The 84,542-nt window shown below is 58.9% G+C and carries 74 protein-coding genes and 4 tRNA genes (1 of these 78 only partly in view); 20 read left to right on the top strand and 58 right to left on the bottom strand.

The window, feature by feature from the left end; genetic code table 11:
• The coding region (locus tag CBW22_RS26500) for a hypothetical protein (protein ID WP_217899517.1) at positions 1–217 on the top strand (217 nt) is incomplete at its 5' end.
• Between the two features lie 9 nt (positions 218–226).
• Here CBW22_RS26500 and hemG read toward each other — a convergent pair.
• From hemG to pepQ, 4 genes are read right to left on the bottom strand one after another with little or no spacing between them, the layout of a single operon-like run.
• The gene (hemG, locus tag CBW22_RS10215) at positions 227–775 is read right to left on the bottom strand and encodes a menaquinone-dependent protoporphyrinogen IX dehydrogenase (protein WP_088516583.1); all 549 of its coding nucleotides are present in this window, start codon (positions 773–775) and stop codon (positions 227–229) included.
• Between the two features lie 17 nt (positions 776–792).
• Entirely contained in the window at positions 793–2,244 is a 1,452-nt protein-coding gene (gene trkH, locus CBW22_RS10210; protein WP_021506935.1) for a Trk system potassium transporter TrkH, read from the bottom strand.
• 27 nt (positions 2,245–2,271) lie between these two features.
• Complete coding sequence (locus tag CBW22_RS10205) at positions 2,272–2,889, bottom strand: IMPACT family protein (RefSeq protein WP_058758129.1); 618 nt, start codon at positions 2,887–2,889, stop codon at positions 2,272–2,274.
• The gene (gene pepQ, locus CBW22_RS10200; RefSeq protein ID WP_058758128.1) at positions 2,889–4,220 is read right to left on the bottom strand and encodes a Xaa-Pro dipeptidase; all 1,332 of its coding nucleotides are present in this window, start codon (positions 4,218–4,220) and stop codon (positions 2,889–2,891) included. The genes CBW22_RS10205 and pepQ overlap by 1 nt, the downstream gene beginning before the upstream one ends.
• 185 nt (positions 4,221–4,405) lie before the next feature.
• Between pepQ and fadB the strand changes: the two genes are divergently transcribed.
• Together fadB and fadA are read left to right on the top strand one after the other, a co-directional pair.
• Positions 4,406–6,589 (top strand): fatty acid oxidation complex subunit alpha FadB, encoded by a 2,184-nt coding sequence (fadB, locus tag CBW22_RS10195; protein WP_088516582.1) that lies wholly within the window; start codon positions 4,406–4,408, stop codon positions 6,587–6,589.
• Positions 6,590–6,599: 10 nt separating this feature from the next.
• Positions 6,600–7,763: an acetyl-CoA C-acyltransferase FadA gene (gene fadA, locus CBW22_RS10190; protein WP_088516581.1), complete on the top strand. Its 1,164-nt coding sequence runs from the start codon at positions 6,600–6,602 to the stop codon at positions 7,761–7,763.
• 88 nt (positions 7,764–7,851) lie between these two features.
• Here the strand turns inward: fadA and fre are convergent, their stop codons facing one another.
• From fre to pepE, 3 genes are all read right to left on the bottom strand, one after another.
• A complete protein-coding gene (gene fre / locus CBW22_RS10185) occupies positions 7,852–8,553 on the bottom strand; it encodes an NAD(P)H-flavin reductase (RefSeq protein ID WP_021506940.1) in 702 nt (233 codons plus the stop codon).
• Positions 8,554–8,584: 31 nt separating this feature from the next.
• The gene (ubiD, locus tag CBW22_RS10180; RefSeq protein WP_021506941.1) at positions 8,585–10,069 is read right to left on the bottom strand and encodes a 4-hydroxy-3-polyprenylbenzoate decarboxylase; all 1,485 of its coding nucleotides are present in this window, start codon (positions 10,067–10,069) and stop codon (positions 8,585–8,587) included.
• A gap of 73 nt (positions 10,070–10,142) precedes the next feature.
• On the bottom strand, positions 10,143–10,874 hold the full coding sequence (gene pepE / locus CBW22_RS10175; RefSeq protein WP_058758126.1) for a dipeptidase PepE: 732 nt from the start codon (positions 10,872–10,874) through the stop codon (positions 10,143–10,145).
• A 209-nt stretch (positions 10,875–11,083) separates the two neighbouring features.
• Here pepE and rfaH point away from each other — a divergent pair, with 209 nt between their 5' ends.
• Entirely contained in the window at positions 11,084–11,572 is a 489-nt protein-coding gene (gene rfaH, locus CBW22_RS10170) for a transcription/translation regulatory transformer protein RfaH (RefSeq protein ID WP_031279607.1), read from the top strand.
• Here rfaH and tatD read toward each other — a convergent pair.
• The 10 genes from tatD to udp all read right to left on the bottom strand — a co-directional run bounded on the left by tatD (position 11,569) and on the right by udp (position 20,955).
• Positions 11,569–12,351, bottom strand: coding sequence for a 3'-5' ssDNA/RNA exonuclease TatD (tatD, locus tag CBW22_RS10165; RefSeq protein ID WP_058758125.1), 783 nt, complete (start codon positions 12,349–12,351; stop codon positions 11,569–11,571). The genes rfaH and tatD overlap by 4 nt on opposite strands.
• 107 nt (positions 12,352–12,458) lie before the next feature.
• Positions 12,459–13,220, bottom strand: coding sequence for a Sec-independent protein translocase subunit TatC (tatC, locus tag CBW22_RS10160; protein WP_021506945.1), 762 nt, complete (start codon positions 13,218–13,220; stop codon positions 12,459–12,461).
• A gap of 2 nt (positions 13,221–13,222) precedes the next feature.
• A complete protein-coding gene (gene tatB / locus CBW22_RS10155; protein ID WP_088516580.1) occupies positions 13,223–13,750 on the bottom strand; it encodes a Sec-independent protein translocase protein TatB in 528 nt (175 codons plus the stop codon).
• 9 nt (positions 13,751–13,759) lie between these two features.
• Positions 13,760–14,002: a Sec-independent protein translocase subunit TatA gene (gene tatA / locus CBW22_RS10150; protein ID WP_010618194.1), complete on the bottom strand. Its 243-nt coding sequence runs from the start codon at positions 14,000–14,002 to the stop codon at positions 13,760–13,762.
• Between the two features lie 110 nt (positions 14,003–14,112).
• On the bottom strand, positions 14,113–15,750 hold the full coding sequence (gene ubiB / locus CBW22_RS10145; RefSeq protein ID WP_021506947.1) for a ubiquinone biosynthesis regulatory protein kinase UbiB: 1,638 nt from the start codon (positions 15,748–15,750) through the stop codon (positions 14,113–14,115).
• Complete coding sequence (gene ubiJ / locus CBW22_RS10140) at positions 15,747–16,352, bottom strand: ubiquinone biosynthesis protein UbiJ (protein ID WP_059012365.1); 606 nt, start codon at positions 16,350–16,352, stop codon at positions 15,747–15,749. The genes ubiB and ubiJ overlap by 4 nt, the downstream gene beginning before the upstream one ends.
• Before the next feature lie 6 nt (positions 16,353–16,358).
• Complete coding sequence (ubiE, locus tag CBW22_RS10135; RefSeq protein ID WP_021506949.1) at positions 16,359–17,117, bottom strand: bifunctional demethylmenaquinone methyltransferase/2-methoxy-6-polyprenyl-1,4-benzoquinol methylase UbiE; 759 nt, start codon at positions 17,115–17,117, stop codon at positions 16,359–16,361.
• Positions 17,118–17,192: 75 nt separating this feature from the next.
• On the bottom strand, positions 17,193–18,704 hold the full coding sequence (gene rmuC / locus CBW22_RS10130) for a DNA recombination protein RmuC (RefSeq protein WP_021506950.1): 1,512 nt from the start codon (positions 18,702–18,704) through the stop codon (positions 17,193–17,195).
• 117 nt (positions 18,705–18,821) lie between these two features.
• Positions 18,822–20,093, bottom strand: coding sequence for a hypothetical protein (locus CBW22_RS10125; RefSeq protein ID WP_088516579.1), 1,272 nt, complete (start codon positions 20,091–20,093; stop codon positions 18,822–18,824).
• A gap of 100 nt (positions 20,094–20,193) precedes the next feature.
• Positions 20,194–20,955, bottom strand: a complete 762-nt coding sequence (udp, locus tag CBW22_RS10120; RefSeq protein WP_021506952.1) for a uridine phosphorylase — start codon at positions 20,953–20,955, stop codon at positions 20,194–20,196.
• A gap of 301 nt (positions 20,956–21,256) precedes the next feature.
• Here udp and CBW22_RS10115 point away from each other — a divergent pair, with 301 nt between their 5' ends.
• Positions 21,257–22,096: a dienelactone hydrolase family protein gene (locus CBW22_RS10115; RefSeq protein WP_021506953.1), complete on the top strand. Its 840-nt coding sequence runs from the start codon at positions 21,257–21,259 to the stop codon at positions 22,094–22,096.
• Between the two features lie 53 nt (positions 22,097–22,149).
• Here CBW22_RS10115 and metE read toward each other — a convergent pair whose 3' ends face one another.
• Positions 22,150–24,420, bottom strand: coding sequence for a 5-methyltetrahydropteroyltriglutamate--homocysteine S-methyltransferase (gene metE, locus CBW22_RS10110; RefSeq protein ID WP_088516578.1), 2,271 nt, complete (start codon positions 24,418–24,420; stop codon positions 22,150–22,152).
• Between the two features lie 226 nt (positions 24,421–24,646).
• Between metE and metR the strand changes: the two genes are divergently transcribed.
• Entirely contained in the window at positions 24,647–25,579 is a 933-nt protein-coding gene (metR, locus tag CBW22_RS10105; RefSeq protein WP_021506955.1) for an HTH-type transcriptional regulator MetR, read from the top strand.
• 90 nt (positions 25,580–25,669) lie between these two features.
• On the top strand, positions 25,670–26,152 hold the full coding sequence (locus CBW22_RS10100) for a DUF1456 family protein (RefSeq protein ID WP_021506956.1): 483 nt from the start codon (positions 25,670–25,672) through the stop codon (positions 26,150–26,152).
• On the opposite strand, the gene CBW22_RS10095 is transcribed toward CBW22_RS10100, so the two are convergent.
• A complete protein-coding gene (locus tag CBW22_RS10095; protein ID WP_088516577.1) occupies positions 26,149–27,027 on the bottom strand; it encodes a carboxylate/amino acid/amine transporter in 879 nt (292 codons plus the stop codon). The genes CBW22_RS10100 and CBW22_RS10095 overlap by 4 nt on opposite strands.
• Before the next feature lie 403 nt (positions 27,028–27,430).
• On the opposite strand from CBW22_RS10095, the gene glpT reads away from it, so the two are divergent.
• Positions 27,431–28,771 carry a glycerol-3-phosphate transporter gene (gene glpT, locus CBW22_RS10090; protein ID WP_021506959.1) on the top strand — a complete coding sequence of 447 codons (1,341 nt, stop codon included), beginning with the start codon at positions 27,431–27,433 and terminating at the stop codon, positions 28,769–28,771.
• Between the two features lie 34 nt (positions 28,772–28,805).
• Here glpT and yigL read toward each other — a convergent pair whose 3' ends face one another.
• Both yigL and pldB read right to left on the bottom strand, forming a co-directional pair.
• Positions 28,806–29,606 (bottom strand): sugar/pyridoxal phosphate phosphatase YigL, encoded by an 801-nt coding sequence (gene yigL, locus CBW22_RS10085; RefSeq protein WP_058758117.1) that lies wholly within the window; start codon positions 29,604–29,606, stop codon positions 28,806–28,808.
• 32 nt (positions 29,607–29,638) lie between these two features.
• A complete protein-coding gene (gene pldB, locus CBW22_RS10080) occupies positions 29,639–30,634 on the bottom strand; it encodes a lysophospholipase L2 (protein ID WP_058775518.1) in 996 nt (331 codons plus the stop codon).
• A 103-nt stretch (positions 30,635–30,737) separates the two neighbouring features.
• On the opposite strand from pldB, the gene rhtB reads away from it, so the two are divergent.
• Positions 30,738–31,361, top strand: coding sequence for a homoserine/homoserine lactone efflux protein (gene rhtB, locus CBW22_RS10075; protein WP_021506962.1), 624 nt, complete (start codon positions 30,738–30,740; stop codon positions 31,359–31,361).
• Positions 31,362–31,442: 81 nt separating this feature from the next.
• On the opposite strand, the gene rhtC is transcribed toward rhtB, so the two are convergent.
• From rhtC to pldA, 3 genes are read right to left on the bottom strand one after another with little or no spacing between them, the layout of a single operon-like run.
• Complete coding sequence (rhtC, locus tag CBW22_RS10070; protein ID WP_021506963.1) at positions 31,443–32,066, bottom strand: threonine export protein RhtC; 624 nt, start codon at positions 32,064–32,066, stop codon at positions 31,443–31,445.
• Positions 32,067–32,078: 12 nt separating this feature from the next.
• Positions 32,079–33,902: an ATP-dependent DNA helicase RecQ gene (recQ, locus tag CBW22_RS10065; protein WP_058758115.1), complete on the bottom strand. Its 1,824-nt coding sequence runs from the start codon at positions 33,900–33,902 to the stop codon at positions 32,079–32,081.
• Positions 33,903–33,922: 20 nt separating this feature from the next.
• A complete protein-coding gene (pldA, locus tag CBW22_RS10060) occupies positions 33,923–34,801 on the bottom strand; it encodes a phospholipase A (RefSeq protein WP_021506965.1) in 879 nt (292 codons plus the stop codon).
• A gap of 164 nt (positions 34,802–34,965) precedes the next feature.
• Between pldA and CBW22_RS10055 the strand changes: the two genes are divergently transcribed.
• Positions 34,966–35,436 (top strand): thioesterase family protein, encoded by a 471-nt coding sequence (locus tag CBW22_RS10055; protein ID WP_088516576.1) that lies wholly within the window; start codon positions 34,966–34,968, stop codon positions 35,434–35,436.
• Positions 35,437–35,478: 42 nt separating this feature from the next.
• Positions 35,479–36,378 carry an EamA family transporter RarD gene (rarD, locus tag CBW22_RS10050; RefSeq protein WP_058771068.1) on the top strand — a complete coding sequence of 300 codons (900 nt, stop codon included), beginning with the start codon at positions 35,479–35,481 and terminating at the stop codon, positions 36,376–36,378.
• On the opposite strand, the gene CBW22_RS10045 is transcribed toward rarD, so the two are convergent.
• The 9 genes from CBW22_RS10045 to CBW22_RS10005 all read right to left on the bottom strand — a co-directional run bounded on the left by CBW22_RS10045 (position 36,349) and on the right by CBW22_RS10005 (position 47,310).
• On the bottom strand, positions 36,349–37,401 hold the full coding sequence (locus CBW22_RS10045) for an AbrB family transcriptional regulator (RefSeq protein ID WP_058775517.1): 1,053 nt from the start codon (positions 37,399–37,401) through the stop codon (positions 36,349–36,351). The two genes, rarD and CBW22_RS10045, sit on opposite strands and share 30 nt — an antisense overlap.
• 231 nt (positions 37,402–37,632) lie before the next feature.
• Positions 37,633–38,586, bottom strand: coding sequence for a magnesium/cobalt transporter CorA (gene corA / locus CBW22_RS10040; RefSeq protein WP_010617090.1), 954 nt, complete (start codon positions 38,584–38,586; stop codon positions 37,633–37,635).
• A 321-nt stretch (positions 38,587–38,907) separates the two neighbouring features.
• On the bottom strand, positions 38,908–41,070 hold the full coding sequence (uvrD, locus tag CBW22_RS10035; protein WP_021506969.1) for a DNA helicase II: 2,163 nt from the start codon (positions 41,068–41,070) through the stop codon (positions 38,908–38,910).
• 173 nt (positions 41,071–41,243) lie between these two features.
• On the bottom strand, positions 41,244–41,960 hold the full coding sequence (gene yigB, locus CBW22_RS10030; RefSeq protein ID WP_088516575.1) for a 5-amino-6-(5-phospho-D-ribitylamino)uracil phosphatase YigB: 717 nt from the start codon (positions 41,958–41,960) through the stop codon (positions 41,244–41,246).
• Complete coding sequence (xerC, locus tag CBW22_RS10025; protein ID WP_058781630.1) at positions 41,957–42,868, bottom strand: tyrosine recombinase XerC; 912 nt, start codon at positions 42,866–42,868, stop codon at positions 41,957–41,959. The genes yigB and xerC overlap by 4 nt, the downstream gene beginning before the upstream one ends.
• On the bottom strand, positions 42,865–43,569 hold the full coding sequence (locus CBW22_RS10020) for a DUF484 domain-containing protein (protein ID WP_021506972.1): 705 nt from the start codon (positions 43,567–43,569) through the stop codon (positions 42,865–42,867). Before CBW22_RS10020 ends, xerC begins: the two co-directional genes overlap by 4 nt.
• Entirely contained in the window at positions 43,566–44,390 is an 825-nt protein-coding gene (gene dapF, locus CBW22_RS10015) for a diaminopimelate epimerase (protein ID WP_088516584.1), read from the bottom strand. The genes CBW22_RS10020 and dapF overlap by 4 nt, the downstream gene beginning before the upstream one ends.
• A 29-nt stretch (positions 44,391–44,419) precedes the next feature.
• Positions 44,420–44,626 carry an LPS translocon maturation chaperone LptM gene (gene lptM / locus CBW22_RS10010; protein ID WP_022548017.1) on the bottom strand — a complete coding sequence of 69 codons (207 nt, stop codon included), beginning with the start codon at positions 44,624–44,626 and terminating at the stop codon, positions 44,420–44,422.
• Between the two features lie 125 nt (positions 44,627–44,751).
• The gene (locus CBW22_RS10005; RefSeq protein WP_021506974.1) at positions 44,752–47,310 is read right to left on the bottom strand and encodes a class I adenylate cyclase; all 2,559 of its coding nucleotides are present in this window, start codon (positions 47,308–47,310) and stop codon (positions 44,752–44,754) included.
• A 317-nt stretch (positions 47,311–47,627) separates the two neighbouring features.
• On the opposite strand from CBW22_RS10005, the gene hemC reads away from it, so the two are divergent.
• The 4 genes from hemC to hemY are packed head-to-tail and all read left to right on the top strand — an operon-like array spanning position 47,628 to position 51,659.
• Positions 47,628–48,569 (top strand): hydroxymethylbilane synthase, encoded by a 942-nt coding sequence (gene hemC, locus CBW22_RS10000; RefSeq protein WP_031279613.1) that lies wholly within the window; start codon positions 47,628–47,630, stop codon positions 48,567–48,569.
• Positions 48,566–49,306: a uroporphyrinogen-III synthase gene (hemD, locus tag CBW22_RS09995; RefSeq protein ID WP_088516574.1), complete on the top strand. Its 741-nt coding sequence runs from the start codon at positions 48,566–48,568 to the stop codon at positions 49,304–49,306. Before hemC ends, hemD begins: the two co-directional genes overlap by 4 nt.
• Positions 49,307–49,329: 23 nt before the next feature.
• Positions 49,330–50,460 (top strand): uroporphyrinogen-III C-methyltransferase, encoded by a 1,131-nt coding sequence (gene hemX, locus CBW22_RS09990; protein WP_058758109.1) that lies wholly within the window; start codon positions 49,330–49,332, stop codon positions 50,458–50,460.
• A gap of 2 nt (positions 50,461–50,462) precedes the next feature.
• A complete protein-coding gene (gene hemY, locus CBW22_RS09985; protein WP_058775512.1) occupies positions 50,463–51,659 on the top strand; it encodes a protoheme IX biogenesis protein HemY in 1,197 nt (398 codons plus the stop codon).
• 627 nt (positions 51,660–52,286) lie between these two features.
• On the opposite strand, the gene CBW22_RS09980 is transcribed toward hemY, so the two are convergent.
• From CBW22_RS09980 to trxA, 18 genes are all read right to left on the bottom strand, one after another.
• Positions 52,287–52,363 (bottom strand) — tRNA-Pro (locus CBW22_RS09980).
• Between the two features lie 36 nt (positions 52,364–52,399).
• Positions 52,400–52,486 (bottom strand) — tRNA-Leu (locus CBW22_RS09975).
• 16 nt (positions 52,487–52,502) lie between these two features.
• A tRNA-His gene (locus CBW22_RS09970) sits at positions 52,503–52,578 on the bottom strand.
• 90 nt (positions 52,579–52,668) lie between these two features.
• Positions 52,669–52,745: transfer RNA gene (locus tag CBW22_RS09965), tRNA-Arg, on the bottom strand.
• A 159-nt stretch (positions 52,746–52,904) separates the two neighbouring features.
• A complete protein-coding gene (gene wecG, locus CBW22_RS09960; protein WP_021506979.1) occupies positions 52,905–53,639 on the bottom strand; it encodes a lipopolysaccharide N-acetylmannosaminouronosyltransferase in 735 nt (244 codons plus the stop codon).
• Positions 53,640–53,667: 28 nt separating this feature from the next.
• Positions 53,668–55,011 carry an ECA oligosaccharide polymerase gene (gene wzyE / locus CBW22_RS09955; RefSeq protein ID WP_088516573.1) on the bottom strand — a complete coding sequence of 448 codons (1,344 nt, stop codon included), beginning with the start codon at positions 55,009–55,011 and terminating at the stop codon, positions 53,668–53,670.
• Entirely contained in the window at positions 55,008–56,078 is a 1,071-nt protein-coding gene (locus tag CBW22_RS09950; RefSeq protein WP_058758105.1) for a TDP-N-acetylfucosamine:lipid II N-acetylfucosaminyltransferase, read from the bottom strand. The genes wzyE and CBW22_RS09950 overlap by 4 nt, the downstream gene beginning before the upstream one ends.
• The gene (gene wzxE, locus CBW22_RS09945) at positions 56,075–57,328 is read right to left on the bottom strand and encodes a lipid III flippase WzxE (protein WP_088516572.1); all 1,254 of its coding nucleotides are present in this window, start codon (positions 57,326–57,328) and stop codon (positions 56,075–56,077) included. Before wzxE ends, CBW22_RS09950 begins: the two co-directional genes overlap by 4 nt.
• The gene (rffA, locus tag CBW22_RS09940) at positions 57,328–58,458 is read right to left on the bottom strand and encodes a dTDP-4-amino-4,6-dideoxygalactose transaminase (RefSeq protein WP_088516571.1); all 1,131 of its coding nucleotides are present in this window, start codon (positions 58,456–58,458) and stop codon (positions 57,328–57,330) included. Before rffA ends, wzxE begins: the two co-directional genes overlap by 1 nt.
• Positions 58,458–59,153: a dTDP-4-amino-4,6-dideoxy-D-galactose acyltransferase gene (gene rffC, locus CBW22_RS09935; RefSeq protein ID WP_058758102.1), complete on the bottom strand. Its 696-nt coding sequence runs from the start codon at positions 59,151–59,153 to the stop codon at positions 58,458–58,460. The genes rffA and rffC overlap by 1 nt, the downstream gene beginning before the upstream one ends.
• A complete protein-coding gene (gene rfbA / locus CBW22_RS09930; RefSeq protein ID WP_088516570.1) occupies positions 59,131–60,012 on the bottom strand; it encodes a glucose-1-phosphate thymidylyltransferase RfbA in 882 nt (293 codons plus the stop codon). Before rfbA ends, rffC begins: the two co-directional genes overlap by 23 nt.
• Positions 60,013–60,035: 23 nt before the next feature.
• On the bottom strand, positions 60,036–61,112 hold the full coding sequence (gene rffG, locus CBW22_RS09925; protein ID WP_021506986.1) for a dTDP-glucose 4,6-dehydratase: 1,077 nt from the start codon (positions 61,110–61,112) through the stop codon (positions 60,036–60,038).
• On the bottom strand, positions 61,109–62,368 hold the full coding sequence (gene wecC / locus CBW22_RS09920) for a UDP-N-acetyl-D-mannosamine dehydrogenase (RefSeq protein ID WP_088516569.1): 1,260 nt from the start codon (positions 62,366–62,368) through the stop codon (positions 61,109–61,111). The genes rffG and wecC overlap by 4 nt, the downstream gene beginning before the upstream one ends.
• 2 nt (positions 62,369–62,370) lie before the next feature.
• Positions 62,371–63,495, bottom strand: a complete 1,125-nt coding sequence (gene wecB / locus CBW22_RS09915) for a non-hydrolyzing UDP-N-acetylglucosamine 2-epimerase (RefSeq protein WP_088516568.1) — start codon at positions 63,493–63,495, stop codon at positions 62,371–62,373.
• 10 nt (positions 63,496–63,505) lie between these two features.
• Entirely contained in the window at positions 63,506–64,555 is a 1,050-nt protein-coding gene (gene wzzE, locus CBW22_RS09910) for an ECA polysaccharide chain length modulation protein (RefSeq protein ID WP_021506989.1), read from the bottom strand.
• A 37-nt stretch (positions 64,556–64,592) separates the two neighbouring features.
• Complete coding sequence (wecA, locus tag CBW22_RS09905; protein WP_021506990.1) at positions 64,593–65,669, bottom strand: UDP-N-acetylglucosamine--undecaprenyl-phosphate N-acetylglucosaminephosphotransferase; 1,077 nt, start codon at positions 65,667–65,669, stop codon at positions 64,593–64,595.
• A 280-nt stretch (positions 65,670–65,949) separates the two neighbouring features.
• Complete coding sequence (rho, locus tag CBW22_RS09900; protein ID WP_021506991.1) at positions 65,950–67,209, bottom strand: transcription termination factor Rho; 1,260 nt, start codon at positions 67,207–67,209, stop codon at positions 65,950–65,952.
• Between the two features lie 346 nt (positions 67,210–67,555).
• On the bottom strand, positions 67,556–67,888 hold the full coding sequence (trxA, locus tag CBW22_RS09895; protein WP_021313352.1) for a thioredoxin TrxA: 333 nt from the start codon (positions 67,886–67,888) through the stop codon (positions 67,556–67,558).
• Between the two features lie 116 nt (positions 67,889–68,004).
• On the opposite strand from trxA, the gene rhlB reads away from it, so the two are divergent.
• Together rhlB and ppx are read left to right on the top strand one after the other, a co-directional pair.
• Positions 68,005–69,300, top strand: a complete 1,296-nt coding sequence (gene rhlB, locus CBW22_RS09890; protein WP_031279615.1) for an ATP-dependent RNA helicase RhlB — start codon at positions 68,005–68,007, stop codon at positions 69,298–69,300.
• Between the two features lie 6 nt (positions 69,301–69,306).
• Positions 69,307–70,791, top strand: coding sequence for an exopolyphosphatase (gene ppx, locus CBW22_RS09885; RefSeq protein WP_088516567.1), 1,485 nt, complete (start codon positions 69,307–69,309; stop codon positions 70,789–70,791).
• Between the two features lie 140 nt (positions 70,792–70,931).
• Here ppx and rep read toward each other — a convergent pair whose 3' ends face one another.
• Complete coding sequence (gene rep, locus CBW22_RS09880) at positions 70,932–72,953, bottom strand: DNA helicase Rep (protein ID WP_021506994.1); 2,022 nt, start codon at positions 72,951–72,953, stop codon at positions 70,932–70,934.
• A 166-nt stretch (positions 72,954–73,119) separates the two neighbouring features.
• Between rep and ppiC the strand changes: the two genes are divergently transcribed.
• Positions 73,120–73,401, top strand: a complete 282-nt coding sequence (gene ppiC, locus CBW22_RS09875) for a peptidylprolyl isomerase PpiC (protein ID WP_058758095.1) — start codon at positions 73,120–73,122, stop codon at positions 73,399–73,401.
• Here the strand turns inward: ppiC and CBW22_RS09870 are convergent, their stop codons facing one another.
• Entirely contained in the window at positions 73,402–75,462 is a 2,061-nt protein-coding gene (locus tag CBW22_RS09870) for an AsmA family protein (protein WP_058775505.1), read from the bottom strand.
• Positions 75,463–75,523: 61 nt separating this feature from the next.
• A complete protein-coding gene (gene pdeH, locus CBW22_RS09865) occupies positions 75,524–76,297 on the bottom strand; it encodes a cyclic-guanylate-specific phosphodiesterase (protein WP_088516566.1) in 774 nt (257 codons plus the stop codon).
• 283 nt (positions 76,298–76,580) lie between these two features.
• Between pdeH and CBW22_RS09860 the strand changes: the two genes are divergently transcribed.
• Together CBW22_RS09860 and CBW22_RS09855 are read left to right on the top strand one after the other, a co-directional pair.
• Complete coding sequence (locus CBW22_RS09860; protein WP_088516565.1) at positions 76,581–77,519, top strand: sugar kinase; 939 nt, start codon at positions 76,581–76,583, stop codon at positions 77,517–77,519.
• A gap of 396 nt (positions 77,520–77,915) precedes the next feature.
• On the top strand, positions 77,916–78,788 hold the full coding sequence (locus CBW22_RS09855; RefSeq protein ID WP_058771051.1) for an alpha/beta hydrolase: 873 nt from the start codon (positions 77,916–77,918) through the stop codon (positions 78,786–78,788).
• A gap of 134 nt (positions 78,789–78,922) precedes the next feature.
• Here CBW22_RS09855 and CBW22_RS09850 read toward each other — a convergent pair whose 3' ends face one another.
• The 4 genes from CBW22_RS09850 to bcsG form a co-directional block, all read right to left on the bottom strand.
• Positions 78,923–80,437: a M16 family metallopeptidase gene (locus CBW22_RS09850; RefSeq protein ID WP_058758091.1), complete on the bottom strand. Its 1,515-nt coding sequence runs from the start codon at positions 80,435–80,437 to the stop codon at positions 78,923–78,925.
• Positions 80,438–80,679: 242 nt separating this feature from the next.
• Complete coding sequence (locus CBW22_RS09845; protein WP_031279619.1) at positions 80,680–81,960, bottom strand: dicarboxylate/amino acid:cation symporter; 1,281 nt, start codon at positions 81,958–81,960, stop codon at positions 80,680–80,682.
• A 232-nt stretch (positions 81,961–82,192) separates the two neighbouring features.
• Positions 82,193–84,205, bottom strand: coding sequence for a biofilm formation regulator HmsP (gene hmsP / locus CBW22_RS09840; protein WP_021507002.1), 2,013 nt, complete (start codon positions 84,203–84,205; stop codon positions 82,193–82,195).
• Between the two features lie 204 nt (positions 84,206–84,409).
• Positions 84,410–84,542, bottom strand: partial view of a cellulose biosynthesis protein BcsG gene (gene bcsG / locus CBW22_RS09835; protein WP_088516564.1) — the final stretch only. 1,505 nt of this gene lie beyond the right edge of the window; 133 of the gene's 1,638 nt are visible here — the last part of the coding sequence; its start codon lies off the right edge, out of view; its stop codon occupies positions 84,410–84,412.

Below are 84,542 nucleotides of genomic sequence, written 5' to 3'. Positions count from 1 at the left end.
ACGCGGCGTTCGGCCTGCTGTCGCGAGGTGGCGTATATTACGCTTTCCTCCTTCAGAGTCAAACACTTTTTTCAGCGTTTTTCTCCGGCGGGGTGAATCACTTCACGCCCTGCTGAGCCGCCTGCGTTGCCGCTTTGCCGTCTCAGTGGTGGCGCATTATAGAGAGTTAATTCTGGCTGACAAGGGTTTATTGCAAAAAAATGATCGTTCGGCCTAAATTTCACCACTACGCGTTATTTTGCGGCAATTTGCCTGGTAACTGTGCGAAATCCTGGGCAAAACGCGTGACTTTCTCCCAGTCAGTGTATTCAACTTCTTTGGTGGTATCCGTTTCGCCGCCGGTCATACGCATAATGAACTGAATCATGATGCGATCGAACCAGCGATAGCGTGGATAGCGCAGCGCACCGGCAAACACCGCACAGCGATCCGGTTGCCACGGTGACTGCGCCAGGAACTTACGCGTATAGGCATTGGTTTCCGGCGTGCACTTATCGGCTTTGCGCGCAGTAAGGTTGACGCTGAAAAAGCCGCTGACGCGCTGCTGCAGTTCCGCCTTATGTTGCGTGACGAATTTCATCAGCTCAGGCTGGAAATGGCCATAGCGGATCGAAGCGCCAATCAGCACGCGATCATACTGTGCCCACTCCACCTGCGGTGCCTGCGCCAGATCCAGCACATCGCACAGCTGCTGCGGTGTCAGCGTGCGGGCAATACGCGCCGCGATTTCACGGGTTTGCCCGTCACGGCTGGAATAAAGAATTAACGCTTTCATCACTCATTCCTGTTTTATTATTCGCGCCAAAAGGTGGGCGTGAACAGCACCAGCAGCGTGAACACTTCAAGGCGTCCAAACAGCATGGTGGAGATTAAAATCCACTTGGCGACATCATTCATCGACGTGAAGTTATCTGCCACCACACCCAGACCCGGGCCAAGGTTATTCAGCGTCGCCGCCACTGCGGCGAAGGCCGAGAAGTCATCCACGCCGGTGGCGATAATCGCCAGCATGCTGACCAGAAACACCAGCGCGTAAGCCGAGAAAAAGCCCCACACCGCTTCGAGAATACGTTCCGGCAGCGCACGGTTCCCCAGTTTAATGGTATAGACCGCATTGGGATGCACCAGGCGTTTCAGTTCGCGCGACCCCTGCTTGCACAGCAGCAGAATACGAATCACCTTCAGGCCACCGCCGGTCGAACCCGCCATACCGCCGATAAAGGCTGAACACAGCAGTAGTACCGGCAGGAACAGCGGCCAGCGCGCAATACTGTCGGTGGTAAAGCCCGCCGTCGTCGCCATTGATACCACCTGGAAGAACGCCTGATTGAGGGTTTGCCAGCCGCTGGAATAGACATTATGGAACCACAGCACCAGGGTACAAATCAGCACCAGCGTCAGCTGCACGCCAATGAACATGCGGAATTCCGGATCGCGCCAGTAGACTTTCAGGTTTCGCCCGCTGAGCAACGAGAAGTGCAGGCCGTAGTTACAGCCGGAGATCAGCAGGAAAATCGCCACGATGGTATTAATGGTCGGGCTATTGAAGTAGCCGATGCTGGCATCATGGGTAGAAAAACCGCCGATGGCGATGGTCGAGAAGCTGTGGCCGATAGCATCAAACATCGGCATGCCCGCCAGCCACAGCGCCAGCGCACAGGCCACCGTTAGCAGTACATAAATCAGCCACAGGGTTTTAGCCGTTTCGGCAATGCGCGGGCGCATTTTGTTATCTTTCAGCGGCCCCGGCATTTCGGCGCGATACAGCTGCATACCGCCGACGCCAAGAATCGGCAGAATGGCCACCGCCAGCACGATGATCCCCATACCGCCGAGCCACTGCAGCATCTGACGATAGAACAGAATCGCTTTCGGCAGCGAGTCGAGCCCCACCAACGTGGTGGCACCGGTGGTGGTTAAGCCAGAAAACGATTCAAAAAAGGCGTCGGTCACCGACAGGTGTGGCTGCTCGGCGAAGATAAACGGCATTGCCCCCACGCTGCCCAGTACGGTCCAGAACAGCACCACAATCAGAAAGCCTTCACGCGGTTTCAGCTCACTTTTTTGTTTGCGGTTGGGCCACCACAGCAGCGAACCGATGACAATCGCCATCATAAACGTCTGACTGAACGCGCGCCCGGCACCGTCGCGATAAATCAGGGCCACTAAGCCAGGCAGGATCATGGTTACCGAGAACAGAATCACCAGCAGGCCCACGATGCGGGTAATGGCGCGAAAATGCATTCAGCCGTTTCCTTTAAACAGATGCGGTTAGTTGTCCAGCGGGATCAGCGCCAAAGCGCCCCGGCTGTAATCAGAAAGGTTTTGCCTGAAGCCATCAATCTGCGGATGGGGCAACGCCAGACGTAGCGTAATGCGATCCTGATAATGGCTCTGTTCAATGCTGCCGTCAAAACGCTGCAGCAGGCGCTCTATATCGCTCAGTTGCGCATAGTCACACTGCAGGGTGAAACATTGCATCGGCACTTTGCGCTGGCGCGCCAGCAGCTTCAGCCCCTGCTGCACGCCGCCACCGTAGGCTTTCACCAGCCCGCCGGTGCCCAGCATGATACCGCCATAATAGCGCACCACCACAGCGGTGATCTCGCCCACGCCGCTGCCCATCAGCTGCGCCAGCATCGGCTTACCGGCCGTGCCGGAGGGTTCGCCATCGTCAGAAAACCCCAGCTGTTGTGAATCATCGGGCGCGCCCGCCACCCAGGCCCAGCAGTGATGCCGCGCGGTCGGGTGTTCGTGCTTTACCTGCTGCACAAAGGCGCGCGCAGCGGCCACCCCATCGGTATGCGCCAGCAGGGTAATAAAGCGGCTCTTTTTGATGGTCTCCTCGCTGAGACTGACGGCCTCAGCGGGAATGTCGTAAGCGTCCATCAGGCCAGATGCAAGTCACGCGTCATGTTTTCGATGCGGCTGGCGTGAATCACCACATTATCCTCAATACGAATGCCCCCGTACGGCTTCAGGGCATCAATCGCCTGCCAGTCAAAGTGCTGACTGAACTTACCGCTGCGCAGCGGCGCCAGCAGTGAATCGATAATATAGAAGCCCGGTTCAATGGTCAGCACCATGCCCGGCTGCAGCACCCGTGTACAGCGCAGATAAGGATACTGCGATGGCGCCGCCAGATGCGTGCCGCTGTCGTCCTGCATAAACCCGGCAACGTCGTGCACCTGCAGGCCCAGCGGATGGCCGAGGCCGTGCGGCATAAAGGGACCGGTGAGGTTTTCCGCCACCAGCGTTTCTTCGCTCAGCCCCTGCACCAGCTCAAACTTCAGCAGCAGACGCGCGATACGCTGATGCATTTGCAGATGGTAATCGGTATAGCGCACGCCGGCTTTCAGCGTGGCGATCAGCGCCAGCTCTTCTTTATTCATCGCGGCAACCATTTCCGCGTAGCGCGTTTTGCTCTGCGCCGCGTAGCTGCGCGTCAGGTCTGCCGCATAGCCAAGATACTCTGCGCCGGCATCAATCAGGAAGCTGTGACGTTTCGCCGGCGGCTGATGGTCAAGCCGGGTGTAGTGCAACACCGCAGCATGTTCATTCAGCGCGATGATATTGCCATACGGTACATCAATGTCACGGTGGCCGGTGGCGGTCAGATAGGCAAGATTGATATCAAACTCGCTCATGCCGGAGAAGAACGCCTCTTTCGCTGCGCGATGGCCTGCCACCGCCAGCTTCTGCGCTTCGCGCATACAGGCCAGCTCGTAATCGGTTTTGATGCTGCGATGATAATGCAGGAAGTCGATGACGCCCTGAGGATTGATCCCCTCGCTGCGGATGCCCAGCTGGGTGGCGCGGGACGGTACCGGCCCGATATAGGCCACATTGTCGCGCTGTGCCGGCAACAGCTGAGCGATATCGTCAGCGTTTTTCAGGCCGATGACCTCAACATCCTGGGTCCAGAAGCTGTCCGGCAGTGGCTCGACGTTGTGCCAGTAATCGACCGGCGAGTAGAACCACAGTTTGGGTTTATTCACGCCATCGATCCACAGCCAGCAGTTGGGCACCTGCGTCACTGGCACCCAGGCTTTAAACTGGGGATTCACCTTAAACGGATAGTCATGATCGTCAAGAAATACGGTCAGCAACTCGCCTGAATGAATCAGCATGGCGTCCAGCTTAAAGCGCGCCAGCACCTGTTGCGCACGCTGCTGCAGCGTTGAGATATGCGCGTGATACAGGGTTTTCAGTGAATCCATGGACTTGTCTCCGATGTCGCGAAAGTGGCGGCAGTGTAGCACAGCCGCGCGGGGGATGCCGTGCTGCGCGCGCTGTGATCGCCGTATCAAATAAGCAAACTCTCGTTTGCAAAAAATTAACATGACACCCACACTCCTGATCATCTGGTATGACCAGATCACCTTTCGCGTTTCAGGAGACGGACATGCTCTACCAAGGCGATACCCTTTCAGTGCACTGGCTTGACGATGGCATCGCCGAGCTGGTTTTTGATGCGCCCGGTTCGGTGAACAAACTTGATACCAAAACCGTCGCCGCCTTAGGCGAGGCGCTGAGCGTACTGGAGCAGCAAAGCACACTGCGCGGCCTGCTGCTCTCTTCCGCCAAACCGGCGTTTATTGTCGGGGCGGATATCACAGAATTCCTGTCGCTGTTTGATGCGCCCGCTGAGCAGCTTAGCCAGTGGCTGACATTCGCCAACAGCATCTTTAATCGTCTGGAAGATTTGCCGGTGCCGACCATCGCCGCCATCGACGGCTACGCGCTGGGCGGGGGCTGCGAGTGTGTGCTGGCGACCGACTTCCGCGTGACCACGCCCACCGCGCGCATTGGCCTGCCGGAAACCAAACTCGGCATTATGCCGGGCTTCGGCGGCAGCGTGCGTCTGCCGCGCCTGCTCGGTGCCGACAGCGCGCTGGAGATCATCGCCGCCGGTAAAGATATTGATGGCCCGGGCGCGCTGAAGCTCGGTCTGGTGGATGCGGTGGTCAGCAGCGAGAAGCTGCGCAGCGCGGCGCTGACCATGCTGCAGGATGCCATAGCCCAGGGCAGCTGGCAGGCGCGTCGTGCGCCGAAGCTGGCACCGCTTAAGCTCAGTCCGATTGAAGCCGCGATGAGTTTTACCCTCGCCAAAAGCATGGTGCAGCAAACCGCCGGTAAACACTATCCGGCTCCGATCGCCGCGGTGCGAACCATCGAAGCGGCAGCGGGCTTAGGTCGTGATGATGCGCTGAAGCTGGAAACCGCTGCTTTTGTGCCGCTGGCGCAGAGCGATGTGGCACGCGCGCTGGTCGGCATCTTCCTCAATGACCAGTACGTAAAAGGCCTGGCGAAGAAACACAGCAGCGCGGCCGGCACGCCAGAGCAGGCGGCGGTACTGGGCGCAGGCATCATGGGCGGCGGGATCGCCTGGCAGTCGGCCTGGAAAGGCGTGCCGGTGAAGATGAAAGATATTAATCCGCAGGCGCTGACGCTGGGCATGAATGAAGCCAGCAAGCTGCTTAACAAGCAGCTGGAGCGCGGCAAAATCGACGGCACGAAACTGGCGAGCGTGCTGGCGAGCATTCAGCCGACGCTGGATTACAGCGGCTTTGATCGCGCCGATGTGGTGGTCGAAGCGGTGGTCGAGAACCCGCAAATCAAAGCCAAAGTGCTGGCTGAAACCGAGCAGCAGCTGCGGGATGATGCCGTGCTGGCCTCGAATACCTCCACCATTCCAATCAGCCAGCTGGCGCAGGCGCTGCAGCGTCCGCAAAATTTCTGCGGCATGCACTTCTTTAATCCGGTGCCGCGTATGCCGCTGGTCGAAGTGATTCGCGGTGCGCAAACCTCTGAAGCCACCATCAGCAAAGTGGTAGCGTGGGCCAGCAAGATGGGCAAAACGCCGATTGTGGTGAATGACTGCCCCGGCTTCTTTGTGAACCGCGTGCTGTTCCCCTACTTTGCCGCCTTCAGCCTGCTACTGCGCGACGGCGCGGACTTCCGCCAGATCGATAAAGTGATGGAGAAGCAGTTTGGCTGGCCGATGGGGCCGGCGTGGCTGCTGGACGTGGTGGGCATTGATACCGCGCATCATGCACAACAGGTGATGGCGCAGGGCTTCCCATCGCGGATGCAGAAAGATTACCGCGATGCCATTGATGTGCTGTTTGAAGCCAAACGCTACGGCCAGAAAAATGGCCAGGGCTTTTACCGCTGGGAACAGGACAAAAAAGGCAAAGCGCAGAAGCGCGCCGATGTGGAGGTCGATGCGCTGCTGGAGCCGGTATGTGAACCGAAGCGGGTATTCAGCGATGAAGAGATCGCCAACCGCATGATGCTGCCGATGCTCAACGAAGTGGTGCGCTGCCTCGAAGAAAACATCATTGCTTCGCCCGCCGAGGCGGATATGGCGCTGGTGTATGGCTTAGGCTTCCCGCCGTTCCGCGGTGGCGCGTTCCGCTATATGGACACGCTGGGCATCAGCAATGTCGTCGATCAGGCTAAACGCTACCTCGCGCTCGGCCCGCTGTACGCGCTGCCTGAGCTGCTGGTTCAGAAAGCCCACCAGCATCAGAGCTGGTATCCCGTCGCTCAACCGATTGACGCAGCGGCGCTGCAAACTGCCTGAGGTAATGAACATGGAAAACGTAGTGATTGTTGATGCCGTGCGCACGCCGATGGGCCGTTCCAAAGGCGGCGCCTTTCGCCAGGTGCGCGCCGAGGATCTCTCCGCCCATCTGATGCGCGAACTCCTCAGCCGCAATCCGGCCGTCGATGCCGCCGCGCTGGATGACATTATCTGGGGCTGCGTGCAGCAGACGCTGGAACAGGGCTTTAATATCGCCCGCAACGCCGCGCTGCTGGCGGAGATCCCGCATCGCGTGCCGGCCAGCACCGTCAATCGCCTGTGCGGCTCGTCCATGCAGGCGCTGCACGATGCGGCGCGCGCGATTATGGTCGGCGATGCCCACAGCTGTCTGATTGGCGGCGTGGAACATATGGGCCACGTACCGATGAACCACGGCGTGGATTTTCATCCCGGCCTGGGGCGTACCGTGGCGAAAGCGGCGGGCATGATGGGGCTGACCGCCGAGATGCTGGCGCGCATGCACCACATCAGCCGTGAACAGCAGGACGCTTTTGCGCTGCGTTCACACCAGCGCGCTGCGTCCGCCACTCAGCGCGGTGATTTCAAACGCGAAATCGTGCCGACCTACGGCCACGATGCCGATGGCGTGCTGAAACGCTATGACAGCGATGAAGTGATTCGCGAAGACACCAGCCTTGAAGGCTTAGCCGCGCTGCGTCCGGCGTTCGATCCGGTCAACGGCACGGTTACCGCCGGCAGTTCGTCGGCGCTGTCCGACGGCGCGGCCGCCATGCTAATCATGAGCGAAAGCCGGGCGCGCGAACTGGGGCTGTCGCCGCGCGCACGCATCCGCAGCATGGCGGTGGTCGGCTGCGATCCGTCGATCATGGGTTACGGTCCGGTACCGGCCAGTAAGCTGGCGCTGAAGCGCGCCGGGCTGAGCGTGCAGGATATCGATCTGTTCGAGCTCAATGAAGCCTTCGCCGCGCAGACGCTGCCGTGCCTGAAAGATTTAGGGCTGCTGGAGCAGCTGGATGAGAAAGTGAACCTTAACGGCGGCGCAATCGCACTCGGGCATCCGCTGGGATGTTCCGGTGCGCGTATCAGCACCACGTTGCTGAATCTGATGGAGCGTCGCGATGCACAGTTTGGTCTGGCAACCATGTGCATTGGCTTAGGCCAGGGCATCGCGACGGTATTCGAACGGGTTTAATACGTTGACCACTACACTTGCACGTGTTCCCGCCCAACCGGGCGGGCTTTTTTTTGCAGCAGCTCGTGCATGCGCACCGCGTCACACATCAGATAAAGGCAAATGCATCGCCATACATCTGCGCTTCTAACGCACCACGCTCGGCACAGAAACGCTCGCGGGCAATTTTTGCCATCTCAAACCGGCCAGCAATATAGATATCGTGTCCGCTCAGGCTGGCATAATCCTGCATTACTGCGGTCAGCACCGTGCCGCTGCGCCCCTGCCAGTCCTCCGCCGGCTGCTCCACCACCGGAATCACTTTCAGGTTCGGATGCTTCACCGCCAGCGCATTGAGCTCATCCAGATCGTACAGATGTCTCAGCTCGCGGCCGCCCCAGTAGATAGCGATATCGCGATCCGGCTGCTGCGCCAGCGCGGTCAGCAGAATCGAACGCGCATAGGAGAAGCCGGTGCCGCCGGCAATCAGCACAATCGGCCGCGCGCTGTCTTCACGCAGCCAGGCGTCGCCGTGCGGCATATCCACGGTGATCTGCCGATCATTTTTGATGCGATCCATCACCGCCATGGCGTACAGGTTCAGCTCTGAGGCACCAATGTGCAGCTCAATGATGTCCTTTTCCATTGGCGTCGATGCCAGCGAAAACGGGCGCTTGTCGCGCTCATCCATCACCACCATCAGATACTGGCCGGCGCGGAAGCTAAAATCCGCCGCCGGAATTAACCGCACGCGGTAAACCGTGTCCGTAATTGCTTCAACCGAAGTCACTTTGCAGCTTAACGTCGTCATAGGTGCCCTTTTTTATGGTTCTCAGCCGCCGTCAGCGCTGCGGCGGCTCGGCAAAGATCGCTAACTCATCCCAGATTGCATCAATTCGTGCCGTAACCGCAGGATCTTTCACAATCGGCGTCCCCCATTCACGCTGGGTTTCACCCGGCCACTTGTTGGTGGCATCCAGTCCCATCTTCGAGCCAAGCCCGGAAACCGGCGAAGCGAAGTCGAGATAGTCAATTGGCGTGTTTTCTACCAGTACCGTATCGCGCGCCGGATCCATCCGCGTGGTGATGGCCCAAATCACGTCGTTCCAGTCACGCGCGTTGACGTCATCGTCACACACAATCACAAACTTGGTGTACATAAACTGGCGCAGGAACGACCACACGCCGAACATCACGCGCTTGGCGTGACCGGCATACTGTTTTTTAATCGTCACTACCGCGAGGCGATAAGAGCAACCTTCCGGCGGCAGATAGAAATCCACAATCTCCGGGAACTGTTTGATCAGAATCGGCACCAGCACTTCGTTCAGCGCCACGCCCAGTACCGCGGGCTCATCCGGCGGACGGCCGGTGTAGGTGGAGTGGTAAATCGGGTTGCGTCGCTGGGTCACGTGCGTCACGGTAAACACCGGGAAGCTGTCTACTTCATTGTAGTAGCCGGTGTGATCGCCGTACGGCCCTTCCGGCGCCATGTCACCCGGTTCGATGTAGCCTTCCAGCACGATTTCGGCGCTGGCCGGCACTTCCAGATCGTTCGAGACGCACTTTACCACCTCGGTTTTGTTGCCGCGCAGCAGACCGGCAAACGCATATTCCGATAGCGTATCCGGCACCGGCGTCACCGCACCAAGAATGGTGGCCGGATCGGCGCCCAGCGCCACCGCCACCGGGAAGCGTTCACCGGGATGCGCTTTGCACCACTCCTGAAAATCCAGCGCGCCACCGCGATGCGACAGCCAGCGCATGATCACCCGGTTTTTACCAATCACCTGCTGACGATAAATGCCGAGATTCTGCCGCTCTTTATGCGGTCCACGCGAGACGGTTAAACCCCAGGTAATCAGCGGCGCCGCATCGCCCGGCCAGCATTTCATGACCGGGATGCGCGCCAGATCGACCTCGTCACCGCTGAAAATCTCTTCCTGACACGGCGCATTACGCAGCCGTTTGGTCGGCATGTTCAGCACCTGTTTGAACTGCGGCATCTTATCGAACAGATCGCGAAACCCTTTCGGCGGCTCCGGCTCTTTCAGAAACGCCAGCAGCTTACCCACCTCGCGCAGCGCGCTGACCTCTTCCTGGCCCATACCCATTGCCACGCGCTTCGGCGTGCCAAACAGGTTGCACAGCACCGGCATGCTGTAGCCCTTCGGGTTTTCGAACAGCAGCGCCGGGCCACCGGCCCGCAGCGTGCGGTCGGCGATTTCGGTCATCTCGAGGACAGGATCGATCTCCTGAGTGATGCGCTTTAACTCGCCGCGCTGTTCCAGCAGCGCGAGAAAGTCTCGTAAATCCTGATATTTCATGCGGCGTTAGTCTTCCGGCCAGAGTGAAGCGTCATTATAAGTTTGTTCACGCCAGCGTGTTTGAGTTTCTGCGTCAGGCGGGCTGACAGGAAAACGGCACCAGCGACTGCAGGGCCAGCACATCGTGATAAGCGGCAATCGCTTCACCGTGACGGAACACTTTGAAATCTTCACCGCGCGCGCTGTAGTAGCGCAGACGGTTCTCACTGACGTGCAGGAAGCTGGCTTCACGCAGCGCAATCACCGACTCCTGCGGATTCACCGCGCAGAACTCGGCCAGACGCTCATCACGGGTTTCGCCCATATGGCCGCTGACGTGCGCATCAAGATAGTGAGGATTGATTTGCACCGGGAACAGCCCCAGCGCAGGCAGCACCACGCTGCTGCGTACCGGCATATCATTGGTGGTGCGAATCGACGGCGTCGCCACGTTGCAGCCCGCGCTCCAGCCAACGTAAGGGACGTCGCGCTCGCGCACTGCGCGCTGAATCGCCACGATCAGCCCCTGCTCGTGCAGCATCTGGTTCAGCAGCCAGGTATTGCCGCCGCTCACCAGAATCAGCTCCGCCTGCTCAATGGCCGCAACCGGTGTCTCGAACTCGTGTACCGTGCGCACCGGAATGCCCAGTGACTGAGACAACGCCTGCGCACGCTGGGCGTGATCGTCACGAATAATGGCGTAGGGCACCAGCACCGCCGAGGTGATGCCGCGCTGGGCAATCATCGCGTGCAACTGCGGATGCGCATAGCTCAGCAGCGGCGCATCGTCGGCCACTTTGCCATTGCTCAGTAAAAACAGTTCCATCAGCCCGTCCTTTTTCTTCGTCTAATGGGTTGGCAGTCTGATACAGATGATCGCCAGACGTCAATTTTCTTGCTGAAAAGCGTTAGTTCGCCGCACCAATCGGAAAATTCGTAGAGATTTTTCTTGTGTGACCGGGTTTCCGGCCGCCGATGCGCTATAACTCTGACAACAGGTTTGTTATTCTTAGCGTCCATTATTTGGGAGCAGTTATGGAATCCTGGTACTTACTCTATTGCAAACGTGGTCAGCTGTTGCGCGCGAAGGAGCATCTTGAGCGGCAGGAGGTGAATTGCCTCAGCCCGATGATCGCTCTGGAGAAGATTGTGCGCGGCAAACGCACCACCGTGAGTGAGCCGCTGTTTCCCAACTATCTGTTTATCGAATTCGATCCGGAAGCGATTCACACCACCACCATCAGCAGCACGCGTGGCGTCAGCCACTTTGTGCGCTTTGGCGCCATGCCCGCGACGGTGCCGTATGAAGTGATCGAAGCGCTGCAAACCGATGCGCCGCAGATCCTGCTGGATCCGGAAACGCCGCAGGTCGGTGATGAAGTGCTGATCACCGACGGCACCTTTGAAGGGCTGCGCGCTATCTTTGCCGAGCCCGATGGTGAAACCCGCTCAATCCTGCTGCTTAACCTGCTGAATAAACAGGTGATGCGCAGCGTGGACAACAAGCAGTTCCGTAAGGTTTAAGCCAGCCTGAATAGCTGACGTGCGTTGTGGTCGACGCGTGCCGCCAGTGCGTCTGGCTGTTCACCACGCCAGTGCGCCACCTGCTGAACGATATGCGGCAGAAAGCAGGGTTCGTTACGGCGCGAGGTCGGACGCGGACGCATATCGCGCGGCAGCAGATAGGGCGCGTCCGTCTCCAGCAGCAGACGATCTGCCGGAATCAGCGGCAGCATGTCACGCAGCGCCATTCCGCGCCGTTCATCGCACACCCAGCCGGTAATGCCCACCGATAAACCCAGCGCCAGGCAGGCTTCCAGCTCGTCACGCGTGCCGGTAAAACAGTGCACCACCGCGCCCACCAGTTTCGGCAGCCACGGCTGCAGCACCGCCAGAAAACGTTCATGCGCCTCACGACAGTGTAAAAACACCGGCAGCTGCAGTTCTGCCGCCAGCTGGAGCTGCGCATCAAACGCGTACTCCTGCTGCTCGTGCGCGGAAAGATTCCGGTTGAAGTCGAGTCCGCATTCACCAATCGCGACCACCTGCTCGCTGTCAGCCAGGCGGCGCAGCGTACTGGCGGTTTCCGCCGACCACTCGCTGGCATGATGCGGGTGCACGCCGGCGGTCGACCAGCAGTAGCCCGCGTGCCGGGTCGCCAGCTGACGCGCCTGCTGGCTCTCCAGGGCATTGGTGCCGGTGATTAACAGGCCGGTGACGCCTGCTTCGCGCGCGCGTTTTACCACCTGATCGCGATCTTTTGCGAATTGCGTGCTGGTCAGGTTTACACCGATATCAAACATGTTTGCTCCCCATTCCGTCTTAAAGCGACGGATAGAAAAACCGCCCGGCAGGCGGGCGGTTAAGATTCATCATCACCCCATCAGCGGGATGCCCTGCATAAAAGACATCAGGCGTCGGGGTTCTGTTCCTCGTCGTCTGCCGCCTGACGTCCTTTACCCACATAGTAGCGGGAGAAGAATACGCCGACTTCAAACAGGCAGTACATCGGAATAGCGAGCAAAGTTTGCGAGAAAACGTCCGGCGGTGTGAGCAACATCCCAACCACGAACGCGCCGACCAGAATATACGGCCGTTTCTTTTTCAGATCGTCCGGGCTGGTAATGCCGGTCCAGCACAGCAGCACGATGGCAATCGGCACCTCAAACGCCACGCCAAACGCCATGAACAGCGTCATGACAAAGTCGAGGTAGTTAGTGATGTCCGTGGCGATGGTGACGCCCTGCGGCGCGGTTTTGGCGAAGAAGCCAAACGCCAGCGGGAACACGATGAAGTAGGCAAAGGCCACGCCGACATAAAACAGCAGCGTACTGGAGAACAGCAGCGGCATCACCAGGCGGCGCTCATGGCGATACAGCGCGGGGGCGACAAACGCCCAGACCTGATAAAGAATCACCGGCACCGCAAGAAACACCGACACAATGATGGTCAGTTTGATCGGCGTAAAGAACGGTGAGGCCACGTCGGTGGCGATCATGCTGGCACCGGCGGGCATCTGGCTGATCAGCGGCGCTGCCACCGCGTGATAGATGTCGTTGGCGAAGTAAACCAGACACAGGAAGATAACAAACACCGCGATGATGCAGTTCAGCAGACGTTTGCGCAGCTCAATCAGGTGGCTGATGAGCGGTTGGGTATCTTCAACGGCCATGTTTATCGTTCATCTTTTACGGGAGGAGTGGTCGCAGGCGCGACGGAATCGCTGTGGCTGGTGGCTGGTGCAGGCTGCGGCGCCTGCGCCGGGGCGCTGGCCTGATGCGCCGCGCTGGCCGGCGTCACGACGCTGTGCGGCTCAGCGGGCTGCGGTGCGGCAGCGGGCTGTGGCGCAGCAGCGGGCGGCTGATGAATGGTGTTGGCTTCATCTTCCGCTTTTTCGATATCGATGCTCTGCTGCACCGAGCGCTTCATGGAGTCCGCGGTTTTACGCAGCTCTTCCATGGATTGCTTCAGCTCCGGCGACAGCGTGCCGCGTCCTGCCTCTTCGACCTTTTTCAGGCTGTCCTGCAGCTCCTGCAGTTTCAGCTCCTGCGCCAGTTCGTTCTGCACATTAGCAGCCAGCGAGCGAATGGCTCGGATCCAGCCAACGACGGTTTTCACCGCAACCGGTAAGCGCTGCGGGCCCAGAACAATCAGCCCGATCACGAACACCAATACCAGTTCACTAAAACCAATATCGAACACAGTTTTACCTTACTTGTCCCGGGCGTCGTCTTTGCTCGCCGGGGTGTGCTGTTTGTCTGCCAGTTTGGCGTTGAAGTCAGCGTCCTGCTCTTTCGGTTGATCCTTTTTCTCGTCTTCATCGCTCATGGCTTTTTTGAAGCCGCGAATGGAAGAGCCTAAATCCGAACCCAGGTTACGAAGCTTATTGGTACCGAACAGAAGTACAACAATGACGGCAATGATTAACAATTGCCAAATACTGATACCGCCCATGAGATATGCCTCTAATATTCTGTGAAAAACGGTTAACTGTAACGCACAGAAAGTCCGTTTTTACCCGGACTTAAGCCTGCGACATTACGCGATTTGCACCAGGCAGACAATCAGTTTGTCTTGCGCCAGCCGATGAGCCAGGTGACGATGCCGGCGGCCATTAACAGCGCCGGGAAGAAGTCCCAGTCAGGCCGGCTCAACAGCACGGCGGTGCCACTTAATAACAGTGTAGCCCCGACGCCAAACAGATAACGTGCCTGATGATGACGGGTGCGCTGCGCGTTCAAATCGGTGACGAGTTTATCGACACTGTGCTGCAATAACTTGTGCTGGCGCATACTGTCGTAAAAAAGCTCCGGCAGCTCCGGCAGTTTCTCCGCCCAGAACGGCGCCTTCTCTTTCACCGCCCGCAGGATGGCCGGAATGCCGATCTGATCCTTAATCCAGTCCTCCAGGAACGGCTTGGCGGTTTTCCACAGATCGAGCTGCGGATAGAGCTGACGACCAATGCCCTCGATGTACAGCAGGGTTTTCTGCAGCAGCACCAGCTGCGGCTGCACTTCCATATTGAAACGGCGCGCTGTGTTGAACAGATTGAGCAGCACGTGACCAAAGGAGATTTCCGCCAGCGGCTTTTCGAAAATCGGCTCGCACACGGTGCGAATCGCGAACTCAAAATCTTCCACGTTGGTATCCGGCGGTACCCAGCCCGAGTCGACGTGCAGCTCGGCCACTTTGCGGTAGTCGCGGTTGAAGAAGGCGATGAAGTTTTCCGCCAGGTAGCGCTTATCTTCTTTGTTCAGCGAGCCAACGATGCCGCAGTCAATGCCGATATACTGCGGATCTTCCGGATGCTCGTAGCTGACGAAGATGTTGCCGGGATGCATATCGGCGTGGAAGAAGCTGTCGCGGAACACTTGGGTGAAGAACACCTGCACGCCGCGTTCGGCCAGCAGCTTCATGTTGACGCCGTGCTGCTCCAGCGTGGCGACGTCGGAGATAGGAATGCCGTAAATGCGCTCCATCACCAGCATGGTTTCGCTGCAGTAGTCGGAAAACACTTCCGGCACGTACAGCATGCGGCTCTGGTCAAAGTTGCGGCGCAGCTGAATCGCATTGGCAGCTTCACGCAGCAGATTGAGTTCATCAATCAGCGTTTTTTCGTAGTCGCGCACCACTTCCATCGGACGCAGACGGCGACCGTCCGGCAGCAGACGTGGCACCCAGCGCGCCAGGCGGTAAATCAGCTTCATGTCAGCTTTGATCACCGGCAGGATATCCGGGCGAATCACTTTGATCACCACTTCGCGGCCGTTGGATTTCAGCGTCGCGGTATGCACCTGGGCGATCGAAGCCGATGCCAGCGGTTTGATATCAAAGTCGTCGAACCAGGTTTCCACCGGGCCGCCAATCGAACGCTCAATCTGCGCTTTGGCTTTCACGCCGTCGAACGGCGCCACGCGGTCCTGCAGAATCGCCAGCTCATCGGCAATTTTCGGCGGGAACAGGTCGCGCCGCGTCGAGAGCATCTGACCGAACTTGATCCAAACCGGACCGAGCTGCTCCATGGCCAGACGCAGACGGATGCCCATCTCGGCTTCTTTGTGCCGGTTGGGGATCCAGAAAACACAGCGCCGCCACAGCCGCAGCGGCAGCGTAATGCGCATATGCGGAATCAGTTCATCCAGCCCGTAGGTCAGAAAAACTTTGATAATGAAGTATAAGCGCCGAATTTCTCCCAGCGTCATTTCGCCTCCAGCTGTGCCAAACGCGCCTCAAACGCATTAAGCGCACGTTCCATCGCTTCTACCTCCTCACAAAACCACGCCTGCTCCAGCGCCCCCGGTGCCACGCGCCACTCTTCGGTCAGCACCTGCCCCAGATAATCCTGACGGCGGGTGACCTGCTGTTTGAGCTGGGCCAGCGCACGCTGAGCGGCCTGGCTGATGCCCTGTGCCGCAATGTCGCCCACCCACGGCGCGAGATATTCGGCCGGGTCGAGTTCAGCCAGATCCATCAGCGCGGAGAATTGCTGTACCACCTGCAGATCGCCTTCCACGTCCAGCTCACCGCTGCGAATCAGGCTGGTCAGCTGCTGACGATCGCGCAGCTTAGGCAGCGTGCTGAAACGCAGGCTGACGTTACAGTCGCTGCGGTCCTGCCAGTCACTCAGCACATCCAGCTGGTTTTCACTGAACACCAGCACCAGCGGAAAATCCAGCTCCTGCAGGCGCAGTAGCAGGACTTTGCCGGCCAGACGCTGGCGTGCGGTTTTCAGACTGCGATCGCGGTACAACACACGGTTCAGGGCGGTCTCAAGACCGCCGGTGATGAGAGGGGTAAAAGTCATGATTAATCAGAACTTAAAGCCACGATGCAGCGCCACAATGCCGCCGGTCATGTTGTAGTAGCTGGTATTTTCAAAGCCCGCGTCGTTCATCATCGCCTTCAGGGTTTCCTGATCCGGATGCATACGAATCGACTCCGCCAGATAGCGATAGCTCTCCGCGTCTTTTGCCACCAGCTGGCCGATGCGCGGCAGAATGTGGAAAGAGTAAGTGTCGTAGGCTTTGCTCAGCGGATCGAAAACCGGTTTAGAGAACTCCAGCACCAGCAGACGGCCGCCCGGCTTGAGCACGCGGAACATCGACGCCAGCGCCTTCTCTTTTTCGGTCACGTTACGCAGGCCGAAGGAGATGGTGATGCAGTCGAAATAGTTATCCGGGAACGGCAGCGCTTCTGCGTTAGCCTGCACGTAGCTGACGTTGCCGGTTACGCCGAGATTGCGCAGCTTTTCGCGTCCCATCTTCAGCATCGAGCTGTTGATGTCCGCCAGCACCACCTGACCGGTTTCACCGACCAGGCGCGAGAATTTTGCCGTCAGATCGCCGGTACCGCCGGCCAGATCCAGGACGCGCTGACCGCGGCGCACGCCGCTGCTGTCGATGGTAAAACGCTTCCAGACGCGATGGATGCCGAACGACATCAGATCGTTCATCAGATCATATTTCGCCGCGACGGAGTGAAACACGTCCGCGACTTTATCGGCCTTTTCACTTTTGGCGACGGTCTGAAAGCCAAAATGGGTAGTTTCCTGCTGTGATTCATCTGCCATCGGTTTTACCTGTTCCACAAACAATACTTCCCGAAGTGTATCAGAGTCGGGCGATCCGAGCACGCCACCGGCGTGTTATTCGTTGATGCGGCGCAGGGATGCGGCGGAAGAATCTGCCGCATTTTCAGCGGGCTCGCTGTCATCGGCCCATGTATCATCCGCCGCGTCGGGCTGCGCCTGCTCTGCCAGCTGGGGGTTGATGGGCCGTTTGATCTCCACGCCAAGCGCACGAAACGACTCGCTTTGAGCGATCAGGTTGCCGCGCCCCTGCGCCAGCTTTTTCATCGCCAGCTGATAACTCTGCTGCGCTTTGTCGAGGCTATGCCCGATGCCGCTCATGTCATCGACAAACAGCCGCATCTTGTCGTACAAGCGCGCAGCGCGGTCGGCGATGCGCTGGGCATTACGGCTCTGATGCTCATAGCGCCACAGATTATTGATAGTGCGCAGCGCCACCAGCAGCGTGGTCGGGCTGACCAGCATAATGTTTTGCTGCAGCGCTTCGCTGATCAGCTCCGGCTGGCGGTCGATCGCCAGCAGAAACGCCGGTTCGACCGGAATAAACATCAGCACATAATCCAGCGAGCGTAAACCGGGCAATTGTTGATAATCTTTACGCCCCAGCAGCCGGATATGGCCGCGCACTGCGTTGATATGCTCCTGAATCGCCTGTTCGCGCGTCAGCTCATCGTCGGCGTTGAAGTAGCGCTCATAGGCAATCAGCGTCATTTTGGCGTCAATTACCACATCTTTACCCTGCGGCAGACGCACAATCACATCCGGTTGCATACGGCCCTGCTGCTCCAGCTGCACGCTGACCTGAGTCTGGTACTCGTAGCCTTCGCGCAGGCCTGAGGCCTCCAGCACCCGGCTGAGCACCACTTCGCCCCAGTTGCCCTGAATTTTATTGTCGCCCTTCAGCGCTTTGGTGAGGTTGATCGCTTCCTGCGCCATCTGCGCGTTGAGCTGCTGCAGCTGACGAATTTCGTGCGCCAGCGTGTGGCGTTCACGCGCTTCCTGGCCGAAGCTATCGTTGACCTGGCGGCGGAAGCCATCCAGCTGTTCGCGCAGCGGGCCGATCAGGCTGTTGAGGCTCTGCCGGTTCTGCTCGTCGACGCGTTTTCCGCTGTTTTCGAAGATTCGGTTGGCGAGGTTTTCAAACTGCGCACTCAGGCGCTGTTCGCTGTTGGTCAGCAGACGCTGCTTCTCCTCAGCGGCGAAACGCGTCTCTTCTAATCGAATGGTGACTTCCCGCAGTTCGGCTTCCTGCGCGCTGTTAACTTCCAGCTGATTACGCAGCTCGCGGCTGAGCTGCTCACTCTCGGCCCGCCAGTAATCCAGCTGCTGCAGGCGCTCCTGCGCGCCGCTTAGCGTGCCGTGAAGCTGGCGCAGCTCCTGTTCGCGCTGCTGCAGTTGCTGTTGCAGCTGTTCCAGCTGCTGCTGCTGACGCTGCTGCGCCTGTTCCAGCAGGCGGCGTTCGGTGGTGAAGCTGGCGTGCTGATGGCCGGCGCGCAGCTGGGCAATAATCCAGCCAATGCCCAAACCGGCCAGCGCCAGCGCGCCGCTGATGATAAGTTGCTGATCCATAATCCCCCCGCGGATCGTCTCGCTGAGGAGAAGGTAGAGCGCCACTGTATGAATGTCCAGAACATTCATGGCAACCCGCGGATTTTATCGCGGGCGCGATAGGCACCGTCCGGGTAACTACAGGGCGCGTACGGTCAGGTCGCCCGCTTTCCAGGCGTCAATCAGGAAAAACGGCATCGGCAGCACCCATTCGCTGTCGCTTTTCACCTTCGCCGGATAGCACCAGCTGTTGCCGCCGTAGGTCAGCTCCACCTGCTGCTGGCCATTTTCGGCGTTGGCCACTTTGCCGGCCATGCTGGCGAAACCGGCGTTGCTGCCGACGTGGAAGCTGTCGGTCTGCCAGCGAATCGGCGCATGCGCCGGCCACGGCTGCGCGTGGTGGAAGTGAAAGATATCGTCGTGATTGAGGATGCTGTCGCGCACCGTCGGCCACAGCGCTACCTTGAGGAAGTACTGGTCGGTAAAGCGCTCGCTGCCGTCATACTGCGCGATAAAGTCGCGCATCTGCTGCTCCACGTTGTGAAACACGCCGTGACAGCCGCCCCACATGCCGGCCAGCAACAGCTCGGTGTGCGAGTAGTAATCGCGCATGTGGTGGAACCAGAATGGCGAAGCCAGCCAGGCTTCGACGGCCGCCACTTCGCGCTCTGACAGCAGCGAATCCGCATCGCGCACGATGTAGCGTTTTACGCTGGCATCGTCCATCACCAGAAAGCGCCACAGCGTAGGGAAAATGGTTTTCTCCTGCGACATATCCACCAGTTGGGTGTTTGGCTGGGTCAGGCGCTGCCACACGTGCTGCGGCACGCTATCGTCGAGATAGATGCGGCACATCCAGTCCGGATAGAGCTCGCGCGCCACCTCAACGTTTTTAATCAGGGTTTCGCAATAGCGCGGCTGACCGCCATACAGGCTGAAGGAGATGATATTTTCTGCCGGATTGCTGCGGTTAATCGGCGCAGGTGCCGGTGCGGGAAAAGTCGCTTTCGCGCCCTGACTGAAACGCACGTCGGATTGGGTGAGCGATTCGAGGCCATAACGCGCCACTTCATCTGTCTTATCCAGCCAGCCACACACTTCCGTCAGGCCATCCAGCCAGGTTTCCGACGCCTGCGCGCGCTGCGCCGCCGGTGCCTGATAGATTTTCTGGTAAATCTTGTAGGATTTTTTATGTTCGCCGACGCGCATCAGCGTCAGCGCGTAGTCGCTGAGCACCTGCATCTGGTTAGGCATGACGCGCAGCACTTCTTCGCAGCATTGGCGCGCCAGAGGATAATCTGACGCGGCCATTGCCTGACGAAAGCGCGCGGCGGCACTCTCAACGCGGGCCTGCATTGCAGCAGGGCGGCTGGTAAAACCCGGACGTGGGACAGAGATCGTTTTGCGCATAGGAAATTTCTCAGAATCGGCTGAAATTGCGCGCATTCTAATCAGGCAATTGCTGAGCTCCCTATAAGCCTGGTCTCGAAATCATTCCCTGACTGGCGCGCTAAAGTAAACGACGCGCGGCATCCACCACAATTTTCACCGCATCGCTTTCTGTCTGCTTCATGGTGGCCGCATCCGGGATCTCTTTTTGCGTGCGATTCACGATGACGCCAGCCACCATGCCGGCACGCAGTCCCTGACTGGCGCACATGGTTAACAGTGTAGCGGATTCCATCTCATAGTTAAGCACGCCCATTTGCTGCCACTCTTTCATCGAGCCCTGGAAGCGGCTCACCACGCGTCCGGAGAAGGTGTCGTAGCGCTCCTGGCCAGGATAGAAGGTGTCTGACGAGGCGGTGACACCAATATGCGTGGTCGCACCGCAGGCTTCTGCCGCGGCCACCAGCGCGGTGGTGCAGGCGAAGTCAGCCACCGCCGGGAATTCCATCGGCGCAAAGTGCAGGCTGGCACCGTCCAGACGGACCGAGGCGGTGGTCACCAGCACATCGCCCACGTTGATGTGTGGCTGAATCGCGCCGGTGGTACCCACACGCAGGAAGGTACGCACGCCCAGCTGCGCCAGCTCTTCAACGGCGATAGAGGTGGACGGACCGCCGATGCCGGTGGAACAGACAACCACCGGTTTGCCGTCGATCTCCGCCAGCCAGGTGGTGAATTCACGATGCGACGCGAGGTGCTGTGGATTCTCCATCAGCGCCGCGATTTTCTTCACGCGCTCCGGATCGCCAGGAACAATCGCCAGCGTGGCTCCTTTCAAATCGGCTTTGGTGATGCCAAGGTGGAAAACGTCAGACTGGGCCATATCAGACTCCTGGAAGATAAGGGGGAATAAGCGCGCCACTTTACGTCAGCGGCCCGGATAAATATGTGACTGAATTCACTATCAATAATGAAAGTTACATTGAACTAAAAATATTGTGTGACTCTAATCACATATTAGCGGTCTGCTGCGCTGAATTGCTACAAGCGGTGCTGTGTAACCGTAAAAGGCAGTGTTAATAGAGAAGCAGATCAGGTTAACCATCCCCCGTACCCTACGCCAGCCTTGCCGTAAGGCCAGGCTATAGTTACGTGATTGCGCACTTGCTAGCACGGAGAGAACCATGAAAACCGAAGACAATATGGCACAAAAATCCGCCACCGACGGCTTTGCGCCAGCGGTGCAGCCCACCGCAGCCAGCACCATCATTACCGCCAGCGATGCCATTCACGCGGGCGAGACGTCCGTGCCGAGCCAGGGTGAGAACCTGCCGGCTTATTATGCTCGTCCGCAACAGTTTAGCGGCACGCTGCCGGTCGTGCTGGTGGTGCAGGAAATTTTCGGCGTGCACGAGCACATCCGCGATCTGTGCCGCCGTCTGGCACTGGAAGGCTATCTCGCCGTGGCGCCGGAGCTCTATTTCCGCGAAGGCGATCCCAACGATTACAACGATATCCCCACCCTGTTCAAAGAGCTGGTGAGCAAAGTGCCGGATTCGCAGGTACTGTCGGATCTCGACCACGTGGCCAACTGGGCGGCGCGCCACGGCGGCGATATCCGTCGTCTGGCGATCACTGGTTTCTGCTGGGGCGGTCGCATCAGCTGGCTGTTTGCCGCCCATAATCCGCAGGTGCGCGCCGCCGCCGCCTGGTACGGTCGTCTGGAGGGCGAGAAAACGCTGAAGCAGCAGAAACATCCTATTGATATTGCAGTGGATTTGAATGCACCGGTGCTGGGCCTGTACGGTGGCCAGGATGAAAGCATTCCACTGGAAAGTATCGATAAGATGCGCCAGGCCCTGCACGCGGCCAATGCCAAAGCCGAGATTGTGGTGTATCCGGAAGCTGGCCACGCCTTCAACGCCGACTATCGTCCGAGCTACCACGCCGATTCCGCACAGGATGGCTGGCAGCGCATGCTGGCGTGGTTTAAGCAGTATGGCGTCGCGCCAAACGCGGAATAAAAAAAGGGGCGCCAGCGCGCCCCAACTCAACAACACAACGTATTATCCTGCCATCAAACGGTTTCGGCGCGCAGCTTCTGCGCCGCTTTCACCATGTTGGCCAGCGCCTGACGCGTTTCACTCCAGCCGCGCGTTTTCAGGCCACAGTCCGGGTTCACCCACAGGCGCTGCTGCGGAATACTCTGCGCCGCTTTGCGCAGCAGATCTTCCATCCACTCCACGCTCGGTACGTTGGGTGAGTGGATGTCATACACGCCCGGCCCGATTTCATTGGGATACTCAAACGCTTTAAACGCATCCAGCAGATCCATATCAGAACGTGAGGTTTCGATAGTGATGACGTCGGCGTCCAGCGCGGCAATCGAATCCATGATGTCGTTAAACTCGCAATAACACATGTGGGTGTGAATCTGCGTCTCGTCCTGCGCCACCGCAGCGTTGAGGCGGAACGCGTCCACCGCCCAGCGCAGGTAGGCTGCCCAGTCAGACTGATGCAGCGGCAAGCCTTCACGCAGCGCCGGTTCGTCAATCTGAATGATGCCGATACCGGCTTTTTCCAGGTCCTGCACTTCGTCGCGCAGCGCCAGCGCAATCTGTTTTGCGATGGTTTCGCGCGTCACGTCCTCCCGCGGGAACGACCAGCACAGGATGGTGACCGGTCCGGTCAGCATGCCCTTCACCGGTTTGTCGGTCAGCGACTGCGCATACTTTGCCCACTCGACGGTGATCGGCTGCGGGCGGCTGACGTCACCAATGATCACCGGCGGCTTAACACAGCGCGAGCCGTAGCTCTGTACCCAGCCGTTCTGCGTGAAAACAAAGCCGTCGAGGTTTTCGCCGAAGTACTCCACCATGTCGTTACGCTCGGCTTCACCATGCACCAGCACGTCGAGCCCCAGACGCTCCTGCTCCGCGATCGCCTGCCGGATGTGTTCCGCGATACCGGTGCGGTAGTGGCCGCCGTCAATGTTGCCTTTTTTGAAGTCGAGGCGCAGGCCGCGGATCTCGGTCGTCTGCGGGAAAGAACCGATGGTGGTGGTAGGCCACGCCGGCAGGTTAAAGCGCTGACGCTGCACCTGAGCACGCACGGTGTAGCTGCTGTTGCGCTCAGTGTCTCTGGCCTGGATTTGCGCCAGACGCTGCGCCACGGCGGGGTTGTGCACGCGAGCAGAGTTTGCCCGGGCGCGAATCGGCGCGCTCCAGGCGTGCAGCGCAGCGGCATCGTGCTGGTTTAGCGCCTTGCTCAGCAGCGACAGCTCCGTACACTTCTGTAACGCAAAGGCGAACCAGCTTTTTACCTCGTCGTCGAGGCGGGTTTCCACGCTCAGATCAATGGGGCTGTGCAGCAGCGAACAGGAGGAACCGATCCACAGCTGCTGACGCTGGCCGATCAGCGGCTGCAGGCGCTCAAACCAGCGGATGAGATCGGCGCGCCAGACGTTACGGCCATTAATTACCCCCAGCGACAGCAGCCAGTCCGCCGGGATCTGTTGGTTGAGCTGCTCAAGGTCGTCTTTGCCGTGCACCAGGTCCACGTGCAGGCCCTGCACCGGCAGCGTTTTGATGACATCAAGATTCTGACCAATGCTGTCAAAGTAGGTGGTCAGCAGCAGTTTCACTTCGCCCTGTAGCGCGTCGTACGCCGGTTTAAACGCCTCGCGCCACGCCTGCGGCAGTTCCAGCGCCAGCGCCGGCTCATCAATCTGCACCCATTCGATGCCGCGCTGACGCAGTTCTGCCAGCACCTGACGGTACACCGGCAGAATGGCCTGCAGCAGCGACAGGCGGTCAAAGGCGTCACCTTTCACCTTACCCAGCCACAAATAGGTCACCGGCCCCAGCAGCACCGGTTTGATGGTGTGGCCGAGCGCCAGCGCTTCATCCACCTCGTCCAGCAGTTGCGTCCAGCTGAGACGGAACTGCTGACCCTGGGTAAATTCCGGCACGATATAGTGATAGTTGGTGTTAAACCATTTGGTCATCTCCGCCGCCGCCGCGGGCTCGCCGCTGGGCGCACGACCGCGGCCGATGCGGAACAGGGTGTCGAGGTCAATCGAGCCGTCTTTATTCTGGTGCCGTGCCGGTACGTTACCGAGCAGCAGACTGGTGGTCAGCACGTGATCGTACCAGGCAAAATCGCCGACCGGCAGCAGATCAACACCGGCGTCTTTCTGCTGCTGCCAGTGACGGGCGCGCAGTTCACGACCCACCGCCAGCAGTTCGTCCTGTGAGCTGTTCCCGGCCCAGTAGCTTTCCTGCGCTTTTTTCAGTTCGCGGCGCAGTCCGACGCGAGGGAAACCGAGAGTATGGTTCAGAATGGTCATGTGAGATTCTCCAGAAGTTGTTCGCTGTGCGACAGTCGCAGCAACCGATTTACGTTCATCCAGCGGGCAATCCTGCCGTGCGCTGAGCGTGTTAGCTGGACAAAGGTAAAGTGGCCGTCGCGTCTGACTGAGATGTTTAGCCGTCCAGATGTTTACACCGCTATAATCTGCGGGTACTGTATGTGTCTCAAGCGCAATTTGTTCAATCTCGATGTGAAGGACTCTCATGATCGAACTCAAACACCTGCGGACGCTGCAGGCGTTACGGCACACCGGCTCGCTGGCTGCCGCCGCCGCCCAGCTTCATCAGACGCAATCGGCGTTGTCTCACCAGTTCAGCGACCTGGAACAGCGGCTGGGCTTCCGGCTGTTCGTGCGTAAGAGCCAGCCGCTCCGTTTTACGCCGCAGGGAGAGATTCTGTTGCAGCTGGCGGAGCAGATTCTGCCGCAGATCCAGCAGGCGCTGCAGGCCTGTCATGAGCCGCATCAGACCACGTTGCGCATCGCTATCGAATGCCACAGCTGCATCCAGTGGCTGACGCCGGCCCTGAACAATTTCCGTCAGAGCTGGCCGCAGGTGGTGATGGACTTCAAATCCGGCGTGACCTTTGATCCGCAGCCGGCGCTGCAGCAGGGCGAACTGGACGTGGTGCTGACGTCCGATATTCTGCCGCGCAGCGGTTTGTTCTATGCGCCGATGTTTGATTTTGAGGTGCGGCTGGTGCTGGCGCCGGATCACCGTCTGGCGCAGCTGGCCCACATCACGCCGGAAGATTTGGCCGATGAGGTGCTGATGATCTATCCGGTACAGCGTCAGCGGCTGGACGTGTGGCGTAACTTCTTACAGCCAGCCGGCGTCAGCCCGGCGCTGAAGAGCGTGGATAATACGCTGCTGCTGATCCAGATGGTGTCGGCCGGCATGGGGATTGCCGCGCTGCCGCACTGGGTGGTAGAGAGCTTTGAGCACCAGGGGCTGGTGGTGACGCGCACGCTGGGCGACGGGTTGTGGAGCCGTTTATACGCGGCGATGCGCGACGGCGAGCAGCGGCAGCCGGTGCTGGAGGCCTTTGTGCGCTTTGCCCGTCAGCACGCCTGCGAGCACCTGCCTTACGTGCGCGATGCCTCGCGCCCCGGTTCCCTGCAGCCGGTCTCGTCCTGATGCCGCGGGCGGCCAATGTCGCCCGTGCTGTTATCCCCGCCCTGCCTGCTCTATAATGCGCCGCCTTAACCGCTACCGGAGAGTTTCACCATGACCAATAACGATGTGCTGCGCAGCGTGCGCTATATGCTGGATTTGAGCGACAGCAAAGTGGTGGAGATTTTTGCGCTGGCGGGCAGTGAAGTACCGCGTGAAGATGTGCAGGCGTGGCTGAAGAAAGATGACGATGAGGCGTTTCGTAAACTGCCGGATGTGCTGATGGGTTACTTCCTCAACGGTCTGATTTTCTACCGTCGTGGCAAAAGCGAAGACGCGCCGGCCCCGTCGGTTGAGCGCCGCATGAACAATAATATCTTTCTCAAGAAGTTACGCATCGCCTTCGCGCTGAAAACCACCGATATCCCGGATATCTTACTGAAGGCTAACTTCAAGGTGTCACAGGCCGAGATCGGCGCGATTTTCCGCAACCCGGATCATAAAAATTATCGCGAGTGCGGTGACCAGATTCTGCGTAACTTCCTGAAAGGCTTAACGCTGATTCAGCGGCCATCGACACCCGCGAAAAAAAGCTAAGCGCCTGAACTGCCGCTTTTGGCCGTGTGTCCCAGTACCCAGCGTTTATGCACGTACAGGGACGCAAAAATCACTATCGCCCCGGCGATAAAGCTCGGCCAGTGCGGCTTCTCCTGCCAGATCGCCAGGTTCACCAGTAATCCTGCCGGCACGTGCATGTTGTTCATAATGCCCAGCGTCCCGGCATCGACCTGGGTCGCGCCGTAGTTCCACATGAAGTAACCCAGTCCGGATGCGGCCACGCCCAGCCACACCAGCACGCCCCACTGCAGCGTGGTGGTCGGCAGCTTGTGCGGATTGCCCCAGATGCACCAGGCGATTACCGCGATCAGCACCGCGCCGAGATAGAACCACGAGAACGCGGTGTGCTGCGGCATTGGACGGACTTCCTGCAGGCGCTTATAGCCCACCATGCCAATCGCAAAGCAGATGTTAGCCGCCTGCACCAGCAGCAGTCCGAACCAGAAATCATCGCTGACTTTGTCGTAGCGGATAATGGCCGCACCGAGCACCGCCAGCAGCGCGCTAAAGGCATAGCCAATGCGCAGCGGGCGCTTGCTGAGCAGGTCATAAATCAGCGTGACATACAGCGGCGTCATCACCGTAAACAGCAGAAATTCCGGCACGCTGAGATAGAGATAAGCCTCGAAGCTGATCAGATACATGATGCCTAATTGCAGCATGCCCACCAGCATATAGAGCAGCAACGTTGAGGCGCGGTAACCGCGCCAGCGCAGAAACGGCAGAAAGACCAGCGCCGCCAGGCCTAAACGCATTAGCACCGAGAACCAGGTATCCACCTGCCCCGCCAGATACTCCCCGATTAAACTAAAAGAAAAAGCCCACAGAATGGTGGTAACGATCAGCAACAGCACGGTTATGCATCCTAAAGTTCAACACTGGCGCTAGTGTAAACAAACTACAGCGCGCTGGCGGGATAATCTGGTTGACATGTGATGAAAATAAACACGATCGCATCTTCGCTGCCCGGTCAGCAGGCACGCGTCCGCATGGCCGGTTGACCGGCGGGCGGCGATTTTTATGAGGCAGCGCGCCGTTTTCTCTGGCACAAATGCGCGAAATCCAACATTTACTGGTTTATATCGCTCTTTATTGTCATAAAACTGTAACATATGCGTCACACGTCACAGTAACTGCGCGTAACCATCACTATTCTGTGCGCGAAATGGAAAGGTTGCTTTCTGTTCGCTGTCGTACTTTTTTTGCCCCAACCTGCTGGGAATCGATAACTATATTGCGCCCTGGAGGGCCATCCTGATGTTGAGTATTTTTAAACCTGCACCACACCAGCCCCAGGTGGCGGACGATCGCGTCGATCCGCTCTATCGTCGTCTGCGCTGGCAGATCTTCTTCGGCATTTTCTTTGGCTACGCCGCCTATTATCTGGTGCGCAAAAACTTTGCGCTGGCGATGCCTTACCTGGTCGAACAAGGCTTTTCCCGCGGCGACCTTGGCTTTGCCCTCTCCGGCATCTCCATCGCCTACGGTTTTTCCAAATTCATCATGGGATCGGTCTCGGATCGCTCCAACCCGCGGGTCTTTTTGCCCGCCGGCCTGATTCTCGCCGCCGCCGTGATGCTGGTGATGGGCTTCGTGCCGTGGGCAACCTCGAGCATCATGGTGATGTTCGTGCTGCTGTTTCTGTGTGGCTGGTTCCAGGGCATGGGCTGGCCACCGTGCGGACGCACCATGGTGCACTGGTGGTCGCAGAAAGAGCGCGGCGGCATTGTGTCGGTATGGAACTGCGCGCACAACGTGGGTGGCGGCATTCCTCCGCTGCTGTTCCTGCTCGGCATGGCGTGGTTTAACGACTGGAAAGCCGCGCTCTATATGCCGGCGTTTGGTGCCATCCTCGTCGCCATCATCGCTTTTGCGCTGATGCGCGATACGCCGCAGTCGTGCGGGCTGCCGCCGATTGAGGCATGGAAGAATGACTATCCGCCGGATTATAGCGAGAACCACGAACAGGAGCTGACGGCGAAGCAGATTTTCATGCAGTACGTGCTGCCGAATAAGCTGCTGTGGTACATCGCGCTGGCCAACGTGTTCGTTTATCTGCTGCGCTACGGCATCCTCGACTGGTCACCAACCTATCTGAAAGAGGTGAAGCACTTCACGCTGGATAAATCCTCGTGGGCCTATTTCCTGTACGAATACGCCGGGATTCCGGGCACGCTGCTGTGCGGCTGGATGTCGGACAAGGTATTCCGCGGCAATCGCGGTGCCACCGGGGTGTTTTTCATGACGCTGGTGACCATCGCCACCATCATTTACTGGCTGAACCCGCCGGGCAATCCGGGCATAGATATGATCTGCATGATCGTCATTGGCTTCCTGATCTACGGTCCGGTGATGCTGATTGGTCTGCACGCGCTGGAGCTGGCACCGAAAAAAGCGGCCGGCACTGCGGCAGGCTTTACCGGTCTGTTCGGCTATCTCGGCGGATCGGTGGCAGCCAGTGCGATTGTCGGTTACACCGTGGATTTCTTCGGCTGGGACGGCGGTTTCTTAGTAATGATTGTCGGATCGGTGCTGGCGGTGGTGTTACTGCTGCTGACCATGGTCAGCGAGCATCGCCACAAGCAGCAGCAGGCATAATCTGAGCGGGCCGGTGAATACCGGCCCGTTTTATTCAGGCGAGGAATAATTTACGCAGCGTCTGCGGCACCGCATCGTCGGCGTTGCTGCCAATCACTTCCAGCGTCGGCAGGGTATCTTTCAGTCGCTGATGGGCGTTACGCATGATGCAGCCTTTGCCCGCCATACTCAGCATCTCGACATCATTCATGCCGTCGCCAAACGCGATGCACTCTTTCAGCGAATAGCCAAGCTGTTTCGCCACCGCTTCCAGCGCGTGCCCTTTCGAGACGCCGCCAGCCATCACCTCCAGACAGGTGGGCAGCGAGAAACTGACGTTAACCCGGTCACCCCAGCGCGCTTCAATCGCCTGTTCCAGCGGAACCAGATGCTCCGGATCGTCGCAGGTGAAGAACACTTTGCTGATGCCGTCGGTGGCCAGCATGCCGGGCTGATACACCTGATAGGTGAACACCGATTCCTGGAAAAACTCCGCTTCCTGCGGATTATGGCGGCTGATGTGCCACTCATCGTCGCGGTAAACGTGCGTCAGGATTTTCTCATCGTGATACTTCAGGCCATACAGCTCGCTGGCGATATCGCTGTCCAGATTGTGGCTGAACACCAGTTCGCCGTCGGCGTTGTGCACGCGCGCGCCGTTTGAGGTGATCATATACGCCGGAATGCCGAGCTTATCGCGCATCTGACCGACGTCGATGTAGTGGCGTCCGGTGGCAAAGATAAAATGCACATCGCGCGCCACCAGTTCCTGCAGCGTGGTGCGGGCAAACGGCGTCAGACGATGTTGCGGAGAAAGCAGCGTGCCATCCAGGTCGGATGCAACGATGTGGTACATGTAGGCCTCTGGTATTGATGTCTAAGAATACATTAGTCACGGTGGCGCTGATAAAAGTCGACCACCGCATTGAGCGCTTCGGCGCGCATGGCGTCTGTTTCAAACAGGATCTCGTGACGCGCGCCCTGAATGATGTAAGGCGTGGTGCCTTCCACCGCATGTCCCGCTGCCGCCATGGCTTCACAGAACAGATCCTGCGCGCGGTTATCCACCACGTCGTCTTCACTGGCCTGCAGCAGCAGAATCGGTGTCGTAATCTGCGCCACCTGATTAAGGATATGGCGTCCGGCCTGAATCCCTTCCCGCACCCAGTGATAGGTGGGGCCGCCGACGCGAATCGCCGGATCGTCGGCATAAAAGCGCAGATTGCGACGATAACGTTCGCGACTGTGCGTCAGCCGGTTAATGCCAAACGGGCTGGCGCGCCAGCGTCCGGTGCCCAGCGCGTAGCCGTCGCGCAGCGCGGGCAGCTTTTCCGCCCAGTCGAGAATGCGGTGCGCCAGAAACGGCGGCAGCGGCAGCACGATACCAAACATCGGCGCGCAAAACACCGCCGCGTGGAAGGCCTGCGGCTGACGCGCCAGAAACAGCGCCACAATTGCGCCGCCCATCGAGTGCGCCAGCACGTAGCGCTGCTGATAGTGATGGCTGACGATCTCTTTCAGATACAGCGTTTCCAGATCGTCGACATAATCGCTGAACTCCACCACGTGTCCGCGATGCGAATCGGCCAGCAGCCGGTCTGAACGCCCCTGACCGCGATGGTCGATAATCACCACATCGTAGCCGCAGTGGAACAGGTCATAGGCCAGCTCGGGGTATTTGATGTAGCTTTCAATGCGTCCAGGCACAATCAGGATGACACGGCGGTGTTGCGGTGAGGTGAAGCGCACATAGCGAATGGTCAGATTGCCCACGCCGCTGAATTCACACTCTTCACGCTGACGCCAGAAGTCGAGCAGCGGACCGGTAGCAAAGGCTGAAAAAGCGTGCTCACGTCCGAGCCAACTCTGTTTATGCTGCTGCATCCGTCCCCCTGAAAAAACGTCAAACGCGGCTCTGCACTTAATAGCGCAGCGCGATTTTCTGGCGTATTGTGTCACACTTCACTCTCTTCAGGGAATGTCACCCATGACCATTGAATGGTGGTTAACCTACCTGTTAACCACGACCATCCTCAGCCTCTCGCCTGGTTCCGGCGCGATCAACACCATGAGCACCGGCATCAGCCACGGCTATCGCGGTGCGGCAGCCTCAATTACCGGATTACAGCTGGGTCTCGCCGTGCACATTGTGCTGGTGGGCGCCGGTCTGGGCGCGCTGTTTTCGCAGTCGGTGCTGGCGTTTGAGGTACTGAAATGGGCGGGCGCGGCCTATCTGGTGTGGCTTGGCATTCAGCAGTGGCGCTCAGCGGGCGGAATCGATCTCAATGCGGTAGCCAAAGCGATGCCGCGTCGTCGTCTGTTTCAGCGCGCGCTGCTGGTGAATCTCACCAATCCGAAGAGCATTGTGTTTCTCGCCGCGCTGTTTCCGCAGTTTATCGTGCCGCACCAGCCGCAGCTGATGCAGTATCTGGTGCTCGGCGTGACCACCATCGTGGTCGACATCATTGTGATGATTGGTTACGCCACGCTGGCGACGCGCATTGCCGGCTGGATCAAAGGTCCGAAGCAGATGAAGCTGCTGAACCGGGTGTTTGGTGGCTTGTTTATGGCGGTCGGCGCACTGCTGGCCAGCGCACGTAAAATGGCGTAACGATTGGCACTGATCGTAGCGGCACGCTTTATCGCGCCCAGTTGAAACGCGCAAAAAATTGCGCCGCTACGGTTCGGGATCTTATCGGGAGATGATGAGGTGAATACCAAACCCGGCAAACAGCACGCCCGCCATACCGTCCACCCACTTCGCCATCCGCTGATACTTATCGCGCATCCACGGCAGGGCAAAAATCGCCGCCACCAGGGTAAACCAGGCAAAGGTTTCACCGACGATCAGCAGGAACAGGCCCCAGCGCTCAATCGCGCCCACATCGTTGCCCACGAACAGTGAAAACACACTGCCGAAGTAGATGATGGCTTTCGGGTTAGACAGGTTGGTGAGAAACCCTTTGAGGAAGCTCATGCCACGCTTTGGCAGCTCAACCACCGGCGCTTCCGTATGAGGTTGCTTGTGACGCTGACGCGCCGAGCGCAGCAGCTGCCAGCCCATCCACAGCAGATACAGCCCGCCACCGACCATAATGATTTCATGCAGCCACGCCATTTTCTCCAGAATCAGATGCAGGCCCATCAGCGCGACACCGGCCCAAATCACAATCCCCAGCGTAATGCCGAGCACGCCCATCATCGCCTCTTTGCGCGAGCGGCTGGCGGCGGTCTGTGAGACAAAAAAGAAGTCCGGTCCCGGACTCATCAGCGCAACCAGATGCACCAGCGCGACGGTGGCAAATAACATCAGCATGGTTTATTTCCCTTATTCTTCATCAAGATGTTCTTTGATCATCAGCAGGAACGGCTTACCGAAGCGCTCCAGTTTGCGATGACCGACCCCGTTCACGCTCAGCATCTCTGAAGCGCTGACCGGCATTTGTTCTGCCATTTCAATCAGCGTGGCGTCGTTAAACACCACGTAAGGCGGAATATTCTCTTCGTCGGCGATGGCTTTACGCAGCTTACGCAGCTTGGCAAACAGCTTGCGATCGTAATTGCCGCCGTAGACTTTTGGCGCGCTGCTGCGGCTTTTCACCGTCACGGTGCGCGGTACCGCCAGCATCAGCGGCACTTCAGCGCGCAGCACCGGGCGCGCGGCCTCGGTGAGCTGCAGCGCCGAGTGCATGGCGATGTTTTGCGTCACCATGCCCAGATGGATCAGCTGGCGCAGCACGCTGACCCAGTGCTCCTGACTCTGCTCGCGCCCGAGGCCGTACACCGGCAGTTTGTCATGGCCGTTATCGCGGATGCGCTGGTTGGTTGAGCCGCGCAAAACTTCAACAATATAGCTCATCCCAAAACGCTGCCCGGTACGATAAATGCCCGACAGCGCTTTTTGCGCTTCGACCAGACCGTCATAGCGACGCGGCGGATCGAGGCAGATATCGCAGTTGCCGCACGGCTGCTGGCGACCTTCACCAAAGTAGTTAAGCAGCACCAGACGACGGCAGGTTTGCGCCTCGGCAAACGCGCCCATGGCGTTGAGTTTGTGGCGTTCAATATCCTGCAGCGGCCCGGGCGCTTTCTCTTCCAGACACTTACGCAGCCACGCCATATCGGCCGGGTCGTACAGCATCATCGCTTCCGCCGGCAGGCCATCACGCCCGGCGCGGCCGGTCTCCTGATAGTAGGATTCGATATTGCGCGGAATGTCGAAGTGCACCACAAAACGCACGTTGGGTTTGTTGATGCCCATGCCGAACGCCACGGTCGCGACCACGATTTGCAAATCGTCACGCTGAAACGCTTCCTGCACGCGTGCGCGCTGCTCGCTGTCGATGCCGGCATGATAAGCGCCAACGCTGATGCCGCGACTCTGCAGACGCGCAGCGGTGTCTTCCACTTTGGCGCGGCTGTTACAGTAGATGATGCCGCTTTTGCCGCGCTGATCCTGCACATAGCGCAGCAGCTGCTCGGTAGGCTTAAACTTCTCCACCAGCGTGTAGCGAATGTTGGGACGGTCAAAACTGCTGATCTGAATCAGCGGATCGTGCATCTGCAGCAAATGCACGATGTCGTTACGCGTGGCTTCATCGGCGGTGGCGGTCAGCGCCATCACCGGCAGCTGCGGAATGCGCTGGCGCAGCTGACCGAGCGCGCCATATTCCGGACGGAAATCGTGGCCCCACTGCGAAATACAGTGTGCTTCATCAACGGCCAGCATCACCGGATTCCAGTGCTGCAGGGTGTCGAGGAAGTTATCCATCATCAGACGTTCCGGCGCGATGTACAGCAGCCGCAGTTTGCCGCTGCGGCAGTCCGCAAACACCTGCTGCTGCTGCTCACGCGTCTGCGTCGAGTTAAGGCACGCCGCCGCCACGCCGTTCGCCAGCAGCTGATCAACCTGATCTTTCATCAGTGAAATCAGCGGCGAAACCACCAGCGTCAACCCTTCGCGCACCAGCGCCGGGATTTGATAGCACAGCGATTTACCGCCGCCGGTCGGCATCACCACCAGACAGTCGCGCCCTGACAGCGCGGTTTCGATGATGGTTTGCTGACCCGGACGGAACTGCTGATAGCCGAAGGTATCCTGTAATACCTGCTGCGCCAGCATTTCCTGATTAAGCACTGCCGATGTTGCCACGGTAATCCTGTTTTGACTGGTTAGAACAGATCGTTAAGCGTTACGCCGACGCCAAGACGCGTCTGGCGATGGTTATAGTCAATAAGGGATTCACCATAACCGCTGAACAGCTGCGTGTAAAAGCGCACGTGTTCAGAAATCGGATAGCTCCACGCGAAGGTTGCACCGCCGTAGCCGCTATTCCAGTTGTAATTGCCTTCCACGCTGAAAATACTGTCGCCGAGCATATAGCCCAGCTTCGCGCGGTAGTAGCCCATGTATTTGGTGATGTCCGGGTTATCGTCGTTGCTGGCACTTTCCGGCAGACGATACCAGGGTTTGATTTCCGCCAGGAAGTTGCCATTCTCCGCCATCAGACGGGCGTAAGCGCGGTTCCAGCTGCGTGACGTGGGATCGCTGCGGCCATTTGACTGATGATTCAGACCCAGCTCGACGTCGCGTAATGTCCAGCCGCCCAGCGAATAGTCGGTGGCCCAGCCGAGAAAAATCTGCGGCTCATAGTTGGTTTCACGAAACGGTGATGAAGCCCCCCGGTTCGACAACTGCCACCAGGAGCGCTGAGTATACGACGCGGCCAGCACCGAGTTGTCACCCAAAATGCCGCGCCACAGCGGAAACGCCAGGCTGAGCTGGAATTTTACTTCATCCTTTTTCGCTTTGTCTGCCCAGTTGTAAGAGGAAATCGCCTCTTTATTCATGTCACTGGTGTAGGTGTAAAGCAGATAGTTATTTTCATAGGGATAAAGCACGAATGGGTTATCGTGTTTTTCCAGCAGGTTAGCGATAATACTGCCCTTCACCGCTGGTGCGTCATGAACCTCTTTCACGGTGGCTTCATCGGCCTGCGCCAGCGCAGGAACCATAAATGCCGCGGCCAGCAAGGCGTACTGCTTACGCATAGAATTCTCCAGAGCGCTGCAAAAGTTATCGTCGGGCGACGGTTCAAAAAGCACCCCATTCTACACGCAAACCCGGTGGTTGATTAGCGCGGATTTCTGAAACTGGAAAGCGGCGCGAACGCGGCATAATATACACAATTCTTTAACATCTTAAGGCAGGAAAAATGTCATCCCCGATGCTGACACAGCAGGAAGCGCGCCGGCTGATTGGCGAAATTTTTGTCTATCACATGCCGTTTAATCAGGCACTGGGCCTTGAGCTGGATCGCCTTGAAGCCGATTACGCCGAACTCGGCTTTACCAATAAAACCATGCTGGTGGGTAACGCCGCGCAGCAGATTCTGCACGGTGGCGTGATAGCCTCAGTGCTGGATGTTGCCGCCGGGCTGGTGTGCGTCAGCCATGCGCTGTCGCGCCAGCAGAGCATCAGCGAAGAGGAGCTGCGTCAGCGTCTGTCGCGCATGGGCACCATTGATATGCGCGTCGATTACCTGCGCCCGGGCCGCGGCGAGCGCTTTGTCGCCACCAGCAGCCTGCTGCGCGCCGGGAATAAAGTCGCGGTAGCGCGCGTCGAATTGCACAATCAGCAGGGCGATTACATCGCCACCGCGACTGCGACCTATCTTATTGGTTAATCTCACGCGGCCTGCCACACTCGCCGCTTTCTGGAATAGATGATGGATACGCAACAAACGCGTCAGGGCATTTTTTATGCGCTGGGCGCTTACTTTATCTGGGGCATCGCACCGGCCTACTTCAAGCTGGTCAAAGAAGTGCCTCCGACAGAAATTATGACCCACCGTGTGATTTGGTCGGCCCTGTTTATGCTGGGACTGATTACCCTGAGCCGCAGCTGGCGTCAGGTGCGCAGCGTGCTGGCCCAGCCGAAAAAAGTGCTGCTGCTGGCGCTGACCGCACTGACCATCGGCGGCAACTGGCTGCTGTTTATCTGGGCGGTGAATAATCAGCATATGCTGGAGGCCAGCCTCGGCTACTTTATCAACCCACTGATTAACGTGGTGTTTGGCATGCTGTTTCTGCGTGAGCGCTTCCGCCGTCTGCAGTGGCTAGCGGTGCTGCTGGCGGCCACCGGCGTGCTGGTACAGCTGTGGCAGTTCGGTTCGCTGCCGATCATCGGTCTCGGTCTGGCGCTGAGCTTTGCGCTGTACGGGCTGGTGCGCAAGAAGATTCAGGTTGATGCACAGAGCGGTATGCTGATTGAAACCGCGTGGCTGTTCCCGCTGGCGGCCATCTATCTGTTTGGCTTTGCTGACAGCGCCACCAGCCACCTCAGCGCTAATCCACTCAGCCTGAACCTCAAGCTGATCGCCGCCGGCATCATTACCACCATTCCGCTGATGCTGTTCGCCGCCGCCTGCGCGCGCCTGCGCCTGTCGACGGTCGGTTTCTTTCAATATCTGGGGCCGACGCTGATGTTCCTGCTGGCGGTGCTGTTTTACGGTGAGAGCCTGACGCCGGATAAAATGGTGACCTTCGGCTTCATCTGGCTGGCGCTGGCGATCTTCATTCTGGACGCGCTGCTGTTTTCAGCCCGCACGCGCGTGCGCATAGCGTGAGATAAAACGGGCCATCGCCGGGCCGGTGAGCAGAATGGTAAACAGACGCAGCGTCTGCAGCGCCATGACAAACGCGATATCGACCCGGCTGCCAGCAGCAATAATCGCCACCGTATCCAGCCCGCCCGGGCTGGTTGCCAGATAAGCGGTCATCAGATCGACGTGCAGCACGCGCGTCAGCATCCACGCCAGCCCCCCGCACAGCAGCATCAGGCCGATAATCGAGGCGATCATTTGCGGCAGCGTGCGCAGCGCCAGCAAAAAAATCGGCCGGGTAAAGCGCAGGCCAACGCTCCAGCCGATCAGCGCATAGGCCAGTGCCAGCAGCCACTCCGGCACCTGCAGCGTCGCGACCCCCGTTCCGTGCAGCGTGGCACCCATCAGCGCCGGCAGCAGCAGCGCGCCGGACGGAATACGCAGTTTCTGCCCCAGCCACGCACCCGCCACCATCACCAGCAGCGTCAGCACGAAGCCACTGTGCAGCGGCGGCAGCCAGACAATGTGGGCGGCGGCACCGCTGCTGCCGAGGCCGATGCGAGCCACCACGGCCGCGGCGGTAGCAACAAACAGTACGCGCAGATATTGCATAAACGCCACCAGCCGCACGTCGGCGCCGAAATCGCCCGCCATCGCCACCATTGCGGACGCGCCGCCCGGCGACGATCCCCACGCGCCGGTCGGTCCCGGCAGCGAGCTAAAGCGCACCAGCAGAAAACCGGACAGCCCGCTGGCCGCCAGCGTCAGCAGCAGCACCGCCAGCACCACCGGCCAGTCATCAAGCAGCGGCGAGAGGATCGCAGGCGACAGGCTCTGGCCGATCATGCAGCCCAGCACCGCCTGTGCCAGCACGAACAGCCGTTTGTCGATGCGCACGGTTGCGCCGCTCAGACCCATAATGGTACCGACAATCATCGGACCGAGCAGCAGTGCAGCCGGCAGGTGCAATAGCTGCAGCAGGCAGCCCAGCACCAGCGAAGCCGTCAGCAGCAGCGCCCACTGCTGCCGCAAAGAGAAACGCGCCATAAGGTGGAAATCAGAAAGTGAGTTAAGGCAACAGGTTAGCAGATTAGCGCTGGCGCGTCAGGGGTAAGGCGCCAGCAAAAGACCGCACGCTGTTGTAGCGGCGCAATTTATTGCGCTCAGGTTTGCGTATTAATAACGCGAATGCCACGACGCAATATGCTGAGCATCCGTTAGACAAAGCGCGATGAATCGCGCCGCTACGGTTCTGTGCGATGATGCAATGCTGTGCGATTACAGCCAGTTCTTCCGTTTGAAATAGAGATACGGCGCCAGCCCGGCGAGAATCATCAGGCCAATCGCGCCGGGATAACCAAAGCTCCACTTCAGCTCCGGCATAAACTCAAAGTTCATACCGTAGCTGGAGGCCACCAGCGTTGGCGGCAGGAACACCACGGATACCACCGAGAAGATTTTGATGATGCGGTTCTGCTCGATGTTAATAAAGCCCATCGCCGCCTGCATCAGGAAGTTAACCTTCTGGAACAGCGATTCGTTGTGCGGCAGCAGCGATTCAATGTCGCGCAGGATCTCGCGCGCCTGCTCCAGCTGATTGCCCGGCAGCCGCGCTTTTCGCACCAGGAAGTTCAGCGCACGCTGGGTATCCATCAGACACAGGCGTACTTTCCAGCCGATATCCTCCAGCTCCGCCAGGCGCGATAGCGCGTCGTCGTACTCTTCGCCCTGCTGCCCTTCCATGATCACGCGGCTGAGTTTTTCCAGCGCGCTATAGATGTTCTCAATCTCATCCGCCAGCTGCTCGATTTTGGTTTCGAACAGATCGAGCAGCAGTTCATAGGCGTTGCCGTCGGTCAGCTGCTGATTGCGCGCGCGCATGCGGTACAGGCGGAACGCCGGCAGCTCACGCTCGCGCAGTGTGTACAGGCGATCTTCGCGGATGGTAAACGCCACGGTGGAGTTGCCGGCGTGATCTTCAGCATCTTCAAAAAAGAAAAAGGAGTGGATGTGCAGGCCGTCTTCGTCTTCGAAGAAACGCGCCGAGGCCTCAATGTCCTCCAGCTCGGGACGCGTTGCCAGGCTCTGCCCCAGTTCTGACTGCACGCGCTCACGCTCGCTGTCGTCCGGCTCGATCAGATCGACCCACACCGAGGTGTTGAGTTTGTCGTTGTTGTCTTCCAGCTCGATGCGCGTCAGGCGATCGCGCTCCAGTTTAAATGCGCTCAGCATAGCAATACTCCCCATTGCAGACGACATGGGACAAGGCGGTGAACCGCAGTGCTGCTGGCACCACGGGCACGGCAAAGCCTGAACGCGGAAACTTTCGCTTCAAGGGTAAATCAGTGCTGACTCGTGCGACGGGATCAAAAAGGGAGGTCGCTGATAACCGCTAAGGCTACCCGCGTTAAAGAGGTAGCCTTAGAAATTGTCCCTGTTAACCAGGGTATAGAGCCAGCATCGACTGGGCGCGTCCAAGGCATTGTCCTCTCATGATAATAGTGCGCGCATGTTACGCTGAGACGAAAAAGTCGTCAAGGTAGCGCAACCGCGCTACACGGTTTCCAGCCGGGCGTAAGCCGCCACCAGCCACTTAATGCCCTGACCCTGGAAGGCCACCTGCAGACGGCTGTGCTCGCCGCTGCCTTCCAGATTGATAATGGTGCCTTCGCCGAACTTAGCGTGGCGCACGCGCTGCCCGAGCGCGAAGCCGCTGTCGCTCTTCGCCACTGGTGTGCCCATGCGCTGATGACTCACCGGCCGGCTCACGCTGGCGCGCAGCCGCACCTCTTCCACGCACTCTTCCGGCAGTTCACCAATGAAACGCGATGGCCGGTGATACACTTCCTTACCATAAAGGCGGCGGGTTTCGGCGTAGGTGAGCGTCAGCTTCTCCATCGCACGCGTCACGCCGACATACGCCAGGCGACGCTCCTCCTCCAGCCGGCCGCCTTCGTCCAGCGACATCTGGCTCGGGAACATGCCCTCTTCCATGCCGACGATAAACACCTGGCTGAACTCCAGCCCTTTCGCCGAGTGCAGCGTCATCAGCTGCACCGCATCCTGCCATTTGTCCGCCTGGCCTTCGCCAGCTTCCAGCGCCGCGTGCGACAGAAACGCCTGCAGCGGCATCAGATCTTCGTCTTCATCCTGATAGCTGAACTGGCGCGTGGCAGTGACCAGTTCCTCTAAGTTTTCGATACGCGCCTGGCCTTTTTCGCCCTTTTCCTGCTCGTACATCAGCCACAGGCCGGAGTCTTTAATCACCCGATCGGTCTGAACGTGCAGCGGCAGCTCAGCGGTTTCCGTCGCCAGCGCATCCACCAGCTCGCAGAAGCGCTGTAGCGCCGAGGCGGCACGGCCGGCCAGCGCTTTAGATTGCAGCAGTGCGCGCGTGGCCTGCCACAGCGTCAGCTGCTGCTCACGCGCGGTCTGTCGCACCACGTCAAGCGTGCGATCGCCAACGCCGCGCACCGGCGTGTTGACCACGCGCTCGAATGCCGCATCGTCGTTGCGGTTGGCCAGCAGCCGCAGATAGGCCAGCGCATCTTTGATCTCCTGGCGCTCGAAGAAGCGCATGCCGCCGTAAATGCGGTACGGCATGCTGCCCTGCAGCAGCGCCTCTTCCAGCACGCGCGACTGGGCGTTGCTACGGTAGAGAATGGCGCAATCCTGCAGCGCGTTGCCGTTTTCATGCCAGGTTTTGATGCGATTGACGACAAAGCGCGCTTCATCCAGCTCGTTGAACGCGCAATACAGCGAAATCTTTTCGCCGTCGCTGCCGTCGGTCCACAGCTCTTTCCCCAGGCGGCCATTGTTGTTGGCAATCAGGGCGTTGGCTGCTTTCAGAATATTATTGGTGGAGCGATAGTTCTGCTCGAGACGAATGGTCTCCGCGCCTGGGAAATCCTGCAGGAAACGCTGGATGTTCTCCACCTGCGCGCCGCGCCAGCCGTAAATGGACTGATCGTCATCGCCAACGATGATGACCCGGCCGCTGTCGCCAGCCAGCATGCGAATCCACGCGTACTGAATGTTGTTGGTGTCCTGGAATTCGTCCACCAGAATATTGCTGAAGCGCTCGCGGTAGTGATTGAGAATCTGCGGCTTGTTGAGCCACAGCTCATGCGCCCGCAGCAGCAGTTCGGCGAAGTCGACCAGCCCGGCGCGATCGCAGGCTTCCTGGTACGCCTGATAGATACGCAGCCACGTCTGCTCCACCGGATTGCCGTAGCTTTCGATGTGCTTAGGCCGCAGCCCTTCGTCCTTTTTGCCGTTGATGTACCACATGCCCTGACGCGCCGGCCACTGTTTCTCGTCGAGGTTCATGGCTTTGATCAGGCGCTTGAGCAGACGCAGCTGATCTTCGCTGTCGAGGATCTGAAAATCCTGCGGCAGCCCGGCATCCAGGTGGTGCGCGCGCAGTAAACGGTGCGCCAGGCCGTGGAAAGTACCAATCCACATGCCGCCCTGGCTGGTACCGATCAGCTGGTCGATACGGTGGCGCATCTCCGCCGCCGCCTTGTTGGTGAAGGTCACCGCCATGATTGAGTAAGGCGAGCAGTTCTCTACCGACAACAGCCAGGCGATGCGATGCACCAGCACGCGGGTTTTACCGCTGCCTGCTCCGGCCAGCACCAGCAGATTGCTGCGCGGCGCGGCGACCGCTTCGCGCTGTTTGTCATTCAAGCCGTTAAGCAGATCGGAAACGTCCATAAGCACCGTTTTAAGCAAGTAGGATGCGTATCCTGCACCGTTCGCGTTGCCGCCAGGCGGCAAGGGCAGATATCTGCGAGGGCGTAATCAGCTAAGCGATCAGGCTGGTGACACACAGCCTGCACGGCCGCGCGTTGCAGAATACAGAATACGACTGGATAAATTTACAGCCATTATAGCAGCGAGGTCAGCGATGCCAACTGATGAATTTCCACGTGTGGCAGCAGGCGCGCGTCATCAATCTGCATCAGATTGCCGTCACGCAGGTTGATCCAGCACGCCTGCAGACCGGCGCGCAGCGCACCGGCGACGTCGGTGGTCAGGTCATCGCCGACGTGCAGAATATGCTGCGGCGCAATGCCCAACCGTTCGGCGGCCAGATGGTACATATCCTGCCACGGCTTGGCGCGGCCGTGCGGACCGGCGCGCAGCGCGAACTGGAAGTAGTGATCGATGCCGAGCTTTTGCGGGTCGGCGTTGCCATTGGTGATCGCCACCAGCGGCACGCGCTCGCCGAGCCAGGCCAGCGTCTGATGCGTCTCTTCTGGCATCTCCACCGCACTGCGCCACTGATGAAACACGCTCATCACGTCGCGGGCACCTGCGCTGGCTTGCGCGGCCGGCAGTCCGGCGTTGAGCAGCGCCAGCTCTACCGAGCGGCGACGCCACTCAGAGACATCGTGATAAATTTCCGGTTCACGCAGCAGCAGTTCATCGCGCAGCGCCTGATAATCTTCCGGCGTAAACTCGCGCAGCGCCGGGTGATACGCCTGCAGTGCAGCGTGCGATTCCGCCGTGGTTTTACGGATCACCGGATAGTTGTCATATAGCGTATCGTCGAGATCGAAGGTGATGGCTTTGATCGGGCCCAGCGGGCGATAAAACTTCATTCAGACTTTCCTCGTTTGGCACGCGGGTGTGCCGCATCGTATACCGACGCCAGATGCTGGAAATCCAGGTGGGTATAGATTTGCGTGGTCGAGAGGTTGGCGTGGCCGAGCAGCTCCTGCACTGCGCGCAGATCGCCGCTCGATTCCAGCAGATGGGTAGCAAACGAGTGGCGCAGCTTATGCGGGTGGATATGGCTGGCGACGCCCTGCTTAATGCCCCATTCGGCGAAGCGTTTCTGCACATTGCGCGCCGAAATACGGCTGCCGCGCGTCGACACAAAAACCGCATCATCCTGCGGCCCGAAGCTGTTGCGTAACGGCAGCCAGTGCTGCAGCCAGGTGACGGCGGTGCCGCCAATCGGCACGCGGCGCTCTTTGCTGCCTTTACCGCGCACCCAGACTTCACCGCTCTCCAGGTCCAGATGACGGCAGTCGATGCCCACCAGTTCAGCGAGACGTAAACCGCCGCCGTACATGGTTTCCAGCATGGCGCGGTCGCGCACCGCCAGCGGATCGTCGAGGTCGATCTCCAGCAGCTGGCTGACTTCGTCGACATCCATATTTTTTGGCAGATGCCGTGCGTTGCGCGGCGTGGCGATACCTTTCGCCGGATTGGCGCTCAGCATGCCCTGACTGACCTGCCAGTCGAGAAAGCTGCGCAGCGCCGACATGCGCAGGGCCAGGCTGCTGGCACCGAGACCGCCGCGCCGGCTGCGCGCCGCCAGACTGCGCACCTGTGCCGGTTCCAGCTGCGACCACGCGGTAATGTGCATGTCATCCGCCATGGCGATAAGCGCCTGCAGCTGGCGCTGGTAATTCTTTTGCGTCAGCGGGCTGAGCTGGCGTTCGACTTTCAGATAGCGCAGAAAGCCCTCAACGGCCGGCAACAGCGGGCTGGCGCTGCTCATGCGCGCTCCACCCAGCGAGACAGCAGGTCGGGCAGCATTTGTGCCAGGTGCTGCAGCAGCAGCGTGCCCATGCCCGCCTGATAGTGCTGGTTGTCGCGGCTGCTGAAGATCAGTACGCCGAGATCGCCCTGCTCGCCCATCAGCGACATCGCCACCGATCCGACGGCTTTTGCCTGCGGCAGCAGCAGCAGCAGCTCCGGTCCGTTCAGGCTGCCAAGGTAGTGATGCTGCTGACCAAAGCGCTGGATGCGCAGCGGCTCAAACGCCTGGCGTGACAGACCAAGCTGGGTAAAATCGGAGGGTGCGCCGATGCGCCAGCGGTCGCTGAACAGCCGCACATTAGCGCCCGCCAGGCCAAGCTCGCGCGCCCAGCGATGCAGGCGCGTCAGCATCTCCTGCAGGCTATCGGCCGCCGCGAGATGGCTCTGCAACGCCAGCAGGCGATCGAACAGCTGATGATTGGCGGTTGCCTGCTCCATCAGCAGCGTAATCTCCTCTTCCAGCTGCTGGATGTGGTTGCGCTGACGCGCCATATGCCACTCCACCAGCGATACGCTGCCGCGCACCGGATGCGGCACCATCATTTGCTCAACCTGGCGCGCATTGCGAATAAAGAAATCGGGGTTGTGACGCAGCCAGGCGCTCACGGCCTGATCGTCCAGCAAAACCGCGCTGTCGGTCTGCTCTTCGATATTTTTCATAGATGAATAAACCCATCATAGACGTGTGTGGCTGGCCCGGTCATAAACAGCGGCTGACCGGCCCCTTTCCAGGCGATATGCAGCGTGCCGCCGGGCAGATCGACGCGCACTTTCTCCGCCAGAATGCCCTGCTGAATGCCGCAGGCCACTGCGGCGCAGGCGCCGCTGCCGCACGCCTGAGTTTCGCCCGCGCCGCGTTCATACACGCGCAGACGGATGTGTTCCGGATTGACCACTTCCATAAAGCCGACGTTCACGCGCTCGGGAAAGCGCTCATGGCTCTCCAGTGCCGGACCGAGCGTCACCACCGCGGCGGTTTTCACGCTTTCAACCTGAATCACGCAGTGTGGATTGCCCATTGATACCGCGCCAAACATCACGGTCTGCTCGGCCACGCGCTGCAGATAGAGGTTTTCCGCCTTGTTAGCGCGCAGCGGCACCTGCTGCGGGTCAAAGTTGGGCTCGCCCATGTTAACGCGTACCAGCTCATCGCTGGTGACGCTCAGTACCATGCGGCCGGTCTGAGTGCTGACGCGAATGTCGCTTTTATTGGTCAGCCCTTTGAGGCGAACAAAGCGGGCAAAACAGCGCGCGCCGTTGCCGCACTGTGCCACTTCGCTGCCGTCAGCGTTGAAGATGCGGTAGTGGAAATCGAGATCCGGATCGTAAGGTGGCTCGACGATCAGCAACTGATCGAAGCCGATCCCCAGATGCCGATCCGCCAGGCGGCGAATCAGTTCCGGCGAAAAAAAGACGTTTTGCGTCACGGCATCGACGACCATAAAGTCGTTACCGAGACCGTGCATTTTCGAGAACTGCATTTTCTGCTCCGCCGGATGACTCATCGGGTTTAATTCGCCTGCACGCCAGCCGGTTTGCTGGTGACCAGGCCGCTGGTATCCGCATCCTGTGCCGCTTTCTGCTGCTGCTCAGTCACCGGCTGATTTTTCTGTTGCGGCCGATCGTTGGGCGGGAAATACAGCGGTCCTTTCAGGCCACAGCCTACCAGGCTGACCAGTGCCAGCGCCATACCCAGCTGGCTCATCACTCGTATCATTCTGTCTGCTCTTTTTATCCAAATCCCAGCTGCTTATCATCGCAGTTGACGTTGTAAAAGCAACAGGAAATATCCGGCAGAAGGTTCAGAAACGGGGGCAGGCCACTGCGTGCAGCGCAGCGGCTTTAGTGCATCTGGTAGCGCGGCTGGAAGTCGCCGTTGTCGTTGTCCGGCTGGGTGGCGCACAGCTGCGTCAGCGTCTGGCTGCGGAACGGAATCACCTGGAAGCGATCGCCGGCGTGCACAATCTGATAGAACTGCGGCAGGTTGAAATTGATAAAACTCGAGCCGTAGGTAAAGCGATCGTGCGACGACGAATAGAAGCGGCTGACGTCACGCACCAGCTCCTCTTTGCTGCCTTCGCAATGGTGATACACCTCAACCCGGTTGCTTTCATCGAGGATATAGATGTTGAAGCCGCGATCGTCACTGGTGTCTTCAAAGAAGAACTGAATGATGCCTTCGCTGGCGTAGCCGTTGACCACCGGCGGCAGCGGCGTCTGGTTCGATTCAACTTTGATCGACAAACCGTGCAGCTTGTTGTTGGAAATCGCGCCGTAAAACTCGACCGCGTTTTCCAGCTTCTGCACCGAGACGCTCATGCGCTCGAAAAACAGCCCCCAGGTCTGACCGGCCATGCGCAGCGCTTTAAAGCGGCCCGGCTCCTGACGCGTGCTCGACAGGCGCAGCTCAATGCATTCCGACACCAGCTGCTGCACGCGGGTACGAATCAGACCGCGCAGATGCTGGCTGTAGCAGAATACTTCTACCGTGTCCGGCGGTGCGGCGTCCTGATGCATTTTGCCCAGAATGGTTTTCAGCGCTTCAATCATCGCCTGCTCGCCGCTGAAGTGCAGCGTACGCACTTCGTTCCACGAGTTGCGGTACAGCAGATCGATGCTGCCGATCAGGCACTGCTGCTGCTGGCCAAAGCTAAATACATCCAGCTTACGGAAGTCGAAGTGCACTACCTGATTGCGGAACGCCGAGGTCGGATCGTGTTCGAGGTTAACGATGATCGCCAGATGCCGGATTTCGCACGGGCTGTAGAGCGCTTTCGGCGTCGGTGCCGGCAGGCGCAGCGGGAAGTGGCTGGAGACATCGTTGACCAGCTCCTGCAGGCGCGGCAGATCGCAGAATTCGTTGCCCTTAATGTGCAGACGGGTTTTGCGCGTCAGCAGTCCGTTAAACCACGCCCATGCCACTAACTTGTTGAGATAGCGGTTATATTCCAGCGGCTGATGGCTGATGATTGAACTCATGTCCGGCGACTGGTTATACAGATACCATCCGGCACGATTGGCGCGCCCGGCCGGCACATGAATAAAGGTCAGGTTCTCTTCCGACAGATCGGGCGAGATTTGCGGGTTCACCAGCGTGACTTTGCCCGGCAGCGCTTCAAACGCGGCGTACAATTTACGCGTCAGCACGCCGATGTCCTGCGGGCTGGCGCTGACGCTTAAATTGTTGCGACGGGCAAAACGGATCAGGTTGCGATAGCTCTGCATCATCGCATCCAGCAGCTCGTTGTGCGCCTCGCGCACCCGTTCGATTTTCCACTGCGCGCGATTATCCAGCACCGCCAGCTTCTCATCGTCCCAGCCCCACTCTTTCACCAGCTGCGACAGAATTTCACGCCGCCAGCCCGCGCGCGGATGCTGCTCCTCGCTGGAGAGTTTTTCGCACACTTTGAGGTAAAAACAGCGGCGCACCAGGTCGAGGCGCGCGGTGTCATCGACGCTGGTCAGATAGCGCGTCACGCGCTCCAGCATCATGCAGTAGGGATCGAGACCGAAGCAGACAATTTCGCCGTCGTGCAGCCGCTGTTTGATATCCATTGCCAGCAGCTGCGTGTTCGGGTATTCCCAGCTGTAAGCTTCCAGCAGCAGGGTTTTCAGCACCGCTTTGTACGGCGAATCGATACTTTTATACAGCTGCCACAGGCTGGCACCGAAATACTCTTCCGCCGACAGCGTGCCGAGACCGCCGAGATCCAGCCACTCATTCGGCGTCAGCACGCCTTGTGAATAGAGCGACATCACGTAATCGTCGTAGTGATGTTCTTCTTCGCCAGGCACCATGTTCCACAGAATGCGTTTCCCCGCCATGCGCACGGCGGTACGGTAGAACTCATCCAGCAGTAAAATATGTTGGGTAGAACCGCAGTCCTCACCGCCGAGGCTGCCGCTCTCATTATGGCGGAAGCGGTTTTCGTCGATCAGGAAGAAGCTGACTTCCACACCCAGCGACACACACCATTTTTGCAGGAGCGTACACTTGCGCTGCAGATTGAGACGCTCTTCGTTATCCAGCCATGACTGATGGCATACCCAGATGTCGAGATCGGAGACGCTGTTCTGGCCGACGGACGAGGTGCTGCCCATCGAGTAGATGCCGGTGATAGGCAGTTCGCCCTTCACCGCGCTGCTGAGGTCGAGCGGATGGTCGCCCGCTAACTGTTGCAGCAGCTGCTGCTGGTTTTCATCAGGCGCAAAGAAGCTGACGCCATGGGGAACGCTACCTTCAAGGTAACCCGGCATCAGCGGATGATGATAATGCAGTAATGTTGGCAGCAGACTGTAGACGTGCTGGAAAGCAGGTCCCATGGCAGCCAGTGCGCGATCTACACGCAGCTGGTTAATCGCATCCAGTCTCTGTTTCAGTGTCTCAATGTAGAGGTACAAGACGTTTCGCCTGATTGTCCCAGTGTTAAGCACCCTGTTTCCAAAATCTGCCGCTTAATAATAAAGATGTCGGGCAAATTATTGCTGGAAACGTGATCAATCTAACACCTGGAAGATTGACCGTAAAGAAAGTTGCGCTACCTGACAGTTTAGCACGTTCCAAACGTAGCCCTGCATTTTCGGACTCCAGCCTCAGAATCTGACGCCGTAAAAAGCGGGCTCGGGTCTGAGATTGCAGCCTGGTCAATCCGTTGAAACTGACAGCATTCCCCTATCAATGATAGGATAATCGATGAACGATCAAAATGGTTAACAGCATGTTAAACAAAATTTTCAGAATTGCTACCAGGCAAAGCCCGCTTGCCTTGTGGCAGGCACAATATGTCCAACAGCGCCTGATGGCTGCGCATCCCGGCTTGCAGGTTGAGCTGGTGCCGATGGTCACCAAAGGTGATGTCATCCTTGATACGCCGCTGGCGAAAGTGGGTGGCAAAGGACTGTTTGTCAAAGAGCTTGAGCTGGCGATGCTGGAAAACCGTGCCGATATGGCGGTGCATTCCATGAAAGATGTGCCGGTCGATTTTCCCGACGGTCTGGGACTGGTGACCATCTGCGAGCGCGAAGATCCGCGCGACGCGTTCGTCTCGAATCATTATTCCTCGATTGACGCGCTGCCACAGGGCGCGGTGGTCGGCACGTCCAGCCTGCGTCGCCAGTGCCAGATCAGCGCACGGCGCCCGGATCTGGTGATCCGCTCGCTGCGCGGTAACGTCGGTACGCGTCTCAGCAAACTGGACGCCGGCGAGTATGACGCCATCATTCTTGCTGCCGCCGGGCTGAAACGCCTTGGACTGGAAGATCGCATTCGCCAGGCGCTGCCGGCGGAGTTTTCCCTGCCGGCGGTGGGCCAGGGCGCGGTCGGCATTGAGTGCCGCCTCGACGATCAGCCGTTAATTACGCTGCTGCAGGCGCTGAACCACAGCGACACCGCCGTCTGCGTGCGCGCCGAGCGCGCCATGAATACCCGTCTCGAAGGCGGCTGTCAGGTGCCGATCGGCAGTTTTGCCGTGCTGGAAGATGATCAGCTGTGGCTGCGCGGCCTGGTCGGTGCGCCGGATGGCAGCCAGATGGTGGTGGGCGAACGTCGCGGCCCGCGTGAACAGGCCGAACAGATGGGGATCTCGCTGGCCGAAGAGCTGCTGGACGGCGGCGCGCGTGACATTCTGCGTGAAGTTTATCAGGGACAGCCGCCCGCATGACTATCCTCGTGACCCGTCCGGAACCCGCCGCCAGCGAACTGGTCGCGCGCCTGCGCAGCCAGGGCAAACTGGCGTGGTCGTTTCCGCTGATTGAATTCACGCCGGGTCGCGATCTCTCTCAACTGCCGCTAAAGCTGGCTGCCCTGCAGCCCGGTGACCTGGTATTTCTGCTGTCGCAGCAGGTGGTGCACTTTGCCCAGCCCGCTTTACAGCAGCAGCGCAGCGCGTGGCCGGCATTTCTCGACTATTATGCCATTGGTCGCAGCACCGCGCTGGCGCTGCACACCGTCAGTAATCTGAAAGTTGACTATCCGCATGCGCGGGAAACCAGCGAAGAGCTGGTGCGGCTGAATCGCCTGCAGCAGGTCAGGGGCAAGCGTGCGCTGATTCTGCGCGGCAGTCCGGGCCGTGAACTGCTGGCGGAGACGCTGATCGCCCGCGGCGCGGACGTGCAATACTGTGAGTGCTATCAGCGCTGTGAAAAGCAGTACGACGGCGCGATTGAAGGCCGTCGCTGGCGCGATCGCGGTATTACCACGCTGGTGGTGACCAGCGGTGAAATGTTACAACAACTGTTTGCGCTGTTTCCGCCAATCGATCGGCGGGAATGGCTGCTGCACTGTCGACTACTGGTCGTCAGTGAACGTTTGGCTACCCAGGCCGCCGAATTAGGCTGGCAGGAGATTGAGGTAGCCGATGGTGCGGATAACGACGCGCTGCTGCGTGCGTTACGCTGAACTTAACATTGGGATGAGCCACAATGACGGAACAAAAAGACTCCTCCGCCATGGTTGAAGAAACCACCCCTGCGGACACTTCCCCGACGCCAGCCAGCCAGCCGCCTCGCGCGAAAAAGAGCGACGGCAAGGTGCTGAGCGCGGTGGCAATTGTCATTGCACTGGCGATTGGCGCGGGACTTTACCTGAATGGGAAACACCAGGCCGACTTACAGGCTCAGACTAACCAGAACCTGAGCGAGCAGCTGAGCGCCCTGCAGCAGCAACTGGGCAGCGATAAACAACAGCTCTCGCAGCAGCTGGCGGACGCCAATACCGCGCTGCAGGAAGCGCGCAGCCAGCAGGATAACAGCGCCAAAGAGCTGGAGACGCTGCGTGAAAAAGTGGCCACTATTTCCGGCAACGATACCCGCACCTGGCTGCTGGCGCAGGCCGACTACCTCGTCAAACTGGCGGGTCGCAAACTGTGGAGCGATCAGGACGTCACCACCGCGGCAGCGCTGCTGAAAAGCGCGGACACCAGCCTGGCGGAGATGAACGATCCCAGCATCATGAACGTGCGCCGCGCGCTGACCCAGGACATCAGTTCACTGGCGGCGGTCAGCCAGGTAGACTACGACGGCATCATCCTCAAGCTGAACCAGTTGTCGAACGGCGTGGATAATCTGCGTCTGGCCGATAACGACAGCGATGAGTCGCCGATGGATGCCGACAGCGGTGAGCTCTCCAGCTCGCTGCACGAGTGGCGTCAGAATCTGGTGAAGAGCTGGCACAACTTCATGGATGATTTCATCACCATCCGCCGCCGCGATAATACCGCGCAGCCGCTGCTGGCACCGAATCAGGATGTTTATCTGCGCGAAAACATCCGTTCACGTCTGCTGATTGCCGCGCAGGCGGTGCCGCGCCATCAGGATGAAATCTACAAACAGTCCATCGATGCGGTATCCACCTGGGTGCGTGCCTGGTACGACACTAACGATGCGGCAACCAAAGCCTTCCTCGCCCAGCTCGACGAGCTGAGTCAGCAAAGTATTTCGATGGACGTGCCGGACACGCTGGAGAGCCAGGCGCTGCTGGAAAAACTGATGCAAACGCGCGTGCGCAATCTGCTGGCGCAGCCATCGGCTGCGGCTGATCAACAGGGAGGCTAACCATGCTGAAAGTATTGGTGCTTTTCCTGCTGCTGATTGCCGGCATTGTGCTGGGACCGATGGTTGCCGGCCATCAGGGCTACGTGCTGATCCAGACCGATAACTGGAACATTGAGACCAGCGTCACCGGTCTGGCCATCATCCTGATTCTCAGCCTGCTGGTGATTCTGCTGGTCGAATGGATTCTGCGTCGCCTGTTCCGCACCGGCGCCCGCACCCGCGGCTGGTTCACCGGGCGGAAACGTCGCAGCGCCCAGCGTCACACGCAAAGCGCGCTGATGAAGCTGGCGGAAGGTGATTACCGTCAGGTAGAAAAGCTGCTGTCAAAGAATGCCGATCACGCCGATCAGCCGGTGGCGAACTATCTGCTGGCGGCGGAAGCAGCGCAGCAGCGCGGCGATGAAATCCGCGCTAACCAGCATCTGGAGCGCGCCTCTGAGCTCTCCGAGAACGATACCATTCCGGTTGAGATCACCCGCGTGCGCCTGCAGCTGGCGCGTAACGAAGATCACGCCGCACGTCACGGTATTGATCGCCTGCTGGAAGTGGCGCCGCGCCATCCGGAAGTGCTGCGTCTGGCCGAGCAGGCTTATATCCGCACCGGCGCCTGGGGCGCACTGCTGGATATCCTGCCCTCTATGCAGAAGGCGCAGATTAACGATGAGAACCAGCGTAACGCGCTGCAGCAGCAGGCATGGCTGGGTCTGATGAATCAGGCCATGGCCGATCAGGGCAGCGAAGGCCTGAAAAAATGGTGGCAGAACCAGAGTCGCAAAACCCGCCAGGAGACCGCGCTGCAGGTGGCGATGGCTGAGCATTTGATCGAATGCGACGATCCGGACACCGCGCAAAGCATCGTGCTGGAAGGGCTGAAGCGTCAGTATGACGATCGGCTGGTGCTGCTGATGCCGCGCATCAAAAGCGGTGACCCGCAGGCGCTGGAGAAAGCGCTGCGTCAGCAGATTAAGCAGCACGGCGCCACGCCGCTGTTGCACAGCACGCTCGGCCAGCTGCTGATGCGCCACGGTGAATGGCAGCAGGCCGCAGAAGCCTTCCAGCAGGCGCTGGCACAGCGTCCCGATGGCTTTGACTACGCCTGGCTGGCGGACGTTTACGATCGCCTGCATCGCCCGGAAGACGCGGCTAAAATGCGTCGCGAAGGTCTGTTACTGACGCTGAAGAACAATCCTGGCGCCTGATTTTACTGTTGTTATTTTTGTGCACGCCGGGCCAGTCCCGGCTTTTTTTTGCCTGAAAGAAAGTGCAGTGAATACGGCATCAATCCGTGAACGGCAGATAAAAAAACACCTGCCAGAAGCAGGTGTAAGATCAGGTCGGTAAGACAACTGATGGTATCCGACTCAACGTAATGTCCTTCTTACTGCAGTAGCGCGTGTACGTTACTGCCAGCTGGACAACGGATACCGTAAGGGGCTCTGCATCATTCCCAGGTTTATGTTGCATCCGCAAACATAAGAGGTGGAATGAGCATCTACGCAGAGATTATTGCACAAAGCGTGCCAGAATGGCATGAGTCACGGGAAGTTATTTTATATCAGTCAGTTAGATAATCTCTGCCAGCTAACAGCGGTTACGATGTCGCGAAAACGCGACAGACCGGTTTAAAGCTGTCTCCGCTGAGCGACATGCTGTGCAAGGAAAGGTAAGGCTGTTGAAAATCAGCAGGTTATATGTCGCGGAATAGCGACAACTCCCCCGACTGCTTTTCCTTCGCAGCGCTCGGCTCAAACCTCCTTCGGAGGTTCTCATCCTCTTTTGCTGCGAACGAAAAAAGCCCGCTTTTTGCAAAGCGGGCTTTTCGAATATGGTCGGCGAGAGAGGATTCGAACCTCCGACCCACTGGTCCCAAACCAGTTGCGCTACCAAGCTGCGCTACTCGCCGATTTTGTACTGCCTGTTACTGCTTACTTGTTTTGCCTGGTGCGAAGAGAGGGACTTGAACCCTCACGTCCGTAAGAACACTAACACCTGAAGCTAGCGCGTCTACCAATTCCGCCACCTTCGCATGTCCCAGCAAAATCTGGGGTGGCTAATGGGACTCGAACCCACGACAACTGGAATCACAATCCAGGGCTCTACCAACTGAGCTATAGCCACCATAATTCTGGTGCGTAAGCGTAACCGCTTACTTAATGCACTGCATAACGCGGTTAAACCAACCACCGAAGCTCTTGCGCACAAACTAAATGGCGCGCCCGACAGGATTCGAACCTGAGACCTCTGCCTCCGGAGGGCAGCGCTCTATCCAGCTGAGCTACGGGCGCGTAGCGCCGTTGCGGATGGGCATACTACGTATTTGACTCCAGGCTGTCCAGTGCTTTTTCATAAAAAAATCGCGTTTGCTTACGCTTTGTGCATTCCGTCGATAAATAACGCAATTTGCCTGCTTAACCTGCCGGAATTACAGCACTATTCCTGCCGCGTTACAGATCGCCGCGCCAGTGATAGCGTAAATATTTCAGCAGTTTTAACTGACGACGCCAGCGTGATGGCTGACGTATCAGGCGATACAGCCACTCCAGCCCTAATTGCTGCCAGATGCGTGGCGCACGCGTGACGTGGCCGGTAAAGACGTCATAGGTGCCGCCGACGCCCATATACAGCGCGTGCGGCCAGTGTTCGCGGCAGTCGCGCATCAGCAGCTCCTGGCGCGGCGATCCCTGCGCCACGGTCACAATCTGTGCCCCGCTGGCGGCGATGCGCGCAAATAGCGCCTCGCGTTCGGCAGGGGCGAAGTAGCCATTCTGGCTGCCCACAATGTTGACGTTCCACTGACGGCGTAATTTATCGCAGGTTTCCTGCAGCACCTGCTCACGCCCGCCGATTAAAAACACCGGAATACCGCTGCGGCCCGCCTGTTCCATCAGCGCTTCCCACAGATCGGCGCCGGCGATGCGGTTCACCGTTAGCTGCGGGTATTTTTTACGCAGCGAACGCACAATGCTGATGCCGTCCGGGTATTTGATCTCCGCGGCGGCGATCAGCGCGCGCAGCTGGGCATCCTCTTCCAGCGTCAGCATCTTTTCAGCGTTGATCGCCACCAGTGTGCCGCTGCGCGGCTTGCCGTCCGGCAGCAGAAAGTGAAGAAAGCTCGCCATATCGGCGAAAGCGTGTAAATCGATGCCGCGCAGGGTATAACGCGGATGATCGGTTTCCATGGTCGGTATTTCCCGTCAGGCCCGGAGGTTAAGCAGAGCGCGATAAAACTGGCTCCGCGCGCGGACGAATCAGCCCGGCACGCGCTAACAGCCAGAAAAGTAACTTCGCCAGCCCAACGCAGGCGGCGAAAATCAGGCAAAAGAACACCACGCGCGAGCCGAATGCATCCAGCCCTTCGCGCGCCAGCACGATCATATTGAACACCGCGCCAAAGCAGAAGCTTTGCAAAATGGCACCGCTGTAGCGGTTGCCGGCTTCGCGCCCCTGCTGGTAGAGAGAATCAAACCCTTTCATCAACAGCCCGACCGCTATCGCCCCAAGGGGAATAAAACCTGCGCCGCCCATGATCAGCAGCGAACCGAGCAACGTGGGCGAAATCGCCAGCCCGGAGTGGTTATTCAGCACTTCCCAGGTGAAATAGTTGGCGCTGTTGAGCACCATCGATGGCCGATCCGGCCACAGCCAGCCCGGGATAAACACGTAGAAATCACGCCAGATCGGGGCCAGCCCCTGAAAATCGATTTTGTCGTAATTCTGCAGCAGCAGCGCAAGGTTTTCCCACGGCGAAAAGGTGTCGCGCGTCAGATAGAGAAACGTGTAAAACGCTTCATCACCCACCACGTCGAGATTGTAACGACGCAGCGCCAGCCAGAACATGCCGCCAATCGCCATCACGCCGGCCCCCACCAGCATCCACAGCGTAATCCAGCCGCGCGTAATGCCGATGAACAGGAACAGCGCAAAGGCGATGATGATATTGGCGCGCGTCCCGCCCACCAGCGCATAGGTCAGCAGACCAAACGCCACCGTGATCAGCAAAAACAGCAGCCACTGGCGCTGGGTAGGATTAAGAAAATAGCGGATCAGCATCGCCGGAATGAAGAAGTAGAAGAAACGCTTGAGCGCCACGCCGGACACTTCGCTGGAGAAGATCTGGTTATAGGCCGACAGCCGGAACAGCAGCAGGCCGTTATGCATAAAGAACACCGTGACGGTTCCCACCGCCACCAGCGCCAGCAGCAGGCAGGTCAGATGGGTTTCCACCCGGTTCATCGTCAGCCAGGGTTTGCGCGGCGCCGCCTGCGCAGGCCGCAGCCGCACTTTGTAGCTGACGTAATAGATGGCGTAGAAACTGGTGGCGGCCAGCAGCGCCTGCAGCAGATAGTCTGCCGGCACCACGCTGATGTTAAAGCGGAACACCAGCACGCTGGTCAGCGGAAAGCCAAAGTAAAAGGTCAGTAAAAACAGCAGGGTAAAGAATAGGTGGAAATTAAAACGCACCCGTTTAAATTCGCGCCAGGTCAGCGTCAGAATAAAGCCCAGCGAAAACAGATACACCACCAGCAGACCACTAAACTGCAGCAGGCTCATGTTGACTCCCTTTCACTCTCCGCCAGCGCGTGGCGCCATCCCGCCAGATAGCCCGGGGCAAAAAAGGCGATAGCGGAACGATCGCACTGCGCCAGCTGACGCTGCGCCTCCGCCACGCGCGTGCGATCCAGCGCATCAGCGCTAAATAACACCGGCAGCCCCTGCTCGCTCAGGTCACGCCAGAACGGATTCTTACGGTTGACCACAAACGGAATGCCGGCCTGAATCAGCAGGCACAGCGTACCGATGCCCTGCTGACGCTCGAACATAAAATAACCGAGCTGACAGCGACTCAGCAATTGCAGATAGGCAGTGAAGTCGATTTTGTCGCGCAGCAGCGTCACCTGGCCGCGCGGAAACAGGCGCTGCGCGGCAGCATCAATCTCATCAATGTACTCATAGTTGCTGGCCGGATAACCGAGCGGGATCACCACGTTAACCTGCTCACCAAACTGGCGGCGAATCGCCTGCAATCCTTCAATGTGCCGGTTGCTGCGATCGCCCGAGTTGCCGAGCAGAATGGTAAAGCTGTCGCTGGCGGCAGGTGCGGGTATCGCGGCCTCCGGCATACGCGTTGGAAAATAGAGCAGCGAAGTGGGTACGCGCGGATGGCGCTGCTGGAAAAAGTGCAGATCGCCGCGCGTGGCAAACACCTGCGCCATGCGCCCCTGGGCGATACGCCGCAGCAGATAAAACAGGCGGTACTTCAGCCCGGCGCCCTCTTCGTAGAGATCGGCGCCCCAGACGTGCCAGAACGCCTGCTGTCGCCGCAGCTTGCCGCTGAGTAGCGCCAGCCACAGGCGCGGATTGAACTGGCCGTGAAAGAAGAAGCGCTGACGGCGATCGGCGGCGCGTGCGATCACCGCCTGCGCCAGCGCGCGCTTGCTGGGATACACGTCGATCTGCAGCTGAGGATAGGCCAGCAGGGTATCCGGCGCGGCCGATACCACCATAAACTGACGCGGCGCGTCGGCTGGCGCTTCGACGCTCATGACGTCGTTAAAGAAGCGCAGCAGCGTGTGATTGTGATGCGGGATATCGGAGCCCAGCACGTGAAATAGCGTCATTTTTTCCGGCAATAAATCAAGAAAGCGCCACAGCAAAGGGCAAAGTAGAGCACGTAGGTCGCCATGTAAGCCTGCGCCGCGCCCGCCGTTCCGTGCAGTGGGATCAGCCAGTGCGCAAAGGCGGTTAGCAGCACAAACTGGCTGATTTCCGTGAGAATATAAAAGCGCAGTGAGGCTTTGGCGATCACCAGGTATCCGAAAACATAGGCGCCTACTTTAAAGACGTCACCGCACAACTGCCAGACAAAAAGATCGTGCATGGCGCTGAACTGCGGGGAAAACAGCAGCCAGATGGCGACATCGCGCAGCAGCCAGACACAAAAGCTGGCCGCCGCCACCGCCGGCAACACAAAGCGCAGCGCACGGACAATTTCGCGCGCGATGTCAGCTTTATGCTCCAGCCGCGCCAGCGTTGGCAGCAGCCAGACGCTGAACGTGGCGGTGATAAATTGCAGATACGCATCGGAGATGCTGGTGACGCCCTGCCACAGCCCGACCTGGGCCCAGCCCTGCTGCTGCGCCAGCAGATTACGCATCATCACCCAGGCTACCGGCAGGGTCACGGCCGTCATCAGCGCCATCAGGGTAAATTTGGCCAGATTACGCGCCAGCGCCGGCTGCCACTGCGGCATCAGCCAGCGCAGCGGCAGTTCCTCGCGGTGGCGTCGCAGCATCCACAGCGCCGGCCCGACCAGCAGCGCCGGCACCAGCGCCAGCCCGACCAGCGCACCGGCATAGCCTCCCAGCCACCAGCACAGCACATAACCCACCACGCCGATCAGGCTGCCGGCGATCAGCGCCAGCGCGTTACCGCGCGCATCGCGAAAACCTTTCAGCAACGCCAGTGTCAGGTTGGCCCAGGCAATGCCCAGCTGCAAAAAGGCGACGATACGCACCACGTTTTGCCAGGCGGCGTGACCAAACAGCGCCCGGCTGATGGGCTCCGCCGCCAGCAGAAACAGCAGCGCCAGCAGCGTGGAAAACCCCAGCACCATTGCTGACGCGGTGCCGGTCACGGCGCGCAGCTGTGCCGGCTGCTGGCGGAACTGCGCGACATAGGTGGTTACGCCGTTGAAGATACCCGCGCCGGCCAGCACGCCGAGCACGGTAATCAGCTGGCGAAAGTTACCCGCCTGGCCGACGCCCTCGGGGCCGAAGCTCACCGCCAGCAGTTTCACCACCAGCAGGCCAGCGACAATTTTTACCAGCGTGGACGAGGCGGTCCACACTGAGGCTCTGGCTAACGACATCAGGCAAAGAAGCTCAGCAGCGAACTGATTACCGTACGCTGGTTGTTGTCCGACAGGTTGTAGAACAGCGGCAGCCGCAGCAGTCGCTCGCTCTCGCGCGTAGTGAACGCATCCGTGCCGTGGAAGCGGCCAAAACGCGTGCCGGCCGGTGAGGAGTGCAGCGGGATATAGTGGAACACGGTGAGGATCTCCGCTTCCTTCATCCAGTTAATCAGCGCCTGGCGATCCTCACTGTCGCGCAATTTGAGATAGAACATGTGGGCGTTGTGACGACAGCTGGCCGGCACCGCCGGTAACGCAATGCGCCCGCTGGCCGCCAGCGGCTGCAGCGCGTCGTAATAGTTCTGCCACAGGCGCAGACGCTGCTGGTTGATGCGTTCCGCCGCTTCCAGCTGTGCCCACAGATAAGCCGCCTGCAAATCCGCCATCAGGTAGCTGGAACCAATATCGCGCCAGGTATATTTATCCACCTGTCCACGGAAGAACTGGCTGCGGTTGGTGCCTTTTTCGCGGATGATCTCCGCACGCTCGATCAGTTTCGTCTCGTTGATCAGCGTGGCGCCGCCTTCACCGCCAGCAGTGTAGTTTTTCGTTTCATGGAAGCTAAAGCAGCCGATATGGCCGATGGTGCCCAGCGCGCGCCCTTTGTACTGCGACATCACGCCCTGCGCCGCATCTTCAATCACATACAGCTGGTGCTTTGCCGCCAGCGCCATGATGGTATCCATCTCGCACGCCACGCCCGCGTAATGTACCGGCACGATGGCGCGCGTTTTCGGCGTGATTGCTGCTTCAATCTGCGTTTCGTCGATATTCAGCGTATCCGGACGCACGTCGACGAACACAATGGTGGCGCCGCGCAGCACGAAGGCGTTGGCGGTGGAGACAAAGGTGTAGCTCGGCATGATCACTTCATCGCCGGGCTGGATATCGATCAGCAGCGCGGCCATCTCCAGCGAAGCGGTGCACGAGGGCGTCAGCAGCACTTTTTTGCTGCCAAAATGCTGCTCCATCCACTGCTGACAGCGCCGGGTAAAGCCGCCGTCGCCGCACAGCTTGCCGCTGGCCATCGCCGACTGCATATAGTCAACTTCAGTGCCCACAACCGGGGGCGCGTTAAATGGGATCATCAGGCTTTCCTGTAAAACCAGTAGGCGGTGCTTTCCAGCCGGGCACCGCTGCGTAAATAGAGGCGCATCGCCGTAAGATTGCTGAGCTGGGTCGCGACCCGCAGACGTTCGAGCTGGCGCACCCGGCCCCAGTCGGCAGCTGCCAGCAGCAAACGCTGCCCGACGCCGTTGCCCTGCGCCGCCGGCAGCACCGCCAGCAGACCGATACGCGCGTCACCGGCGACTTCGCGCATGGAGACGAAACCCTGCAGCGCGCCCTGCTCGTCGCAGGCGATTAGACACTGGTGATCAAAAGTGCCGCGCACCGCGTTCTCAATCCACTGTGCGTAGAAGCGGCCGCTGTCTTCAGCGTCAAACCAGGGGGCACGAAAGCGGCTCTGGCTAAACGCCTGGGCCGCTGCCGCGCGCAGCTGCGGAATCTGCGCTTCGCGCGCGATACGCACGCCGGTCTGCCGTTCGGTGCGTTTGATATTGATCGCCAGATCCGCTTCGCCTTCCACCAGCTGAAAACCATGCTGGCTCAGCGCATCTATCGCCGCGCTGTCCTGCGCCGGCACCTTAACCTGCCACAGCGTGTAAGGCTGCTGCAGCGCCTCGGCCAGCGGCACATCGCCGTCCAGCGTCAGCCGCGCCGTGGCGCAGCGGAAGAAGTCGCTCTCCCACGCGAGGGGATCAATACTGACGCGGACGGGCATGCAGAATATCCAGCAGATACTGGCCGTAGCCGGTTTTGGTCAACGCCTGTGCCGCTGCCAGCAGCTGCTCATCGCTCAGCCAGCCGTTGCGCCAGGCAATCTCTTCGAGGCAGGCAATTTTGAAGCCCTGGCGTTTCTCCACCGTTTGCACGAACACGCTGGCCTCAATCAGGCTGTCGTGGGTGCCGGTGTCCAGCCAGGCAAAGCCGCGCCCCAACAGCTCCACCGCCAGTTCGCCCTGCCCCAGATACATCTGGTTGATGGCGGTAATTTCCAGCTCGCCGCGCGCCGAAGGCTGCACCTGCTTCGCAAACTCCACCACGCGGTTATCGTAAAAGTAGAGGCCGGTGACTGCCCAGCGCGATTTCGGCTGCTGCGGCTTCTCTTCAATCGACAGCGCGTTGAAGTCGTCATCAAACTCCACCACGCCAAAACGTTCCGGATCCATGACCTGATAGGCAAAGACCGTGGCACCGTGGCTGCGCGCGGCCACCTTTTTCAGTTTCGGACTGAAGCCCTGGCCGAAGTAGAGATTGTCGCCCAGCACCAGACAACAGCTGTCGTCGCCAATGAAGGATTCACCGATGATAAAGGCCTGCGCCAGGCCATCCGGGCTCGGCTGCTCGGCATACTGCAGCTGCAGGCCAAATTCAGTGCCGTCACCCAGCAGCCGCTCAAAATGGGCGCGATCGTCCGGCGTGGTAATAATAAGAATGTCGCGAATCCCCGCCAGCATCAGCACCGACAGCGGATAGTAGATCATCGGTTTGTCGTACACCGGCAGCAGCTGCTTGGATATCGCCCGGGTTATCGGGTGCAGGCGCGTGCCCGAGCCACCGGCTAAGATGATACCTTTCATCGTTGCTCCTCCTGCATGCGCGCTTAACGCGGGGTAGCCAAGCCCAGACGCTCGCCGCGATAACTGCCGTTGAGAATCGCCTGCCACCACTGCGGATTGGCCAGATACCACTGCACGGTTTTGCGGATGCCGCTGTCGAATGTTTCCTGCGGCGTCCAGCCCAGTTCACGGGCGATTTTACTGGCATCAATGGCATAGCGCAGGTCGTGGCCGGGACGATCGTGAACAAAGGTGATCAGTTCCCGGTAGCTGCTCAGCCCGGCAGCGCGCTGTTGCGGTGCCAGCTCATCCAGCAAATCACACAGCGTCTCCACCACCTCAATATTGCGCCGCTCGTTGTGGCCGCCAATGTTGTAGGTCTCGCCCACTTTGCCGCTGCTGACCACGGTGTACAGCGCGCGGGCGTGATCTTCCACATACAGCCAGTCACGAATCTGGCTGCCGTTGCCGTACACCGGCAGCGGCTTACCGGCCAGCGCATTGATAATGGTGAGGGGAATCAGTTTTTCCGGGAAATGGTAAGGGCCATAGTTGTTGGAACAGTTGGTGACCACCACAGGCAGTCCGTAGGTGCGCAGCCACGCGCGCACCAGATGGTCGCTGCTGGCTTTGGTCGCCGAGTAAGGGCTGCTCGGCGCGTACGGCGTGGTTTCGGTAAAGAAATCTTCCGTGCCGTGCAGATCGCCAAACACTTCGTCAGTGGAGATATGGTGCAGGATGAAGCCCTTCTTGCGCTCATCCGTCATGCCGTTCCAGTAATGGCGCGTCGCCTCCAGCAGCTGGTAGGTGCCGACAATGTTGGTTTCGACAAAGGCGATTGGCCCGTCAATCGAGCGGTCCACGTGACTCTCAGCCGCCAGATGCATGATGCAGTCCGGCTGGTACTGCGCCAGCACGCGATCCAGCGCGGCGCGGTCGCAGATATCGACCTGCTCAAAAGCAAAGCGTGCATCCTGCTCAACCGGTGCCAGCGACGCCAGATTGCCGGCATAGCTCAGCTTATCCACCACCACCACCCGGTGGTCGGTATTGGCAATCAGGAAGCGCACCAGCGCGGAGCCAATAAAACCGGCACCGCCGGTGACTAAAAACTGTTTCATCGCCAGACTCCTTTGGTATCCACAATCCACGGCTGCGTCACCTGTTCAGGAGTGACGGCGCGGAACTGCGCATGATCGACCAGCATCACCAGGATGTCGGCGTGTTGCAGGGCATCAGCCAGCGACACCAGCGTAGCGCGTTCGGCGAGCTGCGGCGGAATATCCGCCACATGCGGCTCGACCACCCAGGTGCGGCCGCTGTGCCAGCCCGCAATACGCTGCGCCACCGACATCGCCGGGCTTTCACGCAGGTCATCGATATTAGGTTTGAATGCCAGACCGAAGCAGGCGATGGTCACGTCCGTGGCACGCTTGCCGCTGGCCGTCAGGCACTCGGCCAGCGCCTGTTTAACCTGATCCAGCACCCAGCCCGGCTTGGCATCGTTAACCTCACGCGCGGTACGAATCAGCCGTGCCTGCTGCGGGTTTTGCGCCACGATAAACCACGGGTCGACCGCAATGCAGTGGCCGCCAACGCCCGGTCCCGGCTGCAGGATATTGACGCGTGGATGGCGGTTCGCCAGCGCAATCAGTTCCCACACGTTGATCCCCTGTTCGGCGCAGATCAGCGACAGTTCGTTAGCAAAGGCGATGTTCACATCGCGGAAACTGTTTTCCGTCAGCTTGCACATCTCTGCGGTGCGCGCGTTAGTTTCCACACACTCGCCGCGCAGGAAAATGCGATACAGTTCGCTGGCGCGCGCCGAACAGGCTGGCGTCATACCGCCAATCACGCGGTCATTTTCCAGCAGCTCGACCATTACTTTCCCCGGCAGCACGCGCTCCGGGCAGTAAGCGATAAACACGTCAGGCTGCTCGCCGTGCTGCGGAAAGCGCAGATCCGGGCGCGCCGCCGCCAGCCATTGCGCCATCTGTTCCGTAGCGCCCACCGGCGAGGTTGATTCGAGGATTACCAGATCGCCGGCCTTCAGCACCGGCGCAATCGACAGCGCAGCCGCCTGCACGTAGCTGAGATCCGGCTGATGATCGCCGACAAACGGCGTCGGCACGGCAATCAGAAAGGCGTCGGCAGCTTCAGGCTGGGTGGTGGCGCGCAGGTTGCCGTTGTGCACCGCTGCACGTACTACGTCGCCCAGCTCAGGCTCGACGATATGAATTTCGCCGCGATTAATGGTTTCCACCGCGCGCGCATTGATATCCACGCCGATGACCTGTTTCCCGTGCGAAGCAAAAACGGCTGCCGTCGGCAGCCCAATGTAGCCCAGTCCGATAACGGAAATGGTTGAAAAACGCATAGTTAAACTCTGTGTTGTTTAAGTGCCTGCAGGATGCGCGCGCAGGCATGGCCGTCGCCATACGGATTGTGCGCACGGCTCATCGCCTGCCACGCCTCGTCGTCCTGCAATAGCAGGCTGACTTCAGCAACAATTTTATTCACGTCGGTGCCGACCAGCTTCACCGTACCGGCCGCGACCGCTTCCGGCCGCTCGGTGGTTTCGCGCATCACCAGCACCGGTTTGCCCAGCGACGGCGCCTCTTCCTGGATGCCACCGGAATCGGTAAGAATCAGCCAGGCGCGATTCATCAGCCAGACAAACGGCAGGTACTCCTGCGGCTCAATCAGAATGATGTTGTTGATACCGCTCAGAATACGGTTCACCGGCTCGCTGACGTTAGGGTTGAGGTGCACCGGATAGACAATTTGCAGCTGCGGATGCTGACGCGCCAGCTGCGCCAGCGCGCTGCAGATGCGTTCAAAGCCTTCACCAAAGCTTTCACGCCGATGGCCGGTAACCAGAATCAGCTTTTTACCGGCCTCAAGGAACGGGTAACGCGCCGCCAGACGGGCATTGAGATCGGCATCATCCAGCACGCGATCGCGTACCCACAGCAGCGCATCGATCACCGTATTGCCGGTGACGAAAATGCGTGTGTCGGGCAGATTTTCGCGCAGCAGGTTTTGCCGCGAATTTTCTGTCGGCGTGAAGTGATAGCTGGCGAGATGACCGGTCAGGGTGCGGTTGGCCTCCTCCGGCCACGGTGACATCAGGTTACCGGTCCGCAGACCCGCCTCAACGTGGCCCACCGGAATCTGGTGGTAAAACGCGGCCAGGCTGGCGGCAAAGGTGGTGGTGGTATCGCCGTGCACCAGCATGACATCCGGCTGGAAGTCTGCCAGCACGGTCTTCATACCCTGCAAAATGCGGCTGGTGATCTCGGTCAGCCCCTGTTCCGGCCGCATAATATTGAGATCATAGTCGGGCTGCAGCCGGAACAGGCGCAGTACCTGGTCAAGCATTTCACGATGCTGTGCCGTCACGCACAGGCGCGATTCGAAGGCAGCATCCTGCGCCAGTGCCTGCACCAGCGGAGCCATTTTGATCGCTTCAGGGCGCGTGCCAAATACAGTCAGAACTTTCACGCGGATTCTCTTAGTGACGGTTGGCGAATGTTGCACGCGGACGACGCACCAGCGCTACGCCGGCACCCACCAGCGCACCGATCGCGCCCCACATCACCATCATAAACAGACGACGTGGGCTATCGCGGCTGACCGGCTCTTCCGGCGTGCGCAGATAACGGTAGGTCTGGAACGGTTTATCCAGGCGCGGTCCGGCCTGCAGTGTGTTGAGCATCGCCCTGTTTTGATCATAGCTTAAATCGTAAGCAGGTCCGCTGGCTTGCAGGGTATCCAGCTGCGCCTGCAGCATCTGCTGCCCCAGCAGGAAGCGATCGCTGTCCGGCAGCGCTTCACCGCTGACCGGCGCGCGGTTCTCTTTAATGCCCTGCTGGCTGGCCACTTTCAGCGCCTGCTCGATGCGCTGGCGACGGCGATCAAAAACCGCCTGTGCCACTTCCTGCTGACGACTGACCTGCGCCTGCAGCTGCACGCTGCGCGCCTGCCACGCACCTTTGAGCTCATCGTTGAGATGGCGCGCGGCGCGTTCGCTGGCATAGGCAATGTACTGCCGCAGCAGATTGTTGGCGTCGCCGGCGGTCTCCGCAATCAGCTTAATGTTATCCAGCGTATTGTGAGTGGCATCGGCCGGGGTGAACTGAATGTTGGTGATCAGATCGTCGAGCAGCGCGGCATCATTGTGCGCATTACCGCTTTTGCGGCTCTTATAGTAATCAGTCTGCAGCCAGAAATCGCGACGCGTATCCCACGACGCCAGCTGCATGGTGAACTCCTGATAGACCTCATCCATCACCGTCGGCGCTGGCGTATTCAGGCTGACGGTCTCGTTGCGCACATCCAGATTATTGAGGAACTGCTGCTGCACAAAGAATGCGCCCAGCATATTCACCGTCGGCCGATCGGTCACCGCCGTGGCGCTCCAGGATTGCTTCATTAACATAGAAGCCAGCCACGCCAGCAGCGCAAACAGCAGCGCCAGGCCAATAATCCAGCCTTTGCCGCGCCACAGCGTGCAGCCGAGGCCGCGTACATCCAGTTCGTTCTCCACAACGACAGAGGTCATAACAAAAGTGTCCTTATCCGGGTACTTATCTGGGTAATTATTTTTTCTCTTCGCCGCTGCTTTGCCAGCGACGTTTGATACGACGGATTTTGCGCGCGACGCGCCATGCATGTTTCAGGCAATAACCGTAAAGGAGGAAAGCAGCGAGGAACAGCGCCAGCATGACCCACTCGGGAATAAATGCCAGATATTCGCCCAGCACGCCAATCCCGGCCAGCAGCGCGGCGGCCACGGTAATCAATAAAAATGCCTGCCGGGAGGTAAAACCGGCCCGCATGATCAGGTGATGGATATGCTGACGATCAGCCGAGAACGGGCTCATACCCTTGCGCAGCCGACGATACATGATCGCCACCATGTCCATCAGCGGAATAGCAATCAGCCACAAGGCGGTGACTGGCGTGATGGGATGGCTGAGGCCCTGCGTCGTTTCCAGCAGAATCCAGATGATGGTGAAGCCGATCATGGTACTGCCGGCATCACCCATAAACACTTTATAACGGCGGCCTAAAAAGCCGAGATTAAGCAGAATGTAGGGAATGGTGGCGGCGATCATCGCGAAGCACCACATCGCCAGACTGGTCTGTCCGTCAAAGTAGAGGATGATGCCCATCGCGGCGAAGGTTACGCAGGATAAGCCACCCAGCAGACCATCAATACCGTCCACCATATTGAAAGCATTGATCGCTGCCCATACCGCGAACAGCGTCAGTACATAGCCGAAAGGCCCGACGATCAGCTCGACCGGACCAATGATAAACCCCAGGCTCAGTAAATAGAGTTTTGCCCCGACCATCATCACGATGGCAATCGCCGCCTGAACCACGGCACGGATTTTGACGCTGATATCAAAGCGGTCATCGAGCGCGCCGACCAGCACCAGTACCCCGGCGCAGAAGAGGTACAGTACGGCGTGCGGCAGATAATAATTTGAGATGGCAAAGGCGAAGCAAATCCCCGCATACACGGAGATACCGCCGACTAACGGAATGGCGCCATGGTGTCGTTTTCTGGAATTCGGCGTGTCCACAAGCCCAATTTTTTTAGCCGCTTTACGAGCAAAAAACAGGAACGCTAAAGAAAAAAGAAAAACTAAACCAAGCTCAGTACTCATAGTGAGTAAATTCACGTTAACGCTCTCAGCTAAAATCATGGACAACAATAAGCAATTTTCCCGCCATTGCTGTATATCCCTGGTCTGAATTCTGTCGCAGCGCGTGCGTTTGCTGAAAAAACCGCCGCTTTGCTGCCTCAGTCAATATGTCTGCTTCCTGACAGGCATAATCCTAATGCCCACAAATGAAAAACGCCACGTTAAGACGTGGCGTTAGTCATAAATCCTGGCAATTTGTGCCGTTAGCCGGCTGGCTCAGGCCGTTACCGGCGGCAACAGATTACGAGCGTTTCATCATATCGAAGAATTCGTCGTTGGTTTTGGTCATTGCCAGTTTATTGATGAGGAACTCCATCGCGTCAATTTCACCCATCGGATGGATGATTTTGCGCAGGATCCACATCTTCTGCAGCTCTTCCTGAGAGGTGAGCAGCTCTTCTTTACGCGTACCGGAACGGTTGTAATCGATAGCCGGGAACACGCGCTTCTCAGCGATTTTACGTGACAGGTGCAGTTCCATGTTACCTGTACCTTTAAACTCTTCGTAAATCACTTCGTCCATCTTCGAACCGGTATCAACCAGCGCGGTGGCGATGATGGTCAGGCTGCCGCCCTCTTCCACGTTACGTGCCGCACCGAAGAAACGCTTCGGACGATGCAGGGCGTTGGCGTCAACACCACCGGTCAGGACTTTACCCGACGCCGGTACCACGGTGTTGTAGGCGCGCGCCAGACGGGTGATGGAGTCCAGCAGGATGATAACGTCTTTTTTGTGCTCGACCAGGCGCTTAGCCTTCTCGATCACCATCTCTGCAACCTGCACGTGACGCGAGGCCGGTTCGTCAAAGGTCGACGCGATAACTTCGCCTTTCACCAGACGCTGCATTTCGGTCACTTCTTCCGGACGCTCGTCAATCAGCAGCACCATCAGCACGCAGTCAGGATAGTTGTACGCGATGCTCTGCGCGATGTTCTGCAGCAGCATGGTTTTACCGGCTTTCGGCGGTGCGACGATCAGACCACGCTGACCACGACCGATTGGCGATGCCAGATCCAGCACGCGCGCCGTCAGGTCTTCGGTCGAACCATTACCACGCTCCATACGCAGACGGTTGTTCGCGTGCAGCGGCGTCAGGTTTTCAAACAGAATCTTGCTACGGGCGTTTTCTGGCTTGTCGTAGTTAACTTCGTTAACTTTCAGCAGCGCAAAATAGCGTTCACCTTCTTTCGGTGGGCGGATTTTGCCAGAAATGGTGTCACCAGTGCGGAGGTTGAAGCGGCGGATTTGGCTGGGAGAAACGTAGATATCATCGGGACCGGCGAGGTAGGAGCTGTCTCCGGAACGGAGGAAACCAAATCCATCCTGCAGTATCTCCAGCACACCATCACCGAAGATGTCTTCGCCGCTCTTCGCGTGTTGTTTCAGGATGGCGAAAATAATGTCCTGTTTGCGCATACGCGCCAGGTTTTCCAGCCCCATATTTTCGCCGAGAGTAATCAGCTCAGAAACCGGCGTATTCTTTAATTCGGTAAGATTCATAGTGATGGGTTCTTAAACTCGGGGTAATTCTCGAAATGTTTGTCGTGAATGGTATGGCAAAAATTCCATGCCTGTTAATGGCTCTTTTTCAACGCTGCTCGACGGTTATCGTCAGATGTGGCGATAGGAAGCGAGGAGACGGTCGAAAGGTGATGCCGAATGTGCTAGCCGTCAGATTGCCAAACCACGAAAACGTTCAATGCGAGCTGGGTCTGACAAGGGAAAACTTTAGATGCAAACTACAAGGTAAGTGCGTAATGCAGTGAGGTCAACTTAACACGCCTGAAGGGAGACGTCCAGCAGTGGCGAAAAAATTCACCACTGCCGAACAAACACCGCGCCGGGCTTAGGCCAGGTTAGCGTTCAGGAACTCTTTCAGCTGACCTTTAGACAGCGCACCCACTTTGGTCGCCGCCACTTCGCCGTTCTTGAACAGCAGCAGGGTCGGGATACCGCGAATACCGTATTTTGGCGCAGTACCTGGGTTTTCATCAATGTTCAGCTTGGCGATGGTAAGCTTACCGTCGTACTCTTCTGCGACTTCGTCGAGAATCGGGGCGATCATTTTGCAAGGACCACACCATTCAGCCCAGAAATCTACCAGCGTCACACCGTCGGCTTTCAGCACGTCAGTGTCGAAACTGTCATCGGTCAGGTGAACGATTTTATCGCTGCTCATGTTTAACTCCAAAGATTATGCCTGGCGAATTGGCGTAAAATATACCAACGTAGGTTGACTTTATTTCATCGGATACGCTTTCGTAAAGCGATAGTAAGCTGATATTCTACCACACTATGAGCAAAACACACTTAACAGAACAGAAGTTTTCCGACTTCGCCCTGCACCCACAGGTAGTGGAAGCCCTTGATAAGAAAGGCTTTCATAACTGCACGCCGATTCAGGCGCTCGCGTTGCCTTTTGCGCTTTCAGGGCGTGATGTCGCGGGTCAGGCGCAAACCGGTACCGGCAAAACGATGGCGTTCCTGACGTCAACGTTTCATTATCTTCTTTCTCATCCTGCTGCTGAAGGCCGCCAGGTTAATCAGCCACGCGCGCTGATCATGGCACCGACGCGTGAGCTTGCGGTGCAGATTCATGCCGATGCCGAGCCGCTGGCACAGGCCACCGGTCTGAAGCTGGGCCTGGCCTATGGCGGCGACGGCTATGACAAGCAGCTGAAAGTGCTGGCAGACGGCGTCGATATTCTGGTGGGCACCACCGGACGCCTGATTGACTACGCCAAACAAAATCACATCAACCTCGGCGCCATTCAGGTCGTGGTACTGGATGAAGCGGATCGCATGTTCGATCTCGGTTTCATTAAAGACATTCGCTGGCTGTTCCGCCGCATGCCGCCGGCCACCCAGCGCCTGAGTATGCTGTTTTCGGCCACGCTTTCTTATCGCGTACGTGAACTGGCGTTCGAGCACATGAACAACGCCGAATACGTTGAAGTTGAGCCCGAGCAGAAAACTGGCCACCGCATTAAAGAAGAGCTGTTCTACCCTTCGAACGAAGAGAAGATGCGTCTGCTGCAGACCCTGCTGGAAGAAGAGTGGCCGGATCGCGCCATCGTCTTCGCCAACACCAAGCACCGCTGTGAAGATATCTGGGGCCACCTGGCTGCCGATGGTCACCGCGTGGGCCTGCTGACCGGCGACGTGGCGCAGAAAAAACGCCTGCGCATTCTGGACGACTTCACCAAAGGTGACGTGGATATCCTCGTTGCCACCGACGTCGCCGCGCGCGGCCTGCACATCCCGGCAGTTACGCACGTCTTCAACTACGACCTGCCGGACGATCGCGAAGATTACGTGCACCGCATTGGCCGTACCGGTCGTGCTGGCGCCAGCGGTCACTCCATCAGCCTGGCCTGTGAAGAGTACGCGCTTAACCTGCCGGCGATTGAAGAGTACATCGGTCACGGTATTCCGGTGAGCAAGTACAACAGCGACGCCCTGCTGAGCGACCTGCCGCCACCGAAACGCCTGCAGCGTAACCGCTCGGGCAACGGTCCACGTCGCGGTGGCAACAACAGCAACCGTCGCGGCGGTGCCCCGCGCAACAACAACCGTAAACGTTCGGGTTAAGCACACATGCTAAGCGCATCGTCACTTTATGCTGCGATTGATTTAGGTTCTAACAGCTTTCATATGTTGGTGGTGCGCGAAGTGTCCGGCAGTATTCAGACCGTCGCGCGAATTAAACGCAAGGTGCGTCTGGCGGCAGGTCTTGATGCGGCCAACCATCTCTCGGCTGAGGCGATGCAGCGCGGCTGGCAGTGCCTGCGTCTGTTCTCCGAACAGTTGCAGGACATTCCCCCGGAACAAATCCGCGTGGTGGCAACCGCCACGCTGCGCATTGCCAGTAACGCGCAGGATTTCCTGACTCAGGCGGAACAGATTCTCGGCTGCGCGGTGAACGTCATCAGCGGCGAGGAAGAAGCGCGCCTGATCTATCAGGGTGTTGCGCACACCACCGGCGGCTCTGACCAGCGGCTGGTGGTCGATATCGGCGGCGGCAGCACCGAGCTGGTGACCGGCGAAGGTGCGCACGCCACGACGCTGTTTAGCCTGTCGATGGGCTGTGTAACCTGGCTGGAGCGCTTCTTCAGCGATCGTCATCTCGCCAAAGAGAACTTTGCCCAGGCCGAACAGGCCGCACGTGAAATGATCCGTCCGATTGCGCCAGCACTGCGAGAGAAAGGCTGGCAGATTTGCGTGGGCGCGTCCGGCACTGTCCAGGCGCTGCAGGAGATCATGGTGGCGCAGGGCATGGATGAGCGCATCACCCTGAGCAAACTGCAGCAGCTTAAGCAGCGTGCCATTCAGTGCGGCAAGCTGGAGGAGCTGGAGATTGAAGGGCTGACGCTGGAGCGTGCGCTGGTGTTTCCCAGCGGCCTGTCGATTCTGATCGCCATTTTCCACGAGCTGAGCATTGAGAGCATGACGCTGGCCGGCGGCGCACTGCGCGAAGGGCTGGTGTACGGCATGCTGCATCTGCCGATTGACCGCGATATTCGCAGCCGCACGCTGCAGAACGTTCAGCGTCGTTTCGCCATTGATATTGAGCAGGCGGGCCGCGTACGCCAGCTGGCAGAGAGCTTTTTCCGTCAGGTGAGCAGCAGCTGGAAGCTGGATCAGCGATGTCGCGATTTACTCCTCAGCGCCTGTTCAATCCACGAAATTGGCCTGAGCGTCGATTTCCGCCAGGCACCGCAGCACGCCGCGTATCTGATTCGCCATCTCGATCTTCCTGGTTTCACCCCCGCACAGAAAAAAATGCTGGCCTGCCTGCTGCAGAACCAGAGCGGCAGCATTGATCTGGCGCTGCTGACGCAGCAAAACGCCGTGCCACCGCGCATGGCAGAGCGGCTGAGCCGTCTGCTGCGGCTGGCAATCATCTTCTCCAGCCGGCGGCGCGACGACACGCTGCCGGCGGTGCGTCTGCAGGCGGATGATGATGCGCTGCATCTGACGCTGCCCGCAGGCTGGCTGGCTGCGCATCCGCTGCGCGCCGAGCTGCTGGAGCAGGAGAGCCATTACCAGTCGTATGTGCACTGGCTGCTGACGATTTCCTGATCGAACCTGCTGCTGCTGCGTTGAAAAGCGCCCGGCAACTGCGCCTTTACGCGAGTGAAGTTTGCTTTGCCGGGCGCTTTGCCTCTGCGGCGCACGCAACGATTTTCGCCAGAGGCCAGCTTGCGGCTGTGACAAAACCATTACCCCTTCTTCGCGTTCTCCAGCATCGCACGTAAGCCGGCGACGCGCGTTTGCCCGGTTTTCACCCGCTCTTCGGCGCTGATCACCTTTTTCTCACGCTCCCACGCCACATCATCCTGCGGCAATTCCAGCAGGAAGCGGCTTGGTTCCGGACGTACCAGCTCGCCGTACTGACGGCGCTCGCGGCACAGGGTAAAAGTCAGCTCTTTCTGCGCGCGGGTGATGCCCACGTAGGCCAGGCGACGCTCCTCTTCGATATTGTTCTCATCGATACTGCTCTGATGCGGCAGCAGCCCCTCTTCCATGCCCACCAGATAGACATAGGGGAACTCCAGGCCTTTCGAGGCGTGCAGCGTCATCAGCTGGACCTGATCGAGCTCTTCATCGCTCTCGCCGCGCTCCATCATGTCGCGCAGGGTAAAACGCGTCACCACCTGCGCCAGCGTCATCGGCTCGTTAAGTTCGTCGCCTTCCAGCATTTCGGTCATCCACTGAAACAGCGTATTGACGTTCTTCATGCGCATTTCCGCCGCTTTCGGGCTGGGAGAGGTTTCGAACAGCCAGCTTTCGTAGTCGATGCCGCGAATCAGGTCGCGCACCGCATTCACCGGTTCACGCTCGGTGAGCTGAACGATGTCATTCAGCCAGTGGGTAAAGCGCTGCAGATGCTCCAGCCCACGCCCGGAAAGCGTCTGTTCCAGCCCCATATCAAAGCTGGCGTTAAACAGGCTTTTGTTGCGCAGATTGGCCCACTCACCCAGCTTCTGCAGCGTCGCGGGGCCGATCTCGCGACGCGGCGTGTTCACGATGCGCAGAAACGCGCTGTCATCTTCCGGATTGGTCAGCACGCGCAGATAGGCCAGCAAATCTTTGATTTCCGGCCGCGAGAAGAACGACGTGCCGCCGGAGATGCGATAAGGAATACGGTTCTGCATCAGCAGCTTTTCAAACACGCGCGACTGATGGTTACCGCGATAAAGAATCGCGTAATCTTTGTACTGGGTTTTATTAATAAAGTGATGGGCAATCAGCTCGCCCGCCACGCGCTCGGCTTCGTGATCTTCGTTGTTGGCGCTCAGCACTTTCAGCTCGCTGCCCTCGCCCAGCTCAGAGAACAGCCGCTTTTCAAACACGTGCGGATTGTTGGCGATGAGGATATTGGCGCATTTAAGGATACGCTGCGTCGAGCGGTAGTTCTGCTCCAGCTTCACCACTTCCAGCGCCGGGAAATCCTCTTTGAGCAGTACCAGGTTCTGCGGCCGCGCGCCGCGCCACGAGTAGATAGACTGATCGTCATCGCCGACCACGGTAAAGCGCGCCCGGGCGCCGACCAGCAACTTCACCAGCTCATACTGGCTGGTGTTGGTGTCCTGATACTCATCCACCAGCAGATAGCGGATGCGCTGTTGCCAGCGTTCGCGCACTTCCTGATTCCGCTGCAGCAGCAGGGTCGGCAGCAGAATCAGATCGTCGAAATCCAGCACGTTACAGGCTTTCAGATGCTGATCGTACAGCGCGTAGCAGTGGGCAAAAATCTGGTCGCGCTGTGATTTGGCGAGGCCGGCCGCGCCCTGCGGGTCGACCAGGTCGTTTTTCCAGTTGGAGATGGTGGAAATCAGCTGCTGCAACAGGGTTTTATCTTCTTCCAGCCACTGTTTGGTCAGGTCCTTAAGCAGCGCCAGCTGATCCTGATCGTCGAACAACGAGAAGGTCGATTTCATGCCGAGCGCCTTGTACTCGCGCTTGATGATCTCCAGGCCCAGGGTGTGGAAGGTTGAGATCATCAGGCCGCGCGCCTCTTTGCGTCCCAGCGTTTGCGCCACGCGTTCTTTCATCTCGCGCGACGCCTTGTTGGTGAAGGTCACCGCCGCGATATGGCGCGCCTGATAGCCGCATTCACGGATCAGATGGGCGATTTTATTGGTGATCACGCGGGTTTTACCGGAACCCGCACCGGCCAGCACCAGACAGGGACCGGTGACAAATTCGACAGCACGTTGTTGGCCGGGATTAAGACGCATAGAAAAACATCACTCAATTTAATCAGACAGGAAGATTTACATCGCGCCGTCGGGTGCGCATTGATGCGCACCTGAGCGCAAAGGTCGCCATCAATGGCGACCCTACAACTGACGCGCACTACGCTATAATGCGTCGAATATTATACATACATAACGGAACACCATCATGGCGAAAACCGCGGCGGCTTTACATATCCTGGTGAAACAGGAAGCGCAGGCGAAAGCGCTGCTGGCGCAGCTGGAAAAAGGCGCGAACTTTCAGCAACTGGCAAAAAAACACTCGACCTGCCCGTCCGGGCGTAACGGGGGCGATCTGGGGGAGTTTCGCAAAGGGCAGATGGTGCCGGCGTTTGATAAAGCGGTGTTCACCTGCCCGCTGCTGCAACCTTACGGACCGGTGAAAACCGCTTTCGGCTACCACATCATCAAAGTGCTGTGGCGTAACTGATCACTTTTTGCTTTTCATCTGCTGGAGCACGTTGCTGCACTGATTGTCATCGGTGTCGCTTGGTGAAATCAGCGCCAGCAGTGCGGCCGCCGGCGCGACCACGGCCCCCAGCGCGACGGCTGCGGCACCGCGCGCCAGCAGCGGACCGGCTTTAACTCCGGCATCCGGGTTTTTGAAGGTGCCGCGCACATACAGCGGCGAACGCAGCGTAATGATACGAATGCCCTTGCTCTCCGGATTGATCGACAGATCCAGTCGCTCATTAGCAAAGTTAGCGTTGCCGGTAACGTTAATCACCGCGTTCTCGGTATCGAACACAAACAGCCGCGGCGTCGCCAGTCCCTGTCTAATATTCAGGTCGGTCGCGGCACAGTTGATGCGCACCTCATCGTCGCCAAACAGTTTACCCACCACATAGTTACCAACGTTCAGCCCGGCAATCTCCATCAGGCTGCGGCTGATCAGGCCATCGTTCATCAACAGTTTCAGCTCGCCATTGCTGGTGCCCAGCAGGTCGGCCACCGAATTGCCGGTGCCGGTCAGGCTGGCATCCCCGTTGAGCTGGCCGAGACTACGCTGCATGGCGGTGACATCCGGGAACAGCTGGCGCAGCTGCAGCTTGCGCGCATGCAGGTCGGCGCGGCCGCGCATCGGTGAGCGATCGCCCTCCAGATGGATGGTCGAATTAATGCTGCCGCCGGCCATGCCGAAGCGCAGCGGATCCAGCAGCAGGTCGCCATTTTTCAGCTGCAGATGGGTATAGAGATCGCTGAGCGGCAGCTTGCTGCTGTGCTCGATACGCTTGCCGCTGAACTTCACGTCAGCGTCCATCACATCCCAGTTTTTGGTATCGAACTTGTCATGTGGCAACACGCGATCCGCCGGCTGGGTGCTGGCCTCACCGCGCTGCGCTTTGGCCTGCGCCGTTTTTTCACTGCCCTTGCCGGAGTTAACCCCTATCAGCGGCCCAAGGTCCGCCATACGCAGCTGGTTCGACGTCAGCTCGCCGCTCAGCGTCGGACGCGGTTTGCCCTGGCGATAGCTGAGCGAACCGTGAATATCGCTGTCACCAATATGACCGTTGAATTTTTCGTAGCGGAACAGCGGCCCTTTCTCTTCGTTGAAACGCGCAATCAGATGGCCGTCAGTTTCATACGGTGGCGTGTCCGGCAGCAGTACGCCGGTTAAGCCGTACAGATTTGCCAGCGTGTCGCCGGAGAAGCGCAGCCGCACATCCAGCCCGCCGAGATTGAGCGGATCCTGCAGGGTGCCATCCACGCGCACACGTGTGGTGCCATTACGTACGTCGAGCTGCAACGGGAACGGCGTGGTTTTGCTGCGCAGCGACAACATACCGCCAATCTTACCGTCGCCGTCGAGTTTCTGGTTGTTGTAGGTCCCGCTCGCCTGCCAGCCAAACACAAAATCGCCGGCCCCTTTTTGCTGGTCGTTACCGCCCGCGACCTGCGCGTACGGCACCGGTTTGCCCAGCGGATTGATCTTCACCGTGACATCGGCTTTGTTGATGGCGTCGCGATAGCGCAGCTGTCCCTGATCGAACAGGATATTATCAAGGCGGAATGACCATGCCGAAGGCGGCGCGTTGGGGTCGCTGTTTTCGCTGCTGGCGAGGTTGAAGGTCCAGTTATTTTTCTTATCGGCGGTCTGCACCAGTCGCGCATCCGGCTGCTGCATCTTAATCCACGGCAGGTAAATCTCTTTGTGCAGCAGCGCCAGCGGCGCCAGTGTGGCTTCCACCCGCTGCAAATGCACCATTGTCACTTCCGGCACGCTGGGCGGATTACCGAGCATGACATCGTCAGCGTGCACCTGCGGCCACGGTACCCAGCTGCGCCAGCCTGGTTCTTCGCGATTGCGCACCCAGGCCACGCCAAGATCGCCGCGAATAGCGAACGGTCGGTTCAGTTCTGCCGAGACTTTCTGGTTGATGGTTGGCTTCAGGCGGTTCCAGTCAAAGGTGGCGATAATCACCACGACCACCACAACCAGCAACAATAAAATCCCGACCACCCAGCTAATTATTTTTCCTGTACGCGACATTTTGCCTCCTCCTTGCCCTTCCACGTCTCCTTAAAGATAGTCGAGACGCGGCAGAACGGAATTACGGAAGCTCAAGTACCAGGTTTTCCAGCTGGTTAAATGGCAGCGGACGGGAAAAATAATAGCCCTGTGCGGCCATGGCGGGCGAGTTGCATACCTGCTGCCACTCCTCCTCGTTTTCCACCCCTTCGACGATCACGCCGTTACAGTAACGGTTGATCAGCGCCAGCAGCATGGAGAACAGCGAGCGCCCTTCATCACTGGCGCGCAGCAGCATAAACAGCTCGCGCGAGAGCTTGATGTAGTCGTAGCGCAGTTCGGTCAGCGCGGAGAAGTTCGCCATGCCGGACCCAAAGTCATCCAGCCACAGCGGGCCCAGCTCCGGCATCTGCGCCACCATCTCTTCCTGCGGCAGCGCGTGATGCTCGGTCAGTTCGAAGCGCACCCATGGCAGCTGGACGATCAGCGCGCGCACGGGCGCATGCTGCTGAATAGCCAGTAACGTGGGGCCATCAATATTGACGGAGGCCACCAGCTGGCGCTGGCTGAAGAAGGAAGCCCACTGTAATAACAGTTCAAGCTGCTCCTGGACGATGTCGAGACGCTGGGCAATGGTCAGCGCCTCGAAATAGTCTTCGGGTGACACGTTTTGCTCAGGTGCGGCGGGATGCACCACGGCGGTAAGCAGTTCAATAGCCAGTAAGCGGCCAGAAACCTGGTAAATCGGCTGGAAAGTGTAGCACCGTTGGCACTGCTGCCAGTAAAGACGGGTTTCCTGTTGTTGCTCAAGTTCGGGAGAAAAAGGCAGCCGATGACTCAAATTCTTCATCACCATGGTGTTTTCCTGGTTGGTATTGAGTGCCTGCAAATAGCATCTCAGTGGCAAGTATCGGCTCTCCCCTGGATAACTTTATTGGTCTGCGCAGCCACACGAGCTGTTGAGTCTAGCAGCGTGTCTGCGGCTTAATCGGCAAAACAACCCCCGGTTTGGCCGCTAAATCGGTGCAGAAGCGCGATTTTACGCCTTAAGGCAAATTAAAACAGCGTTTTAAAAAGCATTGACGACTGCCATACCAGACGCGAGACTAGAGCGCAGCATTCACTACAGGCCAAACACCATGACGCAGAAAACCATCGCCATTATTGGCGAATGCATGATTGAGCTGTCCGAAAAAGGTGAGAACATCAAACGCGGCTTTGGCGGCGATACGCTGAATACCGCAGTCTATCTGGCACGACAGAGCGATTCCAGCCAGTTGCGCGTGGAGTATGTCACCGCGCTTGGCACCGACAGCTTCAGCGACCAGATGATCGCGGCCTGGCAGCAGGAGCAGGTGCACACGCAGCTGGTGCAGCGCCTGCCGGACAAAATGCCCGGGCTTTACTTCATCGAAACCGATGCCCACGGCGAGCGCACCTTTTGGTACTGGCGCAGCGATGCTGCCGCGCGCTTCTGGCTGGATAGCCCGCAGGCCGGGGCCATCTGTCAGCAGCTGGCGCATTACAACTATCTCTACCTGAGCGGCATCAGCCTGGCGATCCTGCCTCAGGCCAGCCGCGAAAAGCTGATGGCGCTGCTCAGTGCCTGCCGGCAAAACGGTGGCACCGTGATTTTTGACAACAACTACCGGCCGCGTCTGTGGGCGGATAGCGCCAGTGCGCAGCAGGCGTATGCGGCGATGCTACGCCACACCGATATCGCCTTCCTGACGCTGGATGATGAACACCTGCTGTGGGGCGAACAGCCGCTGGCGGACGTGATTGCGCGCACGCGCACCGCCGGCGTGCAGGAGATTGTGATCAAACGTGGTGCCGACTCCTGCCTGGTGGCGCACGGCGACGAGCCGCTGCGGGACGTTGCGGCCATCAAACTGGCTCCGGCGCAGATTGTCGATACCACCGCCGCAGGTGACTCCTTCAGCGCCGGTTATCTGGCGGTGCGCCTCGCGGGTGGCAGCGTGGAGCAGGCCGCAGCACGCGGCCATCTCACCGCCAGTACGGTGATCCAGCATCGCGGCGCGATTATTCCGCACAGCGCGATGCCAAAAACCGTTTAACACCGCACACGATTGTCGCGCCGCGCTGCCTGCTACGCGTCGCGACAATTTCCCCTCTGCCCTGACGGCAAATTGATTATTACGCTGAAAAATATCACCGCGAAAATTTGGCTTAATGACGCAGATTCACCGGGCAATTTTTACTAATGACGCACGCCATCCAGCCGCCTCTCTGCCTGACGCTTACCACTTAAATGCCGCTAATCAGACTGATTTAAATTCAATGCATTACGACGATAAACCCGACCGCCAGGCATAGTCCGAAACTGGCGACGCCGGCGGTTTTCGGCTGGACGATCGCGCGAAAAAAGACCATGTTTTAATCAACCACAGCAGGAAGCTGTCAGGTCGACCGCGAACACAATAACGACAACATGACTCGCTCAGGACAGATTTATGCACACAGAAATTATCAATATCTGGCCGCACGGCGACGCGCCAGGCGCGAGTGACTCGCGCGCTCAGCCGCAGATCGTCGATTTGGCCCGAGAGTTCGAACCTTACGACCGCGCCGCCACCGGTGTGCGCTGCCCGGAGATGGCGATCTGGCATCCGGAAACCTCAAACGGTATCACCCTGCTGGTGGCACCGGGCGGCGGGTATCAGCGCGTACTGATCGACCGCGAAGGCAGCGCCCTCGCCACCTTTTTCACCTCGATGGGTTACACGCTGGCGGTAATGACCTATCGCCTGCCGTACGACGGCCATCATGAAGGACCGGATGCGCCGCTGGCCGATGCCCAGCGTGCGGTGCGCGTGCTGCGCGAGCGCTCACAGCGCGGCCTGAACGGTAAGTACATCGTGATGATGGGCTTTTCCGCCGGCGGGCACGTGGCCGCCAGCCTCGGCACCCGCTTTGGCGAAAAAATCTATCCGCTGCAGGATCAGGCCGACAGCCTGTCACCGCGTCCTGATGCGATGGTGCTGCTTTACCCGGTCATCAGCATGCGCGACGGTCTGGCGCATGAAAGTTCACGCACCCGCCTGCTGGGCGCGTGGCCGGATCAGAAAAGCATTGAGGCTTATTCGCTGGAGACGCGCGTGCACGGCCAGACGCCGCCAACGCTACTGATTCACGCCGCTGACGATGAGACGGTTTCCGTTAATAACAGCATGGTGTTTTTTAGTGCCCTGCGGGAGCACAAGGTACCGGCGGAAATTCACTTTTATCAGAAAGGCGGCCACGGCTTTGGGATTCGTGGCGTGGCGGATCTGCCGCTGGCCAGCTGGCCGATGCTGGTGACCGAATGGCTGCGCGCAAAGACCTGATGCCCCTGCTACGTTGAACCGCAGCGGCGCTGGCGGCGCGCGTTCATCCCGGTCGCTTACGTAAGCTGCTGAGGATGAACACCCGTGCCGCCTTACTGCAGCGCACCTTATTGCGGGGATTCATGCGCCCTGGGTTATGACGAGGGTTGAGCCGCATCGGTCGCGCTCGCGCTGCCATTATTTTCGGGTTTAGCCTCATCCGGGGTAGCGGCGGCGGCAGGCGCATCCGGAACCTTCATCACCTTGTCCCAGCTGTCCTGCAGCATCCTGACGTTGGTTTCGGGCTCACCCTGCGGTTGAATCAGCACCATGGTCAGCTCCTGCGTTAACTGCTGGCGCAACTCCTGGTTGAGCTGGTCGCGCGTTAACTCACTGAGAAACGCCTGACGCAGTTTCTGGTACTGCTCCGGCGCGATATCCACCACGGAATTCTGCTGCGAGCGCAAACGTTGCCCCATCAGAATATCAGTGTCGGTGCGCGCGTAGGTGGCAAACAGTTTATTCAGTTCCAGCAGCTTTTGCGCCATCAGCGCATCAAACTCCTCCTGCGGCAGACCTTTGTCACGCACGGTAGCCAGCTCACGCGCCACCTGGTTCAGGTTCTGCGCCAGCGACGCGTTAGGCGAATCCATGTTAATGGCGCACTGCGCACGCTGATACAGCACGCGACAGTCGAAGCCAACCTGCACGTTTTGCGCTTTGCTGTCGGCCAGCGCGCGCTGGACGTGCCAGAACAGCGCTTCGCGCGCCAGATCGCTCTGCCAGTAGCGCTGCAGATTCTGCGAGTCGCGGATTGGCTGCCATGGCGTATCCCACACCAGCGACAGGCGATCCTGCATCATGCCGCCGTTAACCAGGTTGATTGGCTGATGCGGCAGCGGCGACAGCGTGGGCAGCGCCGCGGGCGCCACCCGTTTGCCTTGCAGTGGCGAGAACGCTTTGTTGATCTGCTCCGCCATGCTGCGGCTATCCACGTTGCCCACCACGTACAGCGTCATGCCGTCCGGCGTGTACCACTGCTGGTAAAAGGCATTAAGCTGCGCGATATCCACCGGCGCGCGCGGCTGTTCGCCCGGATCATGCGCCAGCATGGTCGACCCTTTCAGGCGATAGCGCCACCACACATCCTGCGTATTGGGCGGCCAGGTCGCGATGGGATCGGTGGCGGTCAGCGCGGTCGACACCACCTGCTCATTGATGGTCATTTTACCGGCGGTGGCCGCCAGCCAGCTGAGCGCCTCTTTCAGCAGCTCCGGCCGGTTGTTCGGCAGGCTGAGATTGTATTGAGTGAAATCATAAGACGAGATGGCCGGCGGCAGCGGTCGCTGTGGATCCATCGCCTGTTGCCACAGTGCGCGCTGCTGATTGGTATCCAGCGCGGTGTTATGTACCATCGCCAGACGCGGTAAAAGATGGCTGAACCCGGTTTGCTGGGCGCTTTCCACCAGCGAACCGGTATTAACTATCAGGCGCAGCTCGATGCGATCGCTCGGACGTTGTGGTGTGGTCAGCAGCTGCCAGCTGAAACCATTGTCCAGTTTGCCTTCCTGCCAGGCGGGATCAGGCTGAAGTGTTTCGGCGTGGACGCCGAAGCCAGATGCCGCAAGCAGCCATCCGCCAACCAAAAGCCGAATTCTGGTGCCCTGCATGTGAACCCCTACTCAAACAGATAAACGCTCGTGCGCGCCATAGGCGGCCGCTTTTCAGCGAACCACGGCGGCAGGCTGCCGCCACGTTTATTCAACGACAGACTCTTTGACCACAGGAAGGCCAGGATGTCGCGCGACGAGGAAAAAAATCGGGAAAAAAATCAATGGGGTTATTATGCAAATGCCCGCTGTCAGGGCAAGCGACAGCGGGCATTTCACGACAAATTAACGCAAATAGAGGGTTACGCGCTGGTCTGTGAAGCGTTATTGACCTTTTTCGCTGAAGAAAGCGTCGCTTTCATCTGCGCTTCATCGAGCTGGCCGACCCACTTCGCCACTACCACAGTCGCCACACCGTTACCCACCAGGTTGGTGAGCGCACGGGCTTCCGACATGAAGCGGTCAATCCCGAGAATCAGCGCCAGACCGGCCACCGGCAGATGTCCCACCGCCGACAGCGTAGCCGCCAGCACGATAAAGCCACTGCCGGTCACCCCTGCCGCGCCTTTGGAGGAGAGCAGCAGCACCACTAACAGCGTGATCTGGTGGAAGACATCCATGTGGGCGTTGGTCGCCTGAGCGATAAACACCGCCGCCATGGTCAGGTAAATCGACGTGCCATCGAGGTTGAACGAGTAGCCAGTTGGAATCACCAGCCCGACCACCGATTTCTTACAGCCCAGCTTCTCCATCTTATCCAGCATGCGCGGCAGCGCCGACTCGGACGAAGACGTTCCCAGTACAATCAGCAGCTCTTCTTTGATGTAGGCAACAAACTTGAAGATGTTGAAGCCGGCCCAGCGGGCAATAATCCCCAGCACAATCACCACGAACAGTACGCAGGTGATGTAGAAGCAGATAATCAGCTGACCGAGCTGCACCAGCGATCCGACACCATATTTACCGATGGTGAACGCCATGGCGCCGAACGCACCAATCGGCGCCAGACGCATGATCATGTTGATCACGCCAAAAATCACCTTCGAGAAGCTCTCGATGACGTTGAACATCACGGTGCCGGCGTTACCGAGGCGATGCAGCGCAAAGCCAAACAGGATAGCGAACAGCAGCACCTGCAGGATGTTACCGCTGGCGAAGGCACCGACCACGCTGTTCGGGATCACGTCCAGCAGGAAGGCAATCACGCCCTGCTGCTCAGCCTGCTGCGCGTAGACCGCAACCGCTTTGGCATCCAGCGTCGCCGGATCGACGTTCATTCCCGCGCCCGGCTGGATCACGTTGACCACCACCAGACCGATAATCAGCGCGATGGTGCTGACAATTTCGAAATAGAGCAGCGCTACTGCGCCGGTCCGTCCAACTGCTTTCATGCTCTCCATGCCGGCAATACCGGTCACCACCGTACAGAAAATCACGGGGGCGATGATCATCTTGATCAGCTTAACGAAGCCATCGCCAAGCGGCTTCATTTGCGCGCCTAACTCAGGGTAGTAGTGGCCTAACAGGACGCCGATGCCGATGGCAACCAGTACCTGAAAGTAGAGGCTTTTGAACAGTTTCATAACAGGTGTCCAGGTATAGACGGCATTCACCGCCATTGTTATGGAGAAACGCATGCGGCAAGCCGCCTGGAAGCGTATGACCTTACCGATGGCGAGGAAAATAACACTCTGTTAACAGGATTAGTATACCCTTACATTCCTTACAAAAGTTACAAAACTCTAACTATGAACTGAAACGCTTCAGCACCCCATAACGGTGCAATTCTGCAAGGAAAATCAATAAATAAGGTGATTATTCAGACGGTGACGAGCTGGCCAGCCAGCGCTGGTTAAACACCGATAACGGCAGGGCTTCAGCATATAAGTAGCCCTGCCCGATGGTAATTCCGCGCGCCAGCAGCCAGTCGCGCTGCTCGGCGGTTTCGACGCCTTCGGCTATCACGTCGAGGTGGATGATATCGGCAATCGCCGCCACGATGCGCACCATGGTGTCATCATCCGGCAGCGCGGCGACAAAACTGCGATCCATTTTTAGCTTATTGACCGGCAGCGCTTTGAACTGATGCAGGTAGTTGAGGTTGGAGTAGCCCATGCCGAAATCATCCAGCGCGACCGCCACCCCGGTTTGCTGCAGCGAGCGCAGCAGCGCCATCGCCTGTTCAGCATCGCCAATCTGCGCGGTTTCGGTGATCTCCAGCACGAAGTTACCCGGCGCAATGCGGTGGCGCTCCAGCAGCCCCTGCAGATGGCTCACCACGCTGGCATCGCGCAGCTGTACTGCGGAGATATTCACGCTGAGCGGCAGATTGATGCCGTGGCGCTGCCAGCCAGCGATAATGCGGCACGCCTCTTCAAATACCCAGCGGCCGAGCGCGGAGATGACGCCAATCTCTTCGGCGCTGGCGATGAACTCTTCGGATAACCCGTAGCTGCCGTCCGGCATACGCATGCGCAGCAGCGCTTCTGCGCCGGCCAGCTCGCCAGTGGCCATATTGATTTGCGGCTGCAGATAGAGCGCAAACTGGCCATCCTGCAGGCCCTGCAGGATGTCGTGCTCCTGGGTTAAGCGCTTCTGCGCCCGCTCGGTCAGCGCCGGGTCAAAGAACAGAATCTGGTTTTTACCCTGATGGCGCGCCGACATCATCGCCGACGTGGCGCGCGCCAGCTGTTCGCCAGCGGACACGGTGTTGTCATCATGCAGCGCCAGGCCAATGCTGGCGTTGGGGCGCAGCTGTAGCTGATACAGGTTCACCGGCTGGTTGATGCGTAGCATCAGGTTGCGCGCCAGCCGCATGGCGCGAAACGGGTTGTGCGCACGCTTCATCAGTAGCGCAAAATCGCTCGGTCCGGTCTGTGCCAGCAGCGTATGGTCATCAATGGTGCTGCGGATTTTTTCCACCAGCGTCAGCATCAGCGTATCGCGTTGCTCATCGCTCAGGACGCCATTGGCTTCCTGCAGGGTTTCGATGCGGATCACCATCAGCCCCCACGGCTGCTGGCTGTGGCGATGGCGGATGTGCTGATCAAGCAGCGCCAGAAACAGCGCGCGGTTGGGCAAATCGGTCACCGCGAAATGGGTGGTCAGCCGGCTCATCTCATCGTGAATCGACTCCAGCACCTGCTGGTTGCGGTTGTAGCTGCGAATCAGCATGCCGATCTCATCGTCGCGATGATTGTGCGGCAGCGCCAGCTTATGGGTGAGAATGGCGGGCGGCGGCAGCTCCTGCAGCTCACGCGAAATATTACGCAGCGGATGCACGATCAGCCGGTTGATACACCAGCTAATCGCCACGGACAGAATCAGCGCCAGCAGCAGATAGGTGGTGATCATGGTGGACAGCGTGCTGAGCAGGAACTGATAAACGCGCGACGAATCCGCCTGCAGCACCAGATAGGCAATCGGCTTCGGCAGCCCGCTGCGCTCGACCGAATAGAGCGGCAGCGTAATCTGCACCGGCAGTTCGAACAGCCGGGCGACAAAGCGCGGCACCGGTTTCTCCGGCGCGAAGTCAGCGTGCAGCGCCTGGAAGGCGTTCGGCAACACCACATCGGCGCGCGACAGAATGCCCGCTGGCTTAAGGGTATTCAGAATGCGTTCGGCCTGCGGGATATCGGCTTTAAGCACCGCTTCGGACAGCGGCTGACGCACGGTATGCGCGACGTTCTCCATCTGCTGGGCGTAATCCACCCTGCGCTGCTGCACAAAATGGAATAACTGGATGACGATAAAAATACAGATGGTGACCAGCGCCACGGCGGACACGGTGGCCATCTGCTTTATCGTTAACGAACGACTGACGCGCAACAAAACCTCTCCTGGCCGCCGGGGGCCGTGACAGTTGCCGGAATGCGCAGCAAGTATATCCCAGGTCAGCATTTTTTTGCGCCGGGATAAAGGCGAAAATCACGCAACTGCCCCGCTTTGCGCGCGGTTTCAGCATTTTGTCAGCCATTAGCGGCGCAGAGACAAAACGGTGCGCGCCAGCCCGCACCGTTTGCCGCTCAGGTTTTACTGCGGATAGGCTACCCAGTCGCCGCCGTTAAGGCGAATCCACGGTTTGCCCTGGTACATCATCACGACGGCGTTATCATTTTCCGACACCACCGGCGTCTGCGGCAGGTTATCCGCCAGCACCGACATG

Source organism: Pantoea sp. VS1 (assembly GCF_002207995.1).
In the GTDB taxonomy this organism is placed as follows: domain Bacteria; phylum Pseudomonadota; class Gammaproteobacteria; order Enterobacterales; family Enterobacteriaceae; genus Pantoea; species Pantoea dispersa.
This window is presented reverse-complemented; position numbering and strand designations above follow the sequence as displayed.

Excerpts from the sequence above, each read along its gene's own strand:
- glpT (WP_021506959.1), top strand. The coding sequence starts at position 27,431 with ATGTTGAGTATTTTTAAACCTGCACCACACCAGCCCCAGGTGGCGGAC.
- rep (WP_021506994.1), bottom strand. The coding sequence starts at position 72,953 with ATGCGTCTTAATCCCGGCCAACAACGTGCTGTCGAATTTGTCACCGGT.
- yigB (WP_088516575.1), bottom strand. The coding sequence starts at position 41,960 with ATGAAGTTTTATCGCCCGCTGGGCCCGATCAAAGCCATCACCTTCGAT.
- ubiJ (WP_059012365.1), bottom strand. The coding sequence starts at position 16,352 with ATGACTTTTACCCCTCTCATCACCGGCGGTCTTGAGACCGCCCTGAAC.
- rarD (WP_058771068.1), top strand. The coding sequence starts at position 35,479 with ATGGATACGCAACAAACGCGTCAGGGCATTTTTTATGCGCTGGGCGCT.
- fadA (WP_088516581.1), top strand. The coding sequence starts at position 6,600 with ATGGAAAACGTAGTGATTGTTGATGCCGTGCGCACGCCGATGGGCCGT.
- pepE (WP_058758126.1), bottom strand. The coding sequence starts at position 10,874 with ATGGAACTGTTTTTACTGAGCAATGGCAAAGTGGCCGACGATGCGCCG.
- rho (WP_021506991.1), bottom strand. The coding sequence starts at position 67,209 with ATGAATCTTACCGAATTAAAGAATACGCCGGTTTCTGAGCTGATTACT.
- dapF (WP_088516584.1), bottom strand. The coding sequence starts at position 44,390 with ATGCAGTTCTCGAAAATGCACGGTCTCGGTAACGACTTTATGGTCGTC.
- rffA (WP_088516571.1), bottom strand. The coding sequence starts at position 58,458 with ATGATCCCATTTAACGCGCCCCCGGTTGTGGGCACTGAAGTTGACTAT.
- CBW22_RS10045 (WP_058775517.1), bottom strand. The coding sequence starts at position 37,401 with ATGGCGCGTTTCTCTTTGCGGCAGCAGTGGGCGCTGCTGCTGACGGCT.
- ubiE (WP_021506949.1), bottom strand. The coding sequence starts at position 17,117 with ATGGCAGATGAATCACAGCAGGAAACTACCCATTTTGGCTTTCAGACC.
- pepQ (WP_058758128.1), bottom strand. The coding sequence starts at position 4,220 with ATGGATTCACTGAAAACCCTGTATCACGCGCATATCTCAACGCTGCAG.
- udp (WP_021506952.1), bottom strand. The coding sequence starts at position 20,955 with ATGGCCCAGTCTGACGTTTTCCACCTTGGCATCACCAAAGCCGATTTG.
- tatA (WP_010618194.1), bottom strand. The coding sequence starts at position 14,002 with ATGGGCGGTATCAGTATTTGGCAATTGTTAATCATTGCCGTCATTGTT.
- rfbA (WP_088516570.1), bottom strand. The coding sequence starts at position 60,012 with ATGAAAGGTATCATCTTAGCCGGTGGCTCGGGCACGCGCCTGCACCCG.
- ubiD (WP_021506941.1), bottom strand. The coding sequence starts at position 10,069 with ATGAAATATCAGGATTTACGAGACTTTCTCGCGCTGCTGGAACAGCGC.
- xerC (WP_058781630.1), bottom strand. The coding sequence starts at position 42,868 with ATGAGCAGCGCCAGCCCGCTGTTGCCGGCCGTTGAGGGCTTTCTGCGC.
- ppx (WP_088516567.1), top strand. The coding sequence starts at position 69,307 with ATGCTAAGCGCATCGTCACTTTATGCTGCGATTGATTTAGGTTCTAAC.
- rffG (WP_021506986.1), bottom strand. The coding sequence starts at position 61,112 with ATGAAACAGTTTTTAGTCACCGGCGGTGCCGGTTTTATTGGCTCCGCG.
- CBW22_RS09850 (WP_058758091.1), bottom strand. The coding sequence starts at position 80,437 with ATGCAGGGCACCAGAATTCGGCTTTTGGTTGGCGGATGGCTGCTTGCG.
- wecA (WP_021506990.1), bottom strand. The coding sequence starts at position 65,669 with ATGAGTACTGAGCTTGGTTTAGTTTTTCTTTTTTCTTTAGCGTTCCTG.
- pldB (WP_058775518.1), bottom strand. The coding sequence starts at position 30,634 with ATGCAGCAGCATAAACAGAGTTGGCTCGGACGTGAGCACGCTTTTTCA.
- pldA (WP_021506965.1), bottom strand. The coding sequence starts at position 34,801 with ATGCGTAAGCAGTACGCCTTGCTGGCCGCGGCATTTATGGTTCCTGCG.
- trxA (WP_021313352.1), bottom strand. The coding sequence starts at position 67,888 with ATGAGCAGCGATAAAATCGTTCACCTGACCGATGACAGTTTCGACACT.
- trkH (WP_021506935.1), bottom strand. The coding sequence starts at position 2,244 with ATGCATTTTCGCGCCATTACCCGCATCGTGGGCCTGCTGGTGATTCTG.
- rmuC (WP_021506950.1), bottom strand. The coding sequence starts at position 18,704 with ATGGATCAGCAACTTATCATCAGCGGCGCGCTGGCGCTGGCCGGTTTG.
- wecG (WP_021506979.1), bottom strand. The coding sequence starts at position 53,639 with ATGGAAACCGATCATCCGCGTTATACCCTGCGCGGCATCGATTTACAC.
- rhtB (WP_021506962.1), top strand. The coding sequence starts at position 30,738 with ATGACCATTGAATGGTGGTTAACCTACCTGTTAACCACGACCATCCTC.
- pdeH (WP_088516566.1), bottom strand. The coding sequence starts at position 76,297 with ATGGTGATGAAGAATTTGAGTCATCGGCTGCCTTTTTCTCCCGAACTT.
- CBW22_RS10020 (WP_021506972.1), bottom strand. The coding sequence starts at position 43,569 with ATGAAAAATATCGAAGAGCAGACCGACAGCGCGGTTTTGCTGGACGAT.
- wzxE (WP_088516572.1), bottom strand. The coding sequence starts at position 57,328 with ATGTCGTTAGCCAGAGCCTCAGTGTGGACCGCCTCGTCCACGCTGGTA.
- wecC (WP_088516569.1), bottom strand. The coding sequence starts at position 62,368 with ATGCGTTTTTCAACCATTTCCGTTATCGGACTGGGCTACATTGGGCTG.
- CBW22_RS09950 (WP_058758105.1), bottom strand. The coding sequence starts at position 56,078 with ATGACGCTATTTCACGTGCTGGGCTCCGATATCCCGCATCACAATCAC.
- ubiB (WP_021506947.1), bottom strand. The coding sequence starts at position 15,750 with ATGACGCTGGGAGAAATTCGGCGCTTATACTTCATTATCAAAGTTTTT.
- hemD (WP_088516574.1), top strand. The coding sequence starts at position 48,566 with ATGACTATCCTCGTGACCCGTCCGGAACCCGCCGCCAGCGAACTGGTC.
- ppiC (WP_058758095.1), top strand. The coding sequence starts at position 73,120 with ATGGCGAAAACCGCGGCGGCTTTACATATCCTGGTGAAACAGGAAGCG.
- CBW22_RS10115 (WP_021506953.1), top strand. The coding sequence starts at position 21,257 with ATGAAAACCGAAGACAATATGGCACAAAAATCCGCCACCGACGGCTTT.
- lptM (WP_022548017.1), bottom strand. The coding sequence starts at position 44,626 with ATGATACGAGTGATGAGCCAGCTGGGTATGGCGCTGGCACTGGTCAGC.
- CBW22_RS09860 (WP_088516565.1), top strand. The coding sequence starts at position 76,581 with ATGACGCAGAAAACCATCGCCATTATTGGCGAATGCATGATTGAGCTG.
- hemG (WP_088516583.1), bottom strand. The coding sequence starts at position 775 with ATGAAAGCGTTAATTCTTTATTCCAGCCGTGACGGGCAAACCCGTGAA.
- fadB (WP_088516582.1), top strand. The coding sequence starts at position 4,406 with ATGCTCTACCAAGGCGATACCCTTTCAGTGCACTGGCTTGACGATGGC.
- corA (WP_010617090.1), bottom strand. The coding sequence starts at position 38,586 with ATGCTGAGCGCATTTAAACTGGAGCGCGATCGCCTGACGCGCATCGAG.
- fre (WP_021506940.1), bottom strand. The coding sequence starts at position 8,553 with ATGACGACGTTAAGCTGCAAAGTGACTTCGGTTGAAGCAATTACGGAC.
- tatC (WP_021506945.1), bottom strand. The coding sequence starts at position 13,220 with ATGGCCGTTGAAGATACCCAACCGCTCATCAGCCACCTGATTGAGCTG.
- tatD (WP_058758125.1), bottom strand. The coding sequence starts at position 12,351 with ATGTTTGATATCGGTGTAAACCTGACCAGCACGCAATTCGCAAAAGAT.
- CBW22_RS09855 (WP_058771051.1), top strand. The coding sequence starts at position 77,916 with ATGCACACAGAAATTATCAATATCTGGCCGCACGGCGACGCGCCAGGC.
- metR (WP_021506955.1), top strand. The coding sequence starts at position 24,647 with ATGATCGAACTCAAACACCTGCGGACGCTGCAGGCGTTACGGCACACC.
- CBW22_RS10125 (WP_088516579.1), bottom strand. The coding sequence starts at position 20,093 with ATGCGCAAAACGATCTCTGTCCCACGTCCGGGTTTTACCAGCCGCCCT.
- rfaH (WP_031279607.1), top strand. The coding sequence starts at position 11,084 with ATGGAATCCTGGTACTTACTCTATTGCAAACGTGGTCAGCTGTTGCGC.
- metE (WP_088516578.1), bottom strand. The coding sequence starts at position 24,420 with ATGACCATTCTGAACCATACTCTCGGTTTCCCTCGCGTCGGACTGCGC.
- hemY (WP_058775512.1), top strand. The coding sequence starts at position 50,463 with ATGCTGAAAGTATTGGTGCTTTTCCTGCTGCTGATTGCCGGCATTGTG.
- rffC (WP_058758102.1), bottom strand. The coding sequence starts at position 59,153 with ATGCCCGTCCGCGTCAGTATTGATCCCCTCGCGTGGGAGAGCGACTTC.
- CBW22_RS09870 (WP_058775505.1), bottom strand. The coding sequence starts at position 75,462 with ATGTCGCGTACAGGAAAAATAATTAGCTGGGTGGTCGGGATTTTATTG.
- hemX (WP_058758109.1), top strand. The coding sequence starts at position 49,330 with ATGACGGAACAAAAAGACTCCTCCGCCATGGTTGAAGAAACCACCCCT.
- rhtC (WP_021506963.1), bottom strand. The coding sequence starts at position 32,066 with ATGCTGATGTTATTTGCCACCGTCGCGCTGGTGCATCTGGTTGCGCTG.
- CBW22_RS10100 (WP_021506956.1), top strand. The coding sequence starts at position 25,670 with ATGACCAATAACGATGTGCTGCGCAGCGTGCGCTATATGCTGGATTTG.
- CBW22_RS09845 (WP_031279619.1), bottom strand. The coding sequence starts at position 81,960 with ATGAAACTGTTCAAAAGCCTCTACTTTCAGGTACTGGTTGCCATCGGC.
- CBW22_RS10055 (WP_088516576.1), top strand. The coding sequence starts at position 34,966 with ATGTCATCCCCGATGCTGACACAGCAGGAAGCGCGCCGGCTGATTGGC.
- CBW22_RS10205 (WP_058758129.1), bottom strand. The coding sequence starts at position 2,889 with ATGGACGCTTACGACATTCCCGCTGAGGCCGTCAGTCTCAGCGAGGAG.
- uvrD (WP_021506969.1), bottom strand. The coding sequence starts at position 41,070 with ATGGACGTTTCCGATCTGCTTAACGGCTTGAATGACAAACAGCGCGAA.
- hemC (WP_031279613.1), top strand. The coding sequence starts at position 47,628 with ATGTTAAACAAAATTTTCAGAATTGCTACCAGGCAAAGCCCGCTTGCC.
- rhlB (WP_031279615.1), top strand. The coding sequence starts at position 68,005 with ATGAGCAAAACACACTTAACAGAACAGAAGTTTTCCGACTTCGCCCTG.
- yigL (WP_058758117.1), bottom strand. The coding sequence starts at position 29,606 with ATGTACCACATCGTTGCATCCGACCTGGATGGCACGCTGCTTTCTCCG.
- wzyE (WP_088516573.1), bottom strand. The coding sequence starts at position 55,011 with ATGAGCCTGCTGCAGTTTAGTGGTCTGCTGGTGGTGTATCTGTTTTCG.
- wzzE (WP_021506989.1), bottom strand. The coding sequence starts at position 64,555 with ATGACCTCTGTCGTTGTGGAGAACGAACTGGATGTACGCGGCCTCGGC.